Annotated in this window: 96 protein-coding genes (2 of these 96 running past the window's edge); 31 read left to right on the top strand and 65 right to left on the bottom strand. The window is 46.6% G+C overall.

Annotated elements, in window-relative coordinates:
* From AB4Z30_RS11385 to AB4Z30_RS11370, 4 genes are all read right to left on the bottom strand, one after another.
* A protein-coding gene (locus tag AB4Z30_RS11385) for a CpsD/CapB family tyrosine-protein kinase (RefSeq protein WP_441926283.1) crosses the window boundary here: on the bottom strand, window positions 1-652 show its 5' portion. Its footprint begins 32 nt before the window's first position; only the first 652 of its 684 coding nucleotides appear in the window; its start codon is at window positions 650-652; its stop codon lies off the left edge, out of view.
* A complete protein-coding gene (locus tag AB4Z30_RS11380) occupies window positions 633-1,385 on the bottom strand; it encodes a YveK family protein (protein ID WP_441926281.1) in 753 nt (250 codons plus the stop codon). The genes AB4Z30_RS11385 and AB4Z30_RS11380 overlap by 20 nt, the downstream gene beginning before the upstream one ends.
* Window positions 1,386-1,450: 65 nt before the next feature.
* Window positions 1,451-2,209 carry a tyrosine-protein phosphatase gene (locus AB4Z30_RS11375; RefSeq protein WP_441926279.1) on the bottom strand — a complete coding sequence of 253 codons (759 nt, stop codon included), beginning with the start codon at window positions 2,207-2,209 and terminating at the stop codon, window positions 1,451-1,453.
* A 153-nt stretch (window positions 2,210-2,362) separates the two neighbouring features.
* Window positions 2,363-2,800, bottom strand: coding sequence for a hypothetical protein (locus AB4Z30_RS11370; protein WP_441926277.1), 438 nt, complete (start codon window positions 2,798-2,800; stop codon window positions 2,363-2,365).
* 339 nt (window positions 2,801-3,139) lie between these two features.
* Between AB4Z30_RS11370 and AB4Z30_RS11365 the strand changes: the two genes are divergently transcribed.
* Window positions 3,140-3,508: a helix-turn-helix domain-containing protein gene (locus AB4Z30_RS11365; RefSeq protein WP_441926275.1), complete on the top strand. Its 369-nt coding sequence runs from the start codon at window positions 3,140-3,142 to the stop codon at window positions 3,506-3,508.
* Window positions 3,509-3,614: 106 nt separating this feature from the next.
* Here AB4Z30_RS11365 and AB4Z30_RS11360 read toward each other — a convergent pair whose 3' ends face one another.
* The 4 genes from AB4Z30_RS11360 to AB4Z30_RS11345 form a co-directional block, all read right to left on the bottom strand.
* Window positions 3,615-3,767, bottom strand: coding sequence for a hypothetical protein (locus tag AB4Z30_RS11360; protein WP_441926273.1), 153 nt, complete (start codon window positions 3,765-3,767; stop codon window positions 3,615-3,617).
* A gap of 221 nt (window positions 3,768-3,988) precedes the next feature.
* On the bottom strand, window positions 3,989-8,587 hold the full coding sequence (gltB, locus tag AB4Z30_RS11355) for a glutamate synthase large subunit (protein ID WP_441926271.1): 4,599 nt from the start codon (window positions 8,585-8,587) through the stop codon (window positions 3,989-3,991).
* 675 nt (window positions 8,588-9,262) lie between these two features.
* Window positions 9,263-11,545: a YhgE/Pip family protein gene (locus tag AB4Z30_RS11350; protein WP_441926269.1), complete on the bottom strand. Its 2,283-nt coding sequence runs from the start codon at window positions 11,543-11,545 to the stop codon at window positions 9,263-9,265.
* A 261-nt stretch (window positions 11,546-11,806) separates the two neighbouring features.
* Window positions 11,807-12,394 (bottom strand): TetR/AcrR family transcriptional regulator, encoded by a 588-nt coding sequence (locus AB4Z30_RS11345; RefSeq protein WP_441926267.1) that lies wholly within the window; start codon window positions 12,392-12,394, stop codon window positions 11,807-11,809.
* 412 nt (window positions 12,395-12,806) lie between these two features.
* Here AB4Z30_RS11345 and AB4Z30_RS11340 point away from each other — a divergent pair, with 412 nt between their 5' ends.
* The gene (locus AB4Z30_RS11340) at window positions 12,807-14,021 is read left to right on the top strand and encodes an MGDG synthase family glycosyltransferase (RefSeq protein WP_441926265.1); all 1,215 of its coding nucleotides are present in this window, start codon (window positions 12,807-12,809) and stop codon (window positions 14,019-14,021) included.
* 290 nt (window positions 14,022-14,311) lie between these two features.
* Here AB4Z30_RS11340 and AB4Z30_RS11335 read toward each other — a convergent pair whose 3' ends face one another.
* Complete coding sequence (locus AB4Z30_RS11335) at window positions 14,312-15,169, bottom strand: cell wall hydrolase (RefSeq protein WP_441926263.1); 858 nt, start codon at window positions 15,167-15,169, stop codon at window positions 14,312-14,314.
* 130 nt (window positions 15,170-15,299) lie between these two features.
* The gene (gene thpR, locus AB4Z30_RS11330) at window positions 15,300-15,902 is read right to left on the bottom strand and encodes an RNA 2',3'-cyclic phosphodiesterase (protein ID WP_441926261.1); all 603 of its coding nucleotides are present in this window, start codon (window positions 15,900-15,902) and stop codon (window positions 15,300-15,302) included.
* 199 nt (window positions 15,903-16,101) lie between these two features.
* On the opposite strand from thpR, the gene AB4Z30_RS11325 reads away from it, so the two are divergent.
* Window positions 16,102-17,058, top strand: coding sequence for a D-2-hydroxyacid dehydrogenase (locus tag AB4Z30_RS11325; protein WP_441926259.1), 957 nt, complete (start codon window positions 16,102-16,104; stop codon window positions 17,056-17,058).
* A 175-nt stretch (window positions 17,059-17,233) separates the two neighbouring features.
* Here AB4Z30_RS11325 and AB4Z30_RS11320 read toward each other — a convergent pair whose 3' ends face one another.
* The 24 genes from AB4Z30_RS11320 to AB4Z30_RS11205 form a co-directional block, all read right to left on the bottom strand.
* Window positions 17,234-18,184 (bottom strand): RNA methyltransferase, encoded by a 951-nt coding sequence (locus AB4Z30_RS11320; protein ID WP_441926257.1) that lies wholly within the window; start codon window positions 18,182-18,184, stop codon window positions 17,234-17,236.
* A gap of 307 nt (window positions 18,185-18,491) precedes the next feature.
* Window positions 18,492-20,204: a HAMP domain-containing methyl-accepting chemotaxis protein gene (locus AB4Z30_RS11315; RefSeq protein WP_441926255.1), complete on the bottom strand. Its 1,713-nt coding sequence runs from the start codon at window positions 20,202-20,204 to the stop codon at window positions 18,492-18,494.
* A gap of 338 nt (window positions 20,205-20,542) precedes the next feature.
* Window positions 20,543-21,508, bottom strand: coding sequence for an MsnO8 family LLM class oxidoreductase (locus AB4Z30_RS11310; RefSeq protein WP_441926253.1), 966 nt, complete (start codon window positions 21,506-21,508; stop codon window positions 20,543-20,545).
* A gap of 95 nt (window positions 21,509-21,603) precedes the next feature.
* Window positions 21,604-23,019, bottom strand: coding sequence for a deoxyguanosinetriphosphate triphosphohydrolase family protein (locus AB4Z30_RS11305; protein WP_441926251.1), 1,416 nt, complete (start codon window positions 23,017-23,019; stop codon window positions 21,604-21,606).
* Between the two features lie 750 nt (window positions 23,020-23,769).
* Window positions 23,770-25,653 carry a molecular chaperone HtpG gene (gene htpG / locus AB4Z30_RS11300; protein ID WP_441926249.1) on the bottom strand — a complete coding sequence of 628 codons (1,884 nt, stop codon included), beginning with the start codon at window positions 25,651-25,653 and terminating at the stop codon, window positions 23,770-23,772.
* Between the two features lie 506 nt (window positions 25,654-26,159).
* A complete protein-coding gene (gene nikC, locus AB4Z30_RS11295) occupies window positions 26,160-27,059 on the bottom strand; it encodes a nickel transporter permease (RefSeq protein WP_441926247.1) in 900 nt (299 codons plus the stop codon).
* Between the two features lie 136 nt (window positions 27,060-27,195).
* Entirely contained in the window at window positions 27,196-28,200 is a 1,005-nt protein-coding gene (locus tag AB4Z30_RS11290; RefSeq protein WP_441926245.1) for an ABC transporter permease, read from the bottom strand.
* Window positions 28,201-28,389: 189 nt separating this feature from the next.
* Complete coding sequence (locus AB4Z30_RS11285; RefSeq protein WP_441926628.1) at window positions 28,390-30,039, bottom strand: ABC transporter substrate-binding protein; 1,650 nt, start codon at window positions 30,037-30,039, stop codon at window positions 28,390-28,392.
* Window positions 30,040-31,159: 1,120 nt separating this feature from the next.
* Entirely contained in the window at window positions 31,160-32,176 is a 1,017-nt protein-coding gene (locus AB4Z30_RS11280) for a glycoside hydrolase family 25 protein (RefSeq protein WP_441926243.1), read from the bottom strand.
* Between the two features lie 85 nt (window positions 32,177-32,261).
* Complete coding sequence (locus AB4Z30_RS11275) at window positions 32,262-32,768, bottom strand: phage holin family protein (protein ID WP_441926241.1); 507 nt, start codon at window positions 32,766-32,768, stop codon at window positions 32,262-32,264.
* Window positions 32,769-32,971: 203 nt separating this feature from the next.
* Window positions 32,972-33,187: a hypothetical protein gene (locus AB4Z30_RS11270; protein ID WP_441926239.1), complete on the bottom strand. Its 216-nt coding sequence runs from the start codon at window positions 33,185-33,187 to the stop codon at window positions 32,972-32,974.
* A gap of 225 nt (window positions 33,188-33,412) precedes the next feature.
* Window positions 33,413-34,717 carry a tail fiber protein gene (locus tag AB4Z30_RS11265; protein ID WP_441926237.1) on the bottom strand — a complete coding sequence of 435 codons (1,305 nt, stop codon included), beginning with the start codon at window positions 34,715-34,717 and terminating at the stop codon, window positions 33,413-33,415.
* Window positions 34,717-35,322: a YmfQ family protein gene (locus AB4Z30_RS11260; protein WP_441926235.1), complete on the bottom strand. Its 606-nt coding sequence runs from the start codon at window positions 35,320-35,322 to the stop codon at window positions 34,717-34,719. The genes AB4Z30_RS11265 and AB4Z30_RS11260 overlap by 1 nt, the downstream gene beginning before the upstream one ends.
* Complete coding sequence (locus AB4Z30_RS11255; RefSeq protein ID WP_441926233.1) at window positions 35,315-36,454, bottom strand: baseplate J/gp47 family protein; 1,140 nt, start codon at window positions 36,452-36,454, stop codon at window positions 35,315-35,317. Before AB4Z30_RS11255 ends, AB4Z30_RS11260 begins: the two co-directional genes overlap by 8 nt.
* A gap of 4 nt (window positions 36,455-36,458) precedes the next feature.
* Window positions 36,459-36,914: a DUF2634 domain-containing protein gene (locus AB4Z30_RS11250; protein ID WP_441926231.1), complete on the bottom strand. Its 456-nt coding sequence runs from the start codon at window positions 36,912-36,914 to the stop codon at window positions 36,459-36,461.
* Window positions 36,907-37,317, bottom strand: coding sequence for a hypothetical protein (locus AB4Z30_RS11245; protein ID WP_441926229.1), 411 nt, complete (start codon window positions 37,315-37,317; stop codon window positions 36,907-36,909). Before AB4Z30_RS11245 ends, AB4Z30_RS11250 begins: the two co-directional genes overlap by 8 nt.
* Complete coding sequence (locus AB4Z30_RS11240; protein ID WP_441926227.1) at window positions 37,310-38,299, bottom strand: XkdQ/YqbQ family protein; 990 nt, start codon at window positions 38,297-38,299, stop codon at window positions 37,310-37,312. The genes AB4Z30_RS11245 and AB4Z30_RS11240 overlap by 8 nt, the downstream gene beginning before the upstream one ends.
* Window positions 38,296-38,925 carry a LysM peptidoglycan-binding domain-containing protein gene (locus tag AB4Z30_RS11235; RefSeq protein WP_441926626.1) on the bottom strand — a complete coding sequence of 210 codons (630 nt, stop codon included), beginning with the start codon at window positions 38,923-38,925 and terminating at the stop codon, window positions 38,296-38,298. Before AB4Z30_RS11235 ends, AB4Z30_RS11240 begins: the two co-directional genes overlap by 4 nt.
* Window positions 38,926-38,981: 56 nt before the next feature.
* Window positions 38,982-40,757 (bottom strand): hypothetical protein, encoded by a 1,776-nt coding sequence (locus AB4Z30_RS11230; protein WP_441926225.1) that lies wholly within the window; start codon window positions 40,755-40,757, stop codon window positions 38,982-38,984.
* A gap of 182 nt (window positions 40,758-40,939) precedes the next feature.
* On the bottom strand, window positions 40,940-41,374 hold the full coding sequence (locus tag AB4Z30_RS11225; RefSeq protein WP_090918338.1) for a phage tail assembly chaperone: 435 nt from the start codon (window positions 41,372-41,374) through the stop codon (window positions 40,940-40,942).
* A 162-nt stretch (window positions 41,375-41,536) separates the two neighbouring features.
* Window positions 41,537-41,944 (bottom strand): phage tail tube protein, encoded by a 408-nt coding sequence (locus AB4Z30_RS11220; protein ID WP_110897169.1) that lies wholly within the window; start codon window positions 41,942-41,944, stop codon window positions 41,537-41,539.
* Between the two features lie 71 nt (window positions 41,945-42,015).
* Window positions 42,016-43,479, bottom strand: a complete 1,464-nt coding sequence (locus tag AB4Z30_RS11215) for a phage tail sheath subtilisin-like domain-containing protein (RefSeq protein WP_441926222.1) — start codon at window positions 43,477-43,479, stop codon at window positions 42,016-42,018.
* Window positions 43,479-43,679 (bottom strand): hypothetical protein, encoded by a 201-nt coding sequence (locus AB4Z30_RS11210; RefSeq protein WP_441926220.1) that lies wholly within the window; start codon window positions 43,677-43,679, stop codon window positions 43,479-43,481. The genes AB4Z30_RS11215 and AB4Z30_RS11210 overlap by 1 nt, the downstream gene beginning before the upstream one ends.
* Window positions 43,680-43,748: 69 nt before the next feature.
* On the bottom strand, window positions 43,749-44,744 hold the full coding sequence (locus tag AB4Z30_RS11205) for a hypothetical protein (protein WP_441926218.1): 996 nt from the start codon (window positions 44,742-44,744) through the stop codon (window positions 43,749-43,751).
* A 405-nt stretch (window positions 44,745-45,149) separates the two neighbouring features.
* Here AB4Z30_RS11205 and AB4Z30_RS11200 point away from each other — a divergent pair, with 405 nt between their 5' ends.
* The gene (locus tag AB4Z30_RS11200) at window positions 45,150-45,626 is read left to right on the top strand and encodes a hypothetical protein (protein WP_441926216.1); all 477 of its coding nucleotides are present in this window, start codon (window positions 45,150-45,152) and stop codon (window positions 45,624-45,626) included.
* A gap of 95 nt (window positions 45,627-45,721) precedes the next feature.
* Here AB4Z30_RS11200 and AB4Z30_RS11195 read toward each other — a convergent pair whose 3' ends face one another.
* From AB4Z30_RS11195 to AB4Z30_RS11160, 8 genes are all read right to left on the bottom strand, one after another.
* Window positions 45,722-47,425, bottom strand: a complete 1,704-nt coding sequence (locus AB4Z30_RS11195; protein ID WP_441926214.1) for a DUF4127 family protein — start codon at window positions 47,423-47,425, stop codon at window positions 45,722-45,724.
* Window positions 47,426-47,819: 394 nt separating this feature from the next.
* The gene (locus tag AB4Z30_RS11190) at window positions 47,820-48,779 is read right to left on the bottom strand and encodes a hypothetical protein (RefSeq protein ID WP_441926212.1); all 960 of its coding nucleotides are present in this window, start codon (window positions 48,777-48,779) and stop codon (window positions 47,820-47,822) included.
* Window positions 48,780-48,965: 186 nt separating this feature from the next.
* A complete protein-coding gene (locus AB4Z30_RS11185; protein ID WP_441926210.1) occupies window positions 48,966-49,625 on the bottom strand; it encodes a VOC family protein in 660 nt (219 codons plus the stop codon).
* On the bottom strand, window positions 49,622-50,080 hold the full coding sequence (locus AB4Z30_RS11180) for a VOC family protein (protein ID WP_441926208.1): 459 nt from the start codon (window positions 50,078-50,080) through the stop codon (window positions 49,622-49,624). The genes AB4Z30_RS11185 and AB4Z30_RS11180 overlap by 4 nt, the downstream gene beginning before the upstream one ends.
* A gap of 83 nt (window positions 50,081-50,163) precedes the next feature.
* On the bottom strand, window positions 50,164-50,733 hold the full coding sequence (locus AB4Z30_RS11175; protein WP_441926206.1) for an NADPH-dependent FMN reductase: 570 nt from the start codon (window positions 50,731-50,733) through the stop codon (window positions 50,164-50,166).
* 210 nt (window positions 50,734-50,943) lie between these two features.
* Window positions 50,944-51,756: a response regulator gene (locus AB4Z30_RS11170; RefSeq protein ID WP_441926204.1), complete on the bottom strand. Its 813-nt coding sequence runs from the start codon at window positions 51,754-51,756 to the stop codon at window positions 50,944-50,946.
* Between the two features lie 19 nt (window positions 51,757-51,775).
* Window positions 51,776-53,446 carry a GAF domain-containing sensor histidine kinase gene (locus AB4Z30_RS11165; RefSeq protein WP_441926202.1) on the bottom strand — a complete coding sequence of 557 codons (1,671 nt, stop codon included), beginning with the start codon at window positions 53,444-53,446 and terminating at the stop codon, window positions 51,776-51,778.
* Window positions 53,447-53,541: 95 nt separating this feature from the next.
* Window positions 53,542-54,024 carry an ArpU family phage packaging/lysis transcriptional regulator gene (locus tag AB4Z30_RS11160; protein WP_441926624.1) on the bottom strand — a complete coding sequence of 161 codons (483 nt, stop codon included), beginning with the start codon at window positions 54,022-54,024 and terminating at the stop codon, window positions 53,542-53,544.
* A 698-nt stretch (window positions 54,025-54,722) separates the two neighbouring features.
* Here AB4Z30_RS11160 and AB4Z30_RS11155 point away from each other — a divergent pair.
* From AB4Z30_RS11155 to AB4Z30_RS11145, 3 genes are all read left to right on the top strand, one after another.
* Window positions 54,723-55,166: a helix-turn-helix domain-containing protein gene (locus tag AB4Z30_RS11155; protein WP_441926622.1), complete on the top strand. Its 444-nt coding sequence runs from the start codon at window positions 54,723-54,725 to the stop codon at window positions 55,164-55,166.
* Between the two features lie 46 nt (window positions 55,167-55,212).
* Window positions 55,213-55,629 carry an ImmA/IrrE family metallo-endopeptidase gene (locus AB4Z30_RS11150; RefSeq protein WP_441926200.1) on the top strand — a complete coding sequence of 139 codons (417 nt, stop codon included), beginning with the start codon at window positions 55,213-55,215 and terminating at the stop codon, window positions 55,627-55,629.
* 188 nt (window positions 55,630-55,817) lie between these two features.
* Entirely contained in the window at window positions 55,818-57,641 is a 1,824-nt protein-coding gene (locus tag AB4Z30_RS11145; RefSeq protein ID WP_441926198.1) for a 5'-nucleotidase C-terminal domain-containing protein, read from the top strand.
* A 582-nt stretch (window positions 57,642-58,223) separates the two neighbouring features.
* Here AB4Z30_RS11145 and AB4Z30_RS11140 read toward each other — a convergent pair.
* Window positions 58,224-59,978 (bottom strand): proline--tRNA ligase, encoded by a 1,755-nt coding sequence (locus tag AB4Z30_RS11140; protein ID WP_441926196.1) that lies wholly within the window; start codon window positions 59,976-59,978, stop codon window positions 58,224-58,226.
* 552 nt (window positions 59,979-60,530) lie between these two features.
* Here AB4Z30_RS11140 and AB4Z30_RS11135 point away from each other — a divergent pair.
* On the top strand, window positions 60,531-61,205 hold the full coding sequence (locus AB4Z30_RS11135; RefSeq protein ID WP_441926194.1) for an exonuclease domain-containing protein: 675 nt from the start codon (window positions 60,531-60,533) through the stop codon (window positions 61,203-61,205).
* A gap of 34 nt (window positions 61,206-61,239) precedes the next feature.
* Here the strand turns inward: AB4Z30_RS11135 and AB4Z30_RS11130 are convergent, their stop codons facing one another.
* From AB4Z30_RS11130 to AB4Z30_RS11120, 3 genes are all read right to left on the bottom strand, one after another.
* Window positions 61,240-62,211 (bottom strand): helix-turn-helix transcriptional regulator, encoded by a 972-nt coding sequence (locus tag AB4Z30_RS11130; protein ID WP_441926192.1) that lies wholly within the window; start codon window positions 62,209-62,211, stop codon window positions 61,240-61,242.
* A 166-nt stretch (window positions 62,212-62,377) separates the two neighbouring features.
* Window positions 62,378-63,073, bottom strand: a complete 696-nt coding sequence (locus AB4Z30_RS11125; protein ID WP_441926190.1) for a hypothetical protein — start codon at window positions 63,071-63,073, stop codon at window positions 62,378-62,380.
* Window positions 63,074-63,280: 207 nt separating this feature from the next.
* Window positions 63,281-63,448, bottom strand: coding sequence for a hypothetical protein (locus AB4Z30_RS11120; protein WP_441926188.1), 168 nt, complete (start codon window positions 63,446-63,448; stop codon window positions 63,281-63,283).
* 332 nt (window positions 63,449-63,780) lie between these two features.
* On the opposite strand from AB4Z30_RS11120, the gene AB4Z30_RS11115 reads away from it, so the two are divergent.
* From AB4Z30_RS11115 to queF, 6 genes are all read left to right on the top strand, one after another.
* Window positions 63,781-64,236, top strand: a complete 456-nt coding sequence (locus AB4Z30_RS11115) for a hypothetical protein (protein WP_441926186.1) — start codon at window positions 63,781-63,783, stop codon at window positions 64,234-64,236.
* An 18-nt stretch (window positions 64,237-64,254) separates the two neighbouring features.
* Window positions 64,255-64,959: an AIM24 family protein gene (locus AB4Z30_RS11110; RefSeq protein ID WP_441926184.1), complete on the top strand. Its 705-nt coding sequence runs from the start codon at window positions 64,255-64,257 to the stop codon at window positions 64,957-64,959.
* A gap of 560 nt (window positions 64,960-65,519) precedes the next feature.
* Complete coding sequence (queC, locus tag AB4Z30_RS11105) at window positions 65,520-66,212, top strand: 7-cyano-7-deazaguanine synthase QueC (protein ID WP_441926620.1); 693 nt, start codon at window positions 65,520-65,522, stop codon at window positions 66,210-66,212.
* Entirely contained in the window at window positions 66,209-66,700 is a 492-nt protein-coding gene (gene queD, locus AB4Z30_RS11100; protein WP_090918382.1) for a 6-carboxytetrahydropterin synthase QueD, read from the top strand. The genes queC and queD overlap by 4 nt, the downstream gene beginning before the upstream one ends.
* A complete protein-coding gene (queE, locus tag AB4Z30_RS11095; protein ID WP_441926182.1) occupies window positions 66,693-67,430 on the top strand; it encodes a 7-carboxy-7-deazaguanine synthase QueE in 738 nt (245 codons plus the stop codon). Before queD ends, queE begins: the two co-directional genes overlap by 8 nt.
* 64 nt (window positions 67,431-67,494) lie before the next feature.
* Window positions 67,495-67,986, top strand: coding sequence for a preQ(1) synthase (gene queF / locus AB4Z30_RS11090; protein ID WP_110897191.1), 492 nt, complete (start codon window positions 67,495-67,497; stop codon window positions 67,984-67,986).
* Window positions 67,987-68,304: 318 nt separating this feature from the next.
* Here queF and AB4Z30_RS11085 read toward each other — a convergent pair whose 3' ends face one another.
* Window positions 68,305-68,421 (bottom strand): putative holin-like toxin, encoded by a 117-nt coding sequence (locus tag AB4Z30_RS11085; protein WP_441926179.1) that lies wholly within the window; start codon window positions 68,419-68,421, stop codon window positions 68,305-68,307.
* A gap of 355 nt (window positions 68,422-68,776) precedes the next feature.
* On the opposite strand from AB4Z30_RS11085, the gene AB4Z30_RS11080 reads away from it, so the two are divergent.
* Window positions 68,777-70,051 carry an MFS transporter gene (locus AB4Z30_RS11080; RefSeq protein ID WP_441926177.1) on the top strand — a complete coding sequence of 425 codons (1,275 nt, stop codon included), beginning with the start codon at window positions 68,777-68,779 and terminating at the stop codon, window positions 70,049-70,051.
* Window positions 70,052-70,608: 557 nt separating this feature from the next.
* Here AB4Z30_RS11080 and AB4Z30_RS11075 read toward each other — a convergent pair.
* The 7 genes from AB4Z30_RS11075 to AB4Z30_RS11045 form a co-directional block, all read right to left on the bottom strand.
* Window positions 70,609-71,469 carry an EcsC family protein gene (locus tag AB4Z30_RS11075; RefSeq protein WP_441926175.1) on the bottom strand — a complete coding sequence of 287 codons (861 nt, stop codon included), beginning with the start codon at window positions 71,467-71,469 and terminating at the stop codon, window positions 70,609-70,611.
* 694 nt (window positions 71,470-72,163) lie between these two features.
* Window positions 72,164-73,144: a glycoside hydrolase family 43 protein gene (locus AB4Z30_RS11070; protein ID WP_441926173.1), complete on the bottom strand. Its 981-nt coding sequence runs from the start codon at window positions 73,142-73,144 to the stop codon at window positions 72,164-72,166.
* A gap of 939 nt (window positions 73,145-74,083) precedes the next feature.
* A complete protein-coding gene (locus AB4Z30_RS11065; RefSeq protein ID WP_441926618.1) occupies window positions 74,084-75,499 on the bottom strand; it encodes an arabinan endo-1,5-alpha-L-arabinosidase in 1,416 nt (471 codons plus the stop codon).
* Between the two features lie 182 nt (window positions 75,500-75,681).
* Entirely contained in the window at window positions 75,682-76,524 is an 843-nt protein-coding gene (locus AB4Z30_RS11060) for a carbohydrate ABC transporter permease (RefSeq protein ID WP_434752590.1), read from the bottom strand.
* 27 nt (window positions 76,525-76,551) lie between these two features.
* Entirely contained in the window at window positions 76,552-77,442 is an 891-nt protein-coding gene (locus AB4Z30_RS11055; protein ID WP_441926170.1) for a carbohydrate ABC transporter permease, read from the bottom strand.
* 404 nt (window positions 77,443-77,846) lie between these two features.
* Complete coding sequence (locus AB4Z30_RS11050; RefSeq protein ID WP_441926168.1) at window positions 77,847-79,193, bottom strand: ABC transporter substrate-binding protein; 1,347 nt, start codon at window positions 79,191-79,193, stop codon at window positions 77,847-77,849.
* Between the two features lie 135 nt (window positions 79,194-79,328).
* Entirely contained in the window at window positions 79,329-80,258 is a 930-nt protein-coding gene (locus tag AB4Z30_RS11045) for a glycoside hydrolase family 43 protein (RefSeq protein WP_441926616.1), read from the bottom strand.
* A 542-nt stretch (window positions 80,259-80,800) separates the two neighbouring features.
* Here AB4Z30_RS11045 and AB4Z30_RS11040 point away from each other — a divergent pair.
* The 4 genes from AB4Z30_RS11040 (at window position 80,801) to AB4Z30_RS11025 (ending at window position 84,286) form a co-directional block, all read left to right on the top strand.
* Window positions 80,801-81,718: an ArsR/SmtB family transcription factor gene (locus AB4Z30_RS11040; protein WP_441926166.1), complete on the top strand. Its 918-nt coding sequence runs from the start codon at window positions 80,801-80,803 to the stop codon at window positions 81,716-81,718.
* A 246-nt stretch (window positions 81,719-81,964) separates the two neighbouring features.
* Entirely contained in the window at window positions 81,965-82,888 is a 924-nt protein-coding gene (locus AB4Z30_RS11035) for a helix-turn-helix transcriptional regulator (RefSeq protein WP_441926164.1), read from the top strand.
* Window positions 82,889-83,072: 184 nt separating this feature from the next.
* Window positions 83,073-83,585: a DinB family protein gene (locus AB4Z30_RS11030; RefSeq protein ID WP_441926162.1), complete on the top strand. Its 513-nt coding sequence runs from the start codon at window positions 83,073-83,075 to the stop codon at window positions 83,583-83,585.
* 119 nt (window positions 83,586-83,704) lie between these two features.
* Window positions 83,705-84,286: a YdeI/OmpD-associated family protein gene (locus tag AB4Z30_RS11025; RefSeq protein ID WP_441926160.1), complete on the top strand. Its 582-nt coding sequence runs from the start codon at window positions 83,705-83,707 to the stop codon at window positions 84,284-84,286.
* A gap of 687 nt (window positions 84,287-84,973) precedes the next feature.
* Here the strand turns inward: AB4Z30_RS11025 and AB4Z30_RS11020 are convergent.
* A complete protein-coding gene (locus AB4Z30_RS11020) occupies window positions 84,974-85,897 on the bottom strand; it encodes an S-layer homology domain-containing protein (protein WP_441926158.1) in 924 nt (307 codons plus the stop codon).
* Window positions 85,898-86,535: 638 nt separating this feature from the next.
* Here AB4Z30_RS11020 and AB4Z30_RS11015 point away from each other — a divergent pair.
* The 3 genes from AB4Z30_RS11015 to AB4Z30_RS11005 all read left to right on the top strand — a co-directional run bounded on the left by AB4Z30_RS11015 (window position 86,536) and on the right by AB4Z30_RS11005 (window position 90,989).
* A complete protein-coding gene (locus tag AB4Z30_RS11015) occupies window positions 86,536-88,278 on the top strand; it encodes an ABC transporter ATP-binding protein (protein ID WP_441926156.1) in 1,743 nt (580 codons plus the stop codon).
* Entirely contained in the window at window positions 88,271-90,175 is a 1,905-nt protein-coding gene (locus AB4Z30_RS11010; protein ID WP_441926154.1) for an ABC transporter ATP-binding protein, read from the top strand. The genes AB4Z30_RS11015 and AB4Z30_RS11010 overlap by 8 nt, the downstream gene beginning before the upstream one ends.
* Before the next feature lie 304 nt (window positions 90,176-90,479).
* Window positions 90,480-90,989, top strand: coding sequence for a hypothetical protein (locus tag AB4Z30_RS11005; protein WP_441926152.1), 510 nt, complete (start codon window positions 90,480-90,482; stop codon window positions 90,987-90,989).
* A gap of 128 nt (window positions 90,990-91,117) precedes the next feature.
* Here AB4Z30_RS11005 and AB4Z30_RS11000 read toward each other — a convergent pair whose 3' ends face one another.
* On the bottom strand, window positions 91,118-91,555 hold the full coding sequence (locus AB4Z30_RS11000; protein WP_441926150.1) for an Lrp/AsnC family transcriptional regulator: 438 nt from the start codon (window positions 91,553-91,555) through the stop codon (window positions 91,118-91,120).
* A gap of 131 nt (window positions 91,556-91,686) precedes the next feature.
* On the opposite strand from AB4Z30_RS11000, the gene AB4Z30_RS10995 reads away from it, so the two are divergent.
* Window positions 91,687-92,439 (top strand): MBL fold metallo-hydrolase, encoded by a 753-nt coding sequence (locus AB4Z30_RS10995; RefSeq protein ID WP_441926148.1) that lies wholly within the window; start codon window positions 91,687-91,689, stop codon window positions 92,437-92,439.
* Between the two features lie 480 nt (window positions 92,440-92,919).
* On the opposite strand, the gene arfA is transcribed toward AB4Z30_RS10995, so the two are convergent.
* Window positions 92,920-94,425, bottom strand: coding sequence for an arabinosylfuranosidase ArfA (gene arfA / locus AB4Z30_RS10990; RefSeq protein ID WP_441926146.1), 1,506 nt, complete (start codon window positions 94,423-94,425; stop codon window positions 92,920-92,922).
* A 182-nt stretch (window positions 94,426-94,607) separates the two neighbouring features.
* Between arfA and AB4Z30_RS10985 the strand changes: the two genes are divergently transcribed.
* A complete protein-coding gene (locus AB4Z30_RS10985; protein ID WP_441926614.1) occupies window positions 94,608-95,528 on the top strand; it encodes an ArsR/SmtB family transcription factor in 921 nt (306 codons plus the stop codon).
* Window positions 95,529-95,757: 229 nt separating this feature from the next.
* On the opposite strand, the gene AB4Z30_RS10980 is transcribed toward AB4Z30_RS10985, so the two are convergent.
* The 4 genes from AB4Z30_RS10980 to AB4Z30_RS10965 form a co-directional block, all read right to left on the bottom strand.
* Window positions 95,758-96,585 carry a C40 family peptidase gene (locus AB4Z30_RS10980; RefSeq protein ID WP_441926144.1) on the bottom strand — a complete coding sequence of 276 codons (828 nt, stop codon included), beginning with the start codon at window positions 96,583-96,585 and terminating at the stop codon, window positions 95,758-95,760.
* 544 nt (window positions 96,586-97,129) lie between these two features.
* Window positions 97,130-100,405, bottom strand: a complete 3,276-nt coding sequence (locus AB4Z30_RS10975) for a glycoside hydrolase family 48 protein (protein WP_441926142.1) — start codon at window positions 100,403-100,405, stop codon at window positions 97,130-97,132.
* Between the two features lie 142 nt (window positions 100,406-100,547).
* On the bottom strand, window positions 100,548-103,469 hold the full coding sequence (locus AB4Z30_RS10970; RefSeq protein WP_441926140.1) for a glycoside hydrolase family 9 protein: 2,922 nt from the start codon (window positions 103,467-103,469) through the stop codon (window positions 100,548-100,550).
* A 335-nt stretch (window positions 103,470-103,804) separates the two neighbouring features.
* Window positions 103,805-105,508, bottom strand: coding sequence for a methyl-accepting chemotaxis protein (locus AB4Z30_RS10965; RefSeq protein ID WP_441926612.1), 1,704 nt, complete (start codon window positions 105,506-105,508; stop codon window positions 103,805-103,807).
* Between the two features lie 390 nt (window positions 105,509-105,898).
* Here AB4Z30_RS10965 and AB4Z30_RS10960 point away from each other — a divergent pair, with 390 nt between their 5' ends.
* Together AB4Z30_RS10960 and AB4Z30_RS10955 are read left to right on the top strand one after the other, a co-directional pair.
* Window positions 105,899-106,894 carry an LCP family protein gene (locus tag AB4Z30_RS10960; protein WP_441926138.1) on the top strand — a complete coding sequence of 332 codons (996 nt, stop codon included), beginning with the start codon at window positions 105,899-105,901 and terminating at the stop codon, window positions 106,892-106,894.
* A gap of 136 nt (window positions 106,895-107,030) precedes the next feature.
* Complete coding sequence (locus AB4Z30_RS10955) at window positions 107,031-108,299, top strand: acyltransferase (protein WP_441926136.1); 1,269 nt, start codon at window positions 107,031-107,033, stop codon at window positions 108,297-108,299.
* 178 nt (window positions 108,300-108,477) lie between these two features.
* On the opposite strand, the gene AB4Z30_RS10950 is transcribed toward AB4Z30_RS10955, so the two are convergent.
* Window positions 108,478-109,203 (bottom strand): hypothetical protein, encoded by a 726-nt coding sequence (locus tag AB4Z30_RS10950; RefSeq protein ID WP_441926134.1) that lies wholly within the window; start codon window positions 109,201-109,203, stop codon window positions 108,478-108,480.
* Between the two features lie 215 nt (window positions 109,204-109,418).
* Here AB4Z30_RS10950 and AB4Z30_RS10945 point away from each other — a divergent pair, with 215 nt between their 5' ends.
* Both AB4Z30_RS10945 and AB4Z30_RS10940 read left to right on the top strand, forming a co-directional pair.
* The gene (locus tag AB4Z30_RS10945) at window positions 109,419-110,384 is read left to right on the top strand and encodes a hypothetical protein (RefSeq protein WP_441926132.1); all 966 of its coding nucleotides are present in this window, start codon (window positions 109,419-109,421) and stop codon (window positions 110,382-110,384) included.
* Between the two features lie 35 nt (window positions 110,385-110,419).
* Window positions 110,420-110,659, top strand: a complete 240-nt coding sequence (locus tag AB4Z30_RS10940; RefSeq protein ID WP_441926130.1) for an NHLP leader peptide family RiPP precursor — start codon at window positions 110,420-110,422, stop codon at window positions 110,657-110,659.
* Between the two features lie 65 nt (window positions 110,660-110,724).
* On the opposite strand, the gene AB4Z30_RS10935 is transcribed toward AB4Z30_RS10940, so the two are convergent.
* Together AB4Z30_RS10935 and AB4Z30_RS10930 are read right to left on the bottom strand one after the other, a co-directional pair.
* Window positions 110,725-112,626, bottom strand: coding sequence for an ATP-binding protein (locus AB4Z30_RS10935; RefSeq protein ID WP_441926128.1), 1,902 nt, complete (start codon window positions 112,624-112,626; stop codon window positions 110,725-110,727).
* 152 nt (window positions 112,627-112,778) lie between these two features.
* The gene (locus tag AB4Z30_RS10930; RefSeq protein WP_441926126.1) at window positions 112,779-113,060 is read right to left on the bottom strand and encodes a hypothetical protein; all 282 of its coding nucleotides are present in this window, start codon (window positions 113,058-113,060) and stop codon (window positions 112,779-112,781) included.
* Window positions 113,061-113,206: 146 nt separating this feature from the next.
* Here AB4Z30_RS10930 and AB4Z30_RS10925 point away from each other — a divergent pair, with 146 nt between their 5' ends.
* From AB4Z30_RS10925 to AB4Z30_RS10915, 3 genes are all read left to right on the top strand, one after another.
* Window positions 113,207-113,368, top strand: a complete 162-nt coding sequence (locus AB4Z30_RS10925; RefSeq protein ID WP_192895060.1) for a hypothetical protein — start codon at window positions 113,207-113,209, stop codon at window positions 113,366-113,368.
* Between the two features lie 129 nt (window positions 113,369-113,497).
* Entirely contained in the window at window positions 113,498-113,878 is a 381-nt protein-coding gene (locus AB4Z30_RS10920; RefSeq protein WP_441926124.1) for a hypothetical protein, read from the top strand.
* Window positions 113,879-113,918: 40 nt separating this feature from the next.
* Entirely contained in the window at window positions 113,919-114,116 is a 198-nt protein-coding gene (locus AB4Z30_RS10915; RefSeq protein WP_441926122.1) for a hypothetical protein, read from the top strand.
* Between the two features lie 286 nt (window positions 114,117-114,402).
* On the opposite strand, the gene AB4Z30_RS10910 is transcribed toward AB4Z30_RS10915, so the two are convergent.
* On the bottom strand, window positions 114,403-115,343 hold the 3' portion of the coding sequence (locus AB4Z30_RS10910) for an MFS transporter (RefSeq protein ID WP_441926120.1). It continues 271 nt past the right edge of the window; the window shows 941 of its 1,212 coding nt (coding positions 272-1,212); its start codon lies off the right edge, out of view; the stop codon is at window positions 114,403-114,405.

Here is a 115,343-nt window from a genome sequence, read left to right as displayed (position 1 = left end):
TTTTGGGCACCTGCACATTGTTCAGCACCGCGCCCAGAATACGTGCGTTCACATGTTCAAGATGAGCTTTCGCCTTTTTGACCAGATCCTTCTTCACTTTGCCTGCATTCACCACAAGAATGACACCATCACACAACGAACTGATAATTAAGGCATCTGTCACGGTCAGAACAGGTGGTGTATCGAACAAAATAACATCATATGCTTCCTTCAAATCCTCAAGCAGTGCTGTCATCTTACGTGAACCGATCATCTCCGAGGGATTAGGAGGAATAGGCCCGGAAGACAAGACATGTAAACCTTCCACCCCGGTTTCTCGGAGCACTTCCGTTACTTGATATTGACTCGATAACACACTGGTCAGCCCCACATGGTTGGGCACGTTAAACATCAGATGTACTGCCGGTTTACGTAAATCCGTATCCATCAGTAAAACCTTTTTCCCTTCTTGCGCATAAGTGACTGCCAAATTGCCTATCGTCGTGGTCTTCCCTTCACCTGATGATGCCGAGGCAATCATGATCGTTTGAATCTGACTGTCTATGGATGAAAACTGAATATTGGTTCTAAGCTTTCGATAAGCTTCCGAGGAAGCAGATCTGGGATTAGCCATCGTTACCAGGCCAACTCGTTCATTGGTTAATCGTGACATACTGTCCATCACCTACCTGTTTTTGAGATATGGATGAATGTTTGGATACACGGCTCTCATCTTTTCTAATCTTGGAGATGACAGCAAGAGCAGGAAGATTTAATTCTTTTTCCAATTCATCTTCCGTTTTCAAGGTATCGTCCAAATATTCCAGCAGGAATACAAAGCCTACTGCCAGCAGCAGTCCTACAATAAAACTGATCAAAATATTGATAATGGGGTTGACGTTAACAGGATTAGAGGAATCCGTAGGTTTCGCTTCACTCAGGATTGTTACGTTGTCTACTTTCATAATTACGGGGATTTGGGATTTAAACACTTTTGCAACTGCATTTACGGTTTTCGCTGCTTTTTCGGATGATAGCCCCGTAGCCGTCAGACTCATAACTTGGGACTCATTTGCAGTAGAAACTCGAATGCTCTGCCCTAATTGATTACCAGTCATGCCAAGATCGGGGTATGTGGTTGCTACTTTATCGAGGATTGCAGAAGATTTAATAATCTCCATATAAGAGTTGATTACTTTGATGTTCGTCTGAATGGTACCGATATCCAGGCTCGGAACGCCTTGGGCATTATAGGCCTGGTTGACGATTAATTTGGCATTCGCTTCATAGATCGGGACAGTAAAGAAGTAGTTTTTGACACCTGCACCAATACATGCTACAGCTACGAAGGCAACAATGATCCAGATGCGTTTACGTAAAATGTGTATATACTCTTTGAGATCCATCCTATATTCCTCCCATTCAAGTCAACCATGATATGTAACCATGTATTCAGTACATCGACTGCTGCTCACCAGAACAAAAAGCTGCGCCTTTTCTTTGCCGACATTTCAGCCGAAATACGTTGATTATTCCATATGGATCGTGCATTATCTTGAAAATATTGAATATATCCACATCCAAAACGTCTTTCAAGCATTGGGTATACAACGTCCAGCTTGAATGTTCGATGCTTCGTATCATGTGCATCTGATGAAATGAAATGAAACCCGTTTTCTTTGCAAAAATGAAAACACCATTTCTGAACTTTTCGTCCGAAAAGCCCAGTGAATGACTCTGCCGTAAGTTGGCATAGTCCGCCTTCAATCAAATAATCGGACAACAGCAACGGCTTTTTCAAAATAACAAGGTTACGTTCCGGATGAGCGATAATAGGGGTAATTCCCGCGATTCGCAGTTCGTGCAGTATTCCGGGGAACTGTGAGGGAATATGACCAAAGGGCAGCTCCAGCAACATATAACGACTACCGGCAAGTGTGCAGCAATTTCCTGCATACAAGTCTTCAATCAGCCCATCGTGCACTCTGATCTCCTGACCGGGATCAATCTGCAAACGGATGTTTCGTTTGGCAAGCTCGGCACGAAGCATATGAACAGCCTGATTGACTACCTTTGGTTCATTGTTGTAATGTCCGTTCAGGTGATGCGGAGTTGCAATAATGGAGGTAATTCCTGAAGCTACTGCCTTCTCAGCCATCGCAACGGACTGCTCCATTTGAACAGGACCATCATCCAGACCGAATAAAATGTGGCAGTGCATTTCAACCATATCCAAACTTCCTGAAATAGTATGCTCCCCCTCGCTCCTTTATTCATTGTGCAAATGCTTTTGGTGTTAAAGAACTAATGCATAACGCTACGAAATATAGTAAAATGGCGTTAAGTACATGCTCGTTCAGAGAATATTCAGATTTAACCTAATCTATATGGTAAAATCAATGTAACGATAAGGCTTTGACTGAGGAACGTGATCTGTTGCCTTCCCATATGTAGAACGGGAAACTGCCTCAAATTCAACTTCAGTAAGCATTCTGTTTAATTGTCCTGTTATATATAGTGTCTGCTCTTTCTGAATATGCAATTTTGAATGATACAATATCAGCTCTCCAAAGGGCTGCTTCCATTGCAGCTTGGCATGAAGCCTGACGCACACACGGCTGTCTTCTACATCCAAACCTATTAGCATTTCCGATAATACGGGTAAGTTCAGGTCGCTCAGGAAAGTGATCGCTTGTGTATCCATACCAAGTAACAGGACGGGACGTCTTTTGCGGTCTGCCATTTTCCCATGAAACTCCTGAATGTACATATGGACATTTGGTTTAAGATCGGCCCATTCCTGAACAATTTTTGAGTTCATGCTTTCATTCCTTTAGAACGGATTCGCCATCACGGATGACTCTCGTTTACTTTTGGCAGGTATAACGCTCGATTCAGGTGGAAATACTTAAAATACTAATAATGATACATTTTGTAACTCCATAAGTTCAATTTACGATACAAAACGTATCATGTCAAGCAGTATTTGGACATGGTTCTTTTGATTTACGACAATATGAGCTGTCCTTAGACAGACCTATTTATAAGTAGTATCTGAGACGAATGAGGCGTAGTACATTTGCAGGAAAGCTTGCCCTGATCAAAAACTTGGCTCAGGATTGTTTCAATATATTTGATGGTGTTCAGGGGGAAATAGCTTATGAGCTACGGAAATCGCATTGCTGAATTAAGAGAACAGCGGGGACTTACTCAAGAAGAACTTGCGACCTCCATTCATATTACCAGAGCGGCTCTCTCCCACTATGAGAAAAACCGGCGCAAACCGGATTTCGAGGTATTAACTCGGCTCGCCGACATCTTTGATGTGTCCATTGATTATTTGATTGGACGTACGAAGCAAAGTGATATGGTTATGGATGAAGATGTGCGTGAATTCGTGGATGCCCTTGAATTGTCAGATAAGGAAGTGTTAGAGCGCTTTGATCTGATGATTGACGGTAAACCTTTAACGGAGGAAGAAGCTCGTCGTTTTATCGCTTTTGTACGAATGGAACGCAGTATGGATTAATCAGGCTATACCCGAAAAGAAAACCCAGTTTCCGAGTACTTTCCGCTCCGGTTTCTGGGCCTTTTTGTGTATCTTGAATTCCCTCCACTCGTTGGTGTGCACTGAATCAAGAACGCTTGCTGTCGGAGGAAACGAAATGCTTCAAACGCTCCGGGTCGATTCCACATTGCAGTAAAACTTTCATGATGTCCATCTGGGTTGCTTCGACTGGTTTACCTGTCGGCTTAGAATCGCCCATGTTTGGATGCTTCATCTTCATTCCGCTAACCTCTCTTATCGTTATACTTACTCTGCACTCCAAAAACTAAACCTAATTATACTTTAGAACGTTCCTCGATGTTGTCGTCTCATGGCGATAACGTTTTTTGAGCGGGTTCTAATTTTGTCGAAAGCAAAAAGGAGCCATATGACGCCACTCTGGCGGCCATATGGCTCCTTTTATTTTTAATGCTTTTCTTTATAAAGAGAACGAACGGAATATTAACCTCCGGTACGCGCAAGCTCACGCATATTCGCTTCGAATGCAGCAAGCAAAGCAGCTTCGCCTGTCAGACCTGTCGCTTGTACCCGCTCAATCTGTTCCGTCATACGTTTGAAGTCCTTCGGAATGACACGCACGAATTGATTCAAGGAATCCTGCCATGTATCCAGAATACGCTGACCTGCCTCACTTCCAGTGAGTGATACGTGACGTTGAATCATACCATGCAAATCTTCGCTTTCAGAAGCATCCTCGACACGCTCCAAAAGAACCATTTCCAGATTGCAGCGCTGCAAGAAGGTGCCTTTTGGATCATACACGTAGGCAATTCCTCCTGACATTCCTGCTGCAAAGTTACGACCTGTATCGCCGAGTACCACGACACGGCCACCTGTCATATATTCACAGCCATGATCGCCTACGCCCTCAACGACAACTTTGGCTCCCGAGTTACGTACGGCGAAACGCTCTCCCGCAATACCGCGAATATACGCTTCCCCACTCGTAGCTCCATATAGAGCTGTGTTCCCGATAATGATGTTATTCTCCGCCTCAAACGTTGCTTTCGGTGAAGGCATAACAATCAGCTTTCCTCCTGACAACCCTTTACCCACGTAGTCATTGGAGTCTCCTTCAACCGTGAGAGTCATACCTTTTGGTACAAAAGCACCAAAGCTCTGTCCAGCTGAGCCGACAAATTTGAATTTAACGGTATCTTCAGGCAAACCAGCAAGGCCATATTTGCGTGTAATCTCACTACCCAGGATGGTACCCACTGCACGGTTCACATTGGTAATCGGCAGAACTGCCTCAACAGGTTGACCTGACTCGATTGCCGGCTGCGCCAATGGTACGAGTTGCTGCATATCCAGCGTCTCTTCCAGTTGGTGATTCTGGTGCTGTGTGCGGTAACGTGCGGCACCTTCTGGCAGTTCAGGCACATGCAACAATACCGACAGATCCACGCCTTTTTTCTTCCAGTGATCTACAGCCTCTACGGTTTCGAGGCAATCTGTACGTCCAACCATTTCCTGAATGGTACGGAAGCCAAGATCAGCCATAATCTCACGCATATCTTCAGCGACAAAACGCATGAAGTTCACGACATGTTCAGGGTCACCCATATAATTTTTACGCAACTCCGGATTCTGTGTGGCTACGCCAACTGGACAGGTATCCATTTGGCAAACACGCATCATGATACAGCCTAGTGCAACGAGTGGTGCAGTAGAGAAACCATACTCTTCCGCTCCAAGCAACGCAGCAACCGCCAGATCGCGTCCGTTCAGCATTTTACCATCTGTTTCAAGAACAACACGGTCACGCAGATTGTTCAGCATCAATGTTTGATGTGTCTCTGCAAGTCCCAGCTCCCATGGCATACCGGCATGACGGATTGAGCCTTGAGGAGATGCTCCCGTACCACCATCATAACCACTGACTAGGATAATGTCAGCACGACCTTTAGCTACACCTGCAGCAATCGTTCCAACACCGACTTCTGATACCAGCTTCACGTTAATTTCAGCTCGTGGATTGGCATTTTTCAAGTCGTAGATCAACTCAGCCAAGTCCTCAATCGAATAGATATCGTGATGCGGTGGCGGCGAAATCAAACCTACGCCCGGTGTAGAACCACGGACTTCGGCTACCCAAGGATATACTTTACGTCCTGGCAGTTGTCCGCCTTCACCTGGTTTAGCCCCTTGTGCCATTTTGATCTGAATCTCGTCAGCATTGACCAGATAGTTGGAGGTCACACCGAAACGTCCGGATGCCACCTGTTTGATCGCACTCCGACGGGAATCACCATTGCTGTCTTTTACGAAACGCGCTGGATCTTCTCCACCTTCACCTGTGTTGGATTTACCACCCACACGGTTCATGGCAATTGCCATATCTTCGTGAGCTTCTTTACTGATGGAACCAAAGGACATCGCACCGGTTTTGAATCGACGCATGATGTTTTCTACCGATTCCACTTCTTCAAGCGGAATGGATGCTCCAACCGGTTTCAGCTTAAGCATCGAGCGAATCGTGAGCAATTGATCATTCTCACCTTGTACGAGCTTGGAGTACTTTTTGTAAAGCTTGTAATCCCCAGTACGTACCGCATGTTGTAACGTGTGAATCGTTTGTGGGTTAAACAAATGCTCTTCGCCATCATTACGCCATTGGTATTCACCGCCGGAATCCAGCACTTTGTCGTTCCCGTCTTTATCGGTGAAAGCACGATTGTGATGTGTCAACGCTTCTGCTGCCACTTCCTCCAGCCCGATACCTCCGATCCGGGAAGGTGTCCAAGTGAAGTAACGATCTACGAAGTCTGATTTCAGACCCACTGCTTCAAAAATTTGAGCACCGCGATACGATTGAATCGTCGAGATTCCCATTTTGGACAATATTTTAATAACGCCTTTAGTTGCGGCTTTAATGTAGTTTTTAACAGCTTTCTCATGGGAAATACCACGCAACAAGCCTTGCTGAATCATGTCATCCAGCGTTTCAAATGCCAGATAAGGGTTAACTGCACTTACGCCATAACCCAGAAGCAGCGCATAGTGGTGAATATCACGCGGTTCTCCCGATTCGAGCAATATGCTGACTTTTGTTCTTGTACCCTGACGAATCAGATGGTGATGCAGACCTGCAACAGCCAGCAACGCCGGGATTGCAGCGTTCTCTGCATCCACACCGCGGTCAGACAGGATCAGAATGTTATGTCCTTTGTCAATGACACGGTCAGCTGCTTCAAAGAGCAAGTCCATCGCTTTACGCAACCCTTCCGCTCCTTCTGCAGCAGTGAAGAAAATCGGAATCGTCATGGAGCGGAAGCCCGGACGACGAACGTGGCGGATCTTCGCAAAGTCTTCATTAGACAATACCGGTGTATCCAGACGGATCTGGCGACAGCTCTCCGGTTCAGGGTTAAGCAAGTTACGCTCCGGACCAATCGTTGTCGCTGTAGATGTAACAATCTCTTCACGGATCGCATCAATCGGCGGATTGGTTACCTGTGCAAACATTTGTTTAAAGTAGTTATACAAGCGTTGCGGACGATCGGACAGAACAGCAAGTGGTGCATCATAACCCATGGACCCTGTAGCTTCCATGCCTGTGGATGCCATCGGCTCCAGCACTTTGCGCAATTCTTCAAATGTATATCCGTAAGCCAGCTGAAGCTGTGTTACATTGTCATGTTTAGGATCTGGAAGTTCCGGTGCTTCCGGCAGCTCGTTCAGATCCATCAAGTGCTCCTCAAGCCACTCCTCGTAAGGGTTCTCCGCTGCGATAATCGCTTTGACTTCTTCATCGGAGATAATACGACCCTCTTGAGTATCTACGAGCAACATCCGTCCTGGACGCAGACGATCTTTGTACAGAATGTCTTCCGGCGCGATATCCAGAACACCTACTTCGGAAGAAAGAATGATTCGGTCATCCTTCGTTACATAATAACGGGCAGGGCGCAAACCGTTACGGTCAAGCGTAGCACCGATCTGCAAGCCGTCTGTAAATGCCATTGCAGCAGGACCATCCCATGGCTCCATCATCGTGCTGTGGTATTCATAGAAAGCTTTTTTCGCAGGGTCCATGCCTTCATCTGTGCTCCAAGGCTCAGGAACCATCATCATTGCCACATGTGGCAGAGAGCGTCCGCTTAGATACAGGAACTCCAGCGTGTTATCAAACATCGCTGTATCCGAACCGTCCGGGTTGATTACTGGTTTAACTTTGGCAATGTCGTTACCAAACAGTTCACTTTCGAACAAGGACTGACGCGCATGCATCCAGTTCACGTTACCACGCATCGTGTTGATCTCACCGTTGTGGATCATGAAACGATACGGGTGAGCACGTTCCCAGCTTGGGAAGGTGTTCGTACTGAAACGAGAGTGTACGAGTGCAATCGCTGATTCTACCAGTTCTTCCTGCAGATCCAGATAAAACTTGCCTACCTGTTCTGTTGTAAGCATGCCTTTGTAGACCACTTTACGGCAAGACAAGCTCGGCAGGTAGAAGGATTCTCCTTCTGCCTCGTCTGCGGAATAACGGATAGCCAGTTCGGCACGTCTGCGAATAACATACAATTTGCGCTCAAATGCAAGCTCATCTTTCACTTCATCCGATCTTCCGATAAACACCTGACGTACATAAGGCTTCGCTGCCAGTGCAGAACGGCCCAGCATCTCATCATACGTAGGTACATCCCGGAAGCCAAGTAAGGTCTGTCCTTCTTCTTCAATAATCTTCTTCAAGCTCTCTTCATGTGCAGTACGAACTGCCGAATCATGAGACAGGAACAGCATGCCTACGCCATAGAATCCCTGTTCAGGCAATGCAAAACCGAGTCGTTCTGCTTCCTTCGCAAAATAGCGATGTGGAATTTGAATCAGGATGCCTGCTCCGTCACCGGAATTCGGTTCACTTCCCTGACCCCCACGGTGCTCCATGTTACTGAGCATAGTCAGCGCTTGACTAACGATATCGTGTGAAGGTACTCCTTTGATGTTGGCAACAAAACCCATACCACATGCATCTTTTTCGAATTGTGGGTCATACAGACCTTGTTTTGGAGGTAATCCGATGTGTCTCATGGAACGCAACCTTTCTATAATGAAGTATTTCGGAAAGATCAAGAACATAACAACAGGCAACATTGAAACGGGAGGAGCCGGCATTTCGCTTGCGATAAGCCTGCCTGCTGAGATGGAGAGGTGATAGCTTGAACCATCTGTTGTAAGCCTGGTGTTGCGGTAAAGACCGCGATTATTGCGAAGGACTGAATCCGGTGATCCGGTAACAGCATATATACAACAATACGTAGCCGCTGGCACGACTACTCAAAATGGAGCGACGTTTTTTGATATAGTTCTATTATTTTAACACTGACCTAACATCAGCGCAATTTAAACTTTTTAATACCTCTGATAAGAATTGCTTTGCAGTACAGCTTTAGTGTGTTGACGTTTAAAAACATCTCTTTTTCGAATAATTATACACATTTTATAGCAGAGTACAACTGATTTTAATTGCTGATAAAAGAAAATCGTTCCATATCCAGCCTAGGTTTGACCATATTTTCGCAATTTTCATGCTTCAGATCCCAATATAACTTTCTATTTTCATACCATTGAATAGAAAATGGCCTACAGCGTATTTTTGCGCCGCAGGCCATTTGCACTATTTGACTACTATATTGCATAATTTCGATACATATGCTTTAACTTTTTTTGCAGAAAGTTGTGTTGCTTGTCGTCTTGCTTCATTAATTATACAGTCAAAGGCTGACCACTTTCTGCTACTTCAGCTTCTTTCTTTGTACGTCGGCCGTTCAGGAGGAAGTACGTCAGCGTAAGCAGCACAGATACAGCTGCATAGATGCTAAGGATTTCAGCCTGATGCCACATCACATTGAAGTTCCCGCTGGAGACAACGGCTCTGAGACCCATAATGCTGTGTGTCATTGGTAGCCACTGACTAATGGATTGCAACCATGCAGGAATCAGTTCTACCGGAAACGTACCTGCACTCGCCGCCAGTTGGAAGACAAGAAGCAAGATGATCACATAACGTCCAGGTAGATCAAGCCAAGTCACGAGAGCCTGAACGATCAGCATGAAGGTCAGCCCCGTTATAATGGTAAACAGATAAAACAGTCCTGTGCTGTGTGTTTCCAGTCCGAGACCGTAGAGCATAAAGCTCGCTACAATAACCGACTGGAAAATGCTTACTGAACCAAATACCAACGTGCGGCTTACAAAACGATTCCAGCCTGTGGCGCCGGGTACAGACGTTTCACGCATTTTCAGAACAATCGTGGAGATCAGTGATCCTACGAACAGACCGATGGACAGGAAAAATGGAGTCATGCCTGTTCCGTAATTGCTTACGTTCTCTGCCTTATTTTCGGAAGAACTAACAGGTTCTGCAAACATATTCACCACTTCATCTGTTTTCTTCACTTTAGATGTTTTCTGAGCAGCATCTTTCAGTTTCGTTGCCAGTTCACCAGAACCATCTTTCAGTTCTGTAAGGCCATTGGCCAGTTTACCGGCCCCGTCACCCAGCTGTTTGGAACCATCCGCCAAAGATGAAACGCCACCGCTGAGTTTACCGACACCTGTCTGCAATGCAGTTGTACCTGTACCTAGCTGTTTCGCACCAGCTGCCAGCTGTGTACCGCCTGAAGCTGCCTCACCCAGTTTGCTGCTGAATTGCTTCAAGCCGTCAGAGAGTTTTGTTCCGCCTTGACTAAGCTGCCCTGCACCTGCAAGCAGTTGTTTCTGCCCATCTACAAGTTGCGTCGCACCAGCAAGAAGTTGTTGCTGTCCCCCATGTAACTCGGCTGCACCAGCTGCCAGTTGTTGATTCCCTTGATGAAGCTGATCCGCACCTTGTGCCAGCTTTTGTTCGCTCTCGTGCAGCTGTGTGCTGCCATCAGCAACAGCTTGACTCGCGGCAAGCAGCTTCTGAACATCTGCGCTTGCAGCCAGTTCCGGGTTGCTTGCAGCCAGTTGTTTCAGTCCAGCCGCTACGCCCTGTGCGCCATCGGCCACTTTGCTACTGCCATCCACAGCGGATTGCAAGCCAGTTGCCAATGATCCACTACCTTGGACTGCGGTTTGCAGCCCATCAGACAACTTGGCGCTGCCTTGTTCAGATGATTGCAGACCGGCTTGCAGCTTATTGGTGCCATCCAATGAAGACTGGAGGCCAGAAGCCAGTTTGTCACTGCCGTCTTTCAACTGGTCCGCGCCACTTTGTAGCTGACCTGAAGCTGCATCATGGAGTTGTTGCAAACCGGAAACCAAACTTGTCGTTCCATTCTCAAGTTTCGAAGCTCCATTATGCAGTGCATTAACTCCATTACTTAATGGAGCTAGTCCATCCTGAAGTTTCAACGTTCCGGCCGCAAGCTTAGCAAGGTTATCTTTAAGCTTCACTGCCCCGTCATCGAGTTTTCCAGCACCACTTTTCAAATCTCCAGCACCGTTGCCCGCTTCAGCCAAACCGTCCGACACCTCGGAAAACTTATCTAGCAGCGTCTCTGCATAAGATTCTGTCACTTTAGCTGAAACTTTGGCTTTCAGATCCTTTATGGCCGTTTTGCCGATTTGCGCACCAACAAAGTTGTAGTTTCCGTTCGGCTCATAGATCAAGTCTGCTGGTGCAGGTTTATCATCCAGCAATGTTGTAGCTTGGGACGAAAAGTTTTCTGGAATCGTAATCTGCATGTAATACTTGTCGTTCTGCATGCCATCCTTTGCCTGAGCAGCATTAACAAAGTCCCAATTGAAATCTTTGTTTTTCTTCAGCTCATCAATAAGGTCTTTACCTACATGAAGTGATTTCCCCTCCAGCTCGGCTCCTTTGTCCAGATTAACCACAGCTACTGGCATTTTATCCACTTGACCGTACGGGTCCCAGTAAGCTGCCAGATAAATGCCGCTGTACAGGATCGGTATAAATAATATGGCAATTACAGGGATCAGTACCTTCGGGTTTCTCACGGCCGATCCCAAATCCTTGAAAAACACGTTTAATGATTTCATGTCATTTTCTCCCCTTATTCTCTCTGCCATGCAGCAGGAATATCCAATATGAAAATATAATGAAAATCTCTGGAATTTTTACCGAAATACGTGATGACCATTTTTCTCAATTGGTCATTCCAGAGCAAAAAACAAACTTGTCCTCAGACAAGTTTTATTCCCTTCTTACACACCTGCCACTGAATGGATCATGTTAGACACAAGATCTACTCATTTAATTGGTAATCCTCGATACTTCGACTCTAGATCCTGTGACATACCTTAAACCGGGCTGATCGCAGCGATCCCCTCCATTAAGAAAAGACGAAAGTAGCTCTTGATCTCCTCTTTGCTAAGTGGATCATGATGTTTACTCCAGTCCGAGGTTAAGGCGATATACAATCGAATCATCATAAATGCAACGACTTGTGGATCACAATCACGTATTTCTCCGTTATCTCTTGCCTTCTCCAGTTCACGAGTCAGAAAATCAGAAATGACTTTCTCTACTTTGTCCAGACCTTCTTTGGCCTGCAACGTTCCGAAATCCTTCAATTCCTGTGACAATTTAACCAGCAACTCATGATCACGGCGAAATTCCAGCAGTGCATCCAGCACGCGAAACAGATTATCAAAAAAGGCACTTTTCTGATGTACTTCACGCTGCGCTATATTTTTCATCTCCTGAATGACTTCTACCAGGATCTCATCAAACAGCTCTTCCTTGTTTGTGAAAAAAGTATAGATCGTGCCTTTGCCCACATTGGCAATCTTGGCCACTTGATCCATTGTGGTCGCTTTGTATCCAAACATGGAAAACGACTGTGCGGCTGCATGAATGACCTGCTGTCTCCTGTCGATCGGAGCCATCTTATCTCCTCCTTGCTTCATCTGAAATGTGACGAGTGATTCTATCGCTCTCTTGGAATGACCAAAAATACAAAACGGTCATTCGGTCAAAAACTACAATATCACCTTAAAAATAAGATTGCAAGCCTAACAATAAAAAAATGTATTAATATTTTTTAACCGAAATGCAGTGGAAACTGTCAGCGCGGTCGTCTATAGTGTAAGATGACTCAAACAATCCGCACATAACTGAAGTTTTGTGTCTCAAAACATGATGTACTGTGTAAATATTTTTGGATGAAACATGATTCGCCGTTTTGGTGTATATTCATGTAATAAACAAACCTAGCAGAACTATCCTTCTAAAAACGTACGAAAACTGTTTTCATTCAAATTTTAATTTTAACTCAAACTTATGAATAAAGGTGAACTCATGCGAAAACCAAGAGTGCTCTTATTATCAGAAGGATTCGGTACTGGTCACACACAAGCGGCTCATGCCCTTGCACATGGCATCAAAAAAGTCAGTCCCCATGTTCACAGTCGTGTTATCGAACTCGGGAAATTTTTGAATCCGACCGTCGCTCCGCTGATCTTTTCTGCATATCGAAAGACACTATCGGTTCAACCCAAACTTGTCAGCCTGTTGTACCGCACACAGTACAACAAATCTTTAAATGGCTTAACCAAACTGGCGTTGCACCGTATCTTCTATACCCAGACGGCGCAGGTCGTATCCCAGTTGAAGCCGGATATTGTAATCTGTACCCATCCGTTTCCTAATGCGGTTATTTCCAGACTTAAACGTCAGGGACTGAATATTCCGCTCTATACATTGATCACGGATTATGACGTGCATGGAACGTGGATTAACCCTGAGGTAAACAAATATCTCGTATCCACTCCGCAAGTCAAAGCCTTGCTAGAGATTCGCGGGATTCCTTCCTCACAGATTCAGGTTACAGGTATTCCTGTGCATCCGGATTTCTGGGAAGCCGGGGATAAAGTCAAGCTCAGGGAAGAGATGGGATTGCAAAACATGCCGACAGCTCTACTCATGGGTGGCGGCTGGGGACTTTCTTTTGAAGAGGAACATATGAAAGCTCTCGCTTCTTGGGCAGATCGGGTACAGTTAGTTTTCTGTCTTGGAAGCAATCAGAAAATGATAGACAAAATGAAGGAACTCCCTTGCTTTCAACATCCGAATATTCGTATTCTGGGATACACGAAGGAAGTCAGTAAGCTCATGGATGTTTCGGACGTACTCATCACCAAACCAGGAGGCATGACATGCACAGAGGCGATGGCCAAGGGCCTACCGATGCTGTTTATTCCTCCGCATCCAGGACAGGAAGAGGAGAATTGTGAATATTTTGTACAAGCTGGATACGGGCAGATCATTCACTCTGCGGATGTCATAACCAATCGCTTCCGCGAGCTGTCTGAACAACAGTCGGATCAAGCAGGTCGTACTAAGCACATGAAGTATAAAATCGGGCTTTCTTCGGCCTATGATCCTACCTGCTGCGCTCAAGCTGTACATGATTTATTGTTCCCCGCAACAAAGGATGTTACAACTACGTCCCTAGAGCGCTTCTCAGCGGGTATTACAACCAGATCCTTGTCTGGTACCAGACTACCTTTATAATCTCTCTAAGGCGCCTTAGAATTGCTCTGAGGACGTAATATTCAACACACAATCAATCAGGTACTTTAACTATACAAGAGTAAACTAAAAGGTTCCTCTTCATTTTGCGAAGAGGAACCTTTTTTTATATCGTTGTAATTTGAGCGTATGATCTACCAAAAAAATGGGTAATTTAAAGATAAAGCTGCTCGCAAAAACAGCGAAATAAAACTGCTTTTCAGAATTTTCAGGGCTCATGTGATGCTCACATAGTTAACCACCGTGCCTGTTTGCAGAATTTTAAGGTCTTTTTACTTGTAAAATGTATGATGACCAATCGTTTTTACTTCTTTCTTGGTACGAGCCACTGTCAGATCGTCAGCGAGCGTCAATGATAAGAAATAATACGTATCATCCGACACTTCCTTCTGTCCGTTCAGGGCGGCATTCACAGCTTTGATGCTGTCTTCATTCGGAGTTACCCGTTTAAGTCGTCCATTCGCCACAGGGCTAAACTGTGATTTTTGATGGATCACCTTGTAAATGGTATCGGGAAAATTGGCTGACCGCAGCCGGTTTAAGACAACGTTAGCAACTGCCACTTTGCCTTTGTACGGTTCGCCTTCCGCCTCTGCCATGACGATTTTTTGCAGCAGATGCAGCTCTTTATCGGACACACTGTAAGACCAGGTTGCGAGTTTTGCATCTTCCTGATTCAAAAGTTTGGTCCGCGTAAAGTAAAGTTTTTGGGGGGGAGTTGACATTGCAGCTGCCGCTTTGGCATGTTCTAATTTAGCCAATTTCAGAGCAGCTTCCTTTTTTGCTTTCGCTTCAGCTATAGCCTGCGCTTTTTGTTTAGCCGCAGCTACCTTCTGGTCCTGCTCTTCCTGAGCAGCCAAAAGCCAGTCTTTTGCCGGCAACGCATTTGTCCACGTTGCAGATTGCGCAGACAGATTGGTAGACAGACTTGTCCCATCTTCCTTCATTCGCCTCTGTTCTTGTGGCAATGATGGGGTATTATGCGCCGAAGCCGCAAGCTCCGTCATTTGTTTACTCTCACTCGCTTCATTCCACTTCCCCGTCGCCTGAACGACATTTACCCCAACTATACATACAAGCAGCACAGATAACATCGGTGCCACCCAACGATTCTTGCTTATAATTTCCATTCGAAGATTCCTCCTGTCGAAACAATTCCCTAATCTAAGTAACCAAAAAAAAAGAATTTGAATAACGATGGCTAATATTACATAGGGATAAACACAATGTCAATGTGAGTTTATGGTATTAAAAAGTTTTTCAGGAAAATGAAAACGTATCCACTGTCTCATACATTGGCGTTTGTCCAAGCCTTGTCACATAAAGTACAAAACCATCTACAGTCCATGAATTTCCATGAGAAGCATGTTCTGTAACGATTTCGGAAACCCCATAATGTTCCATGCCAGGGAAAGATCCGAGATATTTTCTAGCTACAGTAATATGTGCACGATAAGGTCTTAACTCGGCTTCAAAACCTAAATTTTTCGTTGCATCTACAATTTGCTGCTGTAAGTGATGTAATCGTTCTATATCTCCGTTAACACCTCTCCAGAGAACTTTCGGTGTTTTCTCCAGACCAAACGTTCCCCAATCAGAAAGTTGCAGATCAAACGCCTGGAAATGAGTAGCTACGGCATGCAGAGCTGTCCGAAGATGACCGACTTCGCTCATCAACGTATCTCCCAAAAATTGCAAAGTAATATGATAATCCCTGTGGTCTGTCCATTTGCGAAAATCAAGCTTGTTTCGTATTAGCTGTGCCTGCATATGAAGAAACTGCTGGACAGATTCAGGCAAACGCACAGCAATAAACAGACGTTCCCGTCTGGATGCATGTTCTTGCAGTTTATGGACATTCATTGCATACACCTCTCTAAAGTTCGCTTTATTATTCCATAACTATGCATATCATTTCAACCTGGGTAAATATAGAGTGACACACAATATGGATTTTGCATATCAGACTTCAATCCTGCATTTTCCATATCCATGCACATCATGTACTTAATCTGATACACTTGACAAGACTAATTCATCGATCTCAGGAGGCACACACATTATGGGCAAAATCGTATGTTTTCCATCATTATCCGAAGAACAGCAGCAACAGATTCTACAGGCAGCGCCAGGTTACACCATCAAAGTAGGTAAAGCCAAGGATCTGGATCCGGCTGAATTAAAAGAAGCCGAAATTATACTGGGCTGGTCTCCCCTTGTAGCTGAACATGCTTTGCATCAGGACAGCCCGTTGAAATGGGTCCAAGTCTGGTCCGCTGGCGTAGATAACCTTCCATTTGCAGAGCTGCAACATCAAAGTATTCAGGTTACCAGCGCCAATGGTGTTCATGCCATTCCAATTACAGAGATCATTCTGGGCATGATGTTAGCGCACAGCCGCTGGTTGAGACAAGCTATGTTGTACCAGCACCAGGCGGAATGGAAAAATCCTGGCAAAGCATTACCAGAGCTGCACGGAAAAACCGCGGTTATTGTTGGAGTCGGCGAGATCGGAACCGAAACCGCCCGTGTCCTGAAGGCTCTAGGCATGCGCACGGTAGGAGTACGACGCTCTGGAAAAGCCGTCCCTAATGTCGACCATATGTACGATATGTCTGGACTGCATGAAGCTCTGAACCAAGGCGACTATGTGATTAATATTTTGCCGTTAACCGATGAAACGCGACATATTTATGACCAAGAAGCATTTAACCATTTCAAGAACGATGCCTGTTTTGTCAATGTAGGTCGCGGCCCCAGCGTTAACACGGAGGCGCTGATGGATGCCCTGCAAAGCGGCAAAATTGCCTTTGCTGCTCTGGACGTATTTGAAGAGGAACCCCTTCCAGCGAACCACCCGCTATGGGGCATGGATAATGTATTGATTACACCCCACATTGCAGGAAGCACAGAACAATATACGGATCGTGCACTCCATATTTTCATCAAAAATCTGGAAGCTTACATTGCTGGTAAAACTCTTCCGCTCAACCTTGTCGATTATAGTCATAAATATTAACACAAACACCCGTTCCCATGCAACATAATGAAATGGCGGCTATAACTTTAGAGGAAACCATTAGAGCAAAAACACTCCACAAGGAAACCATTCTTCCTTCGTGGAGTGTTTATTATGCACATAAACGTATAATTACATGCATATCCAAATCATCGCCTAAATAATATCCATAACATCACACACAAACCCAAATATGGCGTACAAATGTGCCTTTACGCACCGTTATGTGCTGTTCTATCGTCCAGCCCGATTCCAGCAAATGCTCCTGCACCCATTCTGTAGATACGACGACAGCCCGTTTGCATAACTCGCGTAACTTCACGAGCATAGCTCGCTGTTCTTGATCGGGAAGAACAGAACAAAGATTATAGGGCATGTCGAATATTGCCGAATCATATTTTTCTTCCAAATTCATCATATCACCCAAAGTGATTCGGTTAGCATCATATCCGAAATACGGTAAATTAACTCGTGCCCCGCGCACGGCAAGTGCATTCAGATCATTGCCTCTTGTATCAATCCCCATCGATAAAGCTTCGATAACAACTGTTCCCATTCCGCAGCAAGGATCCAGCAAACGATGATTTTCCACCTCTGGAACAGCGATATTCACCAGTGCTCTAGCCAAAGTGACACCCAACCCTGTGGAATAGTTTTGCGGCTTCTGCTGATGAACTTGCCATGACTTGTTTGATTCTGTCCACTGACCGAAGATCCATTTTTGTCCTATTTTGATTAGTCCGAAAGTCACTTTAGGCTGCTTCATCTGTGCTATTCCATGGATGCACATCCCAATTTCTTTTTCAAACTTCCGTGCCTGATCATAGTCAGGCGGATGATCCCCAGCTTTCAGACAAACCACCTTAAATGTCTCATCTTGCTGCAAACGAACCTTTCGAGCTACAGGAAAAAGTTCTGCAATCGAGTCTGCTTCCCCTAGCACATCCAGTCGTCCGTGAATAAACGTGCTTCTCCCCGGCAGGATACATCGCTCAGACCTAATATAGGAGTCGCTGGCAATGCGCATTTCTGAAGACGTTTTAAACAACGTCATCAGTTCCAGCTGGCATAACTCACGTTCATTTTCATGACAGGCAAAGGTGTATACATATGTAGCTACGGTCATAATCCCCCTCATTTCCAGTGTATTCTATAAATATGCCTTTAATTTGCAGTTTGCTTTTCGAACGAGATGAACTCCAGGTAGTCATTGTATCTAATGTTACGCCGAGAGACAACCACACTGGGACATCATGCTAGTATATTAGGACATTTCTACACCTAGAAAAACAAGCAAAAAAAAATAAGGGATCCCATGGTGGGATTCCCTTCATCTTGTAATTTTAGCACCTGGTCTTAAATCTATCCACCTGCTATAATATAACAATTTCAAACAATTGTTTTACCCTGTTTCTTCTATTATAAAGGGCGGCTTACACTTTTAACTTTTCGATGGATGTGAGCAGATCGTCAGACAGTTCCTTCAATGTTTGAATGTTACTGCTGATGGTCTCCATAGAACCGACTTGTTCCTCAGCCGAAGCAGAGACTTCCTCCACACTAGCCGCCGATTGTTCAGACACTGCAGAAATCTGCTGACTGAAATCATTCATTTGACCACTGCTCTCTTCCATTCCTGAAAGTCCTTCCGACATCGTGCCGATTACCTCCACCATGCTTTCTACGGATGTGTTGATGGTTTTAAACAACTCCCCTGACGTGAGCACATGCTCCTGCCCAAGTTCTGTCTCCTGAACACCTACTCGCAGTTCATTAACTACTCTCTGAGAATCCTGCTGAATATCTTGCGTGATGGTCGTAATTTCTTCAACAGACGCCTGTACAGCTTCAGACAACTTCCGAACCTCGGATGCAACAACGGCAAAACCGCGTCCACTCTCTCCTGCCCGTGCCGCCTCAATCGAAGCATTCAGCGCCAGCAAGTTGGTTTGACGAGCGATGTCATGAATTACCAGAACCAGTTTAGAAATATCTTCATTTTTGCGATTCAGCTGCTCCATTTTGCTCATTGAGGAAGACACTGCGCTGGAAATCTGTTGCATCTGTTGCACGGATTCTTCCATCGCTTTGCGGCCGCTCTGTCCTTGCTCCAACACTTGTTTGGACATTGAACGAAGCTGATTCCCCTGCTCCGCATGTTGTTGAATATGAATATTCAAATCTTCCACTGTACGAGCTGACTCCACTGCGGTCTGAGCCTGACTCTCAGCTGCCTTAGCAGATTCCTCCATTGTGATTGCAATTTGCTGACTGCCGATCTTGACTTCTTCTGAAGCAATGGCCAGCTCACTACTCTGACGATTCACCGATTCAGCTACACGCCTTACATTCACCACCATGGAAGTCAGGTTACCTTTCATCTCATTGACTGCTTTGGCCAGGGCACCTACTTCATCTTCATGCTTGGTATGTACATCCTGTACGTTCAATTGACCTTCCGCGATCAATTTAACAGCACTTATGACACGAAGCAACGGTTTAACCACCTGTGTGCGGATGACAGGAACAAATATGGCAGTAATGATAATCATCGCAAGCACACCAATGAGCACAGACAACCTGCCATCTTGAACAGAACGAATGGTCTGAGCTGCCGAAATATCGGATTGCTGCTGGTTGTAATTAACGAGAAAATCCAGATCGACCTGCATCAAATCAAAGGAAGCAGATCCTTTGTCAGCTACTTCTTTAGCAAGCTGAGCCTCTCCTTCGTCACTAACCCGAATGGCTTGTGCATTCATTTTAAGATAGTCTTCCCATTTATCCTTAAACGCTGTCCAGTGCTCATTCTCTTCTGCAGACTTTGCCTGTTTATCGTAGATGGCAATCGTCTGAGCAGTTTCACGAATATACTTGGTTCGCTCTTCGTTAAGTTTGGGCTTGTCCGCTGCCTCAGCGTCAAAGTAACGATAACTCAATGACAAAACATGTTCTGTTGAATAATTTAATTGATTGATCTTCTGGATCGAAGGCATCCAATTACCTGTAATATCATTTGTGTTGGTCTCAATTGAATTCATCCGGCCAATGATGGTAACACTCAGAATAATTAAACAGAGGATTAACAGGTAAAATGCGATGCTGATTCGCAGACCGATACTCTTGATTTTAAATCTGCTAAACATATAATTTCCTCCTCATGACAACTTTCGCCATATTTACAATTTAGTGCTTTTCTCGCAATTAAACCCATCTATTGGCCCCTTGCAAATTACACTCTTATATAATATATCTGCATGATAGCGATAAAGTATTATAGCATTCTTTTGCCAGTAGACGCTGTAAATCGTGAAATTTTGTTGAACTTTATCGAATGAGAAATAAGCTGCCACATCTGTATGATTCAGATCTGCAGCTCATGTCCATTTTAGCATCACCTAACACTTGATTAGGTTTATCCAGATTCAATTCACCCTTTAACTCACTCTATATTTATCTCTTTTTCAAAAACGATTCAACATTTTCATCGAAGCCCAGCTAGCAAACGATAGGACTCCAGTCTACGTTCATAATCAGGACCAGCTGTTACCACGAGTATCTGGTTGGTATTAAGCCTCCGTCCTACCCGGCGAATATACTGCCACATTTGTTCTGGTGTGCCCGCGTCATGTCGCTGCACTTCGTTGTCCTCTATATGGAAAGAATTACTCTGAGGGTTATAAGCATCGTTCTCGGCTCCCGCACACATTACACTGACCGCCACCATGACTTCTGGTTCCTTCAGCCCGGCACTAGGCACGAACTCCTCACGATAGCGACGTACAGCCTCTACTCCATCCGAATCACTCATGAACTGTCCAAATACATAACCCATTCCATACTGAGCGGCATATGCTGCACTTTTGACGTTCGTGCCTAGCATCCAAAGCGATAATGGAGTTTCCGGAATTGGACGAGCTGTAACCGCAACATCCTCATACGCATAACGGTCTTCCAGCAACTCGGTTAGCGAAGCCAGTTTAGCAGGAAGAGTGGAGACATGTTGCAAATAATTGCCACTGAGCGCCATTGTTGCATGAGGTCCTCCGCCAGGAGCCCGTCCTAACCCGAGCTCGATCCGGCCCGGATAGAGTGAAGCCAGCAGACGGAACGACTCTGCAACTTTAAGTGGACTATAATGCGGAAGCAGAACAGCTCCCGACCCAAGCAGAATGGTATCTGTCTTTGCACCAATATGTGATAGCAACACCTCAGGAGAAGCAGAAGCAAGTTCAGCCATATCATGATGCTCAGACGTCCAATATCGCGTGTAACCCCATGCTTCAGCTTGTTGAGCTAAAAGCACTGCTTGCTGAAGTGATTGTTCTGCGGATGCACCATTCAGTCTAGGAACGAGATCCAGTACGCCCAGACTGAATTTTTCTCCAGAACGCTCTTGGCTGCCACCACCTAAGCTCTCAGTAAAGGTTTCACTTAAATTTGTTACCACACTGTACAACTCCTTTGATCTCTTGCCCTCTTTGATTGTTCACCTTTCTCTTGGATATCGTATTGATCCCTTCGGTACCGTATTTCTTTCTTCTATTAGTCCAGATCGTAGATCGAACCGACCTTCAGGCCGTAAAGTTCATTATAAATTTTCTCGGCAAATGCATCCGTCATGCCTGCAATATAATCAATCACCATATGCTCCCAGGTCCAGATCGGTTGCGCTTTGGCTTGATCCTTCTCATATCGCTGCAGCCAATCGGATGGAATGATGGATTTTGAAGTTTCCGGATCGAGGAATGCATCCCAGAGCCGTTTAATCATCCACTCACTACGTTTCTGCAAGCGCTGCACGCGCAGATCCCGGATCATCGTCACCCAGGCGAAGCTTTTGAGCACACTCACCGTGCGCAGCATGTCGAGGTCTTCTACGCCTTCACGGACGAAGGTTACCTTTTTCCAATTCCCATCATCAATTACACCGAGACTGCCCACAAACAGGCTGACCCAATAGGCTTTCACCTCTCGACGAGTACGCGAGTAATCATGCTCGCAGAAAGGCATTTTTTCATTCCAGATGCGCAGGAACGAGGCGAGGACTTCTTCCACTTTTTCCGAGATCGCCTCTCTTGTCCAACCCTTCCAGAACAGATCCTCCAGTGTTGTAACTTTGTCTACGATGAGCCGGTTGACATGCTGGTCTTGCAGGAAATGCTCGTGTACTTCAATTTTGCCAGCCTTGATGCCATCCTCCAGGTCATGTGCAGAATACGCTATGTCATCACAGAGATCCATCAGTTGTGCTTCGAGCGTTTTCTTGCCTTCAGGGATGTTCCAGCGCTCCCGAATCTCACGAATGTACTGCCACTCATGTTGGTACATGCCTTTCTTGCTCTCCGTCCCCGGATACGGATACTTGTTAATCCCCAGCAAGACGGCATCCGACAGGTTCAGCCCGTCGATATCTTCACGTTTTTCCAGATGCATAATGAGGCGGAAGTTATGTGCGTTTCCTTCAAAATGCTCATATTTCCGTTTGAGTTCCGCTCGCACGTCGGATTCAGCCTTAGGAGCTTTCGCCGCGCGGCTTTTCTTCATTATTTTCTTTGTCTCGCTGTTAATTAGATCATCCAAAATACCATCGAGCACTTCTTCACCTTTATGTCCAAAAGGAGGATGACCAAAATCATGTGCAATCGCCGCACATTCTACGACTTCCGAATCAATGATCAGGCCAGGGTTCTCTGCCTGACTCCAGTCTACCTCCGGGTAATGCCGCAGCAGGCTTCTCGCTGCTTCTCGCGCAATCTGTGCCACTTCAAGGGAATGAGTCAGACGCGTACGATAATAATCCCCCGTGCCTGCGCCAAACACTTGCGATTTACCCTGCAAGCGCCGGAAGGTTGGTGAATGAATTAATCTGGAATAGTCACGCTCATATGCTGCACGAGAGCCCTCCAGCTTGGTAAGTTCGGGATATTGTCTATGTTCTCTCAGATCATGCCATTGCATGTAGATCACTCCTAGCCGACTGTCTCTATTTTGAGTGATTATACACAACATCTGCGGTTTCGAAAAGCAAAATCCGTCTGTCATGTCACCTCTTCTTACATCAACTTATGATGCACAGTCTCCTTTCTATATATTATACCCTGCAAAACTAGCATCTGTGCATAGAATTCGGAACTCTATCAGAACGGCACAAGGCTCAAGGACACGCAGATATCTCAAACATGCGCGTAAAACTTACCTCTAAAAATAGGAGATCTTCCTCTAAAGCTCTACAGCTCTGCAAGTTCTAAATCTCTACAACTTAACAGTTTTACAAGTTCTACAGTTCTACACCATCCTCATTCCCGGCGCTAACGATCCTGAGAGAGCTTAATTGGGCTATTTTTACGCCCTCCGGATTCTAACGATCACCACAGACGCTATTTCACTTAAAAGCTGCAAAAAAACTAGAAAAGTCGAGCAATTGATGGAAATAAGGTCCGTACGGATCGTTAGAATAAAAAGTGGACTAAAATGAGCCAAATAGCGTTTCTGGAGATCGTTAGAGCAAAGCAGGTTGAGGTAAGGTGGTGACTGACCACCCTTGTCTTGAAGCAGGGCACTGCATGCTGGGAACTGCATGCAGTGGAGGTTAATGAAGTTGTGCTCCATTAGTTAATTGAGTGAGAGGTACGCTACATATAAAAGAAAACCCGGCAGGCACATACTCCTGTCGGGTCGACTTCAAATTTAGTTTTAACTTCAGAAGACTTACACCATCACTTTGCAGATATCGTTCGTGAACTCCACTGGATCTTGAATTGGCAAACCTTCAATCAGCAGCGCTTGGTGATACAGCAGGCTAGTGTACAGGCTCAGCTTCTCTTTATCCTGTGCAAAGGCATCTTTCAACGATTTGAACACATCATGGTTCACATTGATCTCCAGCACTTTATCCGCTTGAACATCGCCGCTGTTCGGCATAGCTTTCAGCACTTTTTCCATCTCGATTGTCAGCTCACCCTCGGTGGACAAACAAACCGGGTGGCTGCGAAGGCGTTTGGAGGCTTTTACCGCTTTAACTTTGCCTTCCAGTTGTGCTTGCATCGCTTCGAACAATTCCTTGTTGTCATTGTCCTGCGCTTCGGTTTCTTCTTTTTCGGCACTATCTTCGATACCCAGGTCACCACTGGAAATGGATTTGAACTCTTTTTCCTTGTAGTTCATGATCATCTTGATCGCGAATTCATCGATATCGTCAGTGAAGTAGAGCACTTCGTATCCTTTTTCCAATACACCCTCGATCTGTGGCAACTTCTCAATCCGGCTGATGGACTCACCTGCAGCATAATAGATATACTTCTGATCTTCCGGCATTCTGGAGACGTATTCGTCCAGGCTTACCAGCTTGCTCTCTTTGGAAGATGTGAACAGTAGCAGATCCTGCAATGTGTCTTTGTTTGCGCCGTAATCGCTGTATACGCCATACTTCAGTTGACGGCCAAACGCTTGATAGAACTTCTCATAGTTCTCGCGCTCGTCTTTGAGCAGGCTTTGCAGCTGGCTTTTGATTTTGTTCTTGATGTTCTTCGCAATCAGGCTGAGCTGACGGTCATGCTGAAGCATCTCACGGGAGATGTTCAGAGACAGATCCTCGGAATCTACCATACCTTTGACGAAACCAAAGTAATCTGGCAACAAATCGCCACACTTATCCATGATCAGTACGCCGTTGGAGTAGAGCTCCAGACCTTTTTCATACTCTTTCGTATAGTAGTCAAACGGCGTGTTCTCCGGGATAAACAGGATCGCATTGTACACTACAGCGCCGTCTGCGCTAATGTGCAGATGTTTCAGCGGTTTGTCAAAACCGTACCGTTTCTCCATATAGAAGTTGGTATAGTCTTCTTCAGTCAGTTCGCTTTTATTTTTACGCCAGATCGGCACCATGCTGTTGACCGTTTGCTCTTCCTTGTATTCTTCAAACTCGTTCTCCGCGCCTTCCTTCGGACGGTGATTCGTCACATCCATCTTAATCGGATAGCGAATGAAGTCGGAGTATTTCTTAATGATGGATCTCAGGCGGTACTCTTCCAAAAATTCGTCATACGAATCTTCTTCGGTGTTTTCTTTGATCGTCAGCACGATCTCCGTACCCACCGTATCTTTCTCAGCAGGCATAATGGTATAACCATCCGCACCTTCAGATTCCCATTTCCAAGCTTCGTTACTGCCCAGCGTTTTACTCGTTACGATAAGCTTGTCCGCCACCATGAAAGCCGAGTAGAAACCAACCCCGAATTGGCCGATAATGTTATGGCCGTCTTTGGCTTCGTTTTCTTTTTTGAACGCCAGGGAACCACTCTTCGCGATAACACCCAGATTGTTCTCCAATTCTTCCTGCGTCATACCAATCCCGGTATCGGTGATGGTGAGTGTACGGTTTCCCTTGTCGATTGTAAGTTTGATGAAATAGTCCTCTTTGTTGAAGACAAGCGTATCATCGGTTAGTGCTTTGTAATATATTTTGTCGATGGCGTCACTGGAGTTGGAGATCAGCTCTCTGAGGAAAATTTCCTTTTGGGTGTAAATGGAGTTGATCATCATATCCAGCAAACGTTTGGATTCTGCCTGAAATTCTTTTTTAATCGCCATGAATGAAGTGCTCCTTTCGAATTTGGGTATCGAATGATTCGGTTGAAAATAAAGGCAAGCTGCTCTGCAAGATGGGCGTTCCATTACGAATCGTTGCATAGCATAGCCATATATTCGATAGAACCATTCCATATGTACTGGTGTTTATTCGTCACTCTGTTAGCACTCGAATAACCAGAGTGCTAAACCCTTCTTTTTATATAACATATGGGAAAATTGGATGTCAATACGAAGAGGCTTATTTTAAAAAAATGATTGATTTTAATTAGCAAAATGATGCCCCGGCTCCGTCTGGATGACCTTTCACCTACACTCATTTCCCAGCGCACAGTGCTCGCACTGCTTGACGTCAACCACCCCGAATCACATGCCCTATCTCAGTGTAACGCACTCGCTCCAGCAACACAAAAAACCGCCTCGAATTAAAGCTCGTGACGGCTTGGTGAAATTAGAGACCTGACAGAACAGCAGAGCAAAGCAAAGCATTTGGTACCGCAATAACAACTCTACTTTTTCACCATCTTTGGATCAAGGGTGTCACGCAGACCATCGCCCATCAGATTGAAACCGAGTACCGTCAGCATGATGGACAGACCGGGAAAAATAAGCGTCCACGGCGCTTTTTGGATATACTGGCGGGAGTCCGACAGCATTTTGCCCCACTCTGGGTCCGGGGGTTGCGCACCCATACCTAGAAATCCGAGAGCTGCTGCCTCAATGATCGCTGTACCTATCCCGAGTGTCCCTTGTACAATGAGCGGCGTAAGACTATTCGGTAAAATGTGCCGAAACAAAATGCGCCCGTTTCCTGCTCCCAGTGTACGTGCGGAAGTAATAAATTCTTCCTGCCTCAAACTGAGTACTCGTGACCGCACCAACCGTCCATACGTCGGAATATTCACGATCGCAATGGCAAGCAACGCATTTTGCAAAGAAGGACCCAGAATCGCAACAATCGCGATCGCCAGCAAAATGCCCGGAAATGCCAGCAAAATATCAAACAGACGCGAAATAAGCATATCAGCCCATTTTCCATAGAACCCGGCAACCAGTCCCAGCAGCGCTCCTGCAATAATGGAACCAATCACCGAGAAAAATCCAACCCAGAGCGATATCCGTGCGCCATATATCACCCGGGAGAACACATCCCGACCCAAGTCATCCGTTCCGAACCAGTGCTCCGTCGAAGGGGCTTGAAGCCGATCCTGCAGCACCTGCTCTTTGTAATCATAGGGAGCGATATAGGGGGCAAGGAAGGCTAATACGATAAAAAAAACAATAATGATCAAGCCTGCCAAGGCAAGCCGATTCCCCCTAAAAGTCCTCCACGCCTCACGCCAGGGACCTGACCTGCTCACGTTTACTGTGTCAACGGCTTGCCCGGTATTAGTCGACAATTTGGTCATACAGGTTCTCCTTTGCTGAACATAAATAATGAAAGATAAACAGATTGCTTACACAGAAGAATAAACGAGTCACCAGGGCTTCATCGTTGTATCACAGGTTGTTTCAATTTGCTACTCTATCATCCCTATAGCTTCCCTACTTGTAACTGATTCTCGGATCAAACACCGCGTAGAGCAGATCGACAATCAGGTTGATGACCACAAAAAAGAAAGCCACGATCAGGATTCCACTCTGAATCACAGGATAGTCCCGTGAACTAATCGCTTCATATATATAACGCCCGACACCCGGCCAGGCGAAAATCGTTTCCGTCAGCACCGCACCGCCCAGCAGCGATCCGGTCTGAATACCAATGACGGTCAGCACAGGGATAAATGCATTTTTCAGTGCATGTCCGTATACGACAAAAAACGGGCCCAATCCTTTCGCCTTGGCGGTACGAATATAATCGGAACTCATCACTTCGAGCATGCTGGAACGTGTCATCCGGGCGATTACAGCCATCGGGATGGTTCCCAGCGCCACACTGGGAAGAATCAAATGTTTCGTCACCGTCCACAGCTGATCCCAGCGTCCTGCAAGCATCGTGTCCAGCACATACAAACCTGTAATCGCATCGACGGGGTCACGCGCATTCATCCGTCCAATGGATGGCAGCCATTGCAGTTTGTTGGCAAACAACCATTGTTCCATCAAGCCAAGCCAGAAGATCGGCATGGATACACCCACAAGCGCAATCACCATGCAACAGTAATCAAACCAGGAGTTGTGCTTCCATGCGCTGACAATCCCTGCATTCACGCCAATAAGGACGGCAAACAACATACTCGCCATCGTGAGTTCAAGTGTGGCTGTCAGATAAGGTACGATTTCCTGGGCAATAGGCACCTTCGTGCGAATGGATGTGCCCAGATCCCCTTTCAGCAAATCGCCTAAATAGGCGAAATATTGCTGGAACCAGGGTTTATCCAGTCCAAGTTGATCCCTTAGAGCCTGCTTGGATTGTTCGGTTGCTTTTTGCCCCAGAATCGTCTCGGCCGGATCACCGGGTATTGCATGAATGATGGAAAAAACGATCAACGTCATGCCCAGCAGAACGGGCAGCAGTACCAGCACACGTTTGACAATATAGTTGTTCATTTCCAGATCACCTGCCCTAAACGTATCGTGCACATCCATTTCAGACCTTCAGATAAGAGAAAAAGCACCAGCGAACACGTATGCTTTGGATAGTAAATACCGGATGCAGATTCTGCCAAGCAAGCCATGTCCGCCAGCGCGTTATATTTGCGGTTATATACTTTTGCAGCAACGTTCTCTCACCAATGTTTATTCAAAATAAGCTCCCACATACGATTCGGTTCCCAGCGGAGAAGTTACAAATCCTTTCAGGCTCGCTTTCCCGGCCAGGATCGGTGTGGTATGCACAAGCGGAATCCAAGGTGCATCTTCCTTGATGATGACCTGAGCCTGTTTGTACAGTTCGGCACGTTTGTCCTGATCCGTCTCTGTCTGTGCTTTCGTAAGCAATGTGTGAAGTTCCTCGTTTACGTAGTAGCTACGGTTGTTACCTGGAATGGCGTCTTTGTCCAGAAGCGTATACAGGAAGTTGTCCGGATCACCGTTGTCCCCTGTCCAGCCGAGCATGTAGAGATCGTCCTTCTCCCCGGCTTTGGAATCTTCCAGATAGGTCGCCCACTCGGGAGATTCAATCGTTGTTTTGACACCAATTTTCTCAAAATCAGCCTGAATCGCTTCGGCTACCTTCTTCCCATCTGGCATGTACGGACGGGATACCGGCATCGCATAAAATGTTACCGGATCAGGCAATCCGTCAGGGAAGCCGGCTTCGGCCAGTAATGCTTTTGCCTTTTCCAGATCATAGGCGTAATCTTCAATCTCATCATTGTAACCCCACAGCGTTGGTGGCATCGGGTTCACCGCAGGCTTCGCCTGTCCGGCAAAGAACGCATCGATGATGGCTTGTTTGTTCACCGCATGGTTGAGGGCTTGTCTGACTTTCACGTTATCAAATGGCTTTTTCTTGAAATTAAATCCGATATACGCCACGTTGAACGGTGGACGTTCGATCTTCTGCAGCTCGCTATTGCTCTCAAGAATGCTCAGATCATCCGGGTTCAGGTCTTCCATAATATCAATCTCGCCATTCTGCAATGCATTGAAACGAGCGGTGTTATCCGGGATGGAGCGCACGATCACCTTGTTTAGCTTCGGGAAACCTTCCCTCCAGTAATCTGCGTTTTTCTCCAGTGTAATCGAGTCGTTCCGCTTCCACTCTTTGAATACAAATGGCCCAGTACCTACAGGCTCGCTTTTGAAATTCTCTTTTTTCTCCTGAATCGCGGCCGGGCTTCCTATGCCAAACGGGGTCATCGCAATATTTTGCAGGAAAGGAGCCTGTGGTTGGTTCAGGGTAAACTCAACTGTCGATTCATCGAGCGCCTTCACTTCCTTGATCACCCGACTCCCCTCTGGCCCAAACATGGAATCATAGTAGTCGAAGGAATCGCCTTCGAATTTATATTCACTTGCCGGATCACTCCAGCGATTAAAATTAAATACAACGGCATCCGCGTTAAAGTCAGTTCCGTCATGGAACTTCACCCCGGATTTCAGCTTAAACACATACTTCAGTCCATCCGCTGAAATCTCCCAGCTCTCAGCCAGTGCCGGAACAACTTCGGTTTCACCTTCCTTGTAATCTAAAAGCGAATCAAACACCTGATGCCCAATCTTGAGAGATTCCCCATCCGTGACAATTGAAGGATCAAGCGCAACCGAGTCTCCGCCACGTCCCATGATCATCGTATCCTGGGCAGCCGCCTCTGTAGGAGGATCATTTCCTTCCGCAGGTGCAGGCGTATTTTCTCCGCCTTCCTTGCTGCTGGAACAACCAGATAACACAAGTACGGTACTCAGTGCCAAAGTCAGTAAACCGGACATCCATTTTTTTCTCATTCGCATACGTACAACACCCTTCCCTGTCTCATAATGTGTGTGATGATTGCGTGAAAAAACGGCAACTCTGGCAGTGTGTGCGATGATGTGGTGGCGATGCTGAAGCTATCTAATTTGAACTAAAATTGATTTACACAGGCACTCCGATGACAGAACAACTTTCAATCGCTGTTATCCCCAGATTTTTTTGATTCTCTTTGTCCTCAGATAAAATCCGGTGATAAAGGCGAAGCTTATTCTTCCGATGTAGCTTTCTTGCAGAAAGCTTTTAGCTTCGCTTCTCCAGTTTTTTCTGTCCTCTCCGTTTTTGTGTAAATGAATCGTTCAACAAATAGCTAGTCATCAGATAATCCCTGGTTGTAATTCTTTAAATTCTTGTATCATCTATAAAGGCTTTAAATGCCTCTGATACCTGTGTGAGAGTGTTGAGAAGTGGTAAAACGATTTTGGCAAAAAGAGTGAGCCCGTTTGCAGAACATACAAAAGAACAACACAGATTTACAGAATTGGAGCATATACCATGAGATCATGGAATGATAGATTTATTTGAACGAAGGTCAATAAGCGCCAGCTATCACTCTTGGCGGAGTAAAAGATAAACGATAAGAACATGTACATTTAAAGTGGCATGTCGGATAAACACATACGGATACGTCTGCGATCACGTAGCTTTTTCATGAGTGTCAGACTAATAGTAGAATTGTGAGTAGAAAAAGAAAGAGAGAATAGAATAGATCGACGCTACAATAACTTTCTATGTTATGGTTTTGTCATGATGAGGAGGTTTGTGTATTAAATCGTGGTGAAAAACATTTTCGTGTAACTTACTTTACATCACATTTACCAAATAGACAAGGGATTTACAGACATACGTCTTCAACTTTATAACACGCGTTAGAATTAATGACATTATGTACAAAAAAGGAACACAACTCGACAATAATCGCCCGTGTTCCTCGCTTTTCACGCCATACATTTAGATCAGTTCTATTAGTTAAACGAACTGCTTACTCGGAGCACTCCGCTGACAGAATCACCTGGATAGTAGCGGTTACCCCCAGATTTTTTCTGTCCTCTCCGTTATGGTGTAAATCACAGTCAACTCAAATCCTGATCCGACTTACTTTTTAAACAAACCTCTACGGTGCATCACGGTGATAAAACGATAAAAATCGTAGCTCGCTCCATTATCGATACTGAAAAGCGGATTTTTGGGGTCATAGGCCAGTGCGGCATCTACAGCAGCTTTCGCCCAGACAGGTACTTCCATCAACTGACGTGCCTGTAAACGGTCAACCTGTGCTTTGAGCGCATCAAACGCGGCTTTTTCTTCGGCTGTCATCGGTTCGCCCCCTTTCGGTGGTACAGTTGGCGAATTCGGATTGGAAGGGTTCGAAGGTGTGGTCGGGTTCGATGGGTTGCCAGGATTAGTCGGATTGGTTGGCTCTGTCGGGTTCGTAGGATTCGTAGGATTCGGGTTTGGCGTTGCCGCTGCATATCTCGCTCTAAGCTGTGCCGCTGTTCCCTCGAATTCATTCATATCCACATTGCCGCTGATGCCATTCACCTTGCCCGAGTCCGTATATTGCCAGAACGTCCAGCGCTTCCAAGCCGGCTGATCATTAGGCACACGTGTATTGCTGTATCGTGCGATCCATAGATCGTAGGAACCCAAAGAAGTATCGAAATTGGCTGCAAACGAGTTGCCTGTATATATGATCGGTTTCACACCTGTCAGACGCTGCAATTCTGTTAAAAAGACTTTGGCCACCGTATTCATCTGGGCTTTGCTCAGATTCTCGGGATTGTTCTCGTAATCCATAACCGGTGGCAATTGCAGCGTTTTGGCGCCCCCGATTTGGTTCAGCGTATTGGCATAATGTGCGGCTTCCGCCTTCGCAATCTCAACGGACGTTCCACGGAAGAAATGATAGGTTCCGACCATCATGCCCGCCCCCAGCGCACCGGTTACATTTTTCTGAAAATTCGGATCGATATATGTCCGCCCTTCGGTTGCTTTGATAAACACAAAGGTCATGCCGCTTGCCTTCACCTTGGCCCAGTCGATATTGCCCTGGTACCTGGAGACATCAATGCCCTGCGTGTTGCCCGGGGTTCTATTTTGCAAATTTCTCACACCCTTTATGCGGCTAGTTTCTGTTTATATATAGTTAATGCGGACGGGTTAAAAGCTGCTTGTGTGCGTGTCCCCTATTGAAGTTTTAAGACATCTTCACATTATCTTTCGTTGGCTCTGTTTCTGTTTCATCCGATTCGTTACGAGGAAAAGAATCCTTGGCAGGATCTGGGGAGGTGCCGGGGTATCCCCCAGCCCCTCCCTTCCCCTTCAGCACCTCGATCGCCTGCCGAATGGCTGGCGGAATCGGAGCACCCAGCTTACCCCCATTTTCAATGATGGACAACAACTCATTGGCGATATAAAAAAAGGCGACCGCATCCCTGAACAAATGTCCGTCTCCCAGAACACCGTCCACCAGATGAGCCACCGATACCATTGCAAATATAAATACCTTTCGCGCGATCCCAAACATGCCAACATTACTTTCAAGCTTGCCCGTCATCCCTGCTGCCGCGATGCCTGTCAGGTAGTCAAAGATGACGAAGACTAGCAACACACCGAGCACCCCAGACCAACCTCCAAAGAAATAGGAGGCCGAGCTGCTCATGAGTGCAATTCCCCATTTCCATAGGGTATCCCATCGCTCCATGGTTTCTCACCTCCTTAATTGATTGATTCATCTAGTTATGAACAGGTTTAACCATATCCTTTCATATATTGTTGAAAGTGTTTGTATTTGTAACCTTATGTTGCTTCCTACTTCAAGGTTCTTCCCCATCAGATTCTTTCTTGTTGTACATCGCAAGTGAGTTTCCTATTCCTTTCTACTTAAACAGGTTCATTCTGTTATGTTTATATCAAAGAAGTTGGTTGTTGTTCCAAGTGCTGCATTGGACTGGAAGACTCCGACACTTTGATGATTCGCATCGTGTAATACACCCAAAGTTTGGGTGTCTTTCCCCACGCTTTCCATCGCAGCTCCGTTGCACGATAAGGTGTTCCGTTTACTTCAATCGTCTCTAGTGCTTCAAAGAGCTTGTCTGGCAAGTCCTCTGGAATGTTTTTCATCCACCCAGCAAATCTCTTAGATGTGAGACTGTACGAACTGATCGCTGATATTTGGCGAGAATGTGCCTGTGTCAGGATTGATTGAGGTATTCGGAAAGTGACCTGATATTGTTTATGGGATGGAGTTGGTCATTTTGGTTGTAGTAATGACTCACTCCTTTGTTACTGGTCCCCACTCTATACTTAAAATATCATCTGTTCGACAATGATAAGATATCGTGTTATTTAATATCCCCAAGCTTCCCAAAAAATCTGATTATATTGCCAAAAATAAATAGTCATGCTAAACCCATTATTGTTAATCCGGTTCTCTCTAAGCATCTGACCCGTTCCTGAGGTAATGCCCCCATTGATTGCGGTATCTGGCGTAATAAAACCATAGAGACTATGAATAGGTTCATCAAAGAGAAAACAAGCAGTAAAGTAGCTATCATCATTAGCATAACGACCATACATTTTGACTATTTTAGGTCTAAATGCGATCCCACTAACACTAACTCTTCCCTCAGAAGCATAAGTGCTACCTCGAGTATATTTTGTAGTTTCAATCATACTGATTTTTTGGGCAAGTACAGCATTCGAATCACTGGTCGTTGCCCGTACACCTTTAGCTGTTATCTGATTCGCTATGCTTTGTTTTTCAGATGTAGTCATACGTTCTAAAGCCCCTGTTACACCAAAAAACGTTTTGTCTTTAGGCAAATTCCCAGCTATAAGATTAGGCTCACCTTTAATTATAATTGACGTCGTATAGCGTCCTTCCGCTTTAATTTGGTCCACAACCCCTGGTACAACTGTCCCACCAGTTCCGCGATCAGGAATAGTACCCGTTAAGCCATTTGCTTTTGCATTGCTAAACGTTTTACCAGCTATTACGTCATCACTTGTTACATTTCCTGTTGCAAGAATTATTGATGATAATTTTGGAATAAGTTTATTCCATGATTCATTTGTGGTTGCTGATACGCCGACGGAGTTAAGCGCGGCAACCACTTCCGCTTTTCGCTCAACTCCAGCTTGAAAAGCTGCACTCACCGCCTTCTCCGTCGCCGCCACCGTCTCGGACGTGCCGTCCGTCTTGTTGGACAGCTGTACTATCCCCGGTTCAGTCAATGATGCAGGTGGGATGGCTGTATTTAGGATATCCTCCTGCAGCTGTTGAATTTCATCCCTTGTAGGTACTTTTTTCCACGGCCCCCATCCGACATAGTAGTTCCTTTGAAAAACTTGTAGGTTACTCGGTTCAAAGGTTGTTAGAGTCTGGACTACACCAGCATGTCTTTCTATAGTCAAATGAAAGGCTACTCCTACTGGAGAATTAGCTAAAGTTCCTACTGTGGCATTCGTTGGGCAATAATATTCCCCTTCTGTAATATAGCTATTAAGATCCGATTCCGCAGGTATAAGGATGGATTCACGTGTCGCAACACCCGCATCAATCTTTTCAAAAATTCCGTTAATACTCTCCCGAGTCACATTCTCATTCCCCAAGGGGAGGGGTAACTTCAATCGATTCGTTTCCTGTGGCATTACGCCCACACCTCCAGTTCATTCCACGTCAAGGACGCGGCATCGAGTTCATCCCATGTCATCTGTTTGTTGTCTAGGTCGTCCCAAACCAAATAACGGTATTTATATTCCACAGCCATATGGGCCGGTTTTAGTTCATCTATGGCTCGTTTGAGATCATCGATATTAGGCGGAATGCCCATTGTATCTACAAAGCTCACCGTAAAGCTCCATGCTTCTGGCTGAAAATTGACATCAACCTTGCCCCCGGCATAGGCCTCAGCCACGTTAGCAACCTGCCTACCCGAAAACTTTCCAGCTCCGCGCAGCTTCGACTCCACCACAGCACGCCGCTGCTCCACAGGTTTGAGACGATCTGTCTCAATGCCCAGCTCCTGCTCCCAGTAATCCAGCCCCCAGGTCGCTGTGCGGACAAAAAACTGCTCCAACGTCTCATTCAGAGCCTGATACAGCAGATCCATCTCCGCACCTTTGGCCTGCATATCGGCCTGCATGACACGGGAAGTCTCATAGTACCGCGGCAAATAGGAGAACATCTCCCGGCCCTTCTCACTCGTCAGTCCAGCATCTACAACATGCCTCACCTCTACTCCAGCATTACTCATGCACATCCACCGTCCCCAGCACAGCCACTTGGCTGGCGGTCATCTCGATATTCTGGTCACTTACACCGTTCACGGTCAGCTCCGAATAGTCGATAATCGGCGGGATGTCCAGCAGGATCGCGGCAATGCGCGTGTAACGAACAAGTGGGTCAGCAAAAGCAAGCTGCTTCAAATACGCGGTCACCCCGCGTTCGATTAATGCCCGGACATCTGCCAGCGTGGCATCACTTGCCAGTGTCAGCTTCACCTGAATGTTCATCGGCACTTCCTCTGCCGGCATCACCGTCACCACAGGTCCAGCCGGAGCAACGCCCTCACCTTGTCCATCTTGCGTGGGGTCAACATACTTTTGCACTGCCGCCACCAGATCAGATCCCGCAGCACGCTTGTCCGTATCCAGCAGATACAGCCCGACCGTGCCCGGCCCCTGCCACAATGGAATTACACGCGTGGCCCCGACGCCCGGCACTTCACTCGCCCATTGCACATACTGTGCTTTGTTGCCGCTTGTTCCCTGATTGCGGACTTTGGCATAAAAGCGCTCCAGCAGCGCGGTATCCGCCTCGATGTCCGAACCACCCTTGATGACGTCCGTGTTCACCACAGACGTCACGCCGTTTACAGGTGTAGACAGCACGGTTACTGTACCTGCGGGTACATTGCTCTCTTTTCCAGCAACAAGTGCACGCACACCTACACTCCCCAGACCCTCCTCATCCAGCTCCACACGGCCCACCGTTTCATATTCCAACGACGCTTCACCGGATACCTCATCTGCGAGCGTAGCTACAACCGTACCTGCTGGCACGACTTTCCCCGGCTCACCCGTGAATTTCACGGTACCTTGGGCTGCCACAGCTGCCCGGCGTGTAATGCCATGTTCCCCTGCTCGCAAATCCAGTTCCTCCGAACGAAAATTCGGATCACGGCTCGCCGCCGTACTGGCAAATCCACGCCGCAGCAGCTCCTGCGCCCAAAGCGCCGCCTCGGATAGCATAAAAGCTACCGGAGCTTCCGCATCCCACAAAAACGAACCTTCCGACTTATCCAGATCCGCGGGCAGACGATCCAGCATACGCTGCATAATCTGTTCCTCCGTCTGGTCCTCCAAATAACGCGGAATCTCAGCCATCCCGTCAGATCACCTCACTTTCCAGAATAAACATCTCATCCTGCACACTCATCACCCGGCACGTAAACACACACTGCTCCCGGTCCCAATCAAACGTAAACTGGTCCACCGCATCCGTACGCGGATCAACCAGCAGCGTTTCCGTCACCATTCGGGCAATCTCACTTTCCATTACACCACGGCTATCCCCCTGACCGACCAGATCCTCCAGTTCCGAGCCGTAGTCCCGAGAATAGATCACATGTCTGTACCGCGGGGTTTTTACCGCTTTGATACACCACTGCACCCACGCTTCATGCGCATCTGCCGTAGCCACTTTACCACTGGGGGTCAGCACAAAATCACCAGCATCGTAGTCATAGCGCCAGCTTCGCCCAAAACGTACTTCTTCCGAAGCCGCACCCGACAGGTTCTCTTCATCTCCCCAGACCATACCCGTTTCCGGAAACAAACTAGGCATTCGCACTCACCACCTTACACATCACCACAATATCGTTACCGCCATTCACCCGCATCGCCAGCACGCGATCCCCGGCTTTCAATCCTTTGCCCAAAGACCAGACCGCTTCTTCCACTTCCCCTTTTTGCAAAAGAAACCGTCCCGTGCCCGTCGTACCGCCGTCTGCAACGTCAGATATCCCGGAAATCGCGCCAGCCTGCTCGCGCTCCGGTAACCCTAGCGTGCCCGGTAGCTCGGCCACGAGATAGTCCTGCACTTCGTGCTTGAAGTCATCCAGCTTCACACCGGACGTCGTGATCGTACCCAGCACTGCGCCCAGACCGCTCACGGCCTGACGGGAATGCGTGCTCATCGCTCCCCGCATCACATCGGCAAACTGCCCGTACGGATCTTCTTTATTCAAGGTAAAACCTCCTTTTCACCAGCTCCGCCGTGCCCAGCTCCAGCACCATCGTTCCCGGCCCGGCTGACAGATCCCGGCTGACAGACATGACGATCAGCTTCAGGCCTTTCAGGGTGACCGCGTCCCCGGCGCGAATCGTATTGATATCCGGCGCCGAGACTGTAAACGTCTCCTGAATGCCTGTCAGCTTGCTTTTTGCCAGCTTCTTCGCGGCGGCGGCTGTTTTTACCTGATCGTCCTCGATCAGTTTTTGCAACGTGCCTAGCTGCTCTGTATCCCCCTGCTCAATCGCCAGCACTTTGGAAGGTACCTCTTTGCCACTACCACCGGAGTCAGAAGCTGCCATCACCTTTACTTTCGTGACTGCGCCTTCGAGTGTCCGCATCTGCGTCAGATCGATAAGCCGATCCAGCGAGTGTACCTTCGTATTACTGCCTACCTTGAACAATTGCAGCCCTCCTGGCGTCATACGCGGATGGTACATATCTCCCCCGGACTTGGCCGTTTCTTTCAAATCGGCAAACATCATCGCAAAAATCGTCTGCGACCGATAGACAGCCTTACCCAGTTTGGTCTTGATCTCCGGAAGAGCAGCCAGAGGAATTTTCCATTCCTTGGCGTACGCTTTGAGCCGCTGTGCTGCCGTCTGATCCTTGGGAAACAGGAATTCATCCTCTGATTTTTCAAGATAAATCATTCGGTCGTAGACCGTGAGGGACAAACGCTTGGTACCGCTATTGGAGCTTTCCGCTTCCCAAATGACCGCTGGATGGAGAAGATGCACCATCGATTTTTCGCCAAAAGGAACCCCGCTGATCCGTACCGCCATGCCCGGTGAAATCGCAGGAAGACCGGAAGATGCCGATACTGCCAGCCGGATGTTCGCCTGATAGGCGATCTGGTCGAGCGAATCCTTCAGCGTAATGGTCTCCACCAGCTTGGTAATGTCATGTTTATCATCGACAATGACCTTGTAGGTCATGGCATCACCAGCTTTTGCCCCGGCTTGATCCGGTTCGGATCACTGCCGATGATTTTGGCGTTAAGCTTGTAAATCTCGTTCCATTTGGAACTGTTTCCAAGCTCCAGCTTGGCTATTTTGGACAGGGAATCCCCGGCTTTGACGGTATAAGTCTTGCTACTTTTTTTCAGATCGGTACGAGAACCGGACTTGCTCGCAGCAGTGCCCGAACCCACCTTCTCGACTTTGGAATCACGCCAGGTTCGCAAGGTCAGGTCAAAATAAATATCGCCCGTCTCCCCGCCGCGAAAGCTCGAATTGAGCGAAATCAGAAACACGGGTACATTCACTCCGGTTTCGGAGATGATGAAACGCAGCGGCTTTTTGGAGATGAGGAAGGTGTTCAGCACATTCATCGCCACACGTGGATCAGGAATGTCCGTCAACGTACAATAGGACTCGTCATATTCTTTTGGAAAAAAAGAAGAGAAGGTGATCTCCTTCACCTTCTCCCCTTGTGCAAAATCAAACTCGCCATGCTCCAGCATGTTAATCGTTTCGTACCCTTTGGACCTGGAAATGTTGACTTCTTCCGGATTCACGGGGAATTGAAACGAAGTACTGCCGTCTTTCAACGTAAATTCCATTTTCGCTGTATGAACCTCATCTTGAAGTACAGCCATATCTGCGGCCTCCTTTCTGCTTAGGCCATAATCGTTTTGCGATTTTGCATCGCGCGGCGGAACTCACTTGCAATCCGTTGCCCCACCTGTTGAGAAACTGCGTCATAATCAATAGCGTTCTCACGAACAGTCACCTGTACCGTACCTGGCGCAATATTTACAGCGATCTGATTCGTCGTTTCCGTTTTGAAATCCTTAAGGTAGCCCGCCAGACTGCCCATCTGCTCTTCCGAAATATGCACTGTGAGCGGTGATGATTTACCGCTCTGCTGCTCCGTTTGATTCAGCGCCATCGCTTGGGATTGCATCAGACTTGTTCCTGCATGTCCCGCAACCGTTGATGAACCAAATCGATTGTTCATATAGGCTTCGGGTCCGGTGATCGATATAAACTCTGGCCTGTATGGTGGCGGCATCTGCGGTGCCGGAGGTACGGAAGGTGTTGAAGCGACTGTTGCAGCCGGAGTGGTCTGCTCTTCTTTGTTCGAACCAAAACCGAAGAAATTAGAGATCCCCTCCGTGAGACTCTTTGTTTTCTCAGAGACGAAGTCAGCAGCACCCGATAACGCGTTACCTAACCCTTCCGAGGCATTGGATACAAAGTTACCGATATCCTTGGCCTTATCACCAATCCAGCCTCCTACTTCACCACCAGCCCAACCACCAACTGCACCGCCAATAACCGTACCGATCCCCGGCAAAATAAAACTGCCAATGGCGCTACCAATCGCCGTACCCGCCGTTCCGCCAATCATGTTACCCACAGCACGGCCTCTTTCCTCGGCAGGTGAATTGGCGATATTAGCGACATCCGCCAACATGCTGATTGGACCAAGCAATCTCTTGGCCGATTTGGCAAAGCCACCACCCAACTTGCCTAACATGCCATCTCCCGAAAAGAGATCAGGCATTCCCATTGGCGCAGAGGACATAAATCCAGAAACTAGATTGGATCTTCTGCCGCCGATTCTACGGTTTCGATTTCTCTCCATATCCAAGGATTCTCTGAATGTTCGGTCTGACGTATCTGTGACAAGATCGGCTACACTGGGAGTTGGCACAGATGCTGGAATAGAAGCTCTGGAACCCCCGCCTCTTCGCCCTCTTCCACCGCCCACTCTGCGAGTAGCTGTATTTTGAGAAGTTTCTCCCCCTGCACTGGAGCTGGAGCGAATGCGACGATTCCGTTTTGTACCCTCTGCAGCTTCCGTACTTGCACTGGGATTAGCAGCTTTGTTCTTTTTATCTTTTCGACTAGCCCACCATTCTTTCACTTTTATACCCTTACCGAATAAATCGGTAGCATTGTTAGCCATATTCAACCATGTGTCGACATTTTCCCACCATGCCTTATCCTCTTCTTTCGCCACATTATTAATCGTTGTATTGGTATTATTGCTCCCAATAACAACGGACATAGAGGAGGCACTCGCCGGCGTCATTTTCCCTATCGCAACTTCAACCTTTTGCTTTACCTCGACCGATACCGTTCCCGAAGCCTTCACTAGCTGATTACGGAAGCTGTTCAGTTTGATCAATGCACGATCCAAAGCCGGACTTAGCTGATCATCCAACCCAATCCTCGGTGTGATTCGCAATCGACTCAAACGTACTGCGGTGCTGTAGATACTTTCCAGTCTGCGACCAGTCATTCTCAGCTCATTGTTTACTTTGATCAATCCTTGATAACGAACCCGGTTCAAGCGATCCGTAGAGCGTTGAATCTGATCAAGGTATCGAAGCGTCGTTTTCATTTGTGTATTGGACTCGGATAACCCAATAATCAACTCTGCCATTTTTTCACCTCCTGCCTATTGTGTTTATCGATTCATTTGAGCACTTAGCGCCGCCATCTCCTCTTCCGAGAACGCAAGCAACAACGAGCGCTCGCCACGTGGCAAAGACCAGAACTCTCCGGGACGAAGATGATGTCGGACCCACATATGATATAGGAACGTGGTCATCCCGCCGGAGTGAATCAGTTTTTTAGGTCTTCAATCTCCACGCCGAAGCCAGACAGTTCAAGCACTTTGTCACCAACCGCATCCAGTTCACCAGCCAGCAACATACGGCGCACCGCTTGCTCCCCACCAGACAATTTCATCCGTCCTGTGATGCGGTTGTCTCCCCAACCGGACAGTTCCAGTCCGCGTACACTCATTTTCACCGTGGCCTCGGAGATCAGCAGGGCATTAAACGTTTCGGTATCCACCTTTTCCTCGGTGCGGCCTTTTGTCGTTTTGCGAATCGTACAACGTTCGCGAATCTGATCCACTTTGGAGGACGTCAATCCACGCAAGGTGAGCAGCAGATCCAGACGCTGGATACGCACATTTTCTTCTGGCAGACGTTCCGCCGCTTCAAACAACTGATCCAAAATTTGTTCTTCAGACAAATTTTCGTTCATACTCATCGGTTATAATCTCCTTTGTGTTTTCCCATTTATCTTCTTATGTGATACTGCTCCCTCGTATCTGACGAATAGTGCAAGACACCAAAAAGACCGAGAGATTCCCGGCCTAAATCGATGCCCTTATCCGCATTTATTAATGACAATATCATCCCGCTACAAAACTTAGTTCGCTACAATCGGATTCAGCAACTCAAAGCCTTCAAACGTAAAACCAGTCTCTTCCGGTACTTCCTCGCCCGCCGTCCAGTTGGCCAGCTGAATCTTATCTACCATACAACCTTTCAGCAGTACACTTTCATGTCCGTACGATTCCGGGTCGTCCAGCTTGGAGATAATCTGAAATTTAGTAAAACCACGCTGGATCATATCGGACGTGACCTTATATCCCGTCATCGTACCGGTTCCTTTTTTGGCACCGTTTTTGTGAACTTTCCAATCGTTGCCGACCAGATTCAGCTCGCGCTTCTCAATCTCTACGCTGGCCTCCAGCTTGTTAATATTGGTCTGCCACACTCCATCGATATGCAGCTGTCCGTGGGTACCGAGAATCACTCTTGACGCATCTAACATGTATATTTCCTCCTTATTTTAAAAAACTCTCTATAGCTACTTACCTACCAGCCTGTTACCAGACACTCTTCTTATTGCACGTAAAACGTACCAAACAACTGCTCCATCACATCGGTCAGCTTCACATTCCATTGCAGGAATACCTGATCCGCTTCTGGTTTCAGCACAGGTGCAGCGCCATAATACGCAGGGTCGAGCACAACATCATACCCTTCGGCTTCGATAACATTACTCTGTGCGAGCAACGCCAAATAGGCCTTCATTGCACCAATCAGTGCCTGACGACCTTCTTCGGTATTGTTCACTTTGCCGATGTACGTATCTTCTGCGGAGCGCTGCAAATCCATATTGATCGCATCCATGACCCGGATCGAACGGATTTTTTTCCATGCATTATTCTGTCCGGCAGCAGGAGTGACAAGCGTATTCACACCACGAAGTGCTTTCACCCGGCGTCCATCGTGGAAGAAAATAAATACGCCATTCTGTACAGCCTGCTCCTGTTCAGCACGCGTCCAGCGACGTGTTACATCATCGAACGGGGTTGCTGCATATGTCGTGGATTCATTCAGGCGCTGACCGGCAATGAGACCAGCTACATATGCTGATGTCTGTGCAGAGCTATAGAACGCATCGCCCAAACGTACGCCCGTACCCACATTAATTACACCTTCATGGTTCAACGTAAGGGAACGTGCAGCTGCTTTTTGAGCTGCCGTTGCAGAAGTATCATCTGCTGCGGAGCCGCCAAAGACAGCCATCACTGGCTTACCTTCATTACGCACCCGTTTCACCCATGCCGCAAAGCTGGCAAGCAACGCTGCATCCGCCGCATGATCCAGAGCGAGAACATCAAACTGCTCGCCTTCCAGCGCACCCTGCAAAGCAATGTACTCTGCATTAGTCAAGGCATCATTGCCACTTACGCCGCCTTTGAAAGCCGCACCCGATACGTTTGTAACCTCGCCTGTCCCATCTCCAATCGCCTGCGCGGTGATCCAGAGGTTTTGCTCATCGCCATTGATCTCTTTTGCAAGAGCTGCTGCCGTAACATCTGACGTCAAGAGCGCATATAACATCCGATTGCCTTCAAATAGACGCACTTCAAACTTCGTATTATCAATCACACCCGGTTGGATTGTCACATAGAATCCATTGGCGCGGTCACCCGGATACTTCGCATCAAGCTGCAACACATCCGCACCGTCACTGTCCTTTAACGTCAACGCAGCTGCTTTGGCTACCGAACTTCCCACCCGATACGCGAGCAGTTTCTTCGGTCCGCCGAGCAAAGCCAGCTTCAAAGACGTATAAGCCGTACCGTTGTCCAGTGCGTTCGCCGCAAACATACGTTCAATCGCTGTTTCACTGCTCACTTCCACAAACGTGCCCACAGGACCCCAGTTTGCCTTCACCGGCACAACAACCGTTCCACGACTGCCTGCCTGAATTGCTGAAGACGCTGCCGCCTGAAAATTCATATACAAACCCGGAAGGACCGGACGATTTGATTGTTCCCAAGTTCCACCTGCCATTATTGGTTCACCTTCGCTTTCAAAAATTGGTTGATTCTTACCTGTACTTCTTCAATGGAAAACGTCTGCTGCGCCGCTTCATGCAGCGCACCAGCCAGCATCTCTGCCTTTACGGCAAAGAGGGCTTCCGAATGATTCATCAGTTCAGCCCGCGTATATTGCGGGGGAACCGGGACATCTTTTTTCACTGAACTTGCCATCTTTTTCTCACCTCGTTGGTTAACTTCAAATACATAAAATATAAGTTGAACTAAAGATGTTTTACTGTTTTACTGTATTCCTTTGTTATGGTGAATTTCACGCATCAGCGGTGCATTGGAAACAGGACGGCGTATTCGCTGTGTCAGCGTCAGACGAATCTGTCCATTCAGATACGCATCTGCTTGCATATCGGCTGTTGCCTCATCGACCGTGGCATAACGTGTATGGCTTTCATCGATCGCGCTAGCTTCATTACTTTCGCTCCCAACCTGAGTCATTGGAATTCGCGATTGAAGCGCCAGTTGCTGGACCAGATGGCTTGTCGTTTGGTTTGTCAGACTTGTATCATCGGTGAGAACATGTCCGATCCACTGTTTGCGTACTTCGAGCGCCGATGTTCCTGCCACTGCGGTACTGTACCCGCTTAAACGCCACAACACCGACGGCATCTTATACCCCCCAGGCCAACTATCGCCATACACTGACCAGTCCGTTCCTAGCTCGGTCACTGTCCAACGCTGCAAGGCAGCAAGCCAAGGGTCACTCACAGCAGCATTCTCAGAAGCACGTTGCGGTGGTTCGGGAACGTATACACCAAAACGTAAACTGCGCGTAATCATACCCGATCCACTATCAACACGGTCACTGTCCGTGGAACCCAGATAGAGACAAGTGAAAGCTCCACCTTCCTCATCTTCCAGCCGCACCTGATGCAAGCCTGCAATCAACATCGCTGACCAGACCTCCACCTGCTCTGCACCCCCGTCCTCTGATCGGACATACGGTGAAATCTTGATGATCCGCCGATACCCTGCCCAGGCTGACTTCGGTACTTCTTCGGCAAAAGCGATAACTGCACACGGTCCTGATGACACTTCACCCAAAGCAGGAATATCCTGCACGCGTCCTTCCCAAGCAGGTACAAGAGCTGCGAGCTTCTGCTTTAACGTCTTTTTAATCCGTGTGCTCAGCCTAGTCTCTGATACAGCGTTGTTAATTTCTTGGCTCTGCTCATTGCTCATTTTATTGCTTGTTTCAGTGTGCATTTCATGTCTCATAGACACATTCATTTCGCCCCCCTTCAGCTGCAAAAGTGATTTCTGTCCCATGGTGCAGCAACCATGCGACAGGTCGGGAGTCCCCCTTTTTTACCGTAATTCAGGGTATACCGGATCAATGCAAGGACAACTTCACCGCATGAAAAAGACCAGCCCGATTGGCTGGTCTGTACATTAGCGTATGTGCTTTCGGTGCGCCCCTTTGCTATTGATCCGATAATACAATCTTACAGCCTTTACTCCCTAGCGCGGATGGTGATTCGGTTGACTTGTGCGCGAATAAAGAAGGTACTTGGGCGGTAAAAAGACGACTCTTTTTATGTGATTTTTTTCTCATATAGATAGACAATTAAATGTTAAAAATATACCATTAATAAAGTGATCGTGTTCTATTAGAACGGAGGCGATTGAATGAAGAAATCTGATCTATTTTACATTTGGGTGTTCATCTCAAGTTATTTGGCAGGTGTAGTTGCTTATACCTTGAGTTTATTGCTACTTTATGATGAAAAAATGAGTGGTTGGAGACAACTTCTCATGTGGACTGCCCCCTCTTTTTTTACAGTAACCTTGCTATTATTTCTCTTATCCATTCTTCTATTGAAATGGATGAATAAGTACTTTCTTTGGACACAAACGCTGTTATTCGCAATTGCAGCCATTGTCCCCGTATATTCTATCCCTATTCTTTCTGGATTTTGGAATTTCACAAGCATTGCTTTTCTATTTTCTCCAGAAGGAATGTTGTTCTACCTATTTTTCTTTATCTCATCTCTCATGTCTTCATATGGGGTATGGATCGCACATAAGCGTCACAGTTATAAATCATTTCTCATCATTTCTTTTGTTGTAGTTATGATGTTCGTCATTATAGCTGCTTGGAATTGAGAATCAGAAAGCGAGCCACCGTTCAGGAGTAGCTCGCTTTATTCGTTCTCAACTTGAATTGCAGTCCATTTCTTCTGTCATTCTAAAACATAATTTTAATTCATCCTCACCTGCGGACTCAGCGTAATTTCAAATGCACGTCCCCAGATGAAATCAGGGTTGTTATATTCCAGCAGCACACCGTTGTAAGTTGAATACGTCAGTTGCCCGCCACAGATCTGCCGGATTGCCGGATTCCCTTGCCCGAAAGCTGGTTTACTTGCCAGTTCAGCGGTGTGTGTCTGCATGAGGTCACGCAGCAAACTTTGCAGATGAACATAATCTTCTTCCGAGTTAAACAGCACCATATTTTGATCTGCCAACGTTGCCACATTGGTATACAGTGCATGAGCACGTGAATAGGTACGAACATCGGCAATGGCTACTGCTTTGTAACTGTAGTCCTTCAGGAACCGTTTGAACAACAGCGAGCCATGTGCATTCATCGCATCCCGCAACTTATGTTCATGCTTTTCCGTAGTGATCAGCGCAAATCTCGATTGTGCCATGCCCACGGCAAGCCCGATTTTGTTCCCCGGTGTATTCCATGCACTGTAACCAAGCACTCGCCCGGTATAGGGACTATTCAGCAACGCTTCAGCGACATCGACATTCGCAGGCCCTTTGCCCACAAAATCAATCAGAATCGAAGGCAGTCCCTGCTCCCCATTCGTTGCCAAACGCTCTACCGCCGCCTGCACCTGATCCAATGCTGTAATAGCGATGATCTCCATATCCACTGCGGAATCTGCTGCATCCTCAATCAAAACACCACCGACAATATCAACGTGATGCACCACATTTTGGTGTACATCCATATATTCGTATGTGTTGATGATCGTCGAGCCGTGTGGCCCGTAATACTTCACACCATATTTCGTTTTCGCTCCACCCCTGAACAGCTGATTCGCCATTCGAGCGACCAAAGCATGTCCCAAGCCATCGGCATCCGGCAAAATAATCGCACGATCCGGATTTTGTCCATCCGTACCGCCCAGCCATTCGTTAATCCGTGCTTCGACATACTTGATCTCATTGATCTGAACCCCCTGGGTGTTGGCATCGTCCACACCAACAGCAAGGAAATCAATATATCCCGTACGAGCCAACTGATCCAGAATGTAACGATTCGTTTTGAACTTATGCTGTCTTGTATTGTAGTATTTCTGTTTATCAAAATACGTGGTTTCCCCATACTCCACTCCATCTGGAGAAACATTATATCCTTGAATAATATCTTCAAATTCCGTATAAATTTGACGTGGCTGCTGCATCAGATCCCGGGATTCATTATACGCATCCAGTGCCAAGCCACCTGCAAATGAAGTCGTTGCAAGCCGCATAATGGTATCCATCACAAACAACGGTTTGCGTGGGTACTTTGTTTTGAGACTACGAATGAGATCCAGCAAATGAGTGGTTTGTTCATCATATGCGGGATATGTTCCCCCGCCGTCTTCTCGAAGCTGACGACTGCCGATGAGTCCACCGTAAGCAAGCATATCTGTAGAAATAATGAAGCCGTCTACCTTTGCTGCATGTTTAATAATAAAATCATAAACTTTGGACGGGTTCCCGTAAATGGGCGTAGAAGTGCCGAGAAGTGTAGTACCGTCGGTTGTTTTTTCCGTATCCAAACGGTTCTTGATATCCTTCAGGTTGGGTGTAACGATGTGAAGACCGGCTGCTTTCCCTTGTACAATTACGTCGTCCAGATTCGCCGGACGGTCATCGAGTGGAACATACAATACTGTTTTCATATCATATAGCCTCCTGTTTTTGATATTCTTCAATACCCGGACAGAGCAAGGTCACAATCACCGATTCGAAAAAAACATCTTTTGCTAGCCTGATCCTCCTGGGGAGAGCAACTTTCTGCTTTCTATATCCTGCAATCTGCACATTGCTTCCCTTGCTTCTGATCCGATAATATCATCTTACCGTCTTTTCCATCTCACGCTGACGGTGTTTCGGATGAATTACGCCGATTTGTCGTTGGTTTTCTGCGAGAAAATGGAAATGACGAAAAAGCACCTGCCGCTTGGACAAGTGCTTGATTTAATGAACATTAATTTTGAGTAATGGACTTTTCCCATCGTAAGGTTTACTCGATACATATCGATTGTATAGAATGTGACTTATTCGTTACACTTCCTACGCAATAATATAACGGAAATTCTCCCAAATCTCAGGCATAGCCTCTCCATTTTTTGCGTGGTGGTAGAAACTGAACGGGAATTTGAACACATGCCCGCCGTACCAGTCACGGCATCGGTGATCTGTCAGCCAGTATTCCAATTCATGTGGCAGCGCGCGTGAACGCTCAGCTTGTGTTAATGGAAGCACATCAACAGGGGACTGCAATGTAACTTCCTCCTGCATCACATCCATATGACGGCCCAGCCGCAAAGCTTTTACCATTTTAAGAAAAGGTGGAATGCCTTTATAGAACAGAGCGACGTAACCCAGCTCATAAAGCATATTTAGCGCATGTCCGTAGGTAAGCATGTGACCAATGAGATCATGATGCGCCTCCGCCTGATAGATCGTGCGAAAAGCACCCAACTCCTCCAGAATCAACTGAGACAACTGAATGGGATGCAGAATCTCTGGGAAACCGTCATTCTCGTCCAGATGCATACGGCGAATTTCTTTCACGGTTGTATTCACCCAGGATCTCCCCGGAATCGTACGTTCAAACGACTCAATTAATTGTGCAATCTGCTCAATCTCTTCTGCTGTGCCCCATCCTTCCAATTCTCGAATGGCTTTCAGGCTAATGGCACCATAGATAGCTTGGTGTCCCACCCAGTGCAATTCGCCAATCGTCCGCTCCAGTGCATCTGTAATACGCACTTCGGCTTCTTCCAGCGGCATACGCTCATTTGCTGAAGCAGTCTGATCGTTGCGGGTTCCATGCTGGCGAAGCATCGCTTTCGCTTCGGCAGTAACGCTGCCAGCGGCAAGAGCCGTGAGACGATTTTCCCGTACCCAAAAATAAGCTGCAATCGCCCCTGCTCCATAATGGGCATGCCACAAGTCTCCTGTACGTTCCCGACTGGAAGCAATTGTCGCAAGCCCCTCCTCCAACAAACGTCGATCCAAGTCTGCCATCCCCCTTCAACTTATGGAAGCCTCGCTACAAGCCGGACTACCCTGATCTTTCAAAAAATAAAGCGTTTACTTCTATAAAATGATCAAGTGCAGATTGTTATGCCCTTTTGCTCTATATAAGTTAAGCTAAAGATTTTCCACATAAACTTCGGATGACGGAGTAACCTTATGCATCGTTTTATACCACTAGAATCGAAGTGTTCCCACCTCAGGAATTGTAGCTTCAAACGGAAAGATCTGTGCCTTTTGATCGGAGAAAAACCAGACGCGTTCCTTCCTCACCACAATAAACAAACCGTTACGATCACCCACCGGAGAAAATGGATCACTACCCTCTCCCCAGCGGACTAGTCCGGCTTTCTCCAATTCCTGCACTGTGGCTGCCACATCTTCCGAAACCAGCCCGATTTCACACACTTGCAATATATCTTCCACCGAAAATGCACGCTCTTGCTCGTTATGTTCCCGGTGATGTGCAATCAACTCCACAATATTTCCCGCCGGATCTTCAAAATAAAGCGAATGCGAGTCCCAGTTGTTGGAGTAAGTTTCGTCCCGCTCTCCATCTGTACATAAAGTCACCCGTGATGCCGCCCACTGCTTCGCTTCCTGAAACTGATTTCTCGGAATCATCCAGGCAAAGTGATAGAACGGCTCTATGCCTTTTACAACTGTTTCGGATGCCGCGCCCCACTGCTTGAATATCATCCGGGTGCTTCCGGCCTGCAAAGTGAAAGCTTCCTCCAATGGATTAATGTCGGATACCCTCATGCCGAGCGTATCTCCATAGAAATGGTGCAGTTCCTCCAGCTTTACGGTATAAAACAATACTCGCTCAATGATCATACACTTCTCCCATGCAGCCTCTCCCATTCACTCCACGGCACCAAGCCAAGCTCAGGCTTCGCCTCGTCTGGAAGCACGGCGATGAATTCAAGCAAATGACCATCCGGGTCGTTAAAATAGACAGCAACAGCTGGCATCCAGCCAAAGACATATAGTTCCCCAATATCATCATCCAGAAAATTACGGGTGGCGATGCCCTTGTTTTCCAGGTATTCAACCGCATGTTTCATATCGTTCAGGGATACATGAAAAGCGAAGTGCTGGCACTGCACCTGTACTGGCTCCTTCTCCCACAGCCCCAGCATGGCATTGCGTTCGCCGCCAATCCAGTAAAAAAAGTATCCGCGTTCCGGGTTTTCACTAGCAAGAGGTAATCCAAGTACCTTCTCGTAGAAATGATGTGATCTTTGAAGATCTGTAACATTCAGATGTGTTTCATATAAACCTTTAATCATGATACATTCCCACCTTCCATTGTTTCGTTGCGGTGCTGAATTTATTAAGCGAAATGATAACCCGCTTGTCAGTCTTTGTTACACTACAAAGCCTTCCTTGCCGCCGTTAACGTCTGAGCCAGATTCAAAAATGATCCCAGCACTCGCTGTACCCGCTCCTCCACATCCTGACTGCCTTCATATTCCTCGTATCCGTCAAACGTAGCCTCAAATCGTCTGCGCTGTGCGCCACCAATAGAGATCCACTCCGGAGCATTAATGCCGTGCAGATTACGAACCATCGTTTGCAATTGGATAAGCGAACTTACGCCGACCGCTCCCCCGGCTGAGCTGATCGACAGAACCGGTTTACCACTGAAATGAGCCTGACTTAGATGATCCAGTGCATTTTTAAGCACACCACTTATGCTGCCGTGATACTCTGGTGTAGAAAGGATAATGGCATCCGCTGCAAGCATCACGGTATTTAATGCCGCCAGGTTCTCGTCATTCTCTTGCTTTTCATCCGGAGCATAGAATGGAAGTGGTTTTTCATACAGATTAAATACGCTCGCTTCGTGTCCTTGGCCTTGAATAATCTCTGCTGCATATTCACCCAAACGTGTGCTCGTTGCATTTCTCCGGTTGCTGCCTGCCAATATCACAATATTCATTACATTCACTCTCCTGATCGCTGTTAGTATCTTCTTACTACTCTTGTCTCTCGACTTTGGTTATCCTTATTTTACCTTGGTATAGGGCGGTATTCGTCAGCTAATGGACTTAACTTCAGCACAAAAAAACTCAACCTTTCGGTTGAGTTCATACGACTTTAGTCTGAATTTTGTCTGAATTTGGCGACTACAGTGCTAGTCTGCAACTTATCACAATTCCCAGCCGTTTCGAACAGCATGAAGCGCTGCCTGAGTACGGTCTGCAAGCCCTAGTTTATCCAGTAAATGACTGACATGTGTTTTGACTGTTTTCTCCGTAATGACCAGTCGAACCGCAATCTCCTTGTTGCTCAGCCCTTGAGCGATCAACCCCAGCACTTCTTGCTCACGACGAGTGAGCATGCTTAACCCCGCATCAGATGAAACAATAGATTTACTCAAATTACCTGAGTTATTGGAATGACTGGTTTCATTGGCCCTGCCCGATTTATTGTTTTCGCTGGTTTGCATGCCTTGTTCTACAATCTGCTGACCCAGACGCTTGAAAGATGGCGGGACTTGCCCGATTCGTTCCTCTTGAAGCGCCTCGGACATCATATCCATTGACGCCATGACATGCATGAGTTGACCTGCAGCAGCCGGATGTAATTCGACTTGACCGGAATACACATTCCGGATTGCAATGGCTAAATCTTCAGGTTCGATATCCTTGAGCAAATAACCTTTCACACCTGCACGAACGGCAGGAACAACATGATCCTGATCCGAGAAAGAAGTCAGTACAATGATCCGTGTATTAGGCAGCAGACTACGCAAGTGCCTGGCTGTTTCAATGCCGTCCATAACAGGCATATGAAGATCCATTAGAACAACATCCGGCCTCAGCTCCTGTGCCTGCTCCAGAGCCTCCTGACCGTTCGATGCTTCCCCAACCACCTTCATATCCTGCTGGGTTTTCAGAAAAACGTGCAATCCCCGTCTTACCATGACATGATCGTCGGCAAGTAAAATTGTAATCGGCATCGCTATCTGCCTCCTGACTCTATTCCCTTTCAAACGGAAGTGGTATAACTGCGGTCACGGTTGTCCCTCTCTGTGAAGAACTCCATAATTCCAGCTTGCCTCCGATTGACTGTGCACGCTCTCTCATAATAGACAATCCGAGTGATTGAGAGGAAGGTTTCCGCCGTTTGGCACCGCCCTTCCCCCGGTCTGAAACGGTGAGCTTCGCCTCCGTTTCATTCAATTCAAACAGTATACATGCTGAGGTCACGCCTGCATGCTTGCGGATATTGTTCAGAGCCTCCTGACCGATACGCCATAACCCTTCTTCAATGAAACGTGGTATCGAACGCATCCCCTTTCGGTCAGCGACAACCTGGAGACCCTGTTTTGCCCCATAGTCTTGCAAGGCACTTAATAGTCCGGCTTCCAGACCCGCTGGACGAAGCTGCATAATTAACGCACGCATTTCCTTGAGCGCTTCCTGGGACAATGCTCGTATATCTCTCAGCACTTCTGCCGCCGGGTGCACCGGTTTCGTACCGGAAAGCATACTTTCTGCACCTTTCGCCGTCAACGATAGGGAGAACAAAATCTGATTCACGGAATCATGCAAATCCCGAGCCAGCCGATTCCGTTCCTCAAGCCTCGCTAATTCGCGGCGATGATCTGCCAGCTTCAGGCTCTCTCTGGAAGCAATGATATGCTCTGCCAGAGCCTCAAGCACTTCACGGTCTGCCTTAATCAAATCCTCGGATCGTGCTCCTGTACCAATAACGAGTACCCCGGGTTCTTCTGGTGAATGGTATGCAAGCGGTACGCCAATCCCTGATTGAAGCTCACTCGGTATCCGTTCAACCTTAACCTGACTGAACACTTCAAGAAGCTCATCCGCGGACAACCATGCTGCACGATAATGATCTATGATCCGATCCATGAAGCGTGTCCCTTCCAAGGACAGTGATTTTTCCAGGTCCAGCCATACCTCGCCACCTGAAAATATCGCCTGTATGCTAAATGTTCCATTGGTTTGTTGTATAAGTGCAGCGAATGGCCAGTCAAAATGTTTACCAAGCAGCCTTGCAACGGTACCAGACAATGCATCCACCTCGGTACATTCATTAACGGCAAGACTTAATGATGTACCGAAATCCCCGAGCCGTGCATAAAGTTCAGCCCGCCGCTGCTCTGCGCGGTATAGTCGCATTCGCTCCATCGCACTTCCTATCTGATAGGCCACTGCTTGCAAAAGGGCAAGCTCTCCATCGCTGAAAACCTCTTTGCCTGGAGCTGCCACATTGAGCAGTCCCAGCATTCGCTCACCCGAGCGCAGTGGAACTGTCGCATGGTGGGTAATATTCTGTGTGTCTCCCCACTTGAATTCCACGGCATCTTCAAGACGCTTGCAGTTAATGATGTTGACCGCATGTTGCAGCCTGCCGTCCCGGAAACGGTTGATACACCAGCATGTTCCGAGCCGCATCGGCTCTTTATCGTTTCGCATTAAAGCCGGAGGCAAATCGTAGTCTGACACACAAGTATACTCTCCATTTTCATCTATGAGAAAAAGCCATCCCGCCGTGAGGCCGGTCAGTTCTAGCAATTTGCCAACAACCGTACCCAGCATCAGGCTAAGGTCATTGGAGGTATTTAACGTTTCCGCTATCGTTTTGAGCGTCATCATTTCCTGCATTCCGGCCTCTTCCACCATGATGCATCCCCCTCCGGTGCTCCATCTGTGATTTTGTCCCAATTATTGTAACCAATCCTTTGACGATATGAAAGCTTCAACTTTTTGCCGGATGCTCAGCCAAGCTTCTGCCGTTCTTTTCTCGTCGATGACAAAGGCTCCACATTGATCAGTCCCCGATCAGCCAAAGCCAGTGCCATTTTGTAAAAAGCACGGGTGCGAATTTTCGTATACGTATCCTTGCTCACAGGCGGATCAAAAACATGATTGTATATTTTATAGTCAAAAACATCCTCGTCCTTCATATATCGTTCGTTCACCAACAGACGTTCCTTCTCACTGAGGCGGAGGACGATATGATCTATGGTATCGCAATAAGCCTGACGTGCACGCTGGACATCAACATTAAAGATTGCTGTTCTTGCGGTAGAATCCCCTGTAACATTGGTGGCGCCATGAAAACGTTCCGTGTAACTTGCCGTTACCAATACCTCTCGTTCTTCAAAAGCAATCGTTTTATAAATTCGATACTTCTCCAATACAGCTTCAACAGCGGCCTGTGTTTTACGGCGGTCCAATTCGGGTAACATCAATTCCATATTTGCCATAGTTGTTCTCCTCCTATTATTCATTCATTCTCTTTCTCTTTCTCATTTCATTTGATCGACTCATGCTCATGCTCACGCTCATACTCTCGCTATTGCTCACTTTCATACTCTTGCTCTTATTCAAATCATCCCATCTTCATCTTCCAGCGGAGACAGTCTCCTATATAGGATTGTTCCGTCTATCCAAACCTTAACGTTGCCTTATGCTCTTCTTCTGTTACCTTTTGGAAACAATGATCTGTTTACGTTTTGTTCGTATTTTGTTCGTATTTCTACTAGAGGATACCACTTTCTGGAGATTGGAGTAAACCTTCATTTTGGGTCATTTAGACGATAAAATAAAACCATCGCTCTCGTTTTCTATACCTTTTGGCATAATTGTTTCATATCTCTTTACCTAATGGTATATATACGATATAGTACAGATAATTACTGAACTCGTATAAGTCATTTGTTTTTTTATAATTTAAGATGAGCGTTAATTTGCACGATAACGGAGAGGACAGAACGAACCGGAAGAAGCGGAGCGTTCGCCTTTATCACCGGATTTCTCCCCTTAAGGAGAAAAATATAGGAAATCCGGGGATAACAGCGATCAGTAGGTTGTTCTGTCATCGGAGTGCCCTGTACAATAGCAATGCTTAACTTATAATCACAAGCACTTATGACGAGTCGAAGGAGATGCATGAATTGTGGAGCACGCTTTTGGTCCTTATATGAAACAGCTGCGAGAGCAGCAGGGATTCAGCATCAACCAGCTCGCGGAAGCAGCCGGAATAAGCAATTCGCAGATTTCACGGATTGAAAACGGTGTGCGTGGTGTGCCTAAACCAGCAACCATCCGCAAGATTGCTGATGCACTCGCAGTACCCTACTCAGATATGATGAAACAGGCGGGATATATTGAAGCTGGGCATGATATGAACCAACAGAACGTACCGGAATGGGCGACGTACAAAGATCGCCGGGACTTTAAAAAAATGCTGGAGGATGATGATGATCTGATGTTCGATGGTATTCCGCTGGATGAAGAGGACAAGAAACGGATCAAAGACGTGCTGACAGGATTATTCTGGGAAGCCAAACAGATGAACAAACGAAAAAAGCCAGACAAATCGGATCAACGCCCATGAGACCAGAACGCGAGTTCAAACTTATTGAAACTGCAGGTGAAATCATATGGATGACATCGTAACGAAGCTGATTCGAAAACATCGAACCAATTGTCCGTTCAGCATTGCCCGGGCTGTCGGAATACAGATTCGCTTTACCAATCTGGGCAAATCCACCAAAGGGCTGTATTTCCGTAAACTTCGCCGCAGATTTATCGTGATACACAATGAATTACCGCCCGAATGGCAGCGATTTGTATGTGCACATGAACTGGGACATGACAGACTGCATAAAGGAATTAACCGTTTCTTTCTGGAAGAGCATTCCTATTTTGCCCCAGGCAAACTGGAGAGACAAGCAAACCGTTTCGCCATTCAACTATTGACGGCTGGAATCACTCCCGAGCCGGAGGAATCCCTTGAGAAATTTTGCTTACGTACCGGACTGCCGCGTGAAGCGCAGCATTTTTTTTGCAACATTTAAGAACATACGTTCCTTTCATATATTCCTGTTAAAGGCTATTAAACTAGATTTCCTAACAGCTTTACATGTTACTTTCAGGTTACTTATTTTTACTTAAATCACGAGATTTCCTCATCATAGTCTGTTAAAATACTACATGAGCTACATAAACGCTCTAATAGATTACTATTTTGGGAGGTTTCGGATTGATGAAAAACTGGAAAAACGTTGTTTCACTTCTGCTAACGGTTTGTTTACTGTTTAGTAGTGTAGGTATTGCGGCGGCAGCAACGGATTCAGCTCCAGGCACAGGCAAACACATTATCATCCTACATACCAACGATATGCATGCTCGAGCAGTGGAACAATCTCCTGCCATGGGTTTTGCAAAAGTTGCGGGCATCGTTGACAAATATCGCAGCGAAAATCCTAACACCCTCTTGCTGGATGCAGGCGATGCGGTACACGGTACCACATTTGCTACGCTTGTCAGAGGAGAGAGCATTGCGCAGGTCATGAACGAAATCGGGTATCAGGCAATGGTGCCAGGTAACCACGAATTCAACTACGGTTCTGAACGTCTTATTGAGCTCGCGAAGATGATGAAATTCCCTATGCTCAGTGCAAACGTGAAGAAAAAAGACGGAACTCGTCTCTTCGAACCTTACCTCATCAAAGAAGTTGATGGTGTAAAGATTGGGATCATCGCCTTGACTACACCGGAGACAATGTATAAAACGAACCCGAAAAACGTAGAAGGCCTTCAAATTACAGATCCTTCTGCAGAAGCTAAAGTCCTCGTCAATGAAATCCGTAGCAAAGTCGATGTTGTCGTTGTTCTCGGACACCTTGGACAAGATGTTTCCAGTACGGATACAAGCTTCAAAGTCGTTAAAGACGTGCCAGGCATTGATGTGTTCATCGATGGACATAGCCATACCGTTTTGAAAGACGGGCTTGTCTCCGATCATGGAACATTGATCGCAAGTGCAGGTGAATATACCAATTATGTAGGTGTCATTGACCTATGGGTAGACGGCGGCAAAGTTTCGAAGAAAACAGCAACATTAGTGGATGAAACCGGGGCCAAAGATATTAAACCAAACGAGAATGTTGCAGCACTCGTAAGTTCCATTCAGAAAAAGCAAGAACCGATCCTGAAAGAAGAAGTAGCGAATACTGCTGTTCTCCTGGACGGCAAACGTGAACAAGTACGCGCTGGCGAAACCAATCTGGGTGATTTGCTTGCTGATGCAATCCGTGATGTAAGCAAAGCCGATATCGCATTGACTAACGGCGGAGGCATTCGTTCTTCTATTGAAAAAGGCGTTGTAACTAAAGGTGATGTCATTACCGTTCTCCCCTTTGGCAACCAAGTTGTAACCCTTGATGTAAAAGGTTCCGATGTACTTGCAGCCTTGGAGAACGGCGTAGGCTCCTATCCGGAACCAAGCGGTGGATTCCCGCAAGTATCTGGAATCACATTCAAAATTGATGCCGCTGCTGCAAAGGGCAGCCGTGTCCATTCCGTCATGGTTGGTGATAAAGCTCTTGATCCAGCTGCAACCTATACCCTTGCAACCAATGATTTCACAGCTGTCGGCGGTGACGAGTACACCATGTTCGCCAAGTATCCAACAACCGGTATGTACGGTGCACTAGATGAGGCGTTGATCAACTACATGCAAAAGCTCGGTGCAGTCGATATTAAAACCGACGGTCGCATAAGTGAAGGCAAAAAAGCTGCTGTAGAACCTGAAGCACCGGGTACTGAAGTTCCGGCTCCTGTCCCGGCACCAGCACCAACCAAACCTCAACCAGAGAAACCAAAGCCGGAAAAACCGGTCAAACCGGCACCGGAGAAACCAGCTCCCGTTCCAGCGAAATTGCATATTGTGAAATCAGGCGAGTCTCTATACTCGATTTCCAAACAATATGGTACAACATGGAAGACACTACAAAAACTCAACAAAATAAAAAAACCACACTGGATTTATCCAGGCCAAACCCTGAAATTGCCTGTTGCTTCTTAATCCGCAGTACTTCAACTATAACTGCGAAAGGGAGTCCTTACCCAGCCAACTGGAAGGACTCCCTTTCGTTTTCATTACGTTTGCATGTTGAACTCCGCTCAGCTAAGTCACTTTTTTAAAATCATCGATGTCAGCCTTGTACAGGTTTGCAAACAAAATTAAAAATAAATCTCTTGCATGCAGCTTGCTGCCTCCAACACGATCTCCACAACATGCTGAACTAGAACAAATATGTCCATAATGTCCCTGCTCACGCGATTTACCGTTCAGATTAAGCCTAACGGCTTTCACACCAGCTTTGCGTATTTACACCCGAATGACTTTAAAATCTCCGAACCTACCGCAGCTATATGAGCAAATGATCAATTAAATGACTCTCTATACTTCAGCTATAGTCGCTTGGTATGATAATTTTCTGCAAATAGACTCTTTTATCCTTCCGGAGTCCCCGTTTTCCTAAGAACATTCGGTTTATTCGGCCACAAGATAAAGATCGACATAATATTCAGTCCTATTATATATACAAATGTTATCTCTCATATTATAAAACCGATTATTATCCTTTTTAAGCCAGATCCAAGCTTAAACTCGCCGAATATGCTCTCTCACATAACTCACAGCTTCCTGTGCCGTCATACTGATCCGTTTCGCTTCACCTGAAACAGCAAGCATATGAGATCCAAGCTCCACTTGTGCTTCGGCAGCTCCTCTGCCCACGACAATGTGTACAGGCAGTCCGATTAACTCTGCATCCTTGAATTTGACACCCGGGCGTTCATCCCGATCATCAAGCAGCACGCGGAATCCGTGATCCAGTAACTGTTGTTCCATCTCAAGAACAAGCTTCTGTTGATGCTCATCCTTCCAGCTTACCGGAATGAGATGTACATCGTAAGGAGCTACAGATACAGGCCACTGAATGCCGTCCTCCGTGGCGTACTGTTCAGCAATAGCTGCCATCAAACGGGAAACCCCTATGCCGTAACATCCCATCACAGGTGCACATTGACGTCCATTACGATCCAGGAAAGCGGCTCCCATCGCATCACTGTACTTCGTACCCAGTTTGAAGATGTGTCCCACTTCGATACCTTTGGTAAATACAAGTGGTTCACCACAGGATACGCAGCGATCCCCTTCAGCGGCAAAGCGGATACACTCCACTTGATCCAGTGCAAAATCAACGCCTGGACGCACGCTTGACAGATGCATATCAACCTCATTGGCTCCGGTTATTGCATGTTTCATAGCGGCCACATCAGCGTCTATCACCATCCGCATTCCAAGCCCTACAGGGCCAAGATAACCGACAGTAAGACTAGAATGTGCGGCGATAGTTGCATCGTCAGCCAAAATCAAGTCCTCTGCGCCCAGCACCTGTTTGAAGGCAATCTCGTTCAGTTCATGATCACCACGGACAAGTGCCGCAACAAGCTGCCCATCCGCCAGATAGAGCAGTGTTTTGATCATATCCTCTGGCTTCTTACCCAAGAAAGAGCATAACTCAGCGATGGTGCGAACGCCTGGTGTCTCAATACGTAACATCCCTGCGCCTTCATTTGTTTCATTCGCTTCATTTGCTTCTTTTGCATCCATAAGCACTGTAGAGTCAGCAGGTAAAAATGCTGCTTTCTCCAGGTTCGCAGCGTAACCACAATGTTTACACGTCACAATGGTATCTTCTCCTACATCGGCCAAAGCCATGAACTCATGTGTTTCCCCTTGTCCTCCAATCGTTCCCGCATCCGCCTCAACCCGAATGTACTCCAGACCACAACGTTCCAGAATGAGACAATACGCTGTATTCATTGCCTGGTAGGTTCGATCCAGTTCATCCCAATCTGCCGCAAAAGAATAAGCATCTTTCATAATAAATTCCCGTCCGCGCAGCAATCCAAAACGCGGCCTGCGCTCATCCCGGAACTTAGTCCCGATCTGATACAACGTGAATGGTAGTTTACGGTACGAGTTAACCTCATCACGAGCTAATGCCGTGACCACTTCCTCATGGGTCGGACCAAGCGCAAATTCTCTCGCATGCCGATCCTTCAGACGCATTAGCTCTGGACCATACTGCGTATATCTCCCAGATTCCTCCCACAGTTCGGCTGGCTGCATGATTGGCAGTAGCACCTCCTGACAACCAGCACGGTCCATCTCTTCCCGAACAATTCGTTCAACGTTTAGAAGCACAGATCGCCCGAGTGGCAAGTAACTGTAAATACCCGCTGCCAGTTGACGAATCATACCCGAGCGCAGTAGCCAGCGGTGCCCTGCTGCATCAGCCTCCGCTGGTGCTTCACGTAGTGTTGGAACAAACATTTCACTTAGGCGCATCTTCAATACACTCCTTATTTAATTAGATATAAATGTCCTAAATACATAGGTTTTTAAATACAAAAAGACACATTCGTCAAGGGACGAATGTGTCGTGGTACCACCCTTATTTAACTGCATACGGTCTCAATCATGTCTCGCTCTCGCGTGCTGGCATACAGTCCTACGGGGCATAACGGACCCTTCCGGCGCAGGTTGCAGTCCTGAGTACGCGGACATTCTCTTGCGCAGCTAGCGAGGTAGGAATTGCGCAACAGCAACAGGAATGTTACACCTATCCATTCCCTCTCTGTTGAAGCATGTTTGCGTAATTATGTCCTCGATAAACGCTATTCTTCATTTTTGATCACATTAGAACATTTACACGCACTTGTCAATAAATACATCCCAAGAATTAGTCAATCAAAATAGTTATGCCAAAAGCCTTCGTCGAATTTCACAACTAGGCTGACACAACTCCATGTTCACTGTAGAATAGAGAAATAACATTTTAAGGATCGAACGTATGAATCCCTGAATGGAAATCTGTATTCTTCATAAAGGAGTTATCTTATGCCATATATTATATATGATCTTGAATTTACAGTAAGCCGTAATACCCGTTACTCTTCAGAAATCATTGATATCGGTGCCGTCAAAGTGAGCGAGGACCCCGTTACAGGTCTTACGGTTACAGACACCTTTCATACGTATGTTCGTCCATCCAACAAATCCGTCCTGTCCACCGACACCGTTCAGTTTACTGGCATTACCCAGAAGGACATTGATGCAGCCCCTCTTTTCCCTTCAGCGCTAACTCAGTTCATCAACTGGATGGGCATTGAACCTTATTATATGTGCTCATGGGGACCCGATGACCGAAACAAACTCATATCCCACTGCCGGACACATCAGTTAGATGTGGCTTGGATTACCAACCATAATGACTTACAACAGCAATGGTCCCGGGCCATGCATAAAGAAGGAAAGTTCCGACAGCTCGGGCTTGCCCAGGCTCTTGAACTATGTGGAATCGAATTTGACGGTACACAACACCGGGCTTTGGATGATGCTATTAATACAGCTAAAGTGTTTATGCACCAGTTCGACAAATTCAAACTGGAAAATAATTGCGCAGCGGATGATGAAGGCATTGCTTCTAAATTGGTTTACTCCAGTGCTGAGGATGATGAGGAAAAGGAATCACCGTTTGGCAATCTTGCTAATCTCTTTAAATCCAAGGAGTAATTGATATCCAAACGCTATACCTGTAGTCTGAAGTTCAATTGGAGCTGTACACTTTGCGCCAGCGCTCCAAATGTTCTTTCATCAGGGTACGACAATGTTCGGGTTCCAGAATCTCAGCCTCTGGTCCGTATCTGGATATCCACACAAAAAATCCCTCAGCGTCACTCACTGTAGTTTCAAACAACAGGGTACCTTCAGGCTCTACGGTCAAAACGGGGCGCACAAAGAAGCGTTCCTGCATCACGCGGTCCACAACAAGCGAAGAAAATCGGATCCTAACCGCAATCTCTTCCGTACTTCCTGTCTTGATCCAGGCAGTACGGAAATAAGACTGGATTAAATAATCATTTTTGCGGAAGGTACGTGGAATAATTCGTAATTCATGCAGCCGGTTGACCTGAAATATTCTTATTCTCTCGGAGAGATGGCAATATGCTAACAGATCAAATTGATATTCCCTAGGAATCAGGCAATATGGATCAAAGCGAATCATCTCCATTTCTCCCTGAGACAGATACTTCCCTTCCATACTGTTTTGTGATATTCCCGCTTGAAGCAACGTAAGGAGAGAATGACTTGGTTCATCTCCTTCACTATTTTGCCAGAACGTTGCTCCCTCTTTAAACATTCCTCTGATCTGCTCAGTCCATTCAACTCGCTCGGTTCGGTTTTTTTGGCTGGAAGCTACCACTTTTTCATAGGCACTCTCGAAGGCAGGCTTTAGTAGCGGACGAATATCTTCCATAACGTCTGCAAGTTGCATAAAGGCTTGCGCTTCCTCGTCAGACCAATTTAGCGGATACATGGCAAAATGGCTGATAAACATGTACCCTCTTCCGTGTCCCATATTAGCAATCGGAATATGCATTGCGCTGAGGGCCTCCATGTCGCGGTATATCGTCCTTTCCGTTGTCTCGCACCGCTCCGCAAGCTCCCTAGCCAGAATACCTGGCTTGGCTTGTACCAGCGTGATAATGCGCATTAATCGGATTAGTCGGTCTGTCATTTTGCCAGGCCCTCCATGATGTTGTTTCAAATAGTATGATACAGCTCCATCCTTGACTGAATATAGTATTGATATATACATTCGACTTGATGTTAATCTTCACCTTCAAAACATATGTAAACGCGTTCTCTCTGTATGGTATGCACTTGACTACCTTGTCTTTGATCTAACAATGCTCTTTCACATTTTGGCGCTTGGCAGTAAACGTAATACCATAATGATAACGAAGCTTCTCAACAATCTCGGCTTCTGTTAAATAATCCAGATCCTGTTTGCGTGCAGCTTCGATTAGCAGTGCATCGGCATGACGGCGCAGCAGTTCACTGCCTTCCTGGGTACGGCCTCGTTCATAAGCCCGTAGAGCCTGTTTGAGTAATGGTACGGTTTCGTTCAATTTAATCGTTTTCTCTACTTTCGGGTCTTCTGGCTGCCTTAGCATGCCGAGGTGACTTGTATACTGAATGTAGAGCTGTTCCCTGCGAAGAAGGATACGCTGACTTTGCTTTAACTTGCGGGTACTCCAATAAGCAGAACATATGGCTGCTTTTCCTGAGAGATGAGGACCTACGGCGAATTCCAGCAGGATCTGTTTGCTTTCTCCCTTGAGTACATCACCAAGTCGTAGTACCCAGCCAATATCTGTCTCTTTGGATCTGCACCCATAGATGCCTTTAAGCTGAACACCATATTCCGGTTTGAGCAATAGCTCTAAATCTCTCGACATAATTTTGGGTGCTATTTTCCTAAGTCTTTTGGCAGGGGCTCCGTAACGCCATTCCACCATCATATATACGGGATCGCCCCCCCCTGTCGGTATGGCCTCTTTATTCCACGAATAGGATACTTCAAAGACTGAGTTCACTGGTAGTCTCTCCCCCGATTTATGTGTATTATCTTCTAAGTTAGCAGGGTGAATGGACACTATATTGTCACGGAACATATGTTCCCATTACTTTTTTCCATTATATTAGTTTTATTCCCCTTATTCCGCCTAGAAGCGACAATAAACGACGAAAAAGCCTGGCTGCTAGCCAAGCTTTTCACACCCTTCTCTATGACAAGTCCTAACTTAAACGGCCCGGTTATTACACTCCATTTTGTGCATGTATTGTAAACTGTCCGTCTCAGCAACAGGCGCATAAGTTACACTGTCAATAATCAATTTGCGTCCGACTGGCTCACCATTTAAGGTAATTATAATCGTTTTCGTTGATGTGTTCTGGTTTGATGCGTACATGTTGTTCTACTCCTTTATTATTTACGATCTTCTTTCAAACGAAATATATTAATTTTAAGCATTATATTTCATATTTGTGAACATGATTAACGCGGAACGTAAGTGAATCATTCTGTTTGTTCTGCCCGGGGTACTGCTATCCTTGTATTACCCGCTGATTTTTTAAATTAAACATTTGTTTTTTTCAATCTTTGTTGACCATTTCGGGTAATAAAACGTAATCATCTTGAACCCAACACTTGGTTTTTGACGTATAATGAAAGAGCCGTAATTCAACAATTGACGACGAATTTGGCGATGAATCGATACTACCGAAGAAAGAGGTGTTACTCATGCCAAAATCCATTCAGGGTTATTTCATTCGGGTGTTTGTCACCACATGTATTCTGTTTACAGTCACACTAGCTTCTACTGCAAATGCAGCGAGTGCCAATATATTCTCGGATATTTATAACGGCTGGGAGCGCGTGTCGGAATTACCTGGCGAAGTGAACGCACTGCAGGAAAGTTACAAGCAGACGCTCGAGCAGTTAAACCAAACCTCCGCCCAACTCGGACAAGCCCAGGCCAATGTCGAAGCATTTAAGGCACAAAATGATCAACTCTTGGCTCAAAACCAGAAGCTAACTGAAATGGTCAGCAAACTACAAAATGATCAGGATGCCAGAACAGCCACCACGCAGCGAATTCAAACGATGGTGATTACTGTCGTTGCTCTCATATTGGGTTACTTCCTTCTGATTCGCGTGATGCGCTGGGGAATGCGCCGCCGATCCAGCCGACTATAAAAGAACAGGAGCCACTGCATGCACATACATCTGAACCATGCTGAAGCTGGTGGAGCCGGACAGGTAGTCACATTTTCACTGATCCAGGATGACCGCCTTCATATTCTGCATCCGCAGCAAATCGTTGCTTTTCGCGGCTCCAGCAGCAGCAGACAAGATAAATTCATGAATATCTCGGGTATGTATCGCAAAAAAAAGCTGATTAAATCGGAGATTACCGGTCCATGCCAATTCGTGGCTGCCCTTCCTCCCGGTTTTACGATGAAAGAAGTACAGCTTACAGAACACAGTGATCTGCTTTATGATTTTCGCCACTTGTTCTTCTATTCTGACGGTGTCACGATGCAGACCAAAATTCAGAAAATCAAAAATATGCTGATTACCCGGGATGCGGTGAAGGTGAAGTTTGCGGGCAATGGAACCATCGGATTACTCACGCAGGGCCAGGTATGCCAGCAAGAACTGCACCCCACTGCCCCACTCTATGTGGATGCTGGAAGTGTCATCGCCTATCCCGAAAATGCTCATCTGGAATTAACCGTATACGGAAATAATCTGGCAAGTCAGCATATGAACTACCATTGGAAAATGACGGGACAAGGTACGGTGCTCTTTCAGGCTGGACGAGAAAACTACAGGCTTCAGCAGGACATGAATGACGATGGGCTATTTAAACGCATTTTAAAGGAAGTTATTCCGTTCGGTAACATCATTATTAAGTAGGGCGTGTCTTGAAACCTACTGAAGTGCATCTTTCACCGCCTTTTCGCCCCCTGCTGCGTCAGTTTCCCTTGACGTGCCCCGGCACGCCTGCAGAAAACTTCCTTGCTTGGAACGAAAATTCAGCAAAATCTGCCTTCTTCAGAGTTTTCAGACACGCCCTAATTTTGGAATCTATTAAAAATAGGCGTTCGGCTGATGATATGGTATACTGTACCCGGACAATTAAAGAAGAAAATCCATGCCTATGGCATGGGAGAGGTTCGCGAACTCCCTCTACAAGACTTGACCTGTGTATGGTCGCTACAGTCTTGCGTACTGATTTCCGTGACTACACGTAGTTTTTACATGCTTTAGGCATAAGGCTTAAGTTGTAAAAGGATACGGTCTGACGCGGTGTGCGTAAAAAACTAAGGACACTTGCTTATAGCTGCTTTTTTTAAAGCGGTTATCAAGAAGGTGTGTTTTTTGATGGATGCCAGTTCATGAACTTCTCTGTTCTTCCGACACTCTTTGCTTCATTGCAGGGGGTGATCTCAAGAAGATGGAGAGGTTTTTTTATGTTGAACAATGAAAAAGCTGTCGTTGTATTTAGTGGCGGTCAGGACAGCACAACGTGTTTGTTCTGGGCGAAAAAACAATTCGCCGAAGTTGAAGTGGTTACATTTGATTACGGGCAGCGCCATAAATTGGAGATTGAATGCGCAGCATCGATTGCGAAGGATCTGGGTGTGCAGCAGACTGTACTAGATATGAGCTTGCTTAACCAACTTGCTCCGAATGCACTCACACGTTCTGACGTGGAAATTACTCATGAAGAAGGCGAACTGCCAAGTACGTTTGTGGATGGACGGAACTTGCTGTTCCTGAGCTTTGCAGCGATTTTGGCAAAACAAAAAGGCGCCCGTCACCTGGTTACAGGTGTCTGCGAGACGGACTTCAGCGGATATCCCGATTGCCGGGATTCATTTGTAAAGTCGATGAATGTAACTCTCAATCTGTCGATGGACTACCCATTTGTTATTCACACGCCATTGATGTGGCTCGACAAAGCAGCAACGTGGAAAATGGCCGACGAACTGGGGGCTTTCGATTATGTACGTGAACGTACTCTGACTTGTTATAACGGCGTCATCGGTGACGGGTGTGGTGACTGCCCTGCATGTAAGCTACGTAAAGCCGGACTGGATCGTTATGTTCAGGAGCGTGCAGTTGCTCATACGAGTACTCCCTCCACTGGAGTGGACGCGCGATGAGAGAGCCTGGAACATTTCGAATCGTTGAACGGTTGCAGCGAATAGATCAGGATATTCTGCCCACACAGCTGAGATATCACCGGAAACGGGTGCTGGTCAGTAAAGAATTTACCTTTGATGCAGCGCATCATCTGCACTGTTATGAAGGCAAATGCAAAAACTTGCACGGACATACGTATAAAGTCGTTTTTGGCATCAGCGGTTATCCGGGTGAAACCGGGCTGACGGTTGATTTTGGACATATCAAAGACATCTGGAAAAGCCGTATTGAAGGTTATCTGGATCATCAATATCTGAATGAAACACTTCCTCTCATGAATACGACGGCTGAAAACATGGTCGTTTGGCTGTTCGAGCAGATGGAACATGCTCTGCAGACTGAGCCTTACGCCGGGCTCACAGACGGTGCACGCACTGAATTTGTGCGTCTCTTCGAGACCCCGACCAGTTATGCCGAAGCAAGACGGGAGTGGATGATCGATGAGTAAGGAAGCACGTATCCCTGTCATGGAGGTTTTTGGTCCGACCGTTCAAGGCGAAGGCATGGTCATCGGGCAAAAAACGATGTTTGTGCGCACCGCGGGCTGCGATTATCGCTGCTCCTGGTGCGACTCGGCCTTTACCTGGGACGGCAGCGGCAAGGACCAGATTCGCATGTTGACGCCGGAGGCGGTATGGGATGAACTGCGCCGCCTGGGCGGCACGCGTTTCTCCCATGTGACCCTCTCCGGCGGCAACCCCGCCCTGCTGGCCTCGCTGGGCGGGCTGGTTGCCCTGCTGCGTGAGCATGGCGTCCGCACCGCGGTGGAGACGCAGGGTTCACGCTGGCAGTCATGGCTGGCAGACGTTGACGAAGTCACCGTCTCGCCCAAGCCACCCAGCTCAGGCATGGACACCGACTGGGCTGTGCTGGACGATGTAATCAGCCGCCTGGCTGCTGGCCCGGCGGATCGAAGCCATAGTCTGAAGATCGTGATCTTCGATCAGACAGACCTGAACTATGCCCGCCGTGTGCATGCACGGTATCCGGGCACGGCTTTATTTTTACAAACGGGGAACCCGGATGTTTCTTCGGCGGACACGCCGGATCTGGCGGCTTCGTTGCTGGAGCGTTACGAATGGCTGATTAATCAGGTAAGTGCCTCGGACGATCTGAACAACGTGCGCGTGCTTCCGCAGCTTCATACGCTGGTATGGGGGAATAAACGCGGGGTTTAAATATATATGAGATGATAATACGAGGCCTGCGGCTTCGATTGAATAAGAGGAGTGTTTGTACCCTATGAGACAACCTGATGAGATGCAAGATGTAACATTGCTGGGTAACCAGAATGTGAAATATACGTTTGAGTATGATCCGGGTATTCTGGAGAGCTTTGATAACAAGCATCCGTACCGTGATTATTTTGTGAAATTCAACTGCCCGGAGTTCACCAGTCTGTGCCCAATTACGGGTCAACCTGACTTTGCAACGATCTACATTAGTTATATTCCCGATATCAAAATGGTTGAGAGCAAGTCGCTCAAGCTGTACCTGTTCAGCTTCCGCAATCATGGCGATTTCCACGAGGACTGCGTGAACATTATTATGAACGACCTGATCAAGCTGATGGACCCGCGCTTCATTGAAGTTTGGGGCAAATTCACCCCGCGCGGCGGCATCTCTATCGATCCATACACCAACTATGGCAAACCGGGAACAAAATACGAGCAGATGGCCGAGCACCGCATGATGAACCATGACATGAATCCGGAGACAATTGATAATCGCTGATATGAATCTGTAGATACTATTAATAGCGGGACTCTTCAAGGCTGAAGCAGTCCTGCTTTCACGGTTTGAAACGATGAATTCTGGATTATCTTTACAATGATTTTAACGTTCAACCTTGAAGAAACGAGTGCGAAACAGATCAAAAGTCAGTATTGCACATGTGGAGTTTTAGGAAATGTTGTGATAAACTGTAGTCAACAAGGATAAAATAAAAAGAGTAAGGATGCGTCAACATCCTCACTCTTTTACAACAGCCGCTTTCAAGGGCGGTGGCTGTAACCGGTAACTGAAATAGACCATTACCTTAGTCGGGGCGGTCTATTTCTTTTTGTTTTGATTATTCAATGCAATGACGATCGTTACGACCAGTCCAATCAAGGTTACTGTAAACCCCGCAAAACTGATCATCAGCGTCAGTACATCTTTCATCTCCACAGGCATCACCTCCTTACACAGGAGACTAGCCGACCGCCTATTCAAGCCATTCTGTTGTTGTAACAAATTATACCACATAATCCAACTCGTGGACATCTTCTTAAAGCAAGCCTATAAGGTTGCTTTCATTAGAATATATAATGCCACAATTAGTGATAATCCGTATATCCGGCTTATCTGTTTATCTGATTTGTACTCTCATCGTTTACACCATTATATTGATTCCACTATCCTTTCTCTACTGTTCCCCTTGTCGCTTCTTGCAATCTATCCTATTATGTAACAATATGCTTAATTGCATAGAATCTAACATAGGCGCTGATCCCTCGTGACCGCGACCAAAGGAGAACTGAACATGTCTACACAAACCTCATTAGCCAAGGACGCCGCAGCGCGTTCGAAAGCCCCACCCGGATTGGATGCCCAAGGCACCGTATACCGGATACTTATTGCCATCAGTCTGGTGCATCTGTTCAACGATTCCATTCAGTCTGTCATTCCGGCAATATTTCCGATCTTAAAAGACTCCATGCATTTAACGTACACTCAGATCGGCTGGATCGCTTTTGCGATCAACTTTACCGCATCGATTATGCAGCCTGTTGTCGGCTGGTTTGCTGATAAAAAACCTACTCCTTCGATCCTGCCCATCGGCATGGGTTTCACGTTTACGGGCATGCTGCTGCTCGCCTTTGCCGACAGTTATATGATGGTGCTCATCTCTGTTATTTTTGTCGGACTCGGCTCCGCGGCTTTCCATCCGGAAGGCTCGCGGGTATCCCATATGGCTGCAGGCCAGCGCCGCGGACTGGCACAGTCTATTTTTCAGGTAGGCGGTAATGCTGGACAATCCCTTGCACCGCTACTGACACGCTGGATTTTCATCCCGTTTGGGCTGTTTGGTGCCATCGGTTTTACTGGCATTGCCGCGATGGGAATTGCCGTACAACTTTATGTCGCACGTTGGTATGGACAGATGTTGCAATCCGGTTCCTATTTGCGTAAACAAGCGGCTGCCCGTCGCGCTCCCAATCCAGCTTTGCGTCAAAAGATTGCTGCCGCAATTACGATCCTGATTCTGCTTGTATTTGTCCGTTCGTGGTACGTAGCTTCAATCGGCAGCTTTTATGCCTTTAATCTGAAAGATACATTTGGTTTATCCACGGAGGACGCTCAAATTTATATTTTCCTCTTCCTGGCTGCTGGTGCACTAGGTACGTTCTTTGGTGGCCCGCTCGCAGACCGATTTGGTAAACGCAATATGATCTTTCTGTCGATGGCTGGAGCCGCACCGCTTGCGTTGCTGTTACCTTATGCCAACTTGTTCTGGACGGGCGTGCTGCTGACGATTATTGGCTTTATCATGTTATCCAGCTTCTCGGTTACTGTGGTATACGCCCAGATGCTTATTCCAGGCAAAATCGGAACCGTTTCCGGTCTAATTACTGGCCTTGCCTTTGGCATGGGAGGTCTGGGCGCACTCGTGCTCGGTAACTGGATCGATGTCTTCGGCGTATCACCCGTCATGCAGATATGCAGCTTCCTTCCGCTGATCGGTATCTTTACGTTCCTGCTACCATCTGACAAGTTGCTTCATCGCTGGGCACAAGAAAACGGCAGTAAAGAGTAGTTCGTTTTCCACTCACTTCATCGGGGGTTTTTATCATGGTCGCTGGTGTAATACTTATCCTTTCACAATTAAGTTTCGTGATAGGCGTTTTCCTCATTATTTTTGGATTTATGGCAGGGGCTAAAGAGGAAGGTCCCTACAATTGGAGAGCTGTAATCAATGGCAAACTCATTGGAGGGCTTTTCCTCATCGTAGTTTCTCAGTATTGGATATACCGATTGTCTGGAAGCTTTCTTCTAGGATAGCGCATCGGGATCAGCCAATATATGAATAAGATTTTTTGGGAAAACCTAAAAAACTCGACTATCATTCTAAATTAACCATTGCTAAGAGGCTCCTGTCCGTATCTGGGTCATACAGATCGGCTGGAGCCTCTTTCAACGTTTGCGGATGTCATTATACATTTCGTACCTGACTGATTCGGAACCTACTTCAAGCAGCAGGGAGAATACTTGAAACCTAGTCCATATATAATGAATCTATCTTTCTCAACTTGTAAGAATTGTTAAGCATATCAATATCCACGATAATACATCCTAAGCAGCACGGTTGACCTTCTATTTCAGACGCTGCAGAATCAGCCGTTTTTTGTACAGCATTTTGCCTGCCTCAGCGACGTCCTGAATTGTATTTTTGTTACTGACCGAACCAAAGATCATCCCCGCAACGGGTATCAACTGGAATAACTTTTTCCAGCCAAAAGACTCACTATATGAGTTGAACACTTCACGCCATCCCTGCATTTGAGAGATCACTTCAACTTGCTTGTCTGGATTATCGTAATCAGCTAGCTCATCAATGATCGCTTTTTTGCCTACAATATCGGCAGAAGAGAACTGCAGACATTTCACAATAAAGACGCGCTCCAGCGGGTCATCGGGATCATAACCATAACACAGCGCCATCTCCTGCAGCACTTTTAGGGATAGTCCCATAACGAGCGGAATGTCAGCTGCAATCGTAACAATTCCGCCAAATCCAGTCGCGGCCCCTTGTGCCGCAGCAAACTTGCTTCGACTTTCGGTAATGTTATCCGCCACGCGATCCAGCACCTCAAGTGGTATTTTTTCCACACTCTGAATTTGGGCCGTGTTCTCTGTACCTGTACCTGTATCTGTATCCTGTTCTAATCGGTAGATGTAATCGGTTGTAATAGGGTAACCCGAGCGCTCGGCTTCCTCTCGCAGGAGCTTGGACACTTTTTTCTTCTGAACAAGGAACTTGCCACCCGTTTGCAAATACTGGCCCACTTCGTTCAGAGCGTCGCCAATCTTTTGTTTGATCGCTTTCGGCATCACTTTATCCAGCATGGCAAATGGCAAACGCCCAATCTTGTCCCATATGAACAGATCCTTCTGTTCCTTCTCCCATTTTAAAATCTGCTCCAGTTCCCCATCCAACGTCTCGCGTGATTCCATATGTAATCCTCCTAACAAGTTTTAGTGTGATCCCAAAATTTTGAACATAACCTAGTTCATTTCATTCTCAGCTTAACGCTTTATAACGAAAAGTCGAATATGTGGAATCAGTTCAATTAGAGTTTTTTGGTTTTGGTTTTGGTTTTGGTTTTGGTTTTGGTTTTGGTTTTGGTTTCGGTTTTAGGTTTTAGGTTTTAGGTTTTAGGTTTTTACGTGCACTCAGTTTAGTCTAACGATCTCAGTTGAGCTTATTTGACCGATATCGGGCTTTCTCCAATTCTAACGATCACCACAAACCTTATTTCACTGAAAACGCATAATAAATGTCCTTTTTCATATCAAATCCCACAAATAAGCTCTCCTGAGATCGTTAGAATTTCAATCAGGCGAAAAACGGCTAAATAGCGTCTCCTGTGATCGTTAGAAATCCGCATACCACGTTCAAGGCTTTAAACAAAAAGTAATAAGTGATAAGTAATTCCGTTTACATTCTGTTGATTCATTTTTTTCGATGTAATGGTATACGCTTCTGCCTCTCTTCGGTTGCTTCACGATCTAAACTTTCTTAATTAAAATTTGAACTCCACACTGTTTAGATAACCTTTTCCTGAATCATTCATATCAAAAAGAGCCCATTGTCAGCAAGATCTGCTAACAAAAGACTCTCATCTCTTATTCTATATCCAAAATGAAACTACTTCACCTCTGCCACGGACTGACCATCGGGAACCGGAATACCAAAGTTCGGCGTTCCATCTTCATTCCAATGAATGATCTGTGCCCGAGCATGACGGTTCGGATCGTAGAGCGGATCTCCGTCAATCTCTTTGTAGTTGCGCGCATGATAGATCAGAATATCGGTTTTTCCATCTGGCGAAACGGTAAAGCTGTTATGTCCCGGGCCATATTGTCCATTCTCTTCACAAGTCTGGAATACCGGTTCGGGTGATTTCACCCAGCTTGCCGGATCAAGCAGATCGGCATCTTCATCCGCCGTAAGCAGTCCCATACAATAATGATGATCGGTTGCACTGGCTGAGTAACTGATAAACAGACGACCATTTCGATGGAGTACGGCTGCGCCTTCATTGACTTTATACCCGATGATCTCCCAATCGTATTCAGGTGTCGTAATCATGACCTGTTCCCCGCGCAGTGTCCACGGATTTTCCATTTCACAAATGTAAAGGTTCGAATTGCCGTCAATGCTCGGGTCTTTCTGTGCCCAGACCAGATAACGAATACCTCTGTGTTCAAAGGTCGTAGCATCTAACGCAAAGCTCTCCCATTTGGTTCGAATCTGCCCTTTCTCCTCCCACTTTCCTTCAAGCGGATTAACAGAATCATTCTCCAGCACGTACATACGATGATCAAACAAACCGTCGTTGGTTTCACTTGTATGAGCCGCAGCGAAGTATATGTACCATTTTCCATCGATAAAATGAATTTCGGGTGCCCAGATATTAGCACTCATGGGCCCTGTCTCGCGCTTTGTCCAAGCGGTCACTGCTTCAGCTTCTCTTAAAGCCTCCAGTGTCTCCGCGCGCCGGATTTCAATTCGGTCAAAGGCTGGTACGGAAGCAGAAAAATAATAGTACCCGTCTGTATGACGGTACACCCAAGGATCAGCGCGCTGCTCCAGCATGGGATTGGTAAATGTAATGGAATTGGTCATGGAAATGAACCCCTTTCATATGTGAGTGTATAGCTTGAATCTATAATGTGTCCTGATTGAAAATATGGAAAGTAGGGCTAGAGGGGCACAGCGGACGTTCGTGGGCGGCAGGGTCTTGATGCTCCCCTTGACCTCCGATTTCTTCCTTTCACCGCTCTCGGCGGTGGAAATCGGATGGCAAACTCGCATACTCGGCTCCTCCCTCCCCCTCACTGCTAGTGCCCTTCCGCACTGTCGCTCGCGATGTTTTCGCTCGCTGGCACACATCGACTTCGAGCCTTCGGGTTGGCTCGATAGCTTATGGCGTTGACCGCTTTGCCGGGTCAACTCTCCCCGTGACAGTGCTCAGGCACAGCGGACGTTCACGGGCGATAGGGCCTTGGTGCTCTCCTTGACCTCCGGTTTCTTCCACTCACCGCTCCCGGCGGTGGAAATCGGATGGCAAACTCGCACTCGCGGCTCCCTTCCTCCCTCTCACTGCTGGTGCCCCAATGCCGCTTCAAGCATAGCGGACGTTCATGGGCGATAGGGCCTTGATGCTCCCCTTGACCTCCGATTTCTTCCACTCACCGTTCTCGGCGGTGGAAATCGGATGGCAAACTCGCACTCGCGGCTCCTTCCTCCCTCTCACTGCTTGTGCCCCAATGCCGCTTAAGCACAGCGGGCGTTCGCGGGTGGCAGGGGCTTGGTGCTCTCCTTGACCTCCGATTTCTTCCACTCACCGCTCCCGGCGGTGGAAATCGGATGCCAAACTCACACCCACGGCTCCTTCCTCCCTCTCACTGCTTGTGCCACTCTGCGCTGGTTGCTCGTGATGTTTTCACTCGCGCTGGCACACATCGGGCTTCGAGCCTTTAAGATGGCTCAAAGCCCGAGATGGTGTTGACCGCTTTGCAGGGTCAACGTGCCTCTCGCTGACCACCCTACGGGGTCAGCGGTCTATTTCTCAGCTGCGCTAATTTGTTTGCCCCAGACCGCGATGCCGCGGTCGTTCAGGCCGGTGACTACCAGCGCAGGCTGGCTTCGCTCCCAATCCCAGGATGGGAGCAGTTTTAGCTCTTCCGTGGATGCGCCGCCCCATGGGCTTTCCTTCCACGTCAGCGTTAACGTTTGCTTGCCATCAAATGTCCAGGTTCCTGAACCGTTCTCGCTTTCGATTTTGCCTTTGCTCGTCAGCGTATAGGGTACTGCCTGCACCTGTCCATTTACAGACGAATCAAGCACCATACCTTCCCACGTTCCGGCAATCATCGATTGCGGAATATCTTGCGCGGTTTCTCCAGCATAACGTTCAGGCGACACGACAGGCCAGCCGTCCTTCGTCCAAAGCATTTTGCGAACATGCAGATACGGCCAGTTTTTATCGGTCTCTCCTCGTGCATGATGCACGATGTAATAATCATCGCCATCCTTCAGCACGGAATTATGTCCAGGAGCAACCCAGCCCTCTCCCTCGGAGAATCGGTATCCTCCCAATATTTTGGTGCCAATTTCATACTGTGGCAGGTGCTCTGTATCCAACATCTTGTTGCCATTGATATCCGTATAAGGCCCGGTAATGGAGTCGGCACGAGCCACACGCACGTTATAGTCTTCGAACAGAGAATCATAGGAAACGAATAAATAGTACTTTTGAAACTCGGGATTATACACAATATATGGCCCTTCGACTGCGCCCTCTTCGGTTGCACGATCCCTGGCTGCGATGCGGGTCCCGTATCCTTCTTCCTTAAACTTACCCGTGTCCGGATCAAGCGGTGCAATATAGATCCCGTCGAAAAATGAACCATATACCATCCACAGGTTGCCTAGTGCATCGAGCACCGGATTGGCATCAATGGCATTCAGGCCGTCCTTTTCCTGACCAGCCGTCTTCACAACCAGTCCCTCATCCTTCCATGGCCCCTCGGGAGACTTGGAGGTTTGCAACCCAATCGCTGACTGTGTACTACCAAAGCTTGAAGCTGAATAATACAGTCGATACGTATCCCCAGATTTAATAATATCCGGCGCCCACAGATTCGTTGCTCCTGTCCAGTCCAGTGCTTCCTTCGGGATACCTGGCAAAGCCTGCCCGACCCATTTCCAGTTGATCAAATCATCCGATTTTCGTACCATTACGCCTGGTTTCGGTTCCCCCGCTACTCGAACGTCTGTGGAATATACATAGTAGCCCTGGTCTGTCTTGATAATCGCAGGATCATGTGCATTGTTAACCGTCCACTTGGATTCATCGTCCAGAATCGAAAGATCATACATTTTTGGTTCCTGCGGAGCTTCCGGAAAAACCGGAGGTTTCGCCATGTCCCCGCCATCTGCACAGCCTACCGTACCTAGAAGCATCAGTAACATCAATACCGCAACTCCCTTCCTTGCACTATGTCGCCCTTTTGGCCACGTCCAATATTTTCGATATTTATGCTCTTTCCGTCCTTTTCGTTCTTCCATTTCATTCATCTCTTCTTCTCGTTCTTTTGCTTCCTTCCACTCTTCTCGTTCCTTCGGTTCTTTCCTCACTCTCCAACTTTTCATTCCCATCACCCTTTGACCCCTGAAATCGCAACCGATTCGATAATCTGCTTCTGGAAGATCAGGAAAATGATCAGAACAGGCAGCAGAGCCACAATGGACGCCGCCATAATGAGCGGATAATCCGTTTGAATCGCATAGGTCGCGTTAAAGTTTGCAATAACGAGCTGTAACGTCTGTTTTTCAGGTGAATTCAGATAAATAATCGGTGCCAGATAATCGTTCCAGATGCCCATGAACCAGAGAATCAGCTGTGCAGCCACGGCAGGTTTGATCAGCGGAAACGTAATACTGGAATACAACCGGAAATAGGAGCTTCCGTCGATTTTCGCCGCCTCAATGATCGCATCCGGTACACTAAGCAGGTATTGCCGCAGGAAAAAGATCATAATGACATTCCCGAACAGCCCCGGAACAATGAGCGGCAGCAAGGTATCTACCCAGCCCAGCTTCGAGAACATCATAAATTGTGGAATCATGACCGTTGGATACGGAATCATCATCGAGGCCAGCAGAGCGAGAAACAGTTTATTTTTATGCGGAAATCTTAATTTGGCAAAAGCAAATGCAGCGAGACTCGATGTAAATGTGCCCACAACCGTCACACTAAGGGCTATAATGAGACTGTTTTTGATACCACTGAGCAGTGGGCCCGCTTCCCAGATCTCTTTATATTTATCAAACCGAAATACTTCCGGAATCCAGACCGGCGGCAGCGCGAATACATCCTGCTTCTCCTTGAGCGAGGTGGACAACATCCAGAGCAAAGGCGCAATCATCGCAATCGCACCGATGGACAGAACGATAAATATAATAGAATTGGTTACTTTCCTTCTTTGACTATGTGACATCTTCCGTTCCACTCCTCTCCTCGCCCATCAATCCCCGTCGTAGGCTGATCTTTCGTTAAGTTTGAATTGTACAAGCGTAATCACAAAGATGAAGATACCCAGAATCATAGCCATCGCTGAAGCGTAACCCATCTGCAGGTTGCTAAAGGCCTTTTGCCAAATATAAAAGACGATCGAAGCCGATGCATACTCCGGTCCGCCTGTCGGTGTCATAATGTTCATCTCCGTAAAGATTTGCGAACCCCCGATGATATTCGTCACCACGAGGAAAAAGGTTACCGGCTTCACCATCGGCCAGGTGATATTACGGAAAATCTGGAACCCATTCGCACCGTCCAGCTCTGCGGCCTCGTAATAGGTACGGGATACACTTTGCAGTGCCGCCAGATATAACAACATCGTATAACCCAGACCTTTCCAGACGGTCATGATGATCAGCGCAGGTTTCACCGTATCTTTGTTAGCCAGCCAGTTGGGTCCTTTAATACCAAACAGATCAAGGAACTGGTTCACCAAACCATAGTCCCCGTTGTACGCCCAGTTCCACATGATCGATACCGCAGCCAAGGAAGAAATGACCGGTATGTAATAGATCACACGAAAAGTCGTTGTACCTGGAATTTTACGATTCAGCCCCATTGCCAGTAATAGTGCCAGCAACAGACCAATTGGAATACCAAGCATCAGGTAAAACGTATTAAACATGGCCTTGTAAAAAAGATCATCGGTCAACAAATCCTTAAAGTTGGCAAGCCCGATAAAGTTCATCTGCCCGAGTCCGTCCCAATCGGTGAACGAACCATAGAGAGAATAAAGAAATGGGAACAAAACAAAGATCACAAGCCCCAGAATGGGGGGCAAAATAAACAAGTATCCATACATCTTCTCTTTGCGATACAAACTCGATTTCGTATTCACGTGTTCACCCCTGTTTCTAAGATCAGCATGTGGCATACATCGATTGGCCTTTTTGAACGATTACTTCTGCTCTGTTCCGGTCAATACATGCCACATGCTCGTATGGAATCTGGAGATAAAAGTTGATCTCAAGCGTTTACACTGTCCACTCCGATGACAGAATAACTTGAAGAGTAGCGGTTATCCCCAGTTTTTTTACTTCCCTTTTCCAAAGTGGAAAATCCGGTGATAAGCTTATGCTTCCGATGCAGCTTTCTTTCAGAAAGCTTTAGGCGAACGCCCCGCTCTTCCAGGTTTTTTCTGTCCCCTACGTTACAACGTGTAAAAAATAGTTCATCTGATATCATCTAACAAACAAATGCCAGCAGCATCGGTTCAGGCTGCTGGCATCCTATCTTTCCTATCTATTTGTTTTGCGATTTTTTCTCCTGCTCCACCGCTTTGTCCAGCAGCTTCTGCATCTTCGGTTGTTGCTGCTTCACATAGTCTGCGGCGGTCATCTTGCCATCGAGTACCGGCTGAATGTCGGTAAAGAACATGTCGTACCACTCCGCGTTGTACGTATAGTTGCCTGGCAACGCACGTCCGTAATCCTTCACGATATCAATAAATTCCTGTTTGTTTGCCGGTTTCGTCGAAGTGTCTTTCGCCCACTCGTCTGCCATGTCCAGCAAGTTTGGAATCTGTACCTTCGCGTCTACCAGTTGTTTCATGCCTTCCTTAGAAGCCGTAAGGTAATTCACCAGCGCAGCGGCTTCCTCCGGATATTTTGTTTTGGCTGATACACCGATCCCGAGGGAACCGATCCATGTTGCCGATTTGCCTGTTGATCCCGCCGGGAAAGGCAGCAGATCATATTCAAATGGAAGCTTTTCAAATGTACTCATATCCCATGGACCTACAGGGAAGAAAGCCATCTCACCTTTCATCCAGCGCTGGTATGTATCGAGCGTTTGTGCCTCTTCAATGGAAGGTGTGATCTTGTATTTGGTCTGCATATCTGCAAAGAACTGTAACGCTTCCGCAAATTTCGGATCATCAATCGTTACTTTGGTTTTGCTCTCGTCCAGCCAGTCAGCACCGTTGCTCCATACAAAAGATTGCAGTGCCCACTGAACGTTAAAACCTGTGCCGAATACGTCCGGTTTACCATCCCCATTGGTATCTTTCGTGGCTTGCTGATTCACTTTGATGAACTCTTCCCACGTATACGGCTTGTCTTTATCAGGGAGTGGAATACCTTCTTTTTCAAAAAGGGTCTTGTTATACCCCAGTGCAAACGGCCCGACATCCTTAGGCATGCCATAAAGGTCACCTTGCCCTGCCATCTTGCCATCGTAACGATACAAGTCAACGCCATACTTCCAGATATTATCCAGATTGATCTCTTTGTTTTTCTCAATATACGGTGTCAGGTTCATTAGCACCTTGCTGTTGACATAGGCCTTCATATCACCTGGAGCAAAATAAAATACGTCAGGCATGCTGTTACCCGTGATCGCCGCGCGAAGTTTTGTCGCGTATTGATCCGCTGCGGTAACGATGATTTTAACTTTGACGCCCGGATGCTCTTCTTCAAACTTTTTCACGACAGCCTGATAGGCTTTCTGCTCATCCGTGCCGCCGCGGAACATAAACGTCAGTTCTTTATCTCCGTTCGAACTTCCGCTTCCCCCTCCACAACCTGCAAGCACCAGTGCACTGACCAACATTAGCAGCATTAATGTGACCCAACTCTTTTTCTTGACCATATGAACCCCTCCTGATCTGGACTTGTAAACGTATTCAATACCATGAATCGACATTTCTGTTGTTAAATTTATCAAATCCAGATCCATTTAGTCAATACTTTATTAAAACATTTTACATTTATCTAAAATAAAAACCTAATATTTTGGCCAACCATTCGTGTCCCATAACAAATCACTAATGAGCAGTTTCGGATTGCCATTATCCGTTGCATCATAGGCATGGCGTACGATTAGATTGCCGTTAACCACGTCCTGCCCGCCTGGGCCCTTCCATCTCACATTGCCTGTATCCAATATCGTGCCACCACCGTTCATCATGTTAACTCCGTTTTTATCCACATAGGGGCCTGTAATGCTGGCCGAACGGCCATAAACCATTTTGTAGGTACTGTTCACTCCTTTACAGCAGGAGTCAATCGAAGCAAACAAATAATAGTACCCGTTGCGGTAAACGATACTTGGCGCTTCAATAGCTCCTCCATTGTTCGGACGTGCTGCAATCGAGGAGATGTTACCCGTCGGTTTCATCGTGTTTTTGTCCAGCTTTACAATCTTCAGGCCGCTCCAAAACGATCCAAAGGCCAGCCATGGATTGCCTGAAGCATCAATAACCAGCTCCGGATCAATGGCGTTGTAGTTATTCGATGTATTGGATTGCAATACAAGCCCCTCATCTTTCCATTGCCCTGCGCCAACGCTGTTTGCAGACGCCAAACCAATAGCAGACCTGTTGGAGCCAAAGGTGGAAATGGAATAATAGAGCCACACTTTGCCGTTATACCGCTGAACATCCGGTGCCCATACATCCAGGTCTTTTTGGGCAGGGACAGCCGAGTTCCACCAGGACGGTTCATTCAAAAAAATCTGAGGCACACGATACCATGACGTTCCGTTATCCGATTTCAACACCTGGATACCTGGCCCCGTGGAAAAGGTGTACCATGAATTGCCCTCTTTGATGAGGGTAGGATCATGAACGGCGATATCTCCCGACAGATTCCAAAACGCAGCTAAAGCCCGCGACTGTCCTGCAAGCACCAGTACCAGAACCAGCAATGCAGGCAAAGCCCAACGCCTTTTGGATGAATTCTTCGAGCTTCTCAAGCCACTAAAACGACCTGAATCTCTTAGATCGCCTGTGCCCGATGCCACCTTCACCCTTTTAGAATCCTTCCATGTCTGCCACTTGGAACTCCTCCATGTCTTCCACTCCAGCCTCTTCAATTTCTTCCACTCTAAACTCCTCAACTTTTTCCATGAACTGAACTTTTCCATACCGGAACGCCGCCTCTCCTGATTAAATGGTTGCTTTGGTTCATGAAGTATTAAATCAATTTAAGTATAATAGGATTATAAAAGCGGTTACATTACAATTCAATGGTATATTTCAAATATATATGAATTAATTCAATGTTTTATTTTGAGAGATCGGGATTGAAATCACAGGATTTTTTTAGATTTTTCAATGTATACGTAGGGTATATCTCCCTTTCTCAGCTCTTTCTTTCCAGCATGTAATGATTTATAATTATCTGAAATAAAACAGTCAAATGTGCAAAAGTCTGCCAACATAGGCTTTGTTCAGAACGGGGAAAGGACATCCACCTATGATTTATATTAAAGATCTGATGTCAGGTGTGAATATTTTCAAAGCACTCAGTTCCGAAATTCGCATCCAGATTATTGAACTACTGGCCAGAAACCAAAGTCTTAATCTCAATGACCTCGCGACCAAGCTCGGACTTAGTAACGGTGCAATTACAATGCATATCAAAAAGCTGGAGGAAAGCGGATTAATCGAGATTAATACGGCTGTTGGCAAACACGGTATCCAGAAGATCTGTTATCTTAACGAGGAAAAATTAATGGTCGACCTCCGTTCACAGGAGATTCACAACCGGTATGAGGTAGAAATTCAGGTTGGGCATTACAGCGACTATCAGGCCGCACCAACATGCGGGATTGCAACCAAAGACAGCATCATCGGGGAGTTTGATGACCCCCGCTATTTTGCCGACCCGCTTCGGATCGATGCCGAGATGATCTGGCTGGCTGAAGGATATCTGGAATACCGTATTCCCAACTACCTCAAGCCCAATCAAACGTTTAGCGAGATTCAACTGTCCATGGAGCTGGGTTCAGAAGCCCCTGGATTCTGTGACAACTATCCATCGGATATTTACTTTTACATCAATGGCAAAAAGATCGGTCTCTGGACGAGTCCAGGTGATTTTGGTGATACACGCGGCACGTTTAATCCAGACTGGTGGCCTCCACACCTGAATCAATACGGTATGCTGAAGCTGATTCGCATTACGAAGGAAGGCAGTTACATCGACGGATGCAAGATTTCGGACGTTACACTAGAAGATATCGAGCTGGATTATAAAAGTGATATCCACTTCCGCATCGCAGTCACCGACGGCCCTGTTAACAAACGCGGCTTGACTATTTTCGGCAAAAGTTTTGGCAATTACGGTCAAGGCCTGCTCGCACGAGTGCTTTATAACGTTCAGGAGGATTAGACAGGATCTGACTGGAGAATTTGCTTGAAGATGCTCCTTATTTTAGAAGAGTGCGAATCTGCACTCTTTTTTTAATGCCTCTGGTGTCATCTTTTTTTCACCCCAAGTCAAACATATAAGTATCAATGGCGAGATATACGCACTGCATTTCCGTTAAAGTGATTAGAGAAAGTCCATGCTAGTCCCTGCGCTTGCTGTGATATACTTATGGCCTGTATTGGAAAAGTGATGACGGGTGGGGTTCTTTTGAAACTGGAACGGTTAGTCTCGATCATTTACAAGTTACTCAATCACGAGGTGTTGTCCGCGTCTACACTTGCGGAGGAATATCAAGTATCCCCCAGAACGATCTATCGGGATATTGATGTGATCTGTGCAGCAGGGTTTCCGGTTATTTCTCATCAGGGAATGAATGGCGGCTATGGTATCATGGACGGTTATAAAATGGATAAAAGTCTGCTCGGCTCCTATGATGTGGATGCTTTGATTACAGTGCTGACCAGCCTCTCGACCGTGTTTAATGATGTGCGTGCACAGGGTACAATCGAACGTTTGCAGACGATTGGAGACCAGCATGAGAGACCAAACTTAACTGTAGACCTGAATACGCATCGAACTGAGCCTGACTCGCTTTCGCATCTTCGTGCAGGAATCATGCAATATCATGTCGTTCAGTTTGATTACATTAGTTCCAAAAATGAGCGCACGACCCGAGAAATTGAACCTGTTCGATTGCAGTTTAAATACCGAAGCTGGTATGTGTATGGATATTGCCGAAGCCGGCAGGATTATCGGGAATTCAGACTGTCACGGATGTTAAACGTGCATCTGACCAACCGTCATTTTGAACCACATGTTCTTGTCTCGAAAGAGTCGTCCCTCACTCCCCCTGTGACACAGGAGATCATGACAGATGTGGTATTCCGCGTATATCCAGATGCACTCGCGGAGGCATTGGATCATTTTCAGCAGGCAGACAAACAATTTCATGAGGACGGCAGTATGACGATGCGCGTTCAGGTTTATAAACCGCTCGACGCCACGTGGTTATGGTCGTTCTTGCTGAGTTTGGGAAGTGGCGCAGAGGTTTTGGAACCTGCGGCCCTGAGAGACGTTATAGAGACTCAACTACGAAATGCTCTAAAACGTTACGACAAACCCAATTGTTGAAGTCATACTAGCCGTTAAAGTGGAGGTACAGGTTCGGGTGAAGTCTTGTGAAATGGAAGTCTTATAAAGTGAAAGAAGAAGTATGACATGCTGTTGTCATACTTCTTTTTTTATACTCATTACAGCAACAAGGGAGGTACTATGACCATCCAATCATTCGCCAAAATAAAGGAGACGATATTTCATGAATCATCCGGAACAAATGTATCACTATCATGTTTGGGCTTCACAGATCATTATGCAACGTATACAGGAGTTGCCAGCCGCTGTGCTGCATCAGGAGGTGAACAGTTCCTTTCCTACCCTCGCCCATGCGCTCAGTCATATGTATGCTGTGGATCAGATGTGGTACCTGGTGTTAACCGGAACCAGCATGCCTGAAGCTTTACAAATCTGCATGCCGCGTAACGGGGAGACCTTTGCCACAATAGAAACATATTTCGAGCGTTATGCCGAACTATCCACTCAATACCTGGATTGGTTCAGTCAGCAGACGGATTTGGAGAAGACGCTTCTGCTCAACAATCCCTTTGCAGGGGTGCGTCAAACCAGTTTCGCAGAAATGATCCTACATCTGGTGAATCACGGAACCTATCACCGAGGCAATATCTCCACCATGTTGCGTCAGCTCGGCCATGCTTCTGTCATGAATGACTATTCTAGATTCTGGTACGAAAACTCCAATACAATCGAGTAATTCTCTAATGCTTGAATTCCAGTGTGCCTGATAAAAAGTTTTGGATATGATGCAGTGAAGGTGTTAAATATACTGTAATATGAAGGTTTAGATACCATACAACATGAAAGGTCTTGGATATGATGCCACCTGTTCCACTTGAAAAAATACTCACCTTTACTTCCAGAGAAGAGTTAAGACAATGGTTACAGGAGCACGGAACTACGCAGTCCTGCTGCTGGGTTCCTGTGAGTTTGAAGCCACGCCCGGATACCCTTTTATATCTGGATGCTGTTGAAGAAGCATTATGTGTCGGCTGGATTGATGGCGTCAAAAAGAAAACTTCCGATGGGCGACTGTTACAACGCTTATCTCCCCGTAGTCGCAAGAGCTTATGGACGGAGCTGAATAAGGAGCGCGTGCGCCGATTAGAAAGGCTAGGTCTTATGCAGGATGCAGGTAGAAAGGTTCTACCTGACATGAATCCTGAAGCTTTTGTTGTCGATGCCGAGATTGAGCAGAGGTTAACTGAGGACCGACATGTGCTGGAACATTTCGCCGCCTTCCCTCTCCTTTATCAACGAGTGCGCATCGACACGATTCAAAGCGTTAAGAAGCAGCCCGCGCTATTTCAAAGCCGGCTCGATAAGTTCATCCAACATACGAAGGCAAATCAACTATATGGTCAGTGGCATGATGACGGAAGATTGCTACTTGATTAAAACATGTGTGTATTGGTCTGGCCGACCAGTCGGTTGAATGTTGGCTCAGAACCCAACCGGTTGATTTTGGCAGAACAAAACTTGAATCATACCGAGCTAACTGCCGTTTGAATAACATGTGCTACCCGGTTTCTGTTCATAGCTCGCCCTGCTGCCAAGTTTCTAACGATCACAGGAGACGCTATTTAGCCTTTTTTTGCCTGACTGGAATTCTAACGATCACCAGAAACCTTATTCTCCGATTGTTAGCTATTTTTCAGGGCAAAATTAGCTAAATTACTGAAATAGCGTCTCTGAGGATCGTTAGATTTTAAAACACCCTATTTACACCAAAATAAGCTCTGTGGTGATCGTTAGCGCTTCAAGCTCACTCATCACTCAGGGTCTCTACGCCCAATAAAAAAGACCAGCCAGTTACTACTGGCTAGCCTGATTATACAAAACAACCTGCCCAAACTTTCCTCATAATTAGATACTAGCCAGGTACCTTGACTGGTATCTGACTGGAACCCTCTCATAGAGAGTATGATCAGTTAAACAGTTTCTGGGTACTGGTTTTGGTGCTGATTTTGGTACTGGTTTGGGTACTGGTTTTGGTTTTGGTTTTCTGAGTTTCTGGTTTTCCTCAAGCTGGTTCTATCATTCCTAGCAACCAGCAGGTAAGGCGAGCAAATTTACTACACTAATTTACTTACCAGAAGGCTGTGCTTCAGCGGTGTAGCCTGTTGGAATCTCGGCTTCGGCCGTCACTTTCGTAATGACCATTGGATACATCATGTCCGGGTCAGGTTGCACGATTGAATATTTTACAATAGCAAGTTTATCCTGCTCCAGTTTTACTTCATCAATCTTTAATCCGTAGCCCGGATGTGGCATCTCGGCCGTCAAGGTTACTTTACTTGTTTTGTCATCGACTTTGCTAATGGTTACCTCAGGTACGATGGCTTGTTGTCCTTCACCAGGATTCGTTGGAGCCGGTTCAGTTGAACCGCTATCACTGTGCTGATCCACAAACTCAAGCGCATTGAAAATCATACTTGCTGCCTCCATACGAGTAAGCGGCTGATCTGGGCGGAAGTTTCCGTCTTTGTCCAGTTCAATGATGTTCATATTCAGCAGGTTCTGGACAGCAGATATAGCGTCCTTACTTAATTTTTTTTCGTCCTTAACCTCATTATACTTCATAATCACTGGATAATTACCGGTTGTGTTAATGCCCTCATGCAATAAAATAACAAATTGTTCCCTAGTCATTTTGCCTTGCGGATTTACTTCTACCGGAACGGACAGGCCATTCTGAGTGGCTGCTTGCACAGCATCCGCATACCAAGTATTTGGACTGATTTTATTCTGAGCGGAAGCTTCCGCATATGCATTTTTCAATCCAAACGCTTTGACAATCAATTGAACTCCCTGCGGTTCGGACAAAGCCACATCCGGTCGGAACAGATCTGCCGTTACTCCATTCACAATCCCCTTCGATTTCAATGAATCAACAACGGTCTTCTGACCTTCATCCTTAATGTCGGAAAATGCAAATACCGAAGCACCTCCTGCTGTCAGAGAAACGCAAAGCGCAAGTGTTGCAGCCAATCCTTTTTTATGTTTCATTTCCGGGCACCTCCATTATGATTAGTAAAACCTGTTTTTCATCTTTTCATCCCTACAGACGGGACACCCTTGTAAAATGTTTCAGTTCTTTTCGCATTTGGTGAATACAACTTCATAACCGTGCATATGAATTGCCATGTATCGGTAACGTATTTTATGTTGTCATCTCATCTGACAAACCCCATGTAGACTGTATACAACGTGCATTTCAACGTTAGATCGTTATTCATATTTTGGAATGTTCCCTTAACTTATTGGCTTTCCACATCTGCCGGTAGATCTGTTAAAAATATATCATCACATTTCGATAGGTCTCATAACGATTGCTTCATTAATCTCCGTCCTACCGTTTGAAGAGCCGGGATCTTTTGGGGTCTGACGGAAGGAATGCGGTTAGATTTTAATGGTTTGCGTCCTACACATTCAAAGATGAGCAGGTTCATTGACAACAGACTATATTAGCGCGAAAATATAAATAGATTAATTCTTCGGTTACGGATAAATATCAATCAAGTTCGCATAAAGTAAGAGGGCATGACACGCTAACACGAGGTGTCTGCCCTTTTCTTGACTTATTTTGCCCAATGCTGATCTCATGCGTTCCAAAGCTCTAACCTAACAAAGGAGAACCCACACCTATGTCCAAAAAAGGTTTGCTGCGCGGTTATGTGTTGTCCAACTGGTCCATCTATCTCCTGGCCGTTCTTTTAATCATTGTGTCTAATGTCGGTCAGGCCTCCTTGCCCCGTATTCTGGGCAGCTTTACGGATCAATTAATGCAAAATACACTCCAGATGCAAACGGTTATTCGTTACAGCTTATCACTTCTCGCCATTGCGATTGCATACAACCTGTTGTTTGGTACCGGCCAGTTCATGATTATGAAGCTGGGCCGGCGATTTGAATTTATGACACGCGAGCGGATATTCCGCAAGTTTTCCGAGCTTAGCGAGCACTACTTTTCCAAGCAGGGTAACGGCAAGCTGCTTAGTTACTTCATGAACGATGTCACTTCCGTCCGCGAAGCCATATCCAACGGGGTTACGATGATGACCAATGCCGTTTTTCTGTTACTGTCCTGCGTTGTAATGATGCTGCTTAGTGGAATTCCGCTGACATTGATCCTGATCAGCATTGTACCTCTGCTGGCCATTCCTTTCCTGGTTGTGTTCTTCGGCCCACGGATTCGAAAGCGCTCCCGTGATGTGCAAGAGGCGCTCGCCACAATGACGGAATCTGCGGAGGAGCAACTTGGCGGTATTCGCGTAATCAAAACATTTGCCACCGAGAATAACGCCCGTTCACGTTTTGGCGCAACCGTGGATGATATCAAAAATAAACAGCTGCGGTTAGTTCGTCTCTCTTCCCTTTTTCAAGCCACACTCCCTTTGCTCGGTGCAACGTCTCTCGTGATTTCACTGCTGGTTGGAGGCATTCTGACGATGCAAAACTCCATTACGCTAGGCAGCTTTGTCGCCCTGACCTTGTATCTGCGAATCATCATGGGGCCACTTCAACAGATTGGTAACGTGATCAATACGATGCAGCGCTCGGGAGCCTCGCTCGAAAGAGTGAATGAACTTCTAGGCGAAGAACCTGACGTACAGGAAATCCCTGAAGCGGAGACATTGCATAACATGCAGGAAATTAAGATCAAAAATTTGACGTTCCGTTATCCAGGCAGCTCATCGCCTGCGCTAAAACATATCCACCTCCAGATTCAAGCCGGGCGAACAGTTGGCATTGTCGGTAAAACGGGTTCAGGCAAAAGCACACTGGTCAAGCTGCTGCTGCGTACATACGAACCTCCGGAAGGCAGCATTTTCATCAACGGCACAGACATCCGGGAACTGTCACTGGACAGCCTCAGGTCGCAAATCGCTTATGTGCCTCAGGACGGCTTTTTATTCAGCACCACGATTCGGGACAACATTGCATTCAGCAACCGTGAAGCACCGATAGATGATGTAGAAGACAGCGCCAAACAAGCGATGATCTATGAAAATATTGTGCGTTTCCCTGATCGTTTCGATACCCTGCTTGGAGAACGAGGACTTACGCTATCTGGTGGACAGCGGCAGCGCACCAGTCTGGCACGCGGGCTGATCAAACAGGCCCAATTGTTGATTCTGGATGACAGTATGAGTGCCGTAGATGCCGTTACTGAAACAGGGATTCTTCGCAGTTTGCGCAAGATCGGCAAAGACAAAACTACGTTGATCATCTCTCACCGCATCAGTGCAGTCCGACATGCGGATGACATTCTTGTACTGGATGAAGGACAAATTGTTGAACAGGGAACACATGCGGAGTTGATGGCTGCCGAAGGACTTTATGCGGCGACCTATCGCTTGCAGGAGGAGGGGTTACATCATGTCTAATGCGGATGCGAATCCTAAACATAATAACAATAATTCTAAAAACCATAACTCTAACCGTAGCAATCACTTGGACAATAGCAGTAAATCCGACAACACAGCCGTAACATCCTCCACCAAAGATCATCACAGTAAACGTGCTTCATTTAAAGAAATGATGGGGTATGCCAAACCGCATCGCTGGGCCTTTGCTGGTATATTCTTCTGCTCCCTGCTCGGCATATCGGCCGATTTGCTCCAGCCCTACTTGGTGAAGATTGCCATTGATGACCATCTGGCTGTAGGTCAAACCAGCGTCGGTTTCCTCATACAGCTTGCAGCCGTTTTTCTGGGTCTGGCGGTGATCAGTTTTATTTTTACCTATATTCAAAATAATCTGTTGCAACATATCGGGCAGAGCATCGTCGCTCACATTCGTAAGGATTTGTTCAGACATATTTCCAAAATGTCCATGTCTTTCTTCGACCGCTTCCATATCGGTAGTCTGGTGACCAATGTGTCCAGCGATACAGAAACGATCAGCAGTTTCTTCACCCAGGTGCTGCTCAGTCTGATCCGGGATGGCATGATGCTCGTGCTCATTATCTTTTTCATGTTTCAGCTTGATCCCATGCTCGCCAGTTATTCGCTCATCATTCTCCCAGTTATCGCTATAGTGGCTGCCCTATTCCGCCGCAGACTACGGAGCGCCTATCAAAATGCGCGCACACAGCTTTCCCGTCTAATCGCGTTTACTGCGGAAAACCTGTCGGGCATGTTCCTGATTCAAGCTTTCCACCAAGAGGAAGAGCAGAAAAAACGGTTCAAGGAACAGAACGCAAGGCATCTGGAGGCAAACATTACACAGGCCCGTTCCAATGTGATTTTTAACCGGACGTTTGACATTCTCGGTAACGCGGCGCTGGTGATGATGGTGTGGCTGGGCGGGCGCGCCGTGCTCGGCGAGTCTTTGCAAGTCGGAGTGCTGTACGCGTTTATCAGCTACATTCGTCAGTTTTTTCAACCGATCAACCAGATTACGATGCAATGGAATACTTTCCAGTCCACGACGGTTTCGATGGATCGAATCTGGAACATTTTGAATACAAGACCTGAAGTACATGATCCGTCCCCTGATCAGGCTTCGCCGCTGGAACCACGTCATGTGATGGGTCAGATTGATTTTAATGATGTATCCTTTGGTTACAAGGCGGATCGCCCTATTATTCAACATATGAATCTACACCTGTATCCTGGGGAGATGGTCGGTATTGTGGGTACAACCGGAGCGGGCAAAAGCACGCTGATCTCCCTGCTCAATCGTTTCTACGATGTCAATCAGGGCAGCATTCAAATCGATGGTACCGACATACGCCACATTCCACAAGCTACACTTCACCGGATTGTAGGTCTGATTCAACAGGAGCCTTTTCTGTTCTCAGGTACCATTATTGATAACGTGACCATGTTCAGGGAGGATATTACGCGTGAGCAAGCGATGGATGCTTGCCGATTTGTAGGCGCAGATGCAATGATTCAGCGTTTGCCGCAAGGATATGATACCCGTCTGTCCGAGCGCGGAAGCGGGTTGTCTGCCGGGGAACGACAGTTGATCTCGTTTGCACGAATCGTTGTATTCCAGCCCCGGATTCTTATTCTGGATGAAGCCACCGCCAATCTGGACTCACACACCGAACAACTTGTACAACATGCGCTGGAGTCTGTATCCCAAGGCAGAACTACGATTGTGATTGCACATCGCCTGTCTACAGTCATGCATGCTGACCGGATTCTGGTCATGGAACATGGCACCATTGTAGAGGAAGGATCACATCAGGAGCTGGTTGCGAGCCAGGGAGTGTATGCGGATTTGTACCAGCATGCGCGCGAAGCAGGGCAGCAATCGAGTAAGTTAGGGTGAATGTCTTCCGCGTTAACTTGGATCGCGGCACTTATAGTAGCAGGACATGTGAAATTGGTGTTTTTCTAGATATGATGCGTTTGCTTTAATTACACCGAAGTCCCTTTGTTGTTTAATGATGTGCCTATGTATTTTATGAGTGTTACATCGATGGTTTGTTCAAAGTGTACTGAGTTGTTCAAAACTCTCGCATCTAAATGCTGCCTGAAGTCGTAAACTATACTACAAGCGCACACGTCACACAGGCCGTCTGCTGATGCAGGCGGCACTTTTCCATATGTATTCGCATTGAAAGGAGGAAATTATGTTGTTATCTGTAAATTCCGAAGTACATCAGCAGGGAGAGATTCGCTATAGCCGCTTCACAGCCATCTGGAAAGGAAGCCTTTGTTTTCTGTTCCTCGCCTTATGTGTACTGCTCTTATGGGTTATCGTTTCCGGGCACACCGAGAGTGTGGAAAAAATCTATTACCCTATGGCTGCCATACTCGGCATGTGGATGGTGGGGCCGTTTTTCTTTATGTTTTGGACCCGATCCATTCAGCGCGTGGCGATCCTTGTCTCTTGGGATAAACATTCTCTCCATGCAGGTAAGCGTGATATTCCATGGAACCAGATTCGCAAGATTGAGCTTGCTACCCCTGCACGAAGCAAATGGCAATTGTCCGCCTCCCCCATGTACGCCTTGTATTTGAAGGATGGTACTCGGGTTCATATTCATACTGACCATTTGTTTGGAAAAAAAGAACTTCAGTCCTCTTTGGATACTCTCCAAAAGTCGTTAAGGGAATATCAAGGACCTGACCCGGATTGACCTTGTGTCATAATATCGGGTCAGGATGCTGAGCAAGCCTGAATGCTCAGGCTTGCAGTAAGCTCATACCTTAAGTTACATAAGGATTAAACCTGAAGTTAATGTTTTTTTGGATCATCTATGCATGCCTATCGATACCTTGATTTCTCTACACCGATAGAGAGGCTTATTCTATAATTGCCTAGAGGCAACAGAGCTTCAAGCAACTCTCCTAGTTGCTCCGTTGTTCCTGTCTGCACCTGCATTAGGTAACAACCCTCTCCGCTTACCCGGTGGACTTCAACGATGTCCTCACGTCCTGCCACAAACGCACGAAAGGCGGCATGTTTATCGCCAGAGTTCAGAAATACTGTGACAAATGCCTTCAAGCCAAGGCCGAGGCGGTCCGGGTTCCATTTTACCGTATACCCTTCAATAACTCCCAGATCCTGCAGCTTGCGAATTCTTGCCCCAACCGCTTGTCCTGTAAGATGTACTTCCTCTCCAATCTCCTTGTTTGAACGTTTGGCATCCCGAATCAAAATCTGTAAAATGCGTACATCTGTGGCGTCTATCATTTCGTTCATGAGATTTCTGCATCCCTTTCACCCTGAAAATAGTTGATCCGATATGCATTCAGCATGTTATGTACGTCATCAAGCGGGTTGTATAACATATAGGATAATACTAAGAGAGAACGCAAAGGAGTGCAAATGAAATGAAAATCCAATTGATTCGACATGCCACCCTGTGGCTGGAATACGGTGGTCTTAAGATTCTGGTTGATCCCATGCTAATGGATGCCGAGAGCATGCCCGCTTTTCCAAACACACCAAATGAACTGCGTAATCCTAGAGTCGATCTCCCCGAAACTAAAACGGATTTTCTGAATCCTGATCTGTTGATTGTGACGCACATCCACCCTGACCATTGGGATGAAGCTGCCGCGAGCCAACTGCGTAAGGATACTCCATTACTGTGCCAGTCGGGGGACGAGCCTATTTTCATAAAAGCGGGATTTACGGATGTAACGCCTGTGGACGTGAAGCATGTTCATCATTCGGTGCAATTCTCGCGTACATCCGGTCAGCACGGTACAGGGGAAATTGGCAAACGTATGGGTAATGTGTCTGGATTTGTACTTGAAGCAGACGGGGAACCTGTCACCTACATTGCCGGAGATACGATCTGGTGTGAAGAGCCTGCGGCAGCCATCGAACATTACAATCCAGAGGTCATTGTACTCAACGCCGGGGGTGCGCGCTTCTTGCAGGGTGATCCCATCACCATGGGCGGGCCAGACGTTGCCGCTGTGAAACGTGCTGCACCTTCAGCTCACATGATCGCTGTTCACATGGATGCCATCAATCACTGCATGACCACACGCGCTGACCTCGCCGCTTACCTGGCTAAAGAGCAGTTGGAAGGCGAAGTGCTCATTCCACTGGATGGGGAAAGCTTCGAGTTTTGAATGACAGGCGTAAGCGAAGGGCATAGTGACGTGTGTGAGGTAGCTAGATAAACATGATCCTCTGCACTCATCGTTCGTATGATGTCACTTGCTCGCTGGTTTTTCTAACGATCACAGCAGACCCTATTTGGGCTGTTTTCGCCACTTTGAGATTCTAACGATCACAGCGGACCCTATTTAAGCGAAATGCCCACTTTTCCCTGCTCTACGGGGGCACTCTACGGGGGCACTCTACGGGGGCACTCTACGGGGGCACTCTACGGGGGCACTCTACGGGGGCACTCTACGGGGAAGCAAAAAACGGTATGCGAATATTCGCATACCGTTTTTTTATTGCAAGTTGACCTTACTTACCAACTTCCAGCTCACCTTACTTCAGTTTGAGCCTACCTAAGCCCTCGCATTGCTCCTACCACATGTCACCCTGGCCTTGGCGCACTTCAGTAACTTACACGCCACCATAAAGTTACTCCCGGCTTCTTATTGCACCTTCAAACGGATCACGTTCCAGGATGCTTTCGCCAGACTCGCAGTGATCAGCGTATCAGATACATCGGCTCCTCCGCGATTGTGCGGAACAACATTATTTGGCTGTGCAGCTGTGTTAACCGCTTTGAGGTCGTCCGCTTCCAGAACGATATGCTCGATCAGACTGCATTTGCCAAAGCTGCGCAAATCCACTTCTAGCGGCAAAGACTCTTGCAAGTGGCGGTTAACCGCGAATACAGTGACTTCCCCCTGCTCTTCATTATGCACTGCTATAGCCTCCAAATAAGGAACATCTGTAATTTCTTTCGTATCGTATTTCGGTGACTGAATCAAAGGCACTAGCGCCGTGCCACGGCCATATACAGACGCATGCATGAATGGATAGAAGATGGTCTGTCTCCATGATGCTCCGCCCGTTTCCGTCATAATCGGGGCAATAACGTTAACGAGTTGAGCCAGACAAGCCATTTTCACCCGATCCGCATGTTTGAGCATACTGATCAGCATACAACCTACCAGCAGTGCATCTTCGTGATTGTAGATGTCCTCCAGCTGTGGTGGAGCAATCTGCCATGGGTCCATTTTGGAGTCATTTTCATGGGAGTGATACCAAACATTCCACTCGTCGAAGGACAGATACATCGTCTTTTTGCTGCGTTTCTTCGCTTTGATATAATCACAAGTTGCTTTCACTGTATCGATGAAACGATCCATCTCCAGCGAGCGTGCCAGGAAGGTTGGTGTATCATTATCCGGATTGCCGTAGTACTGATGCAGCGACAGATACTCTACATGATCGTACGTATGATCCAGCACCGTTGCTTCCCAGTCCGGGAATGACGGCATGCCCAGGTTCGAGCTTCCGCAAGCGACCAGTTCAATCGTTGGATCTGTCCACTTCATCACTTTGGCTGCCTCAACGGCTGTCCGTCCGTATTCCTCTGCGGTCTTGTGACCAATCTGCCATGGACCGTCCATTTCGTTGCCTAGACACCATGTTTTGATCCCATGCGGCTGCTTGTATCCATGTTTAATGCGAAGGTCACTGTAATACGAACCTTCCGGATGGTTGCTATACTCCACGATATTACGAGCAGCATCCGCCCCTCGTGTTCCGAGGTTAACTGCCATCATCACTTCGGAGTTCGCTTGCTTAGCCCAATCCACGAATTCGTTAAAACCAAATTCATTCGTTTCAACTGTTCTCCACGCCAGCTCTAGTCTACGTTTGCGCTCGGAGACAGGTCCAACACTGTCCTCCCAATTGTAACCGGATACAAAGTTACCACCAGGATAACGCACAATCGGTACTTGCAACTCCTTCACCATCTCCAGTACATCTGTACGGAACCCCTGCTCATTGGCTGAAGCATGCCCTGGCTCATAAATTCCGCCATACACAGCACGTCCCAGATGCTCAATAAATGATCCATACAAACGCTTATCCACTTCACCAATCGTAAAATCTTTATCTACCGTCATTTTCGCTTTTTCCATGAATGATCTCATCTCCCTAAGATTAATGTAAAAATTAATTGATATTCTATGGATCAACGTTCATATTTATATTAAAATCGATAACAACACATATTTCAACCCAAAATTCGAAAAATGTTATTCTTTTCACTGAATTTATGTTTAACTTAATTCTATACATGAAAAATGGAGGAACACGTGTGATTAGAGCAAATACCGATGCCGAATGGCTTCCCTTATATGAGGCACTTGCAAGCGAGGTTCGTCTGCAGATTATCCGGCTTGTCGCCGAAACACCAATGAATGTGAAAGATCTTGCAGCTTCGCTCGGCCTGAGCAGTGCGATCGTCACCATGCATGTCCGCAAACTTCAGGATGTAGGCATTATTCAATCCAAAATGGTTCGCAAAGACGGTGGTACGCATAAAATGAACAGCTTGGCTGTCGACTGGATTGGCATCTCCATGCCTCAAGAGACGGGAGCATCTCGCAAGTTTCACGAGGTTTCCATCCCTGTCGGGCACTACACGCATTTTGACGTGTATCCTACCTGCGGCTTAGCGACATCTGATCATGTCATTGGGCAGTATGATGATCCTCGTTATTTTTTGGACCCGGACCGAATGCATGCTCACATCTTGTGGATGGGACGCGGATTTGTCGAGTATAAAATTCCCAACTACATGTTGACCGGGCAGCAGATTGACGCCATTGAATTGTCACTGGAGATCGGATCAGAAGCCCCTTCCGTGAATCCAAACTGGCCTTCAGATATTACGTTCACACTGAACGGCATTCGTTTAGGAGAATGGACCAGCCCGGGTGACTCCGGCAATGGTCGCGGCATATTTACGCCTGACTGGTGGAGTGATATCGTTAATCAGTATGGCATGCTTAAAGTGTTACGCATAACCCATGAAGGCACGTTTATCGATGGACAGCATCTGTCGGGCATCACACTCGCTGACATTCCAGTGGAACGTAATCAGTGGACGCTACGTCTTTCAGTAGAGGAAGATGCCCGGCATGTAGGCGGGATGACACTGTATGGCGAGGGATTCGGCAACTATAACCAAGACATTTTGTTCCGATTGTTCTATCACGATGGAATAGCAGTAGTATAAAAAAGCATAAAAACACCTCTCACTCGCCATTACTCTTGGCAAATGAGAGGTGTTTTAGTATTTTCCGGAATACTCAGCTAAACTCAGTTTGACTGCGGAACTTGTCCAACTTAGGTACGATCATCCGTTGCTTAACCCCGTGCTTTAGTACTCGTGTGTAGTTAGCTACTCCGTTCGTTCCATGCTCGGCGGTTGACTGACAGCCCAGCAGGGAACGAATAAGCTTTTCCTACAACGCACTGCCGCCAAAGAGGAAGCGGGATTCCCAGTGCTTGCCGGCAATATCACTAACCGTCACACCGCCGCCAGCGTTGGAGTATGTATGCAATATTTTACCATTCCCCAAATAAATCCCCGTATGTGTAATCGTTGCCCGCGATTTGTTCACTCCACTGTAGGCTGATGCAGAAGTGCCTTTGTAAGACATAAAGTACATCAGATCGCCACGTTTCAGGTTTTTCCAATTGGTTGTGACTGCGCCCTTCCCCTTAACATAGTCTCCTTGTTGGCGTGAGTCCGCCGGGAGTGTAATCCCCAGTCCATCAATAAAAGCTCGCCTTACAAAGCTAGAGCAGTCAAAGGTTGCTGTACTGTCACGATCCGATCCATATTTATAGGGGGTTCCCATGTACTTCATTCCGGCCGTAATAACCCTCTCTACTGCGACACTTCCTTGACTTGTTGAACCCTGACTAGATCCCGAGCCACTTGAACCGCTAGTCGTGCCCGTATTGCCTGTTGTTGATCCACCACTTACCACTTGTGTATATTTGGATGAAGACGAGATATAGCCTGTCCGATTAGCGGAATCTTTAATTTTATACCAATCCGAGCCGGATTGCTCAAGCACGGTTAACGTTTCTCCTTTGGAAACCATACGAATGACTTTGCCTGATGACGTTGGTGAGGTTCGAAGGTTTACACCCCAGGTGACTTCTACTTTGGATTGATCTGCTGCTGCTGCGGATACCTGTCCTGTGAGTGCTGCCGTTGTTAGACTTCCCATCAGCATGGCTGCTGTTACACTTGCCGTAACAATGGTATTCTTCCAGTTCATGATGTCGTGTCCCTCCGGATATTACAAAATTTTAACCAGGAAAACCTCCTCCTAGCTTGCCTAATTGTAAACGGGCATTCCCTAACGTTCATCAGCCCAAAGTCCTGCAAGGGTTTAGACAAGATTGAGCACTAAGGATCAGGTAAAACGTTCTTCGACTGGAAAAATAGAGCATGCCCTACACGGAAATAACGGTTAATTTTTTGTAACTAATTGATACACCATAGATTTCCACGTTTTGGTCAGGCAGACCTCTGCCTCTTCGCACATGCAACCTATGCACTAGGTTTTAATATTTCATCTCAACCAATTGGAAAACATTACTACGTTTCATTTCACTTCAATCTGGAATCTCTATTCAACAAATGAAAATAAATGGATTTAAATATCTAAACATGAGAAAAAGCCGGGGATTCCGCCCCGGCTTTTCATTGGAAATATAAATCAACAACAGGTTTGAATAAAAGATCAGGCGTTTCGTTCCCGGCCCCAATTCCTGAAACTAACCCGTCCCCTTCATTTTAAGCTCCGCATGCTGATTCAATTACGGCTCCATTCCCCACACCTTCACGCCATCCTGGTACGCTGTCACTTTCGTCCAGGCACCAAATGCCGCTTGGGTAGCATCAAAGGAGTAATCGTTCGATTGATCAAAATTTGTCCAATTGTTTTTGGAGGTACGTGTCTGAATGATTCCTGTCTCAGCGCCTGCTGCAAGGCTACCTGCTCCAGCCGTAAAGCTGATCTCCAAATACGTATCTGCGGTACCTTTTGCCGGCTCCACAGCTACAAATTTGCCCTGCACATTGGCACTGCCAACCTGTGCATAGTCACACCAGAAGCTCAGATCCGCGGCACTGTCTTTCGTAAAGTAATAACGAAGCTTCACTTTGCTCAGATCGATGGCCGTTGTACCTGTATTTTTCACATTGAATTGTGGCGTAAGGGAATTACCCGAGGCACCCGAGCCTCCATTGCGATACTGCACTTCAAGTGTTCCGGTTGAAATCGGAGCAGCCATTGGTGTCAGCACAACCACATTTGAGTTTGTCTGTCCATCGGCATTGATGGCAACCACTCTGTAGTTATAAGCCGTGCCATTCACTGCTGTTGCATCGGTATAGGTCAGTGCCGTCAGACCAGTCGCGAGATCGGCATAAGCACCCGTGCCCGTCGAACGCTGCACGTTATAGGTTGTCGCTCCGGTTGAAGCCGTCCAGTTCAACGTAGCCGTTGCATCCCCGGCTGTTCCACTCAGGGTGAAGGCACCTGGTACAGCCACTCCGGCTTGCGGTGTTGCCGTAACCTGTGCAGATGGAGCAGACTCGCCAGCACTGTTTACAGCGGAAATAACATAATAATACGCTTTTCCATTCGTCAATCCGGTGTCCGTATACGTAGAACCGCTAACGCCAGTCGCTACAGAAGTATATGGGCCACCGTTCACTTCTGCGCGTTTCACCGTGTAAGAGGATGCTCTCGCCGCAGCAGTCCAGCTCAGAACAACTTGTTTGTCACCGCCGGTAGCCGTTACACCCGCAGGAACGGCAGGTGCCTCGACTCCTGGCGTTTCGCTGTCCCCAAGGAGACGATCGAACTCGCCATAAGCGGTAGCCATATCAACCTGTGACCAGAACCGGTGATACGTAAAGGTAGGTGCACCATTTTCCCACTGCTTCGTCGTTGGGTTGTAAGATGTTTTGTACTTGTTATCCAGATAAGCCCAAGCTGGATCTTGCTTGATCGCTGGACGCAAGTCGGAATATCCGATGTACACGCCGTTTCCGCCTTTTGCCGGATCGGAAGGTACACCTGCGGTGCCTGGGATGGTGTTACCTTGACCGAACGTACCAGACCAGTTCGCCGGGAGATAAATCTCTTTCGCGAAGTAACGGAAGTAATCTTTACGCTCCTCCTCTGTTACGATACCCACACCATCATTGTAATCCCACGCTGTATCGAGTAACGTTTGAGCCAAGTCTTTGGCTTCCTGTCCTTTCACACTCAGCGTACCGTTCTCTGCCTCCGTTCCAGCTGCGAAGAACGTCAACGCTTTGATATAACTTCCCAGTACCCCTGTATCCTGTACTGGATCTTTGGTGATGGCATGGAAGTTTGGATTATTCGTATAGGTGCTGAATCCATTCCATTTATCCGGTTGTCCTTGCCACTCCTGACCGCCTGGAATCCAGAACTCACCTGGAGCCGGAGTGGTTGCTACCTGAACATTAGTTCCACCGAGAATGCGCTGTCCGGCAGCATTCAAATAGTAGCCTTGAGCATCCGTTACAGGGCGCTCACCAGCAAACACATAATCTTTGGTCCAGTCCACCCATTTCGTAATGACCTGTTTGGCCATTTTGAAATTCTCAGAAGTTAGATCACCGCTCTCCGCCAGAATATAATACATCTCCGCTACACGCTCCAGAGGCCACGCCTGGAATCCGAACCATGTGTTGGAATCCGGGTCACGATATACTGGCGCTTCCTGATAGGCCATGTCATAGAATGTGCTGACACCTGCCGGATAAGCCGAATATGAACCACCAATGCTATTGGTTGCTCCACCGGCAACAGCTCCTTCATGGGACTGTAGCCAAGTGTAGAACTCGAGCTGACGTTTTAACGTCGCATTCCAGTCCGCTTTGGCTGTAGGTGATTCCGGAATCAAGCCACCTGCCGGATCAGACAAGGCATATGCTGCAACCGGGTTTTGATAGGCCTGGTGGGTATGGCTCGCTCCAATACGCCATGCCCAGTCCCCACCTTGACCCAAACCACCTCCCCATGACGTGTACCAAGCCATGAGATACATGTTGGAATCTTTGCCTGTACCCGGTGTTGGTGTACCATTCTTCGCACTTCCGACCTTCTGGAAGTACTTGTCGTACATACCATACCGCAGATAGTCTCCCATCTTCTTGGCCTTATCCAGATACTCTGTATTGTTATAACCCATTTCCTTTGCCCAATACAGAACCTGAACCGCGCGTGCATCCGCATCTGTTGCGTTCGTATAACGCCACTGTGCTGATGGTGCCTGAGTCTCCTTCGTAAACAGACTCATGAAACCTTCGCCTGCTTTACCAAATGATTTATTATCTTGAGATGGATGAGGAACAGCCTCCCACACAGACTCCTGCTCTCCACGCTGGAACGTATTCACATACGTACTCGTATGGGAAGGATTCAGCAGATTTCCGTATCCATACCAGTCATCCACGTCAATAAGCCAGTGCATCAGATACGTCTGGTTATTACCATAGGTTGCCTTAAGCTCGGCATCCAGTGGGTCTTTCCCTGCCGCATATTGACCATTGAGGTTAGACGGATACTGGTCAGGGAACGGTTTTTCCGCTGCATACGTTGCAGGACTGTTTGGATTATAGAAGCTCATGGTTGGCTGTTCTTCCTTGCCATCCCCTTCATTGACCGGAATAATGTACTTCTCCATGCTGTCCCAGGCCGCTTCAAGTTTGGACCAATCTCCCGTGTAGTGACCGTACATCGTCTCCAGCCATAACCAGTAACTGTACGCCTCCGATGTAGACATATGACCATAATCCGGGGCTTCACTCAGCAACGTTTCAATGGAGTGATAGGGAATGCCTTCTGGAGAAAAGTATCCGTTCGCAGGATCTTTCAATTGACCATATAATTGCAAGAATCGAGCTTCATTCACTCCATCGGCCTGAATCTCAATCGCCTGATCGGCAGCATGTGCCGTTTGAGGGCCAGCCCAGAGTCCCGTGTATCCCGTCAGCATGACGGTTCCTGCCAGCATGGCAGTTAAACTCTTTTTTGCAGCTGTTTTCAACATGAATATATACCTCCCTGGAATAGTGTAAATTCAATATCAATGCTGCTGGTCTGACCATTCTGTTCTTTGACCGCTAAGACTGATGGCTTAACTTATTTACCTAGCTACCAATCCTGGCTTTTGTCTGTCGAAACTCATTCATTTACGGCTCCATACCCCATACCTGGGTACTGCCTTGATACGCGGTCACTTTGTTCCATGCAGCAAAAGCAGTCTTGGAACCATCATAGGAGTAGTCATTACTCTGATCGAAGTTACTCCAGTTGTTTTTTGAAAAACGTCCTTGAATCACGCCTGTCTCTGCTCCAGCAGCCAGACTACCTGCTCCAGAGGTAAAGCTGATCTCCAAATACGTGTCCGCCGTTCCTTTCGCCGGGTTCACGTTCACAAACTTTTCTTGCACATTCGCTGTACCCACCACAGCGTAATCACACCAGAAGGTCAGATCTTCTGTGCCGTCTTTGGTAAAGTAATACCGGATTTTCACCGTGCTCAGATCAATCGCCTGTGTGCCCGTGTTCTTCACATTAAACTGAGGAGTTACCGCATTACTGGAATTTCCGGTTCCTTCGCTTCGATATTGCACTTCAAGCGTACCTGTTGAAACAGGTGAACCTGAGGGTGTCAACACAAGCACATCAGATAACGTTTGCCCACTTGCGTTCACAGCAACCACCCGGTAACTGTAAGAAATATCATTGAGGGCTGTCGTGTCGGTGTAAGTCAACACCGTCAAGCCAGTGGCCACATCCGCGAACGTGCCACTTGCAGCAGCACGTTGCACCTTATAGCTCACAGCCCCTGATGCTGCTGTCCATGACAGGACATTTTGATTGTTGCCAGCAGTTCCACTTAAGGTAAGCGCCCCTGGCACAGTTGAAATCGCCTGTGGCGTCCCTAACACTTGAACAGAAGCTGGTGATTCCCCGGCTGCATTGACAGCGGTCACCACGTAATAATACGTTTGTCCATTCGTCAATCCCGTATTGGTGTAAGTCAAACCACTAACACCCGTTGCAACGGTTGTGTACGGCCCTCCACTAACCTCGGCACGTTTTACTGTATACGATACAGCTCCGGCAGAAGCTGCCCAGCTCAGCGTCACCTGATTGTCGCCAGGCGAAGCTTGCACTCCAGAGGGTGCGGCTGGCACGGTCACGGGTGTAACACCCGGCTCCTGTCCATATACCTTCACTCCAGCATCATATACGGGAATGTGTACACTTTTTACCGGGGTACCTGTCGTCAGGTTCTGGTAGGAAGGATCATTCGCTGGATTCCATGCCCCTTGTGGTCCTGTAATCCGGAACTGAACTTCTTTGCGATAATTCCCCTCCCCGCCAGGATAAATTTTGGTATTGCTGAAGTTTGCCGTAATCGCATAGATCCGTTTGGCGGCATCCACCACGACAGGCTGGGATATGGTTGCACCTTCAGTAGAGGATACCGTAACCTGAACATCCGATACGGTGCGTCCCGCAGCATACACTTCGCTCAAATCCAGAAAATACTTGAAGGAAAGCTGATCTCCCATCCGTGCAGGCCAGCCTGAACGATTGTTAAGCAATGCACGGATTTCCGTATAATTGGAGCCTGATGACCGAACAGCAGCTTCTACAAAATACTCGTCACCCTTGACTTCAGGAGCAGGAAAATTCGCAAGAGGCTGATGATTCTGTCCATACAGCAGATTCATCTTGGCGAGTGCACCCGTGAAGCCTGCATTGTAATCCGTTGCCACCTCATTGCTCACATAATCCGAGATATCATCCGTATATTGATCCGACGCGTTCGGTCCTCCCACCATGGCGCCGTATAAGATATGACGGTGATTCGCCGGAATATCTTCGTTATTCATCCATGAGCTATGGGCCGTACGATGATGCGGATGCTGTGGCGGATTTTTTCCGTATCCCACAACATAACTGCTCTGACGAGGATTATCTCCTAAAATGTAATTCATCTGTGAAGTCGCAAAATTTTGATATCTGGATTTTTTTACAGGGTCACTGACCCAATCCGAGTATACGAATGCAATGAATGCTGCGTTCGCCGTATATCGGAGGGACCCCCACTGATCCAGCCAGGCAAGACCACCTGGAGTGTAAGTCACACGCCCTCCATTCGTACCCACCGTCCAGTAATCGAGATTTCGCTCGGTTGATTGAACGAATTTGGTTGCCTCAGGCATGTTCAGACTGGACGTAATCCGGGCAAGCAGAATCTGGGCACCATAGTGTTTACTATCCCAGCCCTGTGTCCAGGTGTAAGGCCAGTTCGCGGAACCGCCGCTCGTAGACCACCGATCTGCGGCTGCAAGCGCCTTGGACAAGTAAGCGCTATCATTAGTGGCTAAATATAACCATGCTCCGCCCCATGCAAGCTCATCTTCATATCCTGTCCATGAGTTATAAAACGCCGCAGCATCAGTAATACAATCGGTGTATTTTCCCCGATATGTATCTGCAAAGTTGTACAGTTCTTTCGCATGCTGAAGCATCTTCGCCGAGTATGCCGGGTCATCATCTGCGAATACGATGGAAGAAGCAGCCAGTGCAGCAGCCGTTTCAGCCGCAAGATCACTTCCCGGACAGGAAGCATCGATCTTGAACGAAGGACGGTTCATCTGCATCACCTCTGCTGGTCCCCACCAGGCATGATCGATGTTACCCCCTCCGACTTGTCCCCATAATTCGTTTGGCTTCGTATGCGCTTTCATAAAATAGTCGGTTGCCCACCGAATATTGTCTTTGATTTCCTCCAGCTGTCCAGCTTGCTCATAGCCATCGCTGTACTCGACCACTGACCAGGCCAGCATCGTTGCAGAAGCTGCCATTGGAAAACCAAATTTCACATGATCTCCGGCATCATACCATCCACCGGTCAGATCAACGCCAACATCAGCCCCATCTTGCATTCCCGAGTCACCGCGCCATTCAACTCGATTATTGGCAGGTAACGGGCCTGATCGCTGTGCCTCGTAGAAATAAATAGCCTTTTGAAGTGCTTCCGCATAATTATGATCTCCGGCGGCCGCATCCGCCTGACGTAATCCTGTATTCATAGAAAAGCTCCCTGCGAGAAGTCCTGCCGATAACGTTACCATAGCAACGCGTCTCCACCAGCGCCCTTTCATAAATCCTGTTCATCTCCTTTTCTCGAAAGTTCCAGATGAATGCATCCACAATTTCTGAGTGACCTCGCTCCTCTCTATGGTGGTAACTCGATGTAATTTCCACCATTAATTACCATTATAGTCGTTTGTTTGACTTGAAATATCAACATTGGTGACTTCTGGAATAACATTGTTGTGACCTGATCAGCGTGATATGACAAAAAAGCTGTTTCTTCCCCGGATATTCACGGGAGAAACAGCTTCTTTGTTCTTATTATTGCAATCTAGACTTTGAATTTGTTAACTTGTCCCTGTAACTCCTCAGCCATCTTGGATAACAATCCTGCCGAGGAAGCAATCTCTTCCATCGATGCCAGTTGCTCTTGTGTTGCAGCAGATACGTTATGAACGGCACCGGAAGCCTCGCCAGCAATATTGGAGATTTGATTCACATAACTCACAACCTCACTCGTACTAGCAGACATCTCCTCAGAGCCTGCGGATACTTCTTCGATCTCTCCGGCTACCTTGTTGGCAGCGTTCGAAATCTGTTCAAATGCTTGTCCAGCCGCAGCAACCAGCTCAATGCCGGCTTCTGTTTCATTGCTGTTTACTTTTACAGCCTCTACAGCATGATTCGTGTCCTGCTGAATCAGTTGTACAATCTGTGTGATCTGTTGTGCTGAAGCTGAAGATTCTTCTGCCAGTTTGCGCACCTCTCCCGCAACCACAGCAAAACCTCTGCCATGCTCCCCTGCACGTGCAGCTTCAATTGCAGCATTCAGGGCAAGCAAATTGGTTTGCCGGGCAATGTTGTTGATTACTTCAGTAATCGTGCCAATCTCGGCAGAACGTTCTCCGAGTCCTGTAACCAGTTCTCTTAAGGATGCAATGGAGTTACGAACCGCTCCCATCTGATCCACCGCTTGCTGAATAATTTTGTTGCCTTCCGACGACTGATTCGCCGCATCCACAGCGGATACGGATACGCTTTGAGCCAGTTCTGCAATCTGTTCGGACCCTAGTGCCATCTCATTCATCGCCTGTGAAGAACGCTTTACAATATCAACCTGATTCGATGTTCCTACAGATAATTCTTCCACCGTTTCGGTGATTTGCTCCGAAGCTTTCGCGTTTTGCTCTGCACTCGCGAGAAGCTCTTCCGATGAAGCCGCAACTTGCTCCGATGTTTCCGATACGGATTGAATCATCGAACGCAGATTTTGACTCATTGTATTGAAGGAGGCTGCCAAGACACCCAGCTCATCTCTGTTCTTCAATGTAATTGCCTCACCCGTCAGATCACCGTCAGCAATCGCTGCAGCAGCTTCACTCATCTTTTTAACCGGACGTGAGATCATACTCGCGATGAAGAGTGCAATAAATAAGGATAGCAGTGTTGCAACGATCGCTACAACTAAAATGATTGTAAATGTATTCTCAGCCAGCTTGACAGATTCGGCAGCAATTTCTTTCGCACTGCTATTCCCAAGATTGATCAACTGGGTAATGCTATCATTGGCTGTATACCACATTGGATAGGCTGCTGTATGTAGCATGCTGGACGTAGTAAAATCATTTTTGAGACCATAGTCGATGAACTCAGGCATTTTCTGCAAATAAGTATCGTAATTAGTAGAAAACTGTTCATACAGTTGCTCTGCTTGAGGATCACCCTTAATGAAGTTAAGCAGTTGTTTACGCTCATCTTCAATCTTGGCAAGCAACACTTTCAACGCTTCGTTCAGTTTCTCCGTCTCACTCGGATTCTGTTCCACAATAATAGCTAGTCCCAGTCTTTCCACATCCGACACATCACCGTTCATGATTCCAAGCAAACTTATACTTGGCATCGCACTTTGGTCGATCTGTCTTGATTTATCAGCCATTGTAAAAACTTGTGTCAACGTGTACACGCTAACAAAAATAAGCAAAGCCAAAACAATCGAAAAACCAGCCAATAACTTGCCACGAATCGTAAATTTCATTTTTCCCAATGCGTTACCCCGCACTTTCCCCATCTTCCCACTCCTCCAACTTTAGCCCATTAAACTAATACATCTGTATAATATATCGACACAGATGTTCTTGGAGTGAATATACGGCATTTTATTTTTATGTAAATTTCCCTTAACAACGAAACCAGAATATAAAAAATAAAGATATTCTTTATTGAGAGTATTCCGGGAATGTTTACTGTTTAGAAAGGCATGAAAATACGAAAATCTCCACAATGTGTGCCAAACTCTCATCAAACAAACAATTCGTAAAACAATATCGTATTTTTACGTATTTTCGGAGTTAAGGAGGACATTTTGCTTTCTTTTTGTTAAACTAGTTTGGGTATCTATCAGTTTATACATAGAAAGGTGAAGATTATGCTTAAAAAATGGTTATGGGGGACAGCCCTGACCTTGGCACTTGCTGTAACAGGAGTCATTGTCTACTACGGATATTCGATTGTTCATTTTGCCAATAGCATCTCGACTGCCTCCAGCGCCACTTCGAGCAGCGATTCAAACAACACACCAGACTCCGACACCTCCTCAGTCGTCATTCCGAAGTGGGACGGCCAGGAAAGAGTCAATATTTTGCTGCTTGGAGGTGACTCCAGAGGGGATGACGCGGGGCGTTCAGACTCGGTGATGGTGGCATCCATTGATCCCGTTTCCAAAAAAGCTCATCTATTTTCCGTGCTTCGTGACACTTACGTTGAGATACCAGGCCATGGCAAAAATCGCCTTAACGCTGCCTACTCCTTCGGGGGAGCCGAATTAACCAAAGAGACGGTCAGTAACCTGCTCGGTATACCGATTCAGCATTATGTCTACACCGACTTTACAGGCTTCATGGCTCTCGTTGATGCGCTGGATGGTATCGATATTGATGTGGAAAAAGATATGTACTACACGAGCAAAGCGGATAAACACATGTATGATATTGATTTAAAAAAAGGGCTGCAGCATATGGATGGCAAGACCGCCCTCCAGTATGTTCGTTTCCGGCATGATGCGACCTCCGACTTCACACGTACAGAGCGTCAGCGTATCTTTATGACCGAACTTGCCAAGAAGATGCAGAGCACCACTTCACTCTTTAAAATTCCTGATATGCTAGAAGCCATCGCCCCTTATATCAAAACAGATCTGAGTCCAACCCAAATGTTGAAACTCGCTTCTCTAGGTTTTGATATTCGTGTGAACGAAATCGATCAGCAGCAGATTCCCCCGAATAAATTGCTGACGAACGAACGAGCCGGGGCCGCTCAGGTATTAGGTGTAAATGTGCCCAAGCTTCAAGCTTATATTCAAAAGCTATTCCAAGAAGATAATGCAGCTTCCGATAGCTCAGCATCTGGGGAATCCAACCAGTAACTATCATAAAATCACTAGTAAAAAGGATGGCCTATGCCATCCTTTTTTAGTTCCTTTTTTCTCCTATTTAATGCAACGTTAATGTTTGGAGGGTAGTCTTAGATGATGACCCTGGCTACCCAAGGGAGGAATGCAAATGAAAAAACCGAAAATAGCCGAATGGACCGAGCTTCGCGGGTTAGCTTTTCTGGCCATCGTCATGCAGCATAACATTGCTGAATACATCTATCGGCCGGACATTGAGCAGCCCGACTCTATCATGATGACGATGATTTATCATCTGACGAGGTTTGGTACACCCACCTTTGTATTTTTATCAGGTGTGATGTTATTCTACCATCATCGCCATTCAAAACCGGATTATCCCCGCTTTATCGGAAAGCGGTTTGGTGATATCTATATGCCTTTTTTCATATGGACGCTCATCTACTGGTTAGCTGTGCGTATATTCACTCCTACGTTCTGGACTTCCGGTATGCCGGATCTGAGGAGCTTTATGGATGAACTATTTATCCCCCAGACGGGATATCACCTCTGGTTTGTGCTGATGGTATTCCAGTTCTATATTCTGTTTCCGTTGTTTCTCGCGGCAGCTCACGCTGTTCGTAAGCGGCTGGAAAAGCTCAAGCGTTTGACTCAGAAGCAAGTTATGTTAGCGATCATAGTCGTTGCAGCCATACTCTATATCGGGCTCATGAAATGGTCATATTACGATATGTATAACTGGACACAAGTGTTGTCAGAGCCATGGTCAAGCCTGCTGGAATACCGTTCATACTCATGGGTTATGTATTGGTTTTATTTTTTACTTGGAGCGGTATGCGCCTGGACGGTGGAGAACTGGAGGAAATGGACGGTGAAGGCCCTGCCTTGCACCATTGCCGTTTTTATCATGATGTATATCTGGATGGGATACGATGTGCTGCGCGGGTCGGAAGATACAATGAACCTAAATATTTCAACTTACCTAAAACCCAGCACGTTCATCAGTATTATGGCTCAGATGCTTATGTTCTACGGCTTCCTTGTTCTGCTGAACGGTAAAAACCTATGGTTTCAGCGTCTGCTCGCCTGGATTGGGCGCTATTCCTTCGGTGGTTATCTGGTCCATGCCTTAGTCATTTATGCCATCGCATATGTTACCAGACCGTTACATCTTAGCGGGTGGCATCTGCCTGTAACGATCATCTCATTTGCTGTCACCGTAATGACTGCTCTTGGCATTAGTTGGGCACTATCCAAGCTGCCAGGCTCTCGCTTCACGGTTGGATTAACACGCAGGAAGATACGGGTGTCCAATTCGTTTAGCAACAGGTTAACGAGTACTGATAAACGCCCCCAGAATCCAAGCCCTACTATTGGTACGGCACCCAAGAGCCAGAGCTTCTTAAAGACGAATCGATAGAAGCGACAGCAGCATTTAGCTGGCATTATCAAGTGACTGAGGTCTAATACCCTTAAAAACCCCTCAGATCTCTAGTGCACGCAAAGTAACATATAAAGAGCGTTCTCCCTGCGGAGGACGCTCTTTATATTCTTTCTCATTTTGTTTCGTAAACTAGTCCATTTGTTCAGTAAGGCGATTATCTCACTTCGTTTGAAGTGGTTCGCCCGGGCACATGCCCCGGATGAACAGGGACAGTATGGCTCTGTCGTTTTTGATGAACAAACTTTTGCAAATCACCTGTTAACTGCTCCTTTAACTGATTTACTAGCTGCGTCTCACTGATCCCCTTAGCTTGTGCAATTTCCGCTAAAGACTTGCCTGCATGCAACTGTTCTTGCAATTGTTCAGGTGTAATTCCGATATATTTCGCTATTGCCCCTTTATCTACCATTGAATGTTTCCCATGGTGTGTAAATTCACGTCGTAATTCGGTAAGTGGTGTGTTCACAACCTTTTTTAACTTCACATCCATATTGGCTTGAGTTGCTGCAGCCTGTTCCTTGGTGAGACAACCTTCTTTCACTGCTTGTTCTAAACGCTCTGACAGCGTCGGTTTTAGTTTTTGCAGCAACTGCTCCTCATTGAGTCCTTTGCGTTCCTTCGCAATCTGAGCCAAGGTTTTGCCGCGTTCCATCTCCTGCTTCAAATCACGGAGTCCAATCCCGAGCAAATCAGCGGTTTCACCGATCATAAACAGCCCATGCCCCGCCTGTATACAAGGCTTTTTATTCCCTCCGTCCGATTCGGACGGATTCCCATCTTGCGGCTCCGCTGGAGCAGCTAAAGCAGTGTGGCCTGGTGCAACCGCGATAATAATAACAGCTGCCCCGACTGCCAGCCATGATTTCCATTTGATCCTCATTGTTTATCCGCCTTTCATATGTCGATATCCTCTGCCTTCCTAGTTTGAACCCAAATTACAACTTTTTATGCTATAAAATCCAAAATGTCATCAATTTTCTCTCAAATGAGCACAAAAAAACCTATTTTTTTCAAAATATTTGAGTTATACTGTATGTAACTTCTTGATCTTACTGCATATTCCATAATCTAATGCAGGAGGGACGTTTTCATATCATGCAGCGAGAATGGCTAGATCCGTATATGCTTGACGTGAAGGCGGTGTTTGAATCCGTTGAAGAGCGGCTTCGGCAATACCCTGACTCACTGGCAGATCACGCACTTGAACAACTCCGTTTGCTCAATCCCGTCAGGAGAGATTCGGAACACAGTTCCATTGGTTACATCACGCCCTTATGGATGCAATACACAGATGGACTTTCGCCAGATCAGGCTCATCAACTTAGTACAGCTTGCTTGTTACACATGATGTATTTTCTCAATCTGGATGATGTCATGGATGAGCCAACTGAGGATGCGGTGCTGAAGTTATCTTTGGGAAATCTTTGTTACATGGATGCTCTTCAAGTCTATAGTGCATTATTTGAACCTTCTTCTGCCTTCTGGAACTACTTCAGACAGCTTCTTCAGGACTGGGCAGTAAGCGTGAATGGTGAATTACACATGGATTACTTTCAGCAAAATCCGCTTCTTATCGCCCAGAAAGCTTCACCGTCACTACTAGGGGCCATCGGTTCCCTGCTTTTACTGGGGCAAACAGATCGAATAACTTCAATCTGTGCTGGATTGAACATCGTACTCATGACTCTTCAGATGACGGATGACTTTACAGACACGAAACAAGATGCTGAACACGGAAACTACAACAGCTATCTTTCTCACATATCCGCAGCACTCCAGCAAGAATATCCGACTTTCCCTCTTAATGAATCTACATCTCACAATATATTTAACTCACAATTCATGAACAGTTATGCAGACATAGCACATCACTTCAATGACACACTTACATCTTCTAACGACGATTTACCACAATTAGTTTCCCTGAATTCTTATCTGTGCAAATTATTGGTACAAGCTATTCAGGAAATTGAACAGCGTAAAAAAGGACTTTATCAAGGTGGGTTTCACTACTGGATCAGCGAATCACAGTCCGAAACTGCTAATAAAGGGACAAGCTAATTCAGTTTAATCTAAATATGAAGGGAATGTTGACGATGATGGTGTCAGAAAAAACGTTGCATGAGGATATTATTGAGAAAGCTTGGACAGATGAGCACTTCAGACAACAACTACATTCCAATCCTAAGCAAGCACTGCGCGAGGCATTTGGTATTACAATTCCTGATCATATCAAGATCCGCACAGTCGAGGAGCAGCAAAATGATTATGTTCTTGTCATTCCACCTAACCCTTCCAAGGTCAATTATGACGTCAATTGCGGACCTTGGAGATAGTTTTAATCTTGGCAAACTAAAAAATCAGGGGTAGAACATTAAACTGGGTATCCTTCCCGAGTCCGTCATTTATCGAACTCGGGAAAAGATACAACAGCTTCTGTTCCTACCCCTTTTGTGCTTTTAAAACTGATCTGTCCATTCATCGCTTCCACGATACGGAAGGTAACCATCATACCTAGCCCAGTGCCTTTGATTTTATTGGAGAAATACGGTTCTCCTAATCGGGATAAGGCTTCCTCGCTCATCCCTTCGCCATTATCTCTGACATGCACCTTGACTGTTCCATCCTGTGAGTATGCCCAGATATCAATCTGACCTTGTCCACCCTGAAACGCCTCAATACTATTTTTAATAATGTTGATAAAAGCCTGTTTAAACTTCGAAGAATTTCCACGAATATAAATATTCGGCGGAATATCCGTTGTAATTTTTCCACCTTCCAGATTAGCCATCGGTACAAGTATACCTTCGATGTGATCAAATTCATCCGAAATATTTAATGAAATAATGTGATCGAATTCGGGTTTTGCAAAGGTAAGGAAATCCGTAATAATGCCTGAAGCCCGGTCGAGTTCTTCCAATGCAATGCGCACATATCCTTTATTTTTGTTATCCTCCTGCTCTGTCATAAGCTGAAGAAATCCTCGCGTCACCTGAAGTGGGTTACGCACTTCATGAGCAACCGAAGCGGCAAGCTCACTAATGATCTCCATCTTCTCGGATCGCTGCAATTCGTTGTTGAACAACTCCAGCTCTTTGGAGTACTCCAGTACTTTGTTATGCTTTTCCGCAAAACGGCTTCCAAGAATAGCAATTAACGAGATGACAAAGGCCACCATTGACCATTTCCACCACAAGAGATGGTACGCCCCATTGCGCTGATAATACCACAACAGTTCGACTACACTGATCAGAGAAAACGTGCCAAAACCGGATGCTAACAGGATTGCTTCACGGTTACGCTGCAGCGCTTTGGCTATTGTACCAACCAGCAGGATGGTAAGTAGAATAACCAGTACGATACCAACTACATGCTGTACAAGCAGACTGTACAATAGATCCCATTGCCCACCCGATACGACGTATATAAACAATGAGAACACTGCTATTATGGAATAAGCCCACTGAATTTTTCTTAGTTTGGTAAATATTCCGTATACTCCTGGTCCGATAATTTGTTCAAAGAAATAACAAAGTGCGGGCATCCCGAGAAGCATGGATAGATCAAACATAACTGAATACAAGTCACCATACACTTGAGAGAAGGTGTACAAGAATTGAGAGTAAGTGATCACCATTGTCCCTATGGAACCCATCACGACACATAGCGATACCCATAATCCTTTATGAAACTGCCCCAGGAAGAATGTGCAACTCAGCATTATTAGCGAGGTGAATACAAAAGTTGAACCCAGAATGATATCAATTAACCCATTATGGATATACTTCTCCTGCAGCATGGCGTATGGCCCGACTTGGACATCACCTTGAATGCCCACCCATCCTCTTTCATTTTGCGCCCAAATATAAAGTGTATTCCCAGAATTATCAGCTGATAACGGTAAAAAAACAGCATTATTGTCGTAATTATAATGATAATTCTCATATACTTTCCGATCTTCAAGATAAATCACAATATGAGTACCTTTAATATTTTCGAAACGAATCGCTGAACTTCCATCAGGCAAAAAGGGAATTGTCAAACGTGACCACAAAGATCCGGATGGTTCTTTCGTAATGTCCATCATCTGATCGGTGCTTTGTTTCTCCCAAATCTCATCTTTACCCATGGCCTCACTGATGAAACCTTGATCGCCCGCGTTCCCCCATTTCACTTCCCATCCTGTAATGGATACAGGCTGCCGAATCTCTTCTGGTGCGGCAAGTACAAGTCCATGCGGCAACCACAGAATCATCCAGACCGTCATCCACAAGACGATGATCGCTTTGGGTACATCTCTCATTCACAGCACCTCAAAGTTTTTATTTTCTCTTCTTGATATCTCCTCATATATCATTCGCCACCGTTTATCATGTCACCTTCTTATACAAAATCAAAATTCACATATAAGTAGATTTATAGTCTTTTTTCCATTTTATTGTTATACAAGTTCCATTACTCCCGTAAGTCCTCATACTGATTTTCGATCATCTCACGTTCCTTCTGTTCCACTTTCGTTCGAAACTCAAGCCATTGCTTCGTATCTTCATCATCGTAAATGGTCCATATGTCAGTGAACAAAAAATCACGTAGCTGAACGACCTGACCGGACCAGATACCACCAACCCAAAATAATCCATCCGGGCGACGAATAACGGTACGGGAAAATCCCGGAGTGGACGCTTTCTGTCCGATCCGAATACGCGTAATCATATTACCAAGTGTGTACCAGTCCATGAGGCACCCTCCTTATGTATCCAGGCTTTATCATAACATAGCCAAAACAAGAAAAGCTGTAAAAACAGGTTTGGCGATTCAACCCTGTGGATCATGTGTAATGGTTTTTCAAAGCACAAACACTCACTAACAAGGAGATGATTACAATGAATGAGCCTCATCGTACAGTAGAAGTTGAACATAAGGATGTACAACACAAATCAGATTCAAGTGTGGTCGCTTCTACATTCATTAAATATGCCGCATATATCATTATCTTTTTTGGTTTTCTCTACTTCCTCGTGAAGTATGTATTTCCGAAATTCTAACGAACTCCTGACATAACCTGATCTATTTACGGGGACAATATCATGCTCGGTATGGTGATGAAATACTGAAATGATGGGTTTACTATGTAGAATCGTTTGTACTACAAACTTGTATGGAAGGATGTGCTGATGATGTCTGATAAACCAATTAGCAACGTAGAAAGTGAACGCTATTATGACCGCTACCAGAGGTCCCGTGCTATTCCTCCTGAAACCGAAGTACCGGAAGGCGACATGGATACCTTCGATGAAGTTTCTGGGCGCCGTATTGAAATTGAGATGGAAGAATCGGAACTGCCACCCGTTTCTTCATCTGCTGTAGATGAAGAAGGTTTGGAATCCCGCTTGACGGAGACTCCACTGGAATCTGTACCTGATGCAGATTTGGTGCAACCCGGCAGCCCGGTGGACCCCGCCGCACCTGATCCCGATGCCTTGCATGGTACAGATCTGTTAAACGGCGCTGGAGCTGACGCTAAACCACAACAGAATATCCTGCCGCCACGTTAGTCGTTTTAATCGGCGTATTCTGACATTAGGAGCTGCTGACATGACCAACAATAATCAGAAAGTACAACGCGAAAAAACGAATAACCTTGTTACAGAGCGGGATATCGATCCTGATTTTGGACTCTTCACAGAAGGCTCTTTCCCTGGTGCACTGGAGGACAAAGATCAGCAAGGTGCGATCCAACATGCCATTCCCAAAGATCATCCTTCATATGAACCCTCTTCGGATAAATCTTGAATGTAATCTACAATTAAAACGTCGCGACTAGATGAATAGGTATGTATGCGCAATTTTGCGCTGAATATGATGCCGGAGAAACCTCGCAAAGTAGGGGTTTCTTTTATTTTTTCCACTTCAAAGCTTGCCCTGGTTTCTATAGAAAAGAAGATGACAACTTCATCTCCGCGCCATCTCCTGTCCATATAAGAAACCTATTCGTATCCATATCCATATCAAATCCTAGTTTCTAAATAAATCAATAACTAGACGTGATGCGTTTTAACATCTCATTACAGCTGGGCTGTTACTTCTCCACAGCTTTGGCCGCTCCCGGAATCTTGTACTCCAGTCTGGACCATTTCACCGCTATTGCAGTAGCCAGAAGTGCTAGACCGTTAATGATAAATATCCAGCGAATGGGTAGCCAGCCGCCAAGGACACCACCGATGATTGGTCCTGCCATCGTTCCAATCTGAGCAGCAGACTGGTTCAAACTGAAAGCTCGTCCCCGAAATGACGGTTCAGTAACTTGCACAATCATCGCATTGATCGCAGGAAACACTGCCGCAAAAAAGAGCCCGTAGACAAATCTTAATATGCCAAACGCAACATAGCCTGTAGTGAAAAACTGCAGCAAATTGCCTACCGCCCCACCGATCAGTCCGATCACTAACACTTTCCCAAAACCAATCCTTGACCCGAGCTTGCCCCAACGCGGAGCCATAATGACCGTGGCAACCCCTACCGCCGAGAAAATAATCCCTGAGCTTAAGGAAGCCCGATCAGGCTGAACGCCCATCTCCATGACATATACCGTTAATAGCGGCTCGAGAATCATAACGGAAAAGGTACATATGCCCATCATACTGAGTACAGTGACAAATACCCGGTTCGCTCTAGCTTCACGGATGTCATCCATAACATGCGAACGGGCCTTGTTACGATTAAAATTCTCTTCCTTGACCCAGAAGGTTGCAATGATCGCAGACACCAGCACAACTACCGCCGAAAATAGAAATGCACTCCGGTTGCCATAATAATGGCTGACAAACCCACCAAGCAGTGGACCGATAATACCACCTGTAGCTCCCGCTGTAGACATAATGCCCAATGCATATCCTGTCTTCTCCTCAGGTGTATTGGTCCCTACCAGTGCAATTGCCGCAGGCACAAATCCGGCAAGCAACCCTTGGAAAAGTCGAACCACAATCAGTGAATACGGATCTTGCACAAAAAAATTAATCA

The organism is Paenibacillus sp. 2TAF8, assembly GCF_052114825.1.
Lineage (GTDB): Bacteria > Bacillota > Bacilli > Paenibacillales > Paenibacillaceae > Paenibacillus.
This window is presented reverse-complemented; position numbering and strand designations above follow the sequence as displayed.

Excerpts from the sequence above, each read along its gene's own strand:
- AB4Z30_RS11240 (WP_441926227.1), bottom strand. The coding sequence starts at position 38,299 with ATGACCTACAAGGTCATTGTCGATGATAAACATGACATTACCAAGCTG.
- AB4Z30_RS11015 (WP_441926156.1), top strand. The coding sequence starts at position 86,536 with ATGTCCAAAAAAGGTTTGCTGCGCGGTTATGTGTTGTCCAACTGGTCC.
- AB4Z30_RS11180 (WP_441926208.1), bottom strand. The coding sequence starts at position 50,080 with ATGATTAAAGGTTTATATGAAACACATCTGAATGTTACAGATCTTCAA.
- AB4Z30_RS11375 (WP_441926279.1), bottom strand. The coding sequence starts at position 2,209 with ATGGTTGAAATGCACTGCCACATTTTATTCGGTCTGGATGATGGTCCT.
- AB4Z30_RS11010 (WP_441926154.1), top strand. The coding sequence starts at position 88,271 with ATGTCTAATGCGGATGCGAATCCTAAACATAATAACAATAATTCTAAA.
- AB4Z30_RS11235 (WP_441926626.1), bottom strand. The coding sequence starts at position 38,925 with ATGGAATTTACGTTGAAAGACGGCAGTACTTCGTTTCAATTCCCCGTG.
- AB4Z30_RS11150 (WP_441926200.1), top strand. The coding sequence starts at position 55,213 with ATGGATGACATCGTAACGAAGCTGATTCGAAAACATCGAACCAATTGT.
- AB4Z30_RS11215 (WP_441926222.1), bottom strand. The coding sequence starts at position 43,479 with ATGGCAGGTGGAACTTGGGAACAATCAAATCGTCCGGTCCTTCCGGGT.
- AB4Z30_RS11340 (WP_441926265.1), top strand. The coding sequence starts at position 12,807 with ATGCGAAAACCAAGAGTGCTCTTATTATCAGAAGGATTCGGTACTGGT.
- AB4Z30_RS11345 (WP_441926267.1), bottom strand. The coding sequence starts at position 12,394 with ATGGCTCCGATCGACAGGAGACAGCAGGTCATTCATGCAGCCGCACAG.
- AB4Z30_RS11270 (WP_441926239.1), bottom strand. The coding sequence starts at position 33,187 with ATGAAAAACATTCCAGAGGACTTGCCAGACAAGCTCTTTGAAGCACTA.
- AB4Z30_RS11260 (WP_441926235.1), bottom strand. The coding sequence starts at position 35,322 with ATGAGTAATGCTGGAGTAGAGGTGAGGCATGTTGTAGATGCTGGACTG.
- AB4Z30_RS10940 (WP_441926130.1), top strand. The coding sequence starts at position 110,420 with ATGATGGTGTCAGAAAAAACGTTGCATGAGGATATTATTGAGAAAGCT.
- AB4Z30_RS10960 (WP_441926138.1), top strand. The coding sequence starts at position 105,899 with ATGCTTAAAAAATGGTTATGGGGGACAGCCCTGACCTTGGCACTTGCT.
- AB4Z30_RS11020 (WP_441926158.1), bottom strand. The coding sequence starts at position 85,897 with ATGAAACATAAAAAAGGATTGGCTGCAACACTTGCGCTTTGCGTTTCT.
- AB4Z30_RS10915 (WP_441926122.1), top strand. The coding sequence starts at position 113,919 with ATGACCAACAATAATCAGAAAGTACAACGCGAAAAAACGAATAACCTT.
- AB4Z30_RS11220 (WP_110897169.1), bottom strand. The coding sequence starts at position 41,944 with ATGTTAGATGCGTCAAGAGTGATTCTCGGTACCCACGGACAGCTGCAT.
- AB4Z30_RS10970 (WP_441926140.1), bottom strand. The coding sequence starts at position 103,469 with ATGAATACAGGATTACGTCAGGCGGATGCGGCCGCCGGAGATCATAAT.
- AB4Z30_RS11250 (WP_441926231.1), bottom strand. The coding sequence starts at position 36,914 with ATGCCTAGTTTGTTTCCGGAAACGGGTATGGTCTGGGGAGATGAAGAG.
- AB4Z30_RS11000 (WP_441926150.1), bottom strand. The coding sequence starts at position 91,555 with ATGAACGAAATGATAGACGCCACAGATGTACGCATTTTACAGATTTTG.
- thpR (WP_441926261.1), bottom strand. The coding sequence starts at position 15,902 with ATGAATGTCCATAAACTGCAAGAACATGCATCCAGACGGGAACGTCTG.
- AB4Z30_RS11290 (WP_441926245.1), bottom strand. The coding sequence starts at position 28,200 with ATGAACAACTATATTGTCAAACGTGTGCTGGTACTGCTGCCCGTTCTG.
- AB4Z30_RS11005 (WP_441926152.1), top strand. The coding sequence starts at position 90,480 with ATGTTGTTATCTGTAAATTCCGAAGTACATCAGCAGGGAGAGATTCGC.
- AB4Z30_RS11120 (WP_441926188.1), bottom strand. The coding sequence starts at position 63,448 with ATGTACGCATCAAACCAGAACACATCAACGAAAACGATTATAATTACC.
- AB4Z30_RS11210 (WP_441926220.1), bottom strand. The coding sequence starts at position 43,679 with ATGGCAAGTTCAGTGAAAAAAGATGTCCCGGTTCCCCCGCAATATACG.
- AB4Z30_RS10920 (WP_441926124.1), top strand. The coding sequence starts at position 113,498 with ATGATGTCTGATAAACCAATTAGCAACGTAGAAAGTGAACGCTATTAT.
- AB4Z30_RS10930 (WP_441926126.1), bottom strand. The coding sequence starts at position 113,060 with ATGGACTGGTACACACTTGGTAATATGATTACGCGTATTCGGATCGGA.
- nikC (WP_441926247.1), bottom strand. The coding sequence starts at position 27,059 with ATGACCAAATTGTCGACTAATACCGGGCAAGCCGTTGACACAGTAAAC.
- AB4Z30_RS11190 (WP_441926212.1), bottom strand. The coding sequence starts at position 48,779 with ATGGCAGACTTGGATCGACGTTTGTTGGAGGAGGGGCTTGCGACAATT.
- AB4Z30_RS10965 (WP_441926612.1), bottom strand. The coding sequence starts at position 105,508 with ATGAAATTTACGATTCGTGGCAAGTTATTGGCTGGTTTTTCGATTGTT.
- AB4Z30_RS11040 (WP_441926166.1), top strand. The coding sequence starts at position 80,801 with ATGATTTATATTAAAGATCTGATGTCAGGTGTGAATATTTTCAAAGCA.
- AB4Z30_RS11360 (WP_441926273.1), bottom strand. The coding sequence starts at position 3,767 with ATGAAGATGAAGCATCCAAACATGGGCGATTCTAAGCCGACAGGTAAA.
- AB4Z30_RS11070 (WP_441926173.1), bottom strand. The coding sequence starts at position 73,144 with ATGACCAATTCCATTACATTTACCAATCCCATGCTGGAGCAGCGCGCT.
- AB4Z30_RS11225 (WP_090918338.1), bottom strand. The coding sequence starts at position 41,374 with ATGAGTATGAACGAAAATTTGTCTGAAGAACAAATTTTGGATCAGTTG.
- AB4Z30_RS11255 (WP_441926233.1), bottom strand. The coding sequence starts at position 36,454 with ATGGCTGAGATTCCGCGTTATTTGGAGGACCAGACGGAGGAACAGATT.
- AB4Z30_RS11170 (WP_441926204.1), bottom strand. The coding sequence starts at position 51,756 with ATGCCGATTACAATTTTACTTGCCGACGATCATGTCATGGTAAGACGG.
- queE (WP_441926182.1), top strand. The coding sequence starts at position 66,693 with ATGAGTAAGGAAGCACGTATCCCTGTCATGGAGGTTTTTGGTCCGACC.
- AB4Z30_RS11370 (WP_441926277.1), bottom strand. The coding sequence starts at position 2,800 with ATGAACTCAAAAATTGTTCAGGAATGGGCCGATCTTAAACCAAATGTC.
- AB4Z30_RS10980 (WP_441926144.1), bottom strand. The coding sequence starts at position 96,585 with ATGAACTGGAAGAATACCATTGTTACGGCAAGTGTAACAGCAGCCATG.
- AB4Z30_RS11275 (WP_441926241.1), bottom strand. The coding sequence starts at position 32,768 with ATGGAGCGATGGGATACCCTATGGAAATGGGGAATTGCACTCATGAGC.
- AB4Z30_RS11165 (WP_441926202.1), bottom strand. The coding sequence starts at position 53,446 with ATGGTGGAAGAGGCCGGAATGCAGGAAATGATGACGCTCAAAACGATA.
- AB4Z30_RS11140 (WP_441926196.1), bottom strand. The coding sequence starts at position 59,978 with ATGCGCCTAAGTGAAATGTTTGTTCCAACACTACGTGAAGCACCAGCG.
- AB4Z30_RS11315 (WP_441926255.1), bottom strand. The coding sequence starts at position 20,204 with ATGTTTAGCAGATTTAAAATCAAGAGTATCGGTCTGCGAATCAGCATC.
- AB4Z30_RS11145 (WP_441926198.1), top strand. The coding sequence starts at position 55,818 with ATGAAAAACTGGAAAAACGTTGTTTCACTTCTGCTAACGGTTTGTTTA.
- AB4Z30_RS11060 (WP_434752590.1), bottom strand. The coding sequence starts at position 76,524 with ATGTCACATAGTCAAAGAAGGAAAGTAACCAATTCTATTATATTTATC.
- AB4Z30_RS10950 (WP_441926134.1), bottom strand. The coding sequence starts at position 109,203 with ATGAGGATCAAATGGAAATCATGGCTGGCAGTCGGGGCAGCTGTTATT.
- AB4Z30_RS11025 (WP_441926160.1), top strand. The coding sequence starts at position 83,705 with ATGATGCCACCTGTTCCACTTGAAAAAATACTCACCTTTACTTCCAGA.
- AB4Z30_RS11135 (WP_441926194.1), top strand. The coding sequence starts at position 60,531 with ATGCCATATATTATATATGATCTTGAATTTACAGTAAGCCGTAATACC.
- AB4Z30_RS11325 (WP_441926259.1), top strand. The coding sequence starts at position 16,102 with ATGGGCAAAATCGTATGTTTTCCATCATTATCCGAAGAACAGCAGCAA.
- AB4Z30_RS10975 (WP_441926142.1), bottom strand. The coding sequence starts at position 100,405 with ATGTTGAAAACAGCTGCAAAAAAGAGTTTAACTGCCATGCTGGCAGGA.
- AB4Z30_RS11175 (WP_441926206.1), bottom strand. The coding sequence starts at position 50,733 with ATGAATATTGTGATATTGGCAGGCAGCAACCGGAGAAATGCAACGAGC.
- AB4Z30_RS11305 (WP_441926251.1), bottom strand. The coding sequence starts at position 23,019 with ATGCAATGGCATGATCTGAGAGAACATAGACAATATCCCGAACTTACC.
- AB4Z30_RS11350 (WP_441926269.1), bottom strand. The coding sequence starts at position 11,545 with ATGAAATCATTAAACGTGTTTTTCAAGGATTTGGGATCGGCCGTGAGA.
- AB4Z30_RS10995 (WP_441926148.1), top strand. The coding sequence starts at position 91,687 with ATGAAAATCCAATTGATTCGACATGCCACCCTGTGGCTGGAATACGGT.
- AB4Z30_RS11050 (WP_441926168.1), bottom strand. The coding sequence starts at position 79,193 with ATGGTCAAGAAAAAGAGTTGGGTCACATTAATGCTGCTAATGTTGGTC.
- AB4Z30_RS11080 (WP_441926177.1), top strand. The coding sequence starts at position 68,777 with ATGTCTACACAAACCTCATTAGCCAAGGACGCCGCAGCGCGTTCGAAA.
- AB4Z30_RS11115 (WP_441926186.1), top strand. The coding sequence starts at position 63,781 with ATGCCAAAATCCATTCAGGGTTATTTCATTCGGGTGTTTGTCACCACA.
- AB4Z30_RS10925 (WP_192895060.1), top strand. The coding sequence starts at position 113,207 with ATGAATGAGCCTCATCGTACAGTAGAAGTTGAACATAAGGATGTACAA.
- AB4Z30_RS10955 (WP_441926136.1), top strand. The coding sequence starts at position 107,031 with ATGAAAAAACCGAAAATAGCCGAATGGACCGAGCTTCGCGGGTTAGCT.
- AB4Z30_RS11185 (WP_441926210.1), bottom strand. The coding sequence starts at position 49,625 with ATGATCATTGAGCGAGTATTGTTTTATACCGTAAAGCTGGAGGAACTG.
- queD (WP_090918382.1), top strand. The coding sequence starts at position 66,209 with ATGAGAGAGCCTGGAACATTTCGAATCGTTGAACGGTTGCAGCGAATA.
- AB4Z30_RS11200 (WP_441926216.1), top strand. The coding sequence starts at position 45,150 with ATGAAGAAATCTGATCTATTTTACATTTGGGTGTTCATCTCAAGTTAT.
- AB4Z30_RS11160 (WP_441926624.1), bottom strand. The coding sequence starts at position 54,024 with ATGGAATTGATGTTACCCGAATTGGACCGCCGTAAAACACAGGCCGCT.
- AB4Z30_RS11130 (WP_441926192.1), bottom strand. The coding sequence starts at position 62,211 with ATGACAGACCGACTAATCCGATTAATGCGCATTATCACGCTGGTACAA.
- AB4Z30_RS11195 (WP_441926214.1), bottom strand. The coding sequence starts at position 47,425 with ATGAAAACAGTATTGTATGTTCCACTCGATGACCGTCCGGCGAATCTG.
- AB4Z30_RS11030 (WP_441926162.1), top strand. The coding sequence starts at position 83,073 with ATGAATCATCCGGAACAAATGTATCACTATCATGTTTGGGCTTCACAG.
- AB4Z30_RS11285 (WP_441926628.1), bottom strand. The coding sequence starts at position 30,039 with ATGAGAAAAAAATGGATGTCCGGTTTACTGACTTTGGCACTGAGTACC.
- AB4Z30_RS11265 (WP_441926237.1), bottom strand. The coding sequence starts at position 34,717 with ATGCCACAGGAAACGAATCGATTGAAGTTACCCCTCCCCTTGGGGAAT.
- AB4Z30_RS11075 (WP_441926175.1), bottom strand. The coding sequence starts at position 71,469 with ATGGAATCACGCGAGACGTTGGATGGGGAACTGGAGCAGATTTTAAAA.
- AB4Z30_RS11110 (WP_441926184.1), top strand. The coding sequence starts at position 64,255 with ATGCACATACATCTGAACCATGCTGAAGCTGGTGGAGCCGGACAGGTA.
- arfA (WP_441926146.1), bottom strand. The coding sequence starts at position 94,425 with ATGGAAAAAGCGAAAATGACGGTAGATAAAGATTTTACGATTGGTGAA.
- AB4Z30_RS11365 (WP_441926275.1), top strand. The coding sequence starts at position 3,140 with ATGAGCTACGGAAATCGCATTGCTGAATTAAGAGAACAGCGGGGACTT.
- gltB (WP_441926271.1), bottom strand. The coding sequence starts at position 8,587 with ATGAGACACATCGGATTACCTCCAAAACAAGGTCTGTATGACCCACAA.
- AB4Z30_RS11380 (WP_441926281.1), bottom strand. The coding sequence starts at position 1,385 with ATGGATCTCAAAGAGTATATACACATTTTACGTAAACGCATCTGGATC.
- htpG (WP_441926249.1), bottom strand. The coding sequence starts at position 25,653 with ATGGCGATTAAAAAAGAATTTCAGGCAGAATCCAAACGTTTGCTGGAT.
- AB4Z30_RS11335 (WP_441926263.1), bottom strand. The coding sequence starts at position 15,169 with ATGGAAATTATAAGCAAGAATCGTTGGGTGGCACCGATGTTATCTGTG.
- AB4Z30_RS10945 (WP_441926132.1), top strand. The coding sequence starts at position 109,419 with ATGCAGCGAGAATGGCTAGATCCGTATATGCTTGACGTGAAGGCGGTG.
- queF (WP_110897191.1), top strand. The coding sequence starts at position 67,495 with ATGAGACAACCTGATGAGATGCAAGATGTAACATTGCTGGGTAACCAG.
- AB4Z30_RS11320 (WP_441926257.1), bottom strand. The coding sequence starts at position 18,184 with ATGACCGTAGCTACATATGTATACACCTTTGCCTGTCATGAAAATGAA.
- AB4Z30_RS10935 (WP_441926128.1), bottom strand. The coding sequence starts at position 112,626 with ATGAGAGATGTACCCAAAGCGATCATCGTCTTGTGGATGACGGTCTGG.
- AB4Z30_RS11230 (WP_441926225.1), bottom strand. The coding sequence starts at position 40,757 with ATGGCAGAGTTGATTATTGGGTTATCCGAGTCCAATACACAAATGAAA.